A 115,343-nucleotide genomic window follows, 5' to 3' on the forward strand; every position below is an offset into this window, starting at 1 on the left:
TTGCGGGGTATATCTGAGGATCTGCGGGAGGCTGCGCGCGTAGACGGCGCGACCGAATGGCAGGTGCTGCGCAAGGTCATCCTGCCGCAGTTGAAACCGATCACGATGAGCCTAATCATTATTTTGGCACATATTTCGCTAAAGATTTTCGATCTGGTCTATGCAATGACAGGACCGGGAGCCATGTTTGTGACAGATGTACCGGGCGTTTATATGTTCGAAACGACGTTCCGTGGGAACCATTATGCGCAGGGTGCCGGTATTGCAATGATCATGCTGCTTCTCGTTTCCTTTCTCATTGTCCCTTACTTGATCTTAAACATGCGCAAGGAGGAGAGTTAAGATGCCGCTGGAGCGCATAAATCGTACTCTGCTGTATGTGGCCCTGATCGTTTTGGCGATTGCTTATCTGATCCCGGTTTACGTGATGATCATTACGAGCGTCAAAGGCCTAGACGAAATCACATTGGATAGAATGTGGGCGCTGCCCGAAAGTTTTAACCTGAAGGGCTATCAAGAGGCGTTCAAGAAGCTGATCCCCAACTTGACAAACAGCTTTTTGTTGGCCATCCCCGCTACGTTGTTATCAGCTTTGTTTGGATCTTTAAACGGGTACATCTTATCCAAATGGAAGTTTAAAGGCGCAGACGTTCTATTTACGCTCATGCTATTCGGGATGTTCATTCCGTACCAAAGTATTCTCATCCCGCTCATTCAATTCTTGCAATCCATTAAACTGTACAACTCGATTCCCGGGTTAATTCTCGTTCACGTCGTGTACGGACTTCCGATCTGCACCTTGATGTTTCGTAACTTTTACATAGGGGTTCCTACGGAAGTGCTAGAGTCTGCCAAAATCGATGGAAATGGATTTTTTGGTATTTATCGATACATCATCATCCCTCTTTCCTTAACTGGGTTTGTGGTTGTTGGTATCTGGCAGTTCACCAGTGTATGGAATGAATTCCTGTTTGCAGTTACACTTACGACACAGAAGCAGCAGCCGATCATGGTTGCCCTGCAGAACTTGTCCGGCAGTCAAATCGTACAGTGGAACGTGCAGATGGCAGGGGCCATACTAGCAGCTTTACCTACACTTCTCGTCTATATTTTCTTGAGCCGATACTTTATCCGTGGCCTACTCGCAGGTTCAATTAAAGGATAACGCTAACGAAAAAGTTATAGCCCACTTCAGTAAATGAATTTATTGGGAAGGAAGAGCATACATGCTGCGCAAACTTTTGACGATGAACTTGGCCTTAACGATTTGTATACTTCTGCTTCCCATATCTGCATGGGCAGCAAGCCAGGCTTCTTACACGCTGACCATTTCTAATGATAAACCAGAGGTAGGTCATGAGGTTCAGATCATTGTAAAGGGACAGCATCTCGAGGATGTATACGCTTATGAAGTCAATTTGGACTATGATCCTAGTCAGCTGAAGTTCAAGGATGCGAAAAGTGCTATAAAGGGATTTTCTATTCCACCCATCGTAAAAAATAACCGGATTCAATTTGCGAACACTAAAATTGGCAAGGAATCCGGGGAAGGCGGAGATGTAACCTTGTGTACACTGACCTTCACGGTTATTGGAAAAGGGCAAGCCATCGTTAAGCTCACGGATGTGAAGCTCGTTAGCAGCAGTATGGTCTCCACTAAGCAGAACGCCGGTGTGCAGATTGCAGCAGAAATCCACGGTGATTTGGCACCGTTTAGCGATATTTACGGTCATTGGGCTAGAGAAGCGATAGATAAAGCAGCTAAACTCGGATTTGTAAGCGGATACGAGGACGGCACCTTCCATCCGCAAGGACTCGTCACACGCGCCGAGTTTGCAGCGATGCTGGCGAAGGCACTTCATTTGCCGATTAACGGGAACGGACAGCTTGCTTTTGCAGATCTGGAGCAAATCCCAGACTGGGCGAGATCAAGCATCTCAGCAGTTACGACGGCAGACATTGTGACGGGTTATGAAGATCATACCTTCCGTGCGAATCAAATGATCTCACGCGCCGAAATTACGACGATGATTGTTCGCGCCCTCGGCACTAACGTGAATTCAGCAAGCGTATCGACCTTTGCCGATGTCGATCAAATTCCGGATTGGGCGCAGGCTTTCGTTTCGACTGCAGCTGGGTTGGGTATTATCCAAGGCAAAGGGGATAACCTTTTCGTACCTAATGAAAATGCGACCAGGGCAGAAGCAGTCACGATCATCCTGTCTATGCTTGCTCAGAAGCATTGATTAGAAGTTAGTTATATATACTAATTTATTTCGTGAGAGAGGAAGACAGGCAATGAGAATGAGCAGAAGGAAAAGTGAGTTCATTGTACTTTCCATCCTCATGCTTTTGTTTATCAATCTATTTGCGGAACCGCCGATTGCTTTGGCTGAGCGGACCAAGTCCGGTTCATTGCGATCAGTCAAGGCGAAGCGCATACCGTCAAGAGCGACGAAGATTTGCTGACTCTGCATTGGGCTGCCAAGCAGCTTGCCAGTCCATCCGCAGCTATGGTTTCGATCACTAATCTCGTGATATCTAATGCCGAAGGTGTGGAACTAACCGGGGGCGGCGCTTCGCATACGATTCAAATCACTGTGGGTAAGCCCGGTGATCTGAACGGCGATAACCAGTTCACCATAGGTGATTTGGCCATTGCTGCTAGAGCTTACGGTAAAACCTCGGAAGACCCGGATTGGTCGCAGTACCGGAGAGCAGATGTTAATCATGACGGCAAGGTGCTGATTGAAGATCTTGTGATCATAGCAAGAGCGATTTTTGATCGAGATGCGACTGCGCCGAATAAACCGGTTTGGACCTCGGAAAAACGTTTGACGGTAACTAACGTTACGTATTCCGGAATGACATTAACCTGGTCTGGAGCTGTTGATTCGTCCGGTGTAACTGGCTTTAAAGTTTACCAGGAGGGCCGTGAGATCGGTTCGGTTACGGATAGTGTGTATGCCATTAGCGGCCTGGCAGCTAACCGGGTGTACACCTTCAAGGTGGAAGCGGGGAACGCGTCAGGGCTTTGGAGTACAGATGGGCCGAGCGTTACGGTGACTACAACAACCGCTAATCTTCCTTTGGATCTCAATGGCGACAACAAGATCTCTGTAAGCGAGCTGGCGATCATTGCGTCGGCTTACAGCAGAACTTCGAACGATCCAGAATGGGCGAAGTATGTAAGAGCAGATGTCAATCACGACGGTAAGGTGGATATTGAAGATTGTGCTGTCATTGCCGGATTACTTCTTCGTTAAAGGCTCAAATGGGTGAATGTGATACTTTTTCGGAATTGAAAACAAAACAAATAGGAGGTTTTCTGGAATGAGTAACCGGAAAGCTAGGAAGTTTCTGGCAATCGCAACAAGCTTTACGATTCTAACAGGGGCTTTTTACATTCCTTCAAATCAAAGGGCGTCAGCAGCTGGTAAAGCAGCTGATTTTTTCTCGTCATTTGAGGCAAGTGATCCCAGTGTGACCTGGGAGAATACCGTTGAAACAGACGCAGATGGAAACCGTCTGATGTCGGGTATCGACGGAAATACTCCCTTTACCGGGATACCAGGCAGCATTACAAATAAAGTCGTTGAAGTGACGGCAAAAGGAGAAAACGCCGGTGCCGGTGAAGTGCCCATCAATCTGATTGACGCAAACTCGAATTCCAAATGGCTGGATTTTGAGTCGACAAGCTGGTTAAGATTCAAGCTTTCCGAACCAACTGCGGTCGTAAAGTATGCCTTAACCTCTGCCAACGATGCTCCAGGGAGGGACCCTAAAAACTGGACGCTTGAAGGCTCCAGTGACGGCAGCACCTGGACGACGCTGGATACGAGAACGAACCAATCGTTCAGTGAGCGTTTTCAGACCCATGAATATGACTTCGTAAATGAAACCCCTTACTTATACTATCGCTTTAACATTACCGCAAACAGCGGTGATTCCATTATCCAATTGGCAGAGTTCCAACTTTCCAATGGCATTGTGCTCCCGCCGCCACCTCCATCGGAAATGAAGTCGAATGTTTCCAAAGGTCCTTCAGGGCTTTATAACGCGAAGTCAAATGTAGGCTGGACCGGGTTAAAAGGATTCATCTATTCAGGTATCCACAAGGTTGACGGTAGAGCATACTCCTACAATAAGGTTTATGATGTTGATATTCTCGTGACGCCAAATACCGAGTTGTCTTATTATATTGCTCCCGAGTTTACGGACACAGCGAAGATGGATTACGCCAGTACCTATGCAGCGGTTGATCTTGCATTCTCAGACGGCACGTATTTGCATGATCTCGGCGCAGTCGACCAGCACGGCGTTAAGCTGAACCCTCAGGATCAAGGAAATTCCAAAACGCTGTATAACAACCAATGGAATTTCAAAAAAACGAGTATTGGCACAGTTGCAGCAGGTAAAACCATTAAGCGCATCCTCATGTCTTACGATAACCCTACGGCCGCAGCTGAAGCAGGATTTAAAGGAACTATCGACGATTTGAAAATCGAAGGTAATCCCGTTCCTAAAACGTACAGCCGGCTTTCAGAATATGCAAACATCCTGAGGGGCACGCAATCAAACGGTTCTTTTTCCAGAGGGAATACGATCCCTGCCGTTGCCGTACCTCATGGTTTTAATTTTTGGATACCGAAAACAAATGCAGGCTCGGACTGGGCTTATAACTACAACCAAGGTAATAACGCGAATAACCTCCCGACGATACAGGCTTTTGCTTTAAGCCATGAGCCGAGCCCTTGGATGGGCGACCGCCAAACATTCCATATCATGCCTTCCGACATAGCAGGAACTCCAAGTATCAGCCGTACAACACGGGCACTACCGTTCAAGCATGCAAATGAGATCGCGAAACCCCACTATTACGGTGTCACCTTTGAAAATGGTCTCAAAACGGAATTCACGCCAACAGATCATGCCGCCATGTTCCGATTCACGTTTGCAGGAAATTCGTCTAACCTGATTTTTGATAATCAGAGCAATAGCGGTGGGATTACACTCGATGCTGCCAACCAAACCATCTCAGGCTATTCGGATCAAAAAAGCGGGCTTTCCACGGGCGCAACACGCATCTTCATCTATGCGACTTTCGATAAACCGGTCACTGCAAGCGGCAAGCTTACTGGCAGCGGCGGCGGTGGAACGAATGTGCAGGCTTACTACAAATTCGATACTACGACCGATAAAGTAGTGACGATGAAGATCGCTACTTCTCTGATCAGCTTAGATCAAGCGAAGAGAAACCTGGAACTTGAAATCAACCCTGCGGATACGATCGAAACGATCAAAGAGAGGGCACAAACGCAGTGGGATCAGCAAATGGGTGTTATTCAAGTGGAAGGTGCTACAGAAGACCAGCTAGTTACCTTGTACTCGAACATGTACCGCTTATTTCTTTATCCAAACTCAGCGTTTGAAAATGTCGGCACCAAGGAAGCGCCGGTATACAAACATGCCGATCAAACACCTGTTACAACCTGTTCGACGAGTACGGCAACGAATACATGCACTAAAATTGCAGACGGTAAAATTTATGCTAATAATGGTTTCTGGGATACGTATCGAACAGCTTGGCCAGCATACAGTTTATTGTCGCCTACGAAAGCCGGAGAATTTATCGATGGATTCGTTCAGCATTATCGGGATGGAGGTTGGATCTCCAGATGGTCTTCGCCAGGCTATGCCGATTTGATGGTAGGAACTAGCGCGAATGTGGCTTTTGCAGATGCTTACCTGAAGGGTGTCACGAACTTCGACGTTCAAAGCTTCTATCAATCTGCGTTGAAAGACGCAGCCGTCACACCGCCTAATTCGAATGTCGGAAGAAAAGGAATGTCCACTTCCGTGTTCGATGGATATACCAACACAGGTACTGGAGAAGGACTGGCGTGGGCGATGGATGGATATATCAACGATTACGGCATCGCGAATCTGGCTGATGCGTTGGCTAAGAAAAACGACTCAAGAGATCCATACAACACGCACTACAAGGACGATCAACAATATTACATCAACCGGGCGCAAAATTATGTCAATATGTTTAACCCGAATTTGAAATTTTTTAACGGAAGGACTGCAAGCGGAGCTTGGCGTTCAACACCTGAAGATTTCGACCCTAGAGATTGGGGTAATGATTACACGGAAACGAATGCTTGGAATATGGCTTTCCACGCACCGCAAGACGGCCAAGGTTTGGCTAATTTGTATGGCGGAAGAGAGAAGCTGGCCGAAAAGCTGGATCAATTCTTCAGCATACCGGAGCCTGCTTCCACGGATAATGCGGGTTCATATGGCGGTGTGATTCACGAGATGACAGAAGCCAGAGATGTAAGAATGGGACAGTATGGACACAGTAATCAGCCGTCGCATCACATTATTTACATGTATGATTACGCTGGAAAGCCGTGGAAAACACAGGAAAAGGTTCGCGAAGCGCTTGACCGTCTGTATCTGGGCAGCGAGATCGGCCAAGGCTATGCGGGCGATGAAGATAACGGTGAAATGTCCGCGTGGTACATTTTCGGATCCTTAGGCTTCTATCCGCTCAAAATGGGAAGCCCGGAATATGCGATCGGCGCACCATTATTCAAAAAAGCGACGATCAATCTCGAAAACGGCAGTAAACTCGTTATCAACGCACCGAATAATAGCAAATCTAACAAATACGTTCAAAGCTTGAAGGTGAATGGCGATGCGTATTTGAAAACATCTCTGCCGCATGCAGTCCTTGCAGCCGGCGCAACGCTGGATTTTGACATGGGGCCGGCACCATCCGCATGGGGAAGCGGCGAAAACGACGTGCCTGCCTCCATTACTCAAGGCTCGGTCGTTCCAACTCCGCTAAAAGATATGACGGATAAAATGGTTTCTCAAGGATTTGCCAAAGTAGCGGATAGTGCAAACAGCTCCACAATTGGCAATCTGTTCGACAATAATTCTTCTACCCGTGTTACGTTCAACAGTCAAACGCCATGGATTCAATATCAATTCATCGGCTCGAAAAAGCTGGCTAAGATGTATACGCTCACTTCCGGCAATACCGAAGGAGATGCAAAAAGCTGGACGCTGAATGGCTCGAATGACGGACAAAACTGGAGCGTATTGGATGAAAGAACGAACGAAACCTTTGCTTCGCGTTCATTTACTCGTCCATTTACGATACAGCATCCGGATAAATACGCTTATTACCGTTTAGAGGTTAGCGCAAACTCCGGCGCTGCTACCACTTCGTTCGCTGAAATCGAGTTCCTTGGCTACCCGGTACCTGCTGCAAGCGATGAAGTCGCCGTAGCGGAAACCCTGCAAAGCCTGGATTTGGGCGACACGAGCGCAGTCACCAAAAAGTTGAGCCTGCCTAACGAAAACATCGAGTACGGTACGACAATTACTTGGGAAAGCTCCAAACCGTCAGTCGTGAGTAAGGAAGGGAAAATTTTGAAACGCCCGGATTTAGGACAGCCGAACGAGAGCCTAACGTTGACGGCAACGGTGCAAAGAGGAAGCGCACATGCAACGAAAACAATAAACATTACAGTGCTTGCGATCACTGCAGCAGATCTGCATTATGGCGCCGGCATTGATTTCAAGACGGGACTGGAACCAGGTGATGTTATGCCGACTTGGGAAAACCATACAATTGATTCCAAGAACATCAGTGAATTCTGCTGTGGTATCGGAGGCATGGAAACGAAGGCCGGCACACCAGGCCGCAATAGCAGCTCAACGGCGATTCTGTATTCAGGCAATGCGACGAATGCGGCTGAGAACTATGCATACAGTCAGATGTTTGATGCTGAGTTCGACATCAAGCCTTCCACCGTGCTTTCATACTGGATCTATCCGGAAGGCAGTGCCGCAACTGTGCTTCCCGGCAATGTAAGAACAACGAGCCAACATTATGCGGTTGACCTGCTCTTCACTGACGGCACTTATTTGCACAATTTGGGTGCCACCGATCAGAATGGCATCGGCCTCAATCCACTGGCTCAAGGAAATGGCGGTAAGCTGATTGCCGATCAATGGAATTTCGTTTCATCCAACATCGGAGCAGTGGCAGCTGGGAAAAGGGTGGATAAAATCCTCATTTCCTTCAACGGTACAGGGAAAACTGGATATTCACGCGGACTTTTCGATGATATCTCGATCGAACACGCTCAAAGCGAGCCTGGTGCAGTAGTATCAGGAAGCTCGACTGTTGTGGCGGGCCAAACCTTTGATTTGATCTATGGACTGGGTAGTGTGACTCAAAGTGTATATGGCCAGGATATCACCGTTACGTATGATGCCGACAAATTTGACTGGCAATCCGAGGAATCCTTGAAAGATAACGACTTTGTTATTGTGGATAAAAAGGCAACGCCAGGCCAAATCCGAATTCTTGCGGTTCATGTAGGACCGAGCGCTTCGAATCCGAATGGAGCCTTGTTGAAGCTTCATTTTCAAGCTAAAGCAGCTGAGCTTGGAGCAACCGGCACCATAGCCGTTCACCATGTTGTTGTGGCGGACGGAGAAGGTGTGGAGGCGGAATTGCCGGGCGCTTCGAAAACGATACGTTTTTCAAGCGTAGATAAAACGGCGCTCAACAGCTTGATTGCCGAAGCACAAGCTTTCCATGATACGGCAGTTGAAGGCAGCAAATACGGCCAGTATCCGGCAGGTTCGAAAGCAGCGCTGCAAACGGCTATCAATGCTGCTAAAGCCGTAGCTGACAGCACGCAAGCCACGCAGAATGAAGTTGACTCGGCAGGCGTTCAGCTGAATACAGCGCTGCTAACGTTCAAGAACTCCATCATCAACACGGTGGACAAAAAGGCGCTTAACGCTTTGATCGCACAAGCGCAATCGGCGCATGACGCTGCAGTAGAAGGCACTGGCATCGGTCAATATCCAGCTGGCTCCAAAGCGATTCTGCTAGCTGCTATTCAAACGACTAGCCAAATTGCTGGCGATACTGCGGTTACGCAATCGCAAGTCGATCAGACGGTGACTGTATTGAATACGGCCTTGGAAGGCTTCCGTGCCTCCGTGAATACACGTATTCCAGGAGATGTTAACGGCGACGATAAGGTCAGTATCGGTGACTTGGGAATAATGGCCGCCTACTATGGCAAAACATCCGGCGATACGAATTGGAACTTGTACAAGAAAGCGGATCTGAATAACGATGGCGTGATCGATATCGTCGACCTTGCGCTCATAGCAAACAAGATTCTTGGTTAAAGCTTTGCGTCGGGAGGATAGCATCGTTATCGGCGAGAGGCGTTCGTCAGTTACCCGGACCATGTGCTTGTCTTCCGGTTCGAGACTGATTGCCCGGCAGGAATGAGACTGCGTGCCCGTTTCGACCGAAAGAAGGGGAAATATGTTGACTATACGGGCAAGCGAGGGGACACCGGACTCGTGATGCGAAACAGCTGTTACGGAACGGGCGGAACCGACTATGCCGTCATGGTTAGAGCTGTTTCGGAGACAGGGACGATAAGAACCGTCGGTGAGCATATCGTCGTAAAAGGTGCCGGAACCGTTGAATTTAGGGTCTCGATTGCTACAACGTTTCGATATCCCGATGCCGAGCAGGCCTGCCTGGACTTGTTGGACGCCGTATCGCAAGTTCCCTATTCGGAATTGTTAGCCCGTCATACGGCCGATCATCGGAAGTTGCTCCAGCGGGTTATGCTTCAATTGCGGGATGAGCACAGGAAGGAGAAGTCAGCCCTTTCAACGCCTGAGAGATTGGAACTGGTGAAGCGGGGGGATGACGACCCGGGGTTGGTTGAATTGTATTTCCAGTTCGGCCGATATTTGCTGATCGCGAGCAGCAGGTCCGGCAGCTTGCCGGCCAACCTCCAAGGAATCAAATTGTAAGTATCTAGTAATTGATAATTCAGAAAATCTATTAAGTTCGCGCAAATTATGTAAAAATCATTTCTTGCTATCTTAGGTGCATAGTTGTTGAAAATTTAAACACGTGCCAATTTGGTATCGTGTTTTTTTGTGTAGAAAAACATAGTTTTGCGACAATTCATCTTACAATAACTATGCGAAACGACAAAACATAATACAGAAGGCGCCAAAAACAAGTTGCAATATCACTAAAATAAGGGCAAAAAAACGACAAAACAAGTTACAATTCACAGGGGAGGAGTGTTATTGTGAGTAAAAACTTACAAACGATTCTTTTCCTGCTGTCGGAACTTGCCTGGTGGTACCTTCTTCTCTTCCATAAAGGTACGAGAAAAATAATGGACAGAAGAAAAGCCGGTCACTTCGGCAATTTACTTTAATTGAAAGCTCGCTTGTCAGAAGCAAGTGGGCCGCTTGGCGTATGCGTTCGCTTCGAATGAAGTCGGTAAAAGTCTCGTGTATGCCCTCAGAGAACAAGCGTGATAGATGACGTTCTGAGACGTTGAGATAACCAGCAACATGTCCAAGATGAAGCGGCTGGGATAAGTTATCACGGATATAAAGCTTGGCGCGCTGCAGCAGAATATGTGTATTTTTACGGTGAAAGTAAGGTTTAGTCATGTCTTTTCCGAATAACGAAAGAAAGGATACTAGAAGTGTGTAGGCAAGCGAGGGAATCGCAGCAGGCGGCAAGCTCCCCTTCCCTTCTCGAATCAAGAGTGACTTCCACAAGTGGGCAGTAGGGTGATGATCGGCTTCATGAATGCAAACCTCGGCATGCTCAGCTAAATCGCTGAAGGCTTCACGCATGGTGTCGTCGCTTTGTGATTCATCTAATTCGAATGCGACAAAAACGATAAATAAACCCTCTTTCGTACGGATTTGATGATTAATTCCAGGTCTCGAACAAAAGTGTGTACCTGCCTTGAGTGGGTAGAGAACCCCTTTTTCCGTATACTCACCCTCACCATCAATGATAAAGCAAACCTCAAAGAAAGAATGCTTATGGGGCTGATTGTCAAACAGGCAAGGGTTAACTCCCCAATATTGAATTTTGAAGCAAGCAGCGGGTCCATGAATGACGTTCAGGACTTCATTAAGCATAGAATCGGTTTCTTTACATAGATACATAGGCTTCATCCTTTATATTGAAATGTCCTTATTCTGCAAAAAAGTGTCCTTTGGAGAAAAAGACAGAATCCATTCACTTTCCTATAATTATAAGTAAGAAAGCGATTAAATAACAACTGGATAAATGGAGGAATGGCCTGTGATCGAACAAAAAGATGTAGATTTTTATAAAGAAAATGGGTATTTACTGGTTAAGGGAGTTTTCAATCAACAGGAAGTAGAAGAAATGAGACAAGGCGTAGAGGGGATCATTAGCCGTGCTGCACAATCAAAGGCTGATCATAATTCAGCATGGCAGGGGGACTTTCTTCCGGCAGAGGAGCTGAAAAAGCTCGTCTTAAAAGGTTTTCATGATGTTCATTATCACGATGCCGCATTTATGCGAGCAGTGATTCATCCAAATATGGCTGCTGTGCTGACGCAGATTATTGGTCCTAACGTGCAGCTGCATCATTCCAAAATGCTTGTTAAACCGCCAGAGAATGGCGCAGCTTTCCCGATGCATCAAGACTATCCTTATTTTCCGCACGAAAAGCACACCATGCTAGCTGCAAGTGTGCATCTGGATCATGCCGATGAGGAGAACGGTTGCCTGCGTGTCATTCCAGGTTCGCATCGCTCCGGCTCTTTGCCACATGTTGGCTCTTATTATTTGAATCATAAGGAATATCCGATTAAAGAGGGGACGCCTTGCGTGGCTGAAGCGGGTGATGTTCTGTTCTTCAATTACTTGACAATTCACGGCTCAGAGTCGAATAAGAGCTCTAGAACAAGAAGGAATGTATTGTTCCAATACCGCGACGCCAGTGATTTTCCGACCGAAAATACACATTTTGACTGGGGCATGGGTCTTATGGTTAGCGGGAAGAATCCGAATTTCACAAAGGTGAAACCTGATTATAAAATCATCTAATAGAAGGAAGTAGAAGGCGCCCTAGGGTGGCCTCTTTTTTTCTCATTGCTTCTGTTTGGAATCTGTTTTTGGTTCAAAGTTCATACAGGGCTTGCCAGAAGATGAAAGTACACTAAGACTGGGCATTGTCTGTGTTTTGAAGCTGTATGCTTTGCAGCCTCTTGGGAAATTGGCATCCCATGTAATGTAGAAATGTTGGCATTTCATGCAGTTAATACGTTGTGAATCCGTCATATCTGTCCCTCTTATTTTAAGATAAGTCTATTATAACCTATTAAAATGACGAATTTAAATAGGATTGGATCTGTCGACAAGAAGAGGCAAACCTCTCACAGCCATTAGGGTAGTATTATCCATGATGGAAGTCACTGTGAGGAGGGAATGGGAGTTGAAAACGTTTGATGTCATCCTTATTGGGAGTGGCCACAATGCTTTAATTACGGCTGCCTATTTAACACGTGCTGGAAGGAGCGTACTCGTTCTGGAGAAAAATGATCGCCCAGGAGGATTCCTTCGTACGGAGGAGCTTACTTTACCGGGGTTCAAGCATGATGTCTATGCTGCGGCACATCCTCTGCTATTGACAGGTCCGGCTTATGCCGATCTTGGTGAAGCTCTAGAGGCTCGCGGGTTACGCTATTTAAACACGGATCTGCCAACTGGAGTCTCCATGGAGGACGGGCAAACGGCTGTATTCTCGCGATCGTTCGAGGCGTTAATTGCAGAGGCCGAACGGCTTGCTCCTGGCGATGGAGCTGCTTTAGCGGCCATGTTCGAGGCATTTAATCCTTATGCAGCGGATGTTTTTGCTTTATTTAATTTGGATCTATCACGCTCCAAAGCCTCAACGATCATCGAGAAACTATTACATAATAAGGGAAGTAAAGGATACTCCGAATTTGCGGTATCGATCTTCTCGACCGCACGTAATACCGTAAGTTCCTTTCAATCACCTGTACTCCGAGCTATGTTGGCGCCGTGGGTATCTCATCTTGGGCGTACGCCTGATGAAGTCGGCAGCGGGATTTGGGTGCCTCTCACTGCAATGGCATTAATGGGAGGAGGAATGCCAATTCCCGAAGGTGGAAGCGAAAAGCTTGCCCAAGCACTGGCCCAGCTTATTCAGGACCAAGGTGGTATCATCCTCACGGAACAGGAAGCGGAGCGAATTGTAGTGAAAAACGGACGCGCCGTTGGTGTACGGACTTCGAAGGGAGAGGAGTATCGGGCGAAGCAAGCAGTCGTTGCGTCAACAAGTCCAGATCGGCTATATCTCTCACTTTTGGCTGATGCTGAGATTAGTCCTCCGCTGCTCGAACAAGCGAAGCGGTTCCGCTATGGTAGGGGCTGTGTACAGATCCATCTTTCTCTGAGTGAACCGCCGCAATGGCCAGATGCTCGCTTTGCCAAGGTCGGTCAGCCGCATTTAACGGATGGGCTCGATGGATTCACCCAGGCCATTGCACAAGGAATGGCGGATTTGCTTCCAGCAAAGCCAACTTTCACTGTGGATTGTTCCACGAATCTGGATCCGTCTCGCGCGCCTGAAGGAAAGGCTATCATGCGTATTCAGGTGCTCGAAGTACCTTGCCGTCCTCGCGGCGATGCGGCTGGTCTTATCGATGTCGGTGATGGCAGTTGGACGCCGGAGCTTACAGAGCGTTTCACTGATCGAGTACTTACGATTGTAGGAAAGCATATCCCTAATATCCCGAGTGCCATTATTGGCCATGCCGTTGTCACGCCAGACACGATTGCCAGATTCAATCCTAATTCCGGTCCAGGTGATCCATATGGCGGTGCACATGATTTGGCGCAAAGTTACCTGTTTCGGCCACTACCGGGGCAGCCGAGCCATCAAACGGAAATTCCGAACTTGTATATGTTGGGTGCGGCCACCTGGCCAGGGCACGGGATCAATGGAGGATCGGGTTATATAGTCGCCCAAAAGCTGCTGAAATAAAGATAAAAGGCTAAGTCTCCTGTAGGTATTCCGCTATTCTAGTTTCTGCGGTACGATAGGTGGTAAATAAAGTAAGCATAGGGGGAGATAGCTTGTATTGGACGCGTAGAGATTTAAAAATCAGAGCTAAAAATGTTCTGCGGACATCGTATTGGAAAGCTTTTCTGGTTAGTTTGGTATTGGCCGTAGTTAGTGGCGGGGTATCAAGCTGCTCATTTAATTCGGGTGGAAGTACTTCGATGAGTCTTCCTGGGTTTAGTGGCGGAATGGGCGATATCTCCGACGGAGCGGGTCTTGCTATTATCCTTATCTTTGCTTTCTTGGCAGTCGTGATTGGACTCGTGGCGTTAGCTTTTAATATCTTCGTTGTGTCTCCGCTAAAAGTGAGCGTACAGCAATATTTTAAACAGGCTGCACAAGATGATGTAAACATGAACTATCTCGTTTATTCGTTTACGAAAGGCAATTACCTAGCTATTGTTAAAGGTATGTTTTGGAGCGGCCTACTTAATTTTTTATGGTTTTTACTGCTCATTATTCCAGGTATCGTGAAGTCGTATGCATACAGCATGACGCCTTTTATTTTGGCGGACAATCCTGGGATTGGGATGAAGCGAGCTGTTGATCTAAGCAATCAAATGACACGCGGGCAGAAGTGGAAAATGTTTGTGTTGGATCTTTCCTTTATTGGTTGGTTTATTCTAGGAACTTTGGCGCTGGGAATAGGCGTTTTATTCGTACTGCCTTACTATAACTCAACCAAAGCGGAGCTTTACTTGGTCATTCGACAACAGGCGTTGCATGATGGGATAAGCAGCAGCGCGGAGTTGAATTTGCCTTATGTCTAAACAGGGATACTTGTGAGGGAAATAGCAAAATGGAGCCTGTCGATGAAATCGATAGGCTCTTTTATTTTTATTAAGCAGATTCCATTGGATATTGTGCAAACAAACTAAATATCACCCTTCAAAACACCCAGCAATTCAGGTAATGTAGCGATCTCATAACTTGGGCGATTGTGAATCGGCGCCGTGCGGTTATGATGATTGATCCAAACATTCCGCATGCCAACCCCTAACGCCCCTCTAATATCCGTATCTAAATTATCGCCAACCATGATGGTTTCTTCCACAGTGGTACCAAGCAGATTCAAAGCATGCTCAAAAATAGATGGATCAGGTTTCCCTTTGCCGAAGGAGCCGGATATAAGAATATGATCAAAGTAAGCTGCTAAAGCAGGAATGCTGTCTACTTTTTCCTGCTGCAAGTCTGGAGCGCCATTCGTCATTAGCAGTAATTGATAATTGTGATGCAAAGCATTCAAGACCTCGAACGTTGTCTCATAAACCAAGGGACGCTCTCTTCGCTCACGAGCAAATCGCTTGGCAAGCTTCTCACCTAATAAGGGATCATCGATGCCTAAGTTGAGTAAGCCTTGTGTCCATGAGTTCTTTTGATAGATAGGGGCAAACTGTTCCAGCTCCAGAAAGGATGGATGCTCTTTCGAATCGAAGCGTCCCCAGAGTGCTTCTAAGTGAGTAACCTCAATCATTTTGGCAAATTCATAACAGGCCATTGTACGAAATAGGTGCTCAGATGATTCACGTACTGCACTTTCAAGTGCTTTAGGATCAACGTTGGCTGACTCAGAGGCTGCTTGGCAGGTTACCTGAAAGGCTTCATTAATACTTTTTTCATCCCACAGTAACGTATTGTCTAAATCAAAAATAATCGCTTTGATACGTTTCATTGCCAATAAACCTCCCCTATGCCCTATATTTAATTTGCTCCATAAATAAAAGGAAGTCAATCGTAAAGTAAGGGGAAATCATTTAAATAATTGTAAACAAACAACTAAAACAAGCCTTGTTGGATGTCATATCCATTATTCTGTCTATGTCATTAGCTATGACATATAATATATGTATAGAGACAAATTTGAGGAGATGATGGGTTTGTCAGTCCTGGTACCAATGCCGCAATCGAAAACGAATATCGGTAATTTCAAGCATACGATCACGATGTTGATGGGGATGTGGCTTATCATTGGTTTGTTTATTGATGGCTTTGCTCATAACCACGGTGCGGTTGAAACTTTTTTTACGCCTTGGCATGCCATTTTGTATTCGGGGTATCTGGCATGTGCGGTGTGGATTTTCTATTTGACTTATCAGAACAAATCTAGGGCCAATCATGCAACTTGGGTGCAGGCAATCCCGACAGGTTACAAGCTTGGCGTGGCAGGGGTGATTGTCTTTTTCTTAGGCGGTCTTGGTGATATGTATTGGCATACGGTGTTTGGAATTGAGAAGAATATCGATGCTCTTCTGAGCCCCACCCATTTGATCTTATTGACAGGTGCACTTATGATCCTGACAAGTCCGTACCGTGCGATTAGTCACGTTGAAGATGAGGTATCACCTGCTTTTCGCCTATTGCTACCTGCTTTGACCTCGGTTGCATTAACTTTTGCTGTCATGGCCTTCTTTCTCATGTATGCTTGGTCATTCCGTCAAAATCTATGGATGGCGAGGGAAGAAGATGCGGTCGCAAGAGCCGTCGTGGATTTCCTGATTACAACGATGCTGTTAGTCCTACCAGTCATGCTGATTTTAAGGAGATGGAAGATCCCATTCGGTACCGCCACTTATTTCTTTGTTTTCCAGGCGGTGCTTATGGCGATACTTGATGGCTTTACTCATTACGGATCTATTGTGATTCTACTGATTAGCGGGATTGCTGCTGATTTGATGTTTAGGTCTATTAAACAGAGGGAAGCGAGCGATTGGCGATATAAGGTTGTTTTCTTTGTTATTCCTGTTTTAATCTGGGGCTTATATTTTGCAGATTTGAGCATTTATCATACATTGGATTGGGCGCCGGAGCTTTGGGGAGGAACGATGTTCATCTGTGGGCTCTGTTCACTGGGGTTAAGCATTCTCGCGGCTCCAATTGTGCAAAGAAGAAAATGATGAAAAAAACGGTAATTATCCATATAGGTATGATACTCCTTTTAACGGCTTGCGCTACGCAACCCACAAAACATGACATGATGGGGATGCCGATTGCGACTTCTTCTCCTTCAACACATGTCCACCAAAATGACGCGATTGCTCATTTTTCAGTCGCGTCAAAGCAATATTTGCCTAATGAGGATGCAACTGTGACGATTCTCATCCAAAATAAATGGAATAAACCGATTGATAAATTCGACATCATGCATGAAAAGCTGCTGCACCTGATCGTTGTCAGTAAAGATCTTACCTATTTTGACCATCTTCATCCCGAATACGTCGGTGAAGGTCGATTTGAAATCAAGACAAAGTTCCCGGCAGGTGGCCACTATCAGCTGATCGCCGACTTCACGCCGCAAGGCATGGGTGAGACGATTCAAACGCACTGGGTAACGATTAACGGGCAGCAAAAAAAAGAAGAAAAGCTTCTACCTGATACGAATCTTACGAAAAGAGTCGGCGACAAAGAAGTAAATCTTTCCTTCGACCATTTGATGGCTGGTATGGATTTAAAAATGAACTTTATCATTAGAAATGCTGTAACGAAAGAGCCTGTAACTGATTTGCAGCCTTATCTAGGCAGTCTAGGTCATGTGGTGGCTATAAGTTCAGATGCCAAGGAGTTCGTCCATGTGCATCCGAATGATTCGAAAGCTTCTGGACCTGATGCAGCGTTCACTATCCACTTTCCCAAAAGTGGCATCTACAAAATCTGGGGTCAATTTCAGCATCATAATGAAGTGTTCATTGTCCCTTTTATCATAAAAGTATAATTTGTAATCAAAAAGAAATGTGTTATTCATCTGGGCTTAATGAAACAGGCTTATAATAGAACTCGACCCCCTTTAAAATATATATACTTTAAGACCCGCGGCCCGTTGCTGTGGGTCTCTTTTTTTTGTCCTGAACTATTTTTTTTGTATTTGTCGGGAATCCGACATTCTATCACGTTATCATGTGGTAATATATCTATAACACATCGGAATACTCAACATTAAAACATAGCGTCATAGGAACTTGGCAAAGGGGTTTTCACTTATGGACCAATTGAATGAACTTGCCGATCTTCAGGAGAAGGACCCTACCAAGGAAGTCATGATTGAGGCATTTCGTAAACATGGGGCTATCCAGACCTACAGGAAAAACGAGTTTGTTTTTCAGGAGAATGATCAACCCAGCGGTGCTTATTATGTCGACTCGGGATTAATTAAGATTTCCCAATCCTCTGAGGAGGGGCAAGGGATTACCTTATTTCTACGCTATGAGGGCGAAATATTCGGTAATGCGGAAATTTTGACGAACATTCGTCGGAAACGTTATGCCAAGTGTTTGGTAGACAGCCAAATCATTACGCTAGATGGGCGGAAATTTATCGAATTGGCCAAGGAGAATGCCGAGTTTTCTTATTCTGTTGCCGTTCTCGGAGCTCGCAGACTTCTGCAAACACAGAAGATGGTTGAAACGCTCATTTCCCGCCCTGTCGCTTGGAGGCTAGCTTGGTTCCTCATGCAGCTTGGCAATCCGACGGACGTTAAGCTTGAGGTTCAGGTGCCGCTCAGTCATGAAGAAATCTCTTATGTCATTGGCTGCAGCAGACAAACCGTCACAGAAACACTCAATAAATGGCGCGATAAAGGGCTCATCGACTACGCCAAAAAGAAGATCGTAGTTTATCATCCGAACCGTTTTTTCACAGACATATGACGGAGATTGGCCTGGAGGGCATTCAAATGATTACGATAAACAATGTGAATAAATCTTTTTCACAGCGGAAAGGCAATTCCTATACGGCGTTGGATCAAGTTTCTCTCACGATTAAGAAAGGGGAGTTCGTCTCCGTGGTAGGCCCTTCAGGCTGTGGGAAGTCAACGCTTTTGAACCTGATAGCAGGGTTTGAAAAAGTGAGCAGCGGAACGATTACCGTGGGTGGGCAAAAGGTTACGGCCCCGGGGGCTGATCGGATCGTTGTTTTCCAAGAGCACGGCCTGTTTCCTTGGCTTACGGTTCTTGATAATGTGGCATTCGGTTTGAAGCAAAAGGGGCTATCGAAGAAAGAACGCTATGCACTCGCTTTTGAGCAGATTAAAGCCGTTCACTTGAGCAAGTTTTTCGATCGTTATCCACACGAGCTATCCGGGGGAATGAAACAAAGAGTAGCCATTGCCAGGGCGCTCGTTATGGATCCCGACATTCTGTTGATGGATGAACCTTTTGCGGCATTGGATGAACAAACGCGATTTATTTTACTGAAGGATTTAGAAGAAATTTGGCTTAAAACAGGTAAAACGATTTTGTTTATTACACATAACATTCGCGAAGCCGTCATTTTGTCAGATCGGGTTATCGTTATGGCGACGCAGCCAGGTAGGGTCAAGAAGGAATTTGCCGTACAAGCAGCAAGGCCTCATCAAAGTGGCGATCCGCTCATCCACGCATTGGAAAATAAAATAATGGAAGCTCTGACGGATGAGCTCGAGAAGGTAGTCAGAGAGGAGCTCGGCCATGAATACAGCCTTAAGAAGAACAGCATTTCTAATTCTTCTGCTGATCATATGGGAGTTGGGATTTAGGGTTTTTCAGTGGGGGTGGAAGTTTCCTTCACCGCTGCAAACCTTCCAAGCCTTCTATGATGGCTTTACGCAAGGGCATCTCCTTAACGCAATTATAGCTAGTCTTCGTCGTTTACTCATTTCATTCGCGATTTCAATTGGGCTTGGGACGATTTTGGGATATTTATTTGCACGTTATCGGTATTTTGACGAAACTTTCGGCTTTGTGGTTGTTGCACTTCAGACAGTACCGAGTATAGCGTGGCTTCCTTTCGCGATTATTTGGTTTGGACTTAATGACACTTCCGTGATTTTCATAACAACGATAGGTGCGACTTGGACGATGTCCATGGCGAGCAGGACGGGGATTTTAAATATTTCACCGATTCATCTGAGAGCTGCGCAAATGCTTGGAACAGGCAGCGGTTACCGATTGTTCTTTCAAGTGCAGCTGCCGGCGGCATTTCCCCATTGGATAACAGGAATCCGAGTAGCTTGGGCCTTTGCTTGGCGGGCACTTGTAGCAGGGGAGCTTATTGCTAAGGGAGTGGGTCTCGGGCAAATGCTGCAGGATGGACGCGGCCTTGGAGATACGGCATCCATTCTGTGCGTGGTCATTATTATCGCCGTTATAGGTACAATTTCGGATCATTTCTGTTTCAAACAGCTAGAGGATAAAATCGTGCTTCGCTTTCAGCTTAAGAAATAAATAGCGTTTCATAGAACAAATAAGGGGGGATTATTTTGAAAAAATTAGGTTGGGTCATGGGTTTGGTGTTAACCGGATCACTGCTATTGTCAGCTTGCGGACAGAGTAAAGAAGCACCTTCAAGTGCTGCTAGTACGACGGTGAAAATTGGTATTTTGAAAAATGTTACCCACGCTCCGGGATTTGTAGCACTGCAAAATAACTACTTCCAGCAAGGCTTTGGCCAAAATGCCAAGATTGAAGTCACGGCTTTTGACAACGGAGCGGACTTCGCAACGGCGATTGCGACAGATCAGATTGATCTTGGTTATGTAGGTCCGGGACCGGTCATCAATCAATATTTGAAAAGTAAAAATATCAAGGTGATCTCTGGAGCAAATAACGGTGGAGCGGTATTGGTGGCACGTAAGGATGCTGGCATCCAATCTGTTAAGGATCTCGTAGGTAAAACCGTGGCCGTTGCTGCCAAAGGTGGGACGCCTGATCTATCACTTCGCCTGCTGCTGAAACAGGAAGGATTAAAAGTATCCACAGATACTTCCGGTGTACAAATTGTTACACGTGCTCCGGCAGATACCTTGGTTGCGATAAGGCAGAAAGAAGTGGATGCTACATTAATTGCAGAACCTTGGGGGACACAAATCATTCAAGAAGGTTCTGGAACGATTCTAGTAGATTGGAATAAAATTCCGCCAAAAGACGGGAATTATCCATTAACAATTCTCGTAGCGAGCGATAAATTTCTCAAAGAGCACCGTGATTTGGCCAAAAAAGCCGTGAAAGCAAACAAACAAGCCATCGAATTCATTCAGCAAAACCCGAGCAAAGCCTATGGTCTGATTAGCGAAGAATTAAAGCAGTTAACCGGCAAAGGGATGGATCCGGCGCTCATTAAAGCGGCCATCGATCATTTGAAATTAACGGAAGATATCACCTTAGATGATATTAACGAGCAGGCTAAAGCCTCATTTGAGGCTGGATATTTAAAAGTGAAAGCGGAAGAACTAGACTTCACTAAATTCCTGGATTTAACGCTTTTGAATGAAGTGAAAAAAGAAAAATAAGCTAGCTTACTTAGGAGGTCATTCATTTGCACATACAACCGCAGGAAAACCTATTGCCGGATTTTCATGAGCATATCAAAGTAGTGATACTAGGTACAGGTACACCGAGGGCCTTTTATGGTAGAGCCAAAGCAGGCGTCGCCATTCTCGCAGGGGATAAAACCTTTCTGTTCGACTGCGGTGGCGCGACCGTTGATCAACTAATTAAGGCGGGGATCATGCCGCAGCGGATTTCGGATATCTTTTTCACCCATCATCATAGCGATCATAATTCCGGATTTTTCGATGTATTCATTACGAGCTGGCGTACACATGTGATCGCGGATCGGGTATTTGAGGGGCGGAAAGGTCCAATGAATGTGTACGGGCCAACGACGACGAAAGCGATTATTAGTAAAATGAGAGAGTCTTTTGATTTCGACGTGAATCTTCGGGTGAATGTTAATTTCTCAGCTGGGGCAGGGGCGGACATTCAATATTTTGAAAGCAACGAAGGTATTGTTTACGACCAGGGTGGTGTTAAAATCACCGCTTTCGAAGTGGATCATAAGCCTGTTTATCCAGCTATTGCTTATAAATTCGAATACAACGGCAAATCGGTTGTCATTTCGGGGGATACGATCCCTGTTGAAAATATGGTTAAACAAAGTCAAGGTGTCGATTTACTTGTGCATGAATCTTACAATAAAACATGGCTAGACGCGCTTATTGCCAAATTTCCAGAGCAGACTATTGGCTTATCCAATCCTGCAAAGTATCATTCAACTACGCTGGAAGTCGCCGAAATCGCACGAGCAGCAGGGGTTGCCCATCTGGTGCTCACCCACCATATACCTGCGCCTGCAGCTAATGATGAGGCTGAGGCCGATTACACGGAAGGCATGCGAGATATCTACTCGGGTAGAATCACGATGGCTAGAGATTTAATGGCATTTGATCTTTCATAGTTAGATTGAAAAGCCGCCTCGAGTATTGACTCGGGACGGCTTTTTCGCGATTTTTGCAAGGCTAAGTGAGATAGTGGATATGCATAATATGTTATACAACAATTTAGCCAGTTTTTAGGCTGTAGAGCTGCCTTAGGCTTGAATTGTTGTATTTTCAAGACCGTCGAATTATTCGGCCAATGAGGTGTCTTATTCTTATCGGTATACATCGTCATACATGCTCTCTTGAGGTTGCAGGATGAATGAATCTATATTTTCGGTTGAAGTGATGTTGTAGAATGTACAACAATTTCTGCCAATATCCCGCCTCTCCCCCTTCATTGTTGCATATTGTACAACAATTGGGCCCGATAAAGGCGATATTGCAATCAATGGGCTCGAAATGTTGTACGGACTTCAACTTCAACTTGCAAAATAGCCTTTAGGCGTGTGAATTGTTGTAGTAATTACAACATTGGTAACCGTTTTAGCCCATACACGGAGAAGCAGGTTAAGCGCATTTTCCGAGCTTAATCTGCATGGACGCGCGAGACGGTCTGCCGAGAAGTCGATTTCCGGCTTCTCGGATTCTGTGGGCGAGCTTCGGCTCGCATAGCTCTCGCTGTAAGCACGGTTTTCGCGCTTACAGCGAGGAATCTATTCCTTCCGCTTATAAAATAATCTAGAAATACCAACACCAATGGCTCCAAGTCCGATAAACAGGATAGCGCGAACAGCTGTAGATACATCAGGTAAATCGATGAAAATAATTTTGAGTAAGGTAACAAATAAGAAAATGATGCCCACTAGCCTTGCTTTAGGCTTATGGACAATGAGTCCAAAGACAATGAGTAGAATGGCATAAACAACCCACACTGCTGAAAGTATCAAATGCTGGTAATCGTATGTGATCGTTCGCGTCAGGGAATTGGTCAGTTGTGTGAGATAAACAAGTAAGAGAATTAACTCCATCCATAGCAGGATGAGACTAATTTCTGTTCGAGCGCGGCCTTCTTCAATTATGGAACGGTAGAAAGCATACAGACCGCCAATAGTTGCCAAGAGTACAAGCCACGCAAAGGATTCGGCTGATAGTATATCACGTATCGGATGAGTTAGGACGAATAACATCCCTATGAAATAAGTGATAGCCCCGCTGATTTGTTGCAGTTTGCTTTTGAATTTAGCACCTAAACATAGCGCAATTGCACCCTCTACAAGAATGGCGGAGCCGGCTTGATCCGCGTGCAGCACGTAAATGAGCCAAAGGAAAACGCTGAACGTTGCAATGGATAGCTGAACGGAAAAAGCTCTCTTTTGACGATAAAGCCAGAAAGAAGTACCGCTATAGAGAAGCGACCATATCGCTAGCATCCATTCATAGAAGACACGATCTTTGGAACCGCCATATAGGCCGTACGTCCACGCCGCGAGCAGGCCGAAGCTTAGGAATAAGGTGATTCGCTGCCCAATCAGGCTGTCTTTGGAACGGAGAATAGATATCGCAAAGAGGAGCAAATGCTGCAAAATAACGACAGTAAGGATCGCTGGTCGGCTGCCTATGTCATCTACGAACAGAGTTGAAAAGACTAATGGAAGATGTAGAACTCCAAACGCAGTAAAATAGGCGCCGCGAAAGGAATAACGCAACGATAACAAGATCATGACCATTGAAAATAACCCTTCATAGCCTGCAAATACCCAAATATTTGGTTTGGCTGAGTCGACTAGGAAAGGCACTAGATAACCAGCGAGTAGCGTAATGATCATAAGTGCCTGGGACCGGTGACGGACCGCCGTAAATACACTTATAGCAATAGAAACGACGTATAGAACGAACGAAAGTGTGGATGGAATCAATGCGAATAGCATATGTGCTGCGAAAAGAGATAGAATAAGGACCCCGCTGGATCCGCCAAGCAGCACTTGCCCCAGAGCCATGCGTTTCCGGCGAATTTGGATTTCTCCTTGCCAATACATGAAGCCAGCGACGATAACGCCCAGTATGCAGCGAACAGGTTCGGTGATAATCCCCGCATTAACGGCTGCTGTAAAGCCCCATAGGACACCTAACAGGAAGACGACGATGAAAATCCGCGGCAGCCAAACGCGAGCGATCAAATGCTCCCAATCTCTTGGAGGCGCCGGTTGCTGAACCGGTATTGTTACCTCATGTTGAAGAGGCTGCTGCGTCGATTGTAGTTTTTGATCTGATATTGGTTGTGTCGTAAGTACTTTCTGAGCTTGTGATTTGGTTTCTCTTTCAAGCAGGATGCTCAGTTGTTCTTCGAGTTCTTTGACCCTCATTTCCAACGCATCCACACGTAAATCCAAATTCATACAAGCACCCCCTTTTATTTAAAAAATCCTAGGAATGTTTTTCCATCACCTATATGTTAACTATACTTTAAACCTAATCATGATGTGAAACAATTTAGAATCCATATCTTGTTAATGGTTTATGGAAATATGGGAATAGTATCATTAAATGGAATCACTAGGTGAGGGAATTATGTTGAAAGACATTAAAATATCCGTGCGTCAATTTGCTGTACTTGTGATTATATACACAATTGGGACTACAATCTTGGTTATTCCATCGGGGCTTGCTGTTGATGCCAAACAAGATGCCTGGCTCGCAGCTATAATTGGAGTTGGCTTAAATTTGTTAGTCGTATGCTTATACAACAAGGTTGGTGATTATTTTCCAAACTTGACCCTGGTTGAATATAATGAAAAATTATTTGGAAAATGGCCAGGGAAGATGCTCTCACTCGTATTTCTTTTCTTTTCTTTTATCGGAGCAGCCACTGTCTTGTTTTATATGGCAAATTTTATAAACACACACGTCATGCCGGAAACGCCCATTCAAGCCGTCAATAGTATATTTGCCATCGTTGTTGTCATGGGTGTGCGTCTTGGACTAGAAACCTTAGTCCGTGCGGCAGAGATTTTTTTCCCGTGGATCATTATGCTATTTATTATTTTGGTCGCTTGTCTTTTACCGGAGATTCAAGTTGAAAAGTTGCAGCCCATGTTCTCAGTTGGCAGTAAACCTCTGATAAAAGCGGCTTTATCCGTTGCCGGTACTTCTTCACTTCCTTTTATCGTGCTCTTCATGGTGTTCCCTGCTCATGTCAATCATTTTCAAAAGGCAAAAAAAGCTTTCCTGATTGCTACCCTAATAGGCGGAGCTTGTTTCGTAATTATCACCTTTTTATGCATATCGGTATTGGGAACTAAAATGACGGAAAGACATATGTTTCCAAGCTATGTTTTAGCCAAACAGATTAACATTGGTAATTTTTTGGAACGTGTTGAAATTCTTATAGCAGGGATATGGTTTCTAACGGTTTACTTCAAGACAACCTTTTATTTTTATGGTTTCGTTACGGGACTAGCTCAAATTTTGAAGATAGAAGATTATCGCCCGCTCGTTTGGCCCTTAGGGATGATTCTGGTTGTTTTTTCGCTTGTTGTATATCCGAATGTTGCTTATATGGCGGAATTTGATACCAAAGCTTATATCCCCTACGCTTTAACCATTGGACTGCTGTATCCGATCCTCATAATAGGGGTTGCCGCGATCCGAAAGTCAATGATGAAGAACTAAGATCACTTGAAAAGGTGGTAATACCATGAAGTTCATCAAAAAAATTCTTCGGAATAATTATAACAGCGTAACAGACGCACGGCCCAATCAGACTGGCTTATTGATCCCAAAGGAAGTTCTTGAGGAGTCACTAGATCTTAACTTTGACAAAGTCAAAAAAGCCTTTGGAAACAGTAATGATATCATCACTCAGACTATACAACTGAATGAAGCAGATCCAATACAAATTGGAGTCATTTATATCAATGGACTGATTAGTCCAAGTTCTATTCAAACCATGCTAAGCGAAAATTTAAAAGTTGATTCAAGTGAGTTCCCGTTTAATGCATTAAGAAATTCAATGAGCATACTTGGTCAAGTTCGCGAAATTACCGATTTTGAAACCTTATATCAATCTATTTTATCGGGATTAACGGTTATTTTAATGAATGGATATGTACAAGGGTTGGCGGCGAATACACAAGGCGGGGAGTATCGTTCCGTTGAAGAACCAACGACTCAATCAGTTGTAAGGGGCCCCCGTGAAGGGTTTACAGAGCTAATAAGCACAAACACCTCACTCATCAGACGAAAAATAAAAGATCCCAACCTATGGATGGAATCCATGACAATCGGTCGTGTGAGCAAAACGGAAGTCGCCATCATGTATTTGAATGGAATTGTGAATGAGAAGTTGGTGGAGGAAGCAAGAATTCGGCTCGGGCGCATCGATATTGATGCGGTTTTTGAAAGCGGCAATATCGAAGAGTTGATCCAAGACGAAACATTCACCCCGTTCCCAACCTTGTACAATACGGAACGTCCCGATGTTATTGCTGCAGGCATAATGGAAGGGCGTATCGCTATTCTTGTCGATGGCACTCCCTTTGTGCTTATGGCACCTGCTTTATTCACTCAATTTTATCAATCTGCAGAGGATTACTACCAACGAGCGGATTTTGCAACACTACTTCGTTTACTTCGTTACGTATGCTTTTTCATATCTTTGTTGGCTCCGTCCCTATATATTGCCATAACCACCTTTCACCAAGAACTGCTGCCCGCGTCTCTTCTGATCAGTTTAGCTGCTCAAAGAGAAGGGATCCCTTTCCCTGCTTTTATCGAAGCTGTCGTCATGGAAATAACCTTTGAAATCCTTCGAGAAGCCGGTGTGAGGCTGCCGAAGACTGTCGGACAAGCCGTTTCAATTGTAGGGGCACTAGTCATCGGTCAAGCAGCAGTAGAAGCAGGTTTGGTGTCTCCTGCGATGGTTATTATAGTGGCTATCACTGCCATCTCCAATTTTGTCATTCCTTCCTTCAATATGGGGATTACGATTCGGATTTTGAGATTTCTTTTAATGCTTATCGCGGCTTCTTTTGGTTTATTTGGCGTTACAGTTGGGCTTATCGCGATCGTTCTTCATTTGTGCAGTTTAAGGTCCTTCGGAATTCCTTACATGTCTCCAATGGCGCCGTTCATATTAGCGGATCAGAAAGATACGATTTTTCGCTTCCCGCAATGGGCTTTATATGCAAGGCCTCGGCTTATCAGTCAAAAAAATAACATTCGAGAGAACAATGCTTCTTCGAATAAGCCTGAAACCAAGCCCTAGATAAAGGAGTCAATCGTAATGCGAAGATATGGAATGCTGCTCGTCGCCTTGTTCATCATAATTGGATTACTCACGGGATGCTGGAGTCGACGCGAGCTTAATGATCTCGCCATATCGATTGGTATGGGTTTTGATAAAAAAGATGATCAAGTGCAGGTGACGATTCAAATTGTTAACCCCGGTGAAGTGGCTTCAAAAAGAGGAGGGACTGGAATGACTACACCTGTAAGCACATTTCAAGCAACATCCCAAACTATTTTTGAAGCTTTAAGAAAAATTTCCAAACAAAGTCCAAGAAGAGTGTACTCTTCCCATCTTCGGATTCTTGTGATCAGTGAAGAATTGGCCAGAGAAGGGATTACGCCGATTTTGGATGGGATTTCAAGAAATCATGAGATGCGAACTGATTTCTATATCGTTGTTGCCAAAGGAACAACGGCTGAGAATGTATTGAAAATTCTTACGCCTATCGAGAAAATTCCCTCAAATAAATTGTATACCACTTTAGAGTTATCTGAAAAGGTTTGGGCACCTACGGTAAAAGTAAAATTAGATACTTTAGTTTCTGATCTGCAAACAGAGGGAAAAGATCCCGTATTAACAGGCATACAAATTAAAGGTGATCCAAGAAAAGGTAGTGATATGAGTAATTTGGATCGAATAGCCCCTTCTTCCTATTTACAATATTCGGGTGTAGCGATTTTTAAAAAAGACAAACTTATCGGTTGGCTAAATGAAAAGGAAAGTAAAGGCTACAATTATATTATAGATAACGTTAAAAGCACGATCGGACATATACCTTGCCCCACAGGCGGCATTTTAGCAGTAGAAGTGGTGCGAACTAAAACGAGAATGAGAGGAAAAGTGGAGAACGGCAAACCGCAAATCTTTGCTGATGTTTATCTTGAGGAGGATGTGGGTGAAGTGCAATGTAAGATCGATCTCATCGATCCTCAAAGCATAGAGGAACTGGAGAAAGCAGCGGAAAAAGAGGTGCAAAGCATTATGGAAGCCGCTATTCAAAAAGCAAAAAAATACGATGTAGATATTTTCGGCTTTGGTGAAGCGATTTATCGTGCCGACCCCAAGTATTGGAATAAAAACAAAAGTAACTGGAAGGAGCAATTTGTTGATTTACCCGTACATGTGAAAGCAGAAGTCAAGATTCGTCGTTTGGGCACTGTAAGTGATTCTCTGTTACAAAAAACAAAGGAATGATAAAAAATGTGGACAATTGCTGCGATACTTTTGGCCTCTACAGCTATCGCGATACTAGAGATTCCAGCGCTTATAAAGAAAAGGCTGCATAAAGAATTTGTTATTTTCTGCTGTTTATTGTTGCTGGGTACAATACTGAGCATTGCCCAAAGTTTGCAAATGAAACTGCCCAACCCGTTAGATTTCATCACCTTTGTTTTTCAACCTTTCAGCAAGTTCTTACTTGGGCTTTTGAAATAAAATGAGATAGAACGAGAGGAGGGCGTAGCAAGGAGATGGAAAATGGTATTATTGGTATCCGACAATTCACCATTCTCGTTACGCTATTTACGGTAGGAAGCTCGATATTAATAACCCCCGCCGGCCTCGCCGCGGAAGCAAAGCAAGATGCATGGATATCCGCCATTCTGGCAGTATGTCTTGGTTTGCTAACGGTCTATTTATATCATGCATTGGTAAGGCAATTTCCTAACCAAACTTTAGTGGAGATGTGCGAGGGAATATTCGGCATTTGGATAGGTAAAATAGTTTCTTTACTTTATTTCAGCTTCTTCCTCCTCCTCGCTGCGCTTGTATTGCGGAACATCGGTGACTTTATGACAACCCAGGTTCTCCCAGATACGCCGCTTCAGTTTATTATCATAATCTTTCTCGCTGCTGTTATTATGGCAAACTGGCTCGGTCTTGAAACCATTGCACGTGCCGGGGAGATTTTTTTCCCTTGGGTTATGCTATTCTTTTTTGCTATGGTCATTTTCCTGCTGCCGCAAATCCGGCTCATTCAGCTTAAACCTTATCTTGGCGAAGGCATCATGCCTGTTATCAGAGCGAGCTTAACTTTAATCGGAACGCCCTTTATGGAACTTATCGTATTATTGATGGTTATTCCTTTTGTAAATTGCGATAAAAAAGCTATTAAAGCTTTTCTTGTGGGAACGGCGATCGCTGGATTCATATTGATAATCATAACCCTGATATCGATTCTGGTTCTTGGTGCAGCTATGACCGCAAGGCAAATGTATCCAAGCTATAACTTAGCGAAAAAGATCAGCATCGGAGGATTTCTGGAAAGATTGGAAGTCATTATGGCGGGGATCTGGTTTATCACGATCTTCTTTAAGCTTACGATTTGTTTTTATGCTTCAGCCCTTAGTTTCGCTCAAATCATGAAAATGAAAGTAATTCGTCCCCTGCTTCTCCCTTTAGGGATGATTCTGATTGTTTTATCCATTGTTTCATACCCAAATACAAGTTATTTCCTAAATTTCGTTTCCAAAATATGGTTCACCTACGCATTCACATTTGGATTTCTGCTGCCTGTATGCATGATTGGTGTAGCTCTCTTTCGAAAGAGAGTATAATTTAATCACGGACAACACTATGCTACAATAGTCTTAAACAACCATTAGGAGATGACATCACATGACGGAGCAATTAAACGAACAAGAGCTAATACAATTCATAGTAGACAAATCGAAGGCCGATCCTGAGCAAATTCAGCTGGTATTGAAGTATGAGAAGGATTATATTGTCAAAGCGGAAGAAAATGCCAAAGGGGAAGTTGATATTGACAGCGATGAACTGATCGATCATATTCTGGGCAGACCCGATGTGAAATTGACAGAACTGGCGGTAGATACCATTTTGGAAGCTGAGATGGACTATTTAATGAAAAAGGGATTTGCCGGATACATCGATTAAATATGTGGTAAAAAGGAAATGGACACCTCTGAGAAGAGGTGTTTTTGCGTTACTTTTAAGTTAATTAAATAACGCATATTGACATTATGGGAGCTTGATATGATAATAATTAAGAGTTATTTATGTTATTTAGTTAACTTTTAAATTAATTATATGGAGGCAACGATTACTGATGACCAACCAACCACGAGCTGAGTACCCTAGACCTCAATTTGTAAGAGATAGCTGGATCACCCTGAATGGCGAATGGGAATTTGAATTTGATGATGATCGTGTGGGAAGTAAAGAGAAGTGGCATTTGGGGGATAGAAAGTTATCCAAAACCATTCAAGTGCCATTCGCTTTTCAAAGTAAATTGAGCGGCATTGGGAGCAATGAGTTTCACGATGTTGTATGGTACCGCCGAGATCTAACTTTACCCGAAGCTTTTCAGAATAAGCGGATTCTGCTTCATTTTGGAGCGGTGGATTACGAAGCTTCGGTTTGGGTGAATGGGGTGCTAGTTGCTAAGCACGAAGGTGGACATACCCCTTTCCATGCAGATATCACGGATGCGCTTCGGGTTGGGACGAATAAACTGGTTGTCAAAGCGGTCGATTACAGCAAAGATGTTACGCTGCCGAGAGGTAAGCAATATTGGCATACGGATTCCGCAAGTATTTTCTATACGAGAACGACAGGCATTTGGCAAACCGTATGGATGGAAGCGGTATCTGCCGACGGCTACTTGGACAAAGTAAAAATTACCCCGGATATCGATGAGAAACAAGTGGAATTCCAATTCTTTCTCCAGGGTTTTGACTCAAACGCCAAGCAGCAGCTGAAAGTAGAGATTTCATTTAATGGAGAACTCGTTTCGGAAGATACGTATGGGATGCGCAGCAGCTCCGGGGCGAGAAAAATTCGTCTGAATGATTTCAACGATCATGGACTCGGTGCATGGTGGACACCGGAGCATCCGAATTTATATGATGTCACGTTCACGCTGCTGGTTGATAATAAAGCTGTAGATGTGGTAACTAGTTATTTCGGGATGCGTAAGGTATCCATCGAGGACGGTAAATTATGCTTGAACAACCGCCCTTATTTTTTGAAAATGGTTCTGGATCAGGGATATTTCCCAGATGGCAATTTGACGCCGCCAAGTGACGAAGCGATCAAGCAAGATGTCGAGTTAACGAAGGCAATGGGATTTAACGGCGCGCGCAAACATCAAAAGCTGGAGGATCCAAGATTTCTTTACTGGTGCGATAAGCTCGGATTAGTCGTTTGGAGTGAGGCGGCTAACGCTTATGAATATACGGAGAAGTATGTTAGTCGTTTTACGAATGAGTGGATTGCTTCTATTGATCGCGATTACAATCATCCTTCCATTATTGCTTGGGTTCCCTTGAATGAGAGCTGGGGAGTGCCTAATATTCAAATCGATAAATTGCAGCAGCAGCATGCTCTGACCATGTATCATTTGACTAAATCGCTTGATCCGATGCGTCCTGTTGTGTCTAACGATGGTTGGGAGCTTGTGAAAACGGATCTGTTCACCATTCATGACTATGAATGGCGTGAAGATGTGCTGGAAGAGCGCTACAGTTCTAGCGATAAAGCTGTTCATGCGATGCCAGCGAATCGCCGCTTATTTGTTGAAGGCTTCCCTTATGAAGATCAGCCGATTCTAGTTACCGAATTTGGCGGTATTGCTTACAAGAAAAGCGAATGGGAAGGTTGGGGATATTCCGGGGCGGATAATGACGAGGATTATGAGAAAAAGCTGCGCGCCGTCATACGTCCTCTGCTAAACTCCGGCGTTGTACAGGGTTACTGTTACACGCAGTTAACCGACGTCGAGCAGGAAATTAACGGCCTTCTAACATATGACAGAAAGCCGAAAATTCCAGTAGAAATCATTAAAGCTATTAATGATCGTAAGTAATCTGGCTTACACGGATTAAGATGGGGCTGTCCTAAAAGTAGGTAAAATCTACTTGAGGACAGCCCCTTGCTTGTGAGATGTTGTATGGAGGGAATTTTAATCATGTTGACAGAGGAAAATAAAGGAAATAGAATTTAGTTGTATATGTCTAATGGACATATCTAATAGACATAAATGGAGGTGTCCATCATGCAGGACAAAATCATTCTGGGTTTGCTGCTGGACGGGGATAAGTCGTCCTATGATCTTAAGAAAAACATGGAGGCAAGCACCGGATTTTTCTATAATTCCAGTCAAGGTAGCATACAGCCAGCCTTAAAGAAACTCGTTCAGAATGGGCATGTTCATTTAACGGAAGTGCGTCAGGGGGGGAGGAACAAGAAGGTTTACTCGATCACCGAAGATGGAGAAAAGGAATTCTTGAGTTGGGCCAGTGAGCCGATCGCATTAGACAAACCAAGGGATCCGGCACTCGTCAAAATGTTCTTCTTCAACTACGTCGAAGATCTCAGAAAACTTGAACTCATTGAAACGTACTTGAATGAGATCGAAACGGTCCGGTCCACTTTGAAGATGTTTCAGCAAATGAATCGGGAACAGCTCGGGAAAAACCAAGAGCTTCTCAACAACCCGAAGGTGAGAAGCAGGCTGGATACTTTGGAATTCGGAAGTGATTATTATGATTTCTTGAAAGCGTGGTACGAGAAGTATGTTCAGAAAATAAAAGAGGAGCTGGGAGCTTGAAAATGAAGGATAACAAAACGCTACGCAACGTGATTATTTTCTCGCTTGTTGCGTTAAGCTGCGGCTGGATCGGACGACTGGTTGATTTGCAGGCCGGAACGGATGAGAATGGCAGTCTGGGGCAATTGATTTGGATTGTGTCTCCCCTCCTGACGATGGTCATTTTGCGCAGTTGGATGGGAGATGGGTGGAAAGATTTCAGCATCAAACCTCGAGTCAAAGGAAACGCATTTCTCTATTTATTCAGCCTGTTATTCTTTCCCTTAATGACCATGGTGATTGTCGGAATCAGTTCAAGCTTGGGGTGGACGAATATGTCCCCAATGTCTTCTCACTATTTGACGGCAGTCGGTTTAGCTCTTGTGCCAAGCCTCATCAAAAACATATTTGAGGAATTTGCATGGAGAGGCTATTTGGCTCCAAAGCTTTATACGCTTGGTTATCATCGTTTTATCGTTCATATTGCCGTGGGGTTAATTTGGGGCGTGTGGCACTTTCCTTATTTATTTCTGTTCGTGGAGACCACGGAAAGCATGATCACCTATATCCCTCGCATGATGCTTGGCGTGATCGTCATGGCGGTTCTGTACGGTGAGATTCTGCTGATGACTCGAAGCGTTTGGCCAGCCGTCTTCATGCACATGGCTGGAAATGCCTTCATTGATACATTGATTCTGAAAAAGTTCGTTCTCGTGAAAACGGAATTTAGTTATTTGGCTATGCCCAGTCCGGAAGGAATCATCGCCATTGTCTTAACGGCACTTGCCGGTGTATGGATGTATAAAAGAAGAAAAAGAACGACACTCCGGCAAGGACCTCCTGGATTCCCAAAACAGCCGCAGTTCCCCGTGTAAAATTGCGCAGGGTGTGGCTTGTTTTTCCCTGTCTGGAAGGGGCTAGAAGCTCAATCGCATTGGAGGTTTCTCAGATACGACGGCCCCCAGCAAGCTGAGCGAGCCGAAAGTGACCGCTCAGCTGGAAGAGGCCGCCAGAATGTTCGGAGGCTGTACTGAGAGGTCCTCAAACGACCGCTTAGCGGAAAAAGACGTATCGTCGTCACCTCGTTGAAGAGGCGAACGGCGATTTGTTTTACCCTTTGACAGCGCCAATCATGACGCCTTTGACGAAATACTTTTGCACGAATGGATACAAAATAAGAATAGGCACCGAAGCTACCATGATAGTTGCATATTTGATCGTTTCCCCTATTTGAAATTGCTCGGCCGCATTAGCCCCTGATGACATGGAATCGGTATTATTCGCTATTAATATTTCTCGCAAAGTGAGCTGGAGCGGGTAGAGGTCACGATCCTTTAGGAAGATGGACGCATAGAACCAACCATTCCATTTCTCAACGGCATAGTACAAGATCATTACGGCAATAACGGGCATGGAAAGCGGGATAATGATACGAAAAAGAATCACAAAATGATTGGCCCCATCCATTTTAGCAGATTCCTCCAAGCTTTCTGGGACCGCCATGAAAGCTGTGCGCATGATGATCAGATTAAATGTGTTGATGGCAAAGGGCAAAATGGTCGCCCATAGGGAGTCGATTAAACCGACGCCTTTTACAACGAGATAAAGCGGTATAAGGCCACCGTGGAAAAACATCGTTAATACGACAACGAAGATGAATACGCGGTTCCACATGACATTTTTACGGGAGAGCACATAAGCGCCTAAAGCAGTAACAATAAGGTTCGTAATGACACCGAAAAAGAGGATAAACAACGTATTTCGGTAGCCTTTTAGAATAGCAGGGTTATTAAAAACACTTTTGTAAGCTTCTAAACTGAAACCCAGAGGCTTAATCAGGAACCCTTTATGCGTGATCAATTGGCCGGCATCGCTAAACGAGGCAAATGTGACATAGAGAAGTGGATACAGGGTAACGACGACAAGCATGAGTAAAAAGACATGGATTAAAGTGACGAATACTCTGTCCGAATAGCTCGTTTTCATTTCAACACCACCTCCATCACCATAAGCTGTTTTCACTTATCTTTTTACTTATTTTGTTTGCTGCAATGAGTAAGGCTAGATTAATCACAGAATTGAACAAACCAACCGCAGAGCTGTAGCTCCAACCAAATTCTATGAGCCCTTTGCGATAAACGAAAGAAGAGATGACGTCCGCCGTATCGTAGGTGCTGGGGTTATAGAGCAAAATAATTTTCTCAAAGCCAACGTTCAATAAATTCCCCATACGTAAAATGAACATGATCGCAATGGTTGGGAGAATACCAGGTAAGGTAATATGCCAAATTTGCTTGATTCTGTTGGCACCGTCCATTTTCGCCGCTTCGTACTGCTCCTGGTCAATGCCCATGAGTGCGGCTAGATAAATAATGGATTCCCATCCGATTTTTTGCCATATTTCAGATAAAATATAGATTGTTCGGAATAATTCCGGTTTCTGCAGCATAGCCGTATCATTGAAGCCAAAATAAGTCAGAAAGTTATTAATTAAACCGCCGTTATTCGTAAAATCTTTGATCATTCCGACAATAACGATGAGCGAAATAAAATACGGCATGTAGGTGACCGTCTGAACGAAGCGTTGAAACTTTTTATTCGTAAGCTCATTAATAAGAATCGCCAAAATAATCGGAGCTGGGAATTCAAAACATAGCGAGTAAAGGGAAATAATGACGGTATTCTTGAGAATTCGCCAGAAATAATAACTGCTGAAGAAATCATTAAAGTGTTGGAAGCCAACCCACTCACTGCCCAGAATGCCTTTATTGGGGGTGTACTCTTTAAACGCAATCAAGGCTCCATACATCGGCGCATAATGGAAGATAAAGTAATAAGCCAGAACGGGAACCATCATCAGGTATAAATATTTATTCAGCAGAAAATCGCGCTTGAAGCGTATTTGGAAGGTTGCTTCCCCTGCTTTACGCATGATATCTCTCCTTTCGCCGCGGGATTCTAGTAAAGTGGGGAGAGCCGCTGCCCTCCCCCTGGCCTGTCATCTACCTTTTGTTATAACGATCTAAGGATGCCTTTTTAATTTCGAGAGCACGGCTTAGCTTAACGGATTTGAATTTTTCCATGTATTTATCAAAGCTATCCACTGGCTCTGTTCCCAAAATAATTTTGAGCGTCATTTCATCGACTAGTGTATTGAGGTCAGTCATGATTTTGGCAAGCTCTGTGCTTTCTTCCGGTGTAGCTGTAATAGGAGGCAGTTTGTGTTTATCAACATCCGTTTTCTGCCAAGTGGAAACGGCATCGCGTTGTGTTTGCAAAGCCAGATACTGCTCGATATAACGTTTATCCTGAACGAAAGGACCATTATAGTTACCGCGGATGTACAGTGACAGAGCTTGTGCCGGTGCCAATTTATCCGGGTTTTTCATGAGAAGGTCCGTATATTTCGGGTAGCCGTTCTCTAATTTATGAGCAACGCCTTCCGTTCCGAAATTGAAGAACGTATGACCTTCTTCGGAGTAGCCATAGTCAAGAAGCTTCGCTGCGGTTTCAATATTTTTGGAAGACGCAGTGATGGCCACCATACCTCCGGGCGCATTAGCTGGATCCTTCTGGCCGTACATCGCGATGTCGCCTTTCTTGAGAACCGGATATGGAGCCCCGATGAGAACGCCTTTAGGATCTTTAGCTGTAATTAGCGGCTGCCATTTACCGATGCCTCCACCGGCATTCTGTACGGTCACACCTGTCGCGCCGGAAGCCATGTTGGCGTCTAAGGATTTGCCATCTGCTGTTGCGAAGTTTTTATCAATCAGCCCTTCTTCGTACCATTTGTGGAAGGTAGCCAGGAAATCTTTGTAGCCCTTTTCAGCTGGGCCAAACTTAATTGTGCCATTGTCGATGAAGAAATCACGCGTCACACCGAAGGCACCTGCAAAAGCGCCGTTTGCTAACTCGTTGAAAGGTCTGGGAACACTCACGACGGAGAAGGCCGCCGTTGCGCCTTTTTTCTCCTTAAAGGCTTTGAGTGTTGTGTACCACTCATCGATGGTTTGAGGAACAGGTAGACCCAGATCATCCAGCCAATCCTTCCGAATGATAGGACCTTGGAAGACACGCAGGTAATCATCGCCGCGGATGAAAGGGAAGACGTAATAGCTGCCATTGTCGGTTTTTACTTGTTTATCAACTTCTGGATGCTCTTTGAGGAACTTCTTCAAATTCGGTGCAAATTTATCGATCGTATCATTTAATTTTAGAATGTATCCGTCTTTGATCGCTTTTTCAGGACCACCTGGGAATTTCCCCTGCCAATCATACTCGATCATATCAGGTAAATCACCTGTAGCTAATAGGACATTAATAGCTTGATCTGCTTGGTTTGTGGGAGGAGCGCTGAACTTCAGATTAACACCTGTCTTCTTCTGCCAATCTTGGAAAAATGGTACATCTGCGTGGGCTGCTTTTACTCCCGTTAGATTACCTGAAAGCTCACCCCAGTAGGTTAGTGTTTTGTCCACTTTTAGAGGATAAGTGACAGCGGCAGCACTAGGAGCGGTCGTTCCACCGGCAGTTGCTTTGGGACTAGCGCTGTTGACTGTAGTCGGGGTGTTGGATGAACATGCAACGACTAAGCTCCCCATCAATGATGTTGTAACCAGCATGGTGAACATTTTTTTTCTGTTCTTTTTCATAGGTTGACCTCCTAAAAGTTTTTCGCCAGAAAAACTGGCAACGAAAGCGATACTGAGTTTTTCGCCAGAAAACTGGAATTGTAAGCATTGCCGAGTTTAGAAAACGGCTATCGAAGCGATACTGAGTTTCCCTGGAAAACTGTTTAAGATTGTGTGAGGTGAGTAGCGGTATGTCTAACCTAACTATATGACAGCGCTTCCATTTTGACTATCTGCAAAATATCCAATTGGTTCTCGAATTCTGTGCGTAGACTCTACAAAATATCCAATTGCTTCATCAATTTAGCCAATATTCGCTTGCAGCCCAAAAATAAATGAGGTGATTGCCTCACCCCATTTATTTTTCAATCAGCTCTTTGTATTTCCCCGGTGTGATGCCCTCCACCTTTTTGAAAACACGAATAAAAGCATTAATATCATTGAAGCCCACCCCGTAAGCCGCATCGCCGACCGATTGCTCTTGCCGCCCTAGCAGCAGCTTGGATTTCTCAATTCTGACTTTATTAATGCGATCGAGCAGCCCCTCTCCCACATAATCCTTGAATAGCTTCGATAGGTAGGTGGCTTTGCGGTTAAAGTGGCTGCCAATCATCGTGACATTCAGATTAGCGTCTGTGTAATTATGTTCGATATAGGCCGTCACTTCATTTACCAATTGCTGAAGGGCTTTCTGTCGTGTAAGTGAAATCGTATGCTGCCGTTTGGCTGACGTGAAGACACACACTTGCTCGAGCATATCACTGAGCTGGAGCTGCATATCTTGAACGGTTTTACTGCATAGAAGGCGGTCGAGAAGTTTTGGGTTGCGTATAAAGAAGCTTTCCTGGATATCTCCGGTTTCGCTAATGCTTTTCATCATGGTGGTTACCAGATTGAGCATAAGACACTTCGTTAAGGAAACCGAAATGCCAGGATTATCAAAGTTTTTATTCATAATCTCAGTAAGAATCATCTGCGCTTCTTCAAGCTCCCCTAGCTTCACAGCATACATGAATTGCTGCTCAATCTGCGCCGGATAATAATAGCCGGAATTAGACTCGCAGGTGACATTTGCTTGCAAATCGTCATACGATAGAATCTCTGGTCCACCCATAACAAGCTTAAAGGCCATGGAATCTAGAGCTTCTAAGAAAGCTTGAGGTACATCAGCGATACGTTCATGGATACTGCTTATAGAAATTGTTAAGTTGATATCGTAAGTGGATGAGAGGAAAGTTTGCGCTTTGTCTGCGATTCTAAGTAACTCCAGCTTGGAGCTATATCCATCTTCCATGGTTAAATTGACTAAACAGGCGAGGGTATCATCAATCTCAGCAGCATACCCACGGTGCCTTTCAGATAATAGTTCCTCCACGACATTCATAATAATAAATTGAAGAAGCTTCCATTTATCCCCTTCAGGCGTATGGTTAATTCGTTCAAAGAAGGGTTCACTCTTATCGACAACAAATAGCATGACGGCAAAATCCTGACGGTCTAGCTTCATTTCAAAGGTCGTTAAGGCCTCATCGATAGGAATCTGGCTGTCCAGTTTTCCTTTCAGCAGCTTTTCGATAAAGTGGGAGCGGACAATGTGCCGCTGCTGCTCCATTTTATTTTTGAAATCAGCAATTTCGATTAATGTACTGTCCACGGCTTCTTGTAAGAAATGAAATTCATTGTATCGTTTACTAGATTGTAAAGTCTGTTTTTTGGAAAATGCATGTACCAACCGACGAACGGGGTTGTAATTTCTTCTTAGAAACACATAAGTCAGGATACCTCCGCCAAGCAAACTGATCGCCATGCTCAAATAAGTTAGGTTACGAATGTGAGCGGCTTTTTTCCAATATACGGTGCTGGGCATCATAGACACATATTTTAGTTTGGAACGTGGTGACTGAATGTTGAAAACTTCATATTTCTCGCCACTAGAGTCGGTGTAATAGAAATTAGACGAGCTATCTAATTGATCAAAAGGAAAATCGGTTGGAAGCGAATCTGTGGAGTTGGAAGCCAAAATTTGATTTTCATTATTTAGGATGAGTACGTGACCTTTGTTGAAAATTTCCATATTTTGAATGGCGCCAATAATACGAGATTGATCGACCATAATGACGTTAGTAGCTAGCGGTTTATTATGCTCTTCGGGGTATGTGCTGATGTAGGCTACCGTTTTTCGCAGCTTATTATCGTCGCCAATCCGGTACATGGGAATAAATCCTTTGAAATTGCTGCGGGTCACAATGGCTTGCCATGATGAGAACGAGAAAGCATCGCTCATATGTAAAGTTTCATAGGCAAAGCTATTTGTTCTAACGGTGGTAGGAAGAATAGCAGATTGATCTTTATTCAAATAAATATAGAAAGAATCGATCAGCGGGTAGGAGGTTTTGTACATAGATAGTATACGTGCGATTTGATAAGCATCATATCTATATTCTTTGGGAAATGCGTCATATTTATTCGAATAGAGCAACTCCTGAACGCTTACATTCCAAGTAATCTCGAAATTCAGCTGTTCCATGGTTTTAAACTGATTGTCCATAATTTCCCGAACTTGTTTTAAAAGAGAATCATTGGCTTGCTGAATTTCTTCTTTCAGTGTTTTACTGGATTCCATATACAACAATAAGCCGATTGCCACGGGTAAAAGTAGAATGACGATATAGGAGATCATCCACGTTAAGACGATACTTTGTCCATTAATGAAGATTTTATTCCGCATAAGCAAATCCCCTCACAATCGATCATCGATAATGAGCACCAGGATCTTGAAATGAATGCGCTCTCATTTATTGTATTTCCTTTCCATCGTTCAAGTCAACGATAGAAAGAACCCATTTTTTACCACATAAGAATTTATAAGTTTCCGATTTAATCGGAGAACGAAATTCTTATTGGCGAATAAACCTAATATAGGGATCTTTGGTCGTAGACCAAAGTCTCTCCTCTCTAAGCGCGGTCGCTCATCTTCGAAAGACCTCGATAAAGGTTTATCTCATGCGGATTCATCAACGGGTTTAAACCGATTTTTCCCGAAAAAGAAGTAGAATAAATAGGAGATTACTGTATAGACTACAGCTGTGATGCAGAAAGCATACGCGTAGCCGTAGTAAGAACCATAACGGAAAACAAGGCTCGTACTTATTGGAGAAGCAAGGAACCAGCCTAGATGAAAAACGGCTTCCCCTGAACTGGACGCTAATCCCCGGAGTGATCGGCTCACGTAGCTCATTTTGATCGAATTATAAAAAGGATTAGCGGCGTTCATTAAGGCTTGCCGGAACAAGTATCCACCCGAAGATAAGTAAAAATTAGCAGAAAAAGCGGTTAGGAGGAGAAATGGAATTGAACATAACTGCAGGTATACGACAGATTTAACTTCTCCGAATCTCTTTGCAATCATGGGTCCAATGAGAAAAGCAATCGCTGTTGCGGCTTGACCTAAAGCTACAACGATACCAATTGCGGATTTCGAAGCGTCAAAACGATCTTCAAAATACACATTTAAATAGGGGACAATCATGCCCCCACCCATGGATGACAACAAGCCTAATAAACAAAAAATACCAATAACCTGTAAGGAAGGTTTATGTACGCTCCACACTTGCTTCCACTTTAGTGATTCGCTACGCGGCTGTATTTCTTGCTCACTTTTCTTGAAAAAAGCCATAGGTATAAAACCAAGTGCTGCAATACCGACTCCAATTAATAAGGTAAATCTCAAGCTTCGAATTTCGTCTAAACCGATAATGAATTGAAAAAGATCACAAAGAACGCCCCCCAGTGCAATACCAACGACATTCGCAAGCATGACAAGAGCCATGTTAAAGCTGAACAGGTGAACTCGCTGCTGTAGGGTGGAGTTGTTGGCCATAAACGGTAGAATGGTTGCTGAAACAACAGCAAGAGCCATACCGCCCAAGAATGACGAGATCAGCATACCCTCTTTGGCTTCAATAAGGGAGCGAGCAGTCAAAGTTACGATGGTAAGAATAAGACCAAATGTAATGACACGCTTAGGTCCGAAACGATCATTCATTAAACCCGCGGGAATGAGAATAATGGCCGCTGCCAGTGACGCCATACCAACCATGCTGCCAACAGCCGTTTGGTCATAGCCGAGACTTCTGACATAAAGGTTATAGACGAGACCAAACATACCTAAACCTAAGTTCCATACAAAATTAAACCAAAAAAACAGCAAAATATTTCGGCTGTAGCCATGGAATTGTGACTTCCATTCACGTAGTAAGTTTGTCATTAATTATTCCTGCCTTTGTATTCTGTGTCTAAATTGCAACCACCTTTTCTATTCTACCACCGGTAAATAATTTTGAATACGAGAAAGACTTGATATTCGATCTGATCTGTATAATAATAAGTAGTCTAATCTACGAAGCAGGGAGCACATAATTGAATGTCTACACCAACGAGTACCGTTACGGAAGAACAAAAGCCGGAAGTCGAACAGATTGAAATTTGGAAATGTAAAGAGACAGATTGTAAAGCATGGGTTCGCAAAGAATTCGTTACGGAAGCTTTACCGACTTGTCCATTATGTAAAAATCAGATGGTGCGCAGCTATAAGCATGTGCCTGTGACAGTTAAAAAAGGAAATAAAAAGTTTTTAGTTGGGAAAAAACGATTCTAGTAAAATTCAAAAGACCAATAGCATCTTCGCCCTAGCGTGAAGAGAGATGCTCTTGGTCTTTTTTTTTGGAAAGAATAGCAGTGTCCAAGCATACGATAATAGAGAGGGGGAGTGCCTAATGCAATGGCCTGAACTTAATCTAAGTGACGATGCGATCAAGATACTTTACAAACTTCGGGATAGAAAGCAGGAATGGGATAAGCTCAAAGATACGCAACCTTTATTCGCCATTCTAACAGGTGGATTGATTCTCTATTTCATTATCTCTTTCTATCGAAAGGTAATGATAGTTTCAGGCGGCAATGCGTTAGCCATTCTAGATTTGCTTATTTCTAATAAGCTTCTATCGGGCTCGCTTCTGGCTTGTATATCATTGTTCTTATTTACAAGAAATCGCGTGACTAGGATTGAAAAAGCGAAGACGAAATATGAGAATTTAAGAATGGAAGTCATTGAGAAGTTGGATGCTTCCTGGTTAAAGGACGTGAAGTCGGAATCTCGGGATCAAATTTCTAGCTTTCTACATAACGAATATGATATTAATATTGTATATAAGAGTTAATAGGGAGCGAGGATGACGGACCGAATGAGATATGAATGTCGATATGTAGATGCAGAGAACGGAATATTGAAGTGGGAAGATATTGAGGTTGAGGACCCTTATTTAAGGGATGTTGTAACTGGAGAGAAGCCGCGGCTCAAGACTCGTTTTCGCGCGTGTTGGACAGCTGATGCACTGCATATACGATTCGAATGTGAGGATGATCATGTCGTGGCAACGATGGAACGTAGAGATGATCCTATTTATTTGGAAGATGTGGTTGAGGTATTTATTGATAAAACCGGTACTGGAGCGGTGTATTACGAGTTCGAAATGAGTCCGCGCAATGTCGTATTTGATGCTTTGATCCACTATAACGGTGGGGATAAAGAAGTTGATGTTGCATGGGATGCGAAGGGAATATATACCCAAGTTTCGGAAGGGGCCGATGGGTGGAAGACTTACGATCTGCTGATTCCTTTTGCTGATTTGGATTGGGAGCGGGGGCAAAACTTTATACCCCATCATGGTGCTGAGTGGCGCTGGAATTTATATAGAATCGATGATGATGTAGAAGGGAATCGACATTATTGGGCATGGTCACCTACAGGTAAAGTCGATTTCCATATGCCGCACCGATTTGGGACACTTGTTTTTGTGAAAGAATAGATAGAGTAGAATAGTTGGGGTGCTGTAACGATGTTTTTCATCGCTGGAGTGGCAGAAGTGCGCGAAAGTGGCTCAATAACGATGGAAAACATTCTTAAAGTAGAAGGAAAAGCCGATGCCCCCAGAAATATGGGCTGAAACGATGTTTTTCATCGTTAAAGTGGCATAGGCGCGCAAAAGTGGCTCAATAACGATGAAAAGCATTCTTAAAACAAAGCCCTCCAGCTTCAACTGGTCAAGACCCCGTTTAGTGGACATTGGAAAAAGCCCTATGCAACAAGCTGGCGCCGGTATTCAACCGGTGTCAGCTTGTTTAGTTTTCGTTGAGCACGATCTTCATTGTAAAATTGGATAAATTCCTCGATTCGCCTTTGTGCCTCATCAATAGATCGTATATCATAGGGATAGAGTGCTTCGACTTTAAGATGAGAGAAGAAGCTTTCTATCGAGGCGTTGTCATAACAATTTCCTCGGCGTGACATGCTGATTTGGGCTCCAACCTGTGGCAGCATGTCGTGATAAGCATGAGACGTGTACTGGCTTCCTTGATCACTGTGAATGATCAATCCAGTCACGTCTTTATGTTTTTTGAATGCCTTCTTAAAGGTCTCTAGAACAAGTGGATTGTCGTTGTTCCTACTTATATGGTAGGCAATGATTTCGTTATTCCAGAGATCCTTAACGGCTGACAGATAGATTCTTTCATCCAATACCCGATACTGGGTTACGTCGGTTACCCATTTTAGATTGGGGGCGTCTGCATTGAAATTCCGTTGTAACAGATTCTCTGCGATTCGGCCATCCTCTACGGCTGCTTGCTGACTTGTACGGTGAACATATTTGCGGCGGATAACAGCCTGAATGCCCAGCTCCTGCATTAAACGCAATACCTTCTTGTGATTAACCACAAGGCCATGCTGGCGGTACAACTCATCCTGTACGCGTCGGTAGCCGACAGTCTTGTTACGCCGTTCGAATATGGCTGTAAGTTGCAGTTTCAGATCTTCGTCAGGATCATGGTTGCTTCTTTTCAGATAGCTATAGTATCCACTACGACTGATGCCAAGGTATTGGCATAATCCTTTTATGCTTTGTCTGTTCTTCATTTGGTCGACAACGATGTGCTTACAGTATGCACCTCCTGATTCAAGATTTGTAACCACTTTTTTAGCACGTCTACCTCCAATTGTAGCCTACGGAGTTCGCGCTCTTGTTCGGTCTCCGTTCGTTTTGGATCTCCCCGACCATCCTTAAATGCGGTGTCTCCAACTTCCCGATACTTCCTCACCCATACCTTAATTCGATCTTTATCCTGAACTCCCAAATGAATAGCAATGGACCTCTGACTCCAGCCCTCCACCGTGTGAAGACGAATTGCCTCCATCTTAAGTGATTCAGGATAATGCTTAAACTTTTGCCCTTTCAAAGCCATAAAAAAACACCCCCTAGAATTTCATCGGTTTAACCCTAGGGTTTTTCCAATGTCTATTCTAAAGGGTGCACTTCAAACAAAAGCTAAAGGGCTTTTTATACTTGATTGCTAAGCTTCTTTCAGCACATCATTTACCTGCTGCCAAGCCCAATCGAGCTCTTCCTTCGTAATCGTAAGAGGCGGAGCCAAGCGAATAATGTGCTCGTGTGTTTCTTTGCACAGTAGACCCTTCGCTTTCAGCTCTTCACAGAACGGACGCGCTGAAACCTTAAGGTCAATGCCAATGAACAGCCCCCGGCCGCGAATCTCCGTAATCTGCGGAGATTGAATTTCTTGAAGCCGCTTCAGGAAATAAGCGCCAAGCTCATCCGAGCGCTCTGCGAGCCGCTCGTTAAGGGTGACCTCCAGCGCCGCGATGGCGACGGCGCAGCCGAGCGGATTACCCCCGAACGTCGAGCCGTGGGAGCCCGGCTCGAAAACATCAAGAACCTCTCGATCACCGGCGACCGCCGAGATCGGGAACACGCCGCCGCCAAGGGCTTTGCCCATGATGTACAGGTTCGGCGTTACGCCTTCCCAGTCGCAGGCGAAGCGGCGACCCGTACGGCCGAATCCCGTCTGGATTTCGTCCGCGACGAACAATACGTTATTCGCCTGACATAGCTCATAACATTCCCGCAGGTAACCGGCCTGCGGAATCACAATACCAGCCTCGCCTTGAATAGGCTCGAACAGGAAACCCGCCGTGTTCGGCCCGATGGCCTCACGCAGCGCCGCCGCATCCCCGTAGGGAATAATGCGGAAACCCGGCGTAAAAGGCCCAAAGTCGCGTTGATATTCCGGCGACGAGGAGAAGGAAGTGATCGTCACTGTCCGTCCGTGGAAATTCCCTTCACAGACGATAATTTCTGCTTGATCGGCGGGGATTCCTTTCACTTCGTAGCCCCACCGACGAACGGCTTTTACAGCGGTTTCGACCGCTTCGGCCCCAGTATTCATCGGTAAAATCATCGGCTTACCGGTGTAACTCGCTAATTTTTCATAAAACGAACCTAATGTCTCGCTATGGAAAGCTCTAGATGTCAGTGTAACCTTCTCGGCTTGCTCATGAAGCGCTCTCAGAATGTGAGGATGACGATGTCCTTGATTTAAGGCGGAGTAAGCGCTAAGCATATCCATGTAACGGTTGCCTTCCGGATCCTCGACCCATACGCCTTCCGCTCTCGATATCACGATAGGCAGCGGATGGTAATTGCGTGCCCCGTATTTTTCCGTTTTTTCAATAATCATCGAACTCGTCGTATCCATAAGTATTCCTCCCTGACGTGCAGCTTGTAAGCCAAACTCGCCGGCATTCTCTGTATCTTTCTAATTGTCTCACATAGCGAGCTTGTTTTAATCCATTGTATTCGTCAACTCATGAACGTTGCAATATAAATCCTATGAGGTAAATCCCCTATGCGTTTGTGCTTCTCTTAGCATATATAAATACATAGCTTTAGACAGTGATACAAGTCTTCACGAAATTGGCCAAGTTCAATTATTATGTGCAAATCCTTATGAATTGTTGCGATTATGAGAAGACTTGAAATGTCAAAATAGGAAATATTATTAGAAGCGGGCTAAATTGATCAGTGGTCAAAAATTTATTACAGAACATGTCAGATATGTGCAGGATTCTGGAAAGCGGTCGCGAATTCTTCAGTTGAGCGCTTATGAATGCCATACATTGCGTTCAGTTGGTCTAGCGGCAGAGAGTTAGAAGGATTCTCGGAACACCTACTTCGCAACGTCGAGCAATATACTTTGTAGAAAAAAGGAATGGTGTCTACGATGACTCATCGCATTGAAAAAGACTTTATAGGTGAAAAACAAGTTCCATCCCAAGCTTATTACGGCATTCAAACGATGCGTGCATTAGAAAATTTCCCAATTACGGGAGTTAAAATTCATGCAGAGCTCATTACAGCTTTGGCAGAAGTAAAAAGGGCAGCTGCAATAGCGAATATGGAAACACATATGCTGCCCAAAAAAATCGGCGAACAATTAGTCAAAGCAGTCGAAGAAGTGAGACAAGGTCAGTTACTTGAGGAGTTTATTGTTGATTCTATTCAAGGTGGAGCCGGAACCTCCATCAATATGAACATGAACGAAGTGCTTGCTAACAGGACGTTGGAGCTGCTTGGGGAGGAAAAGGGAAATTATTTCCATTGCAATCCGAACAATCATGTCAACATGTCGCAATCCACAAACGACGTTATCCCTACCGCCATCAAGATTGCCGCTTACCGTTTATCTGAGCAATTGATAGAGACTATGACTTCACTTCAGAGTGCTTTTGCCCGTAAGGAAACGGAATTTGATGATGTTATTAAAATGGGGCGAACGCATCTCCAAGATGCAGTTCCTATTCGTATGGGCCAAGAATTCGGCGCTTATGCACGTGTCCTCCAGCGTGATATCAACCGTATTCGCCATGCTTCTAAGGGACTTTTGACCGTTAATATGGGGGCTACTGCTGTAGGAACGGGGCTTAATGCGAAGCCTGAGTATGTGGAACGCGTTATGTTTCATCTAAAAGGGCAGGTGGGAATACCCATTGAACTAGCCGAGCATTTGGTCGACGGTACCCAAAACATGGATGCCTACACGGAACTCTCCGCTTCCTTGAAAGTATGCGCCGTGAACCTTTCAAAAATATGCAATGATATTCGATTAATGGCTTCAGGTCCACGCGTCGGCTTAGGGGAGCTGAAACTGCCGCCGAGACAACCCGGATCTTCCATTATGCCAGGTAAAGTCAACCCTGTTATGCCAGAGGTTGTGAACCAAGTGGCGTTCCAAGTCATTGGCAACGATCATACCATCTGCTTGGCCTGCGAAGCAGGTCAATTCGAACTTAACGTAATGGGGCCCGTACTTGCGTTTAACCTTCTACAATCGCTGAAAATACTGCGGAACGCGGCTGACGTGTTCGAGCGCTTTGCGATTGAGGGCTTGGAAGCCGACCGCGAGCGCTGCGCGACTTACGTCGAGCAAAGCTTTGGCATCGTCACAGCCTTAAACCCGCATCTCGGCTACGAAGTCGCCGCGCAATTAGTGAAAGAAGCTGTGCGCACTGGCATGACCCTCAAAGAGCTCATCCTAGAGCGCGGGCTGCTCACACCTGAGGAGATTGAAGAGATCCTCAATCCAATTCAGATGACCACGCCGGGCATCGCAGGCGAGAGATTGCTGCAGCCTGCCGACTAGGGCTGGGTGAAGCAAGTCTCGGTTTGTATAGAAAAACGCCCCGACTTTTTGAGTCGAGGGCGTTTTTTGGGATTTCAAAAAGAATCGTCTAGGGAACGTCTGCGCGGCCATATGAATCAAGAGGAACGACGATGCCTTATTTATTTAAATATGTACCTTTTTTAAGCTTATTCCCAAACGGATCCGTGATGCAGACTTCTCTGGTATACCATGGGCTCTTTTCAATACCGGGGCGAGAATACTTATATTTCTTTTTCAATAAACCAGTATGAAAAGCTACTATGTCCACGATTTCTATCCGAACCGCTGCAACCGGGCTGCAATCCCCATAATGCTCAGACAAGTGTAATTTACATTCGCCTAAACTGACCTCCATGTAAAGCGGCATCTCACTCTCAAAAGCGATGCTCCCACGCTAACGAAAACCCAAGTAATCGATGTAGAATTCCTTTGCCTTATTCTCATCGAACATTCTAAAAATGGGCGTGACTCCTTTAATAGTTGTTATAACAATCATATCCTTATTTTTTCGTTTGTGTAAGGACCTGAATGTCTTGAGCCGCCTATGGCATTTACGAGTACATAAAAGGTTACGTAAACCGTCATGATAACAAATCCGACTAAAAAGCAGAAAACGAAGGCTTCTAGATGCAGAGTATTTCGTAGGATATCCAGTATTCCGCTTTTGAGTAAAGCGTCCCAACTGTTTAAGCGATATTCTCTTCCCAAAAGTATGCCATACCCGGATAGAAGCGCGGTCAATGCGATGATGAGCCATGAAACAAAGTGATTGAATCGCTCTTTCCATATTTTTTGAATCATGTACATGGAGCTGCATCCTAGCAATAGGCCATTCCATGCAAATAAGAAGATGATAAAAAAATCATACCAATATTTAAAGGAGAGCGTTCCTTTTTGTACATAAGAGTCCTTCAAAATCGTTAAATGAATGAAATCCGTAATGACATACGGAGAGTTAGGCAGGAATAACAACCAGGCTAAACCGATCATGATCAAAATGAACTTTTTCAAGATCGTAGGTTTTCGAGTATGTATAAAATAGGCTGCCGCTGAAAGAATGTACGGAATCCAAGCAAGGAATAAATTCCAAATTAGAAATTCAAAGTAGGTTTGGTTTTTGAACAAAAAGTAGACCCCGATTGTGGAAAGCGAGAGCAAGATCAGAAAGAGATGCAAGTACCAGTGATTCAAGGTTTTCATTGTAGGCTCCACACTTGGTCTATGTATTTGGCAATGAGTGATGCCACCCCACCCAAGATTATGTCTATATCTTACATTTATTTACTACCTGTAACAAGCAAATAACCCGTTATCCTCGCAATTAGCGGAGAGTAACGGGTTTATTTCATTCGACGTGTGGTGAGCCTCGCGAAATCATCTGTCAATTGTTTCAACTTATAGAATCTGCTTGCCCAACAAGGAGCTGATTAAGCCGACGGCTAAGTGGGATGTTTTGTTATTATCGTCGAGAAGAGGATTCACCTCAACGAATTCGGCTGAGGTCACAATGCCTGCTTCATGCAGCATCTCTACGGCCAGATGAGCTTCGCGGTAATGAAGTCCACCTTTTACAATCGTGCCTGTTCCAGGTGCTTCAATCGGATCCAGAGAATCGACGTCAAAACTAACATGCACGCCGTCTGTTTTCCTGCTTATATAGTCAATGGCATCTTGCATAATGTAAGCCATTCCTTTGCGATCAATGTCATACATGGTATAGCATTTGATCCCCAAAGAGCGAATGAGTTTCTTCTCGCCCTCATCGAGGGAACGTGCTGCAATAAGGACGATATTCTCTGCTTTCACTTTGTCATGATTGCCCATAATGCTGGTTAATAAGGGATGCCCCATCCCTAGACTGACGGCCAATGACATCCCATGAATATTACCGGATGGACTTGTATCGGCTGAATTTAGGTCGGAATGAGCATCGATCCAGATGACGCCCAAGTTTTGATAATGGCTGGATAATCCAGCTAATGTCCCGATAGCTATGCTATGATCGCCGCCAATGACGAGAGGAAAGCGTCCTTGCTCCACAACCTGAAAGACTTGCTCAGCAAGAAGAGTGTTTACCTCGACTACCTCCGCCAAATACTTGAGGTTGGTTTGATCAACTTCAGCTGCCAAAGGAGTCGCTTTATCGTCCGGCAGACGGATATCAGCAATATGATCGATTGTGATATCCATTTGCTGTAGACCTCGTATTAAACCTGCTTGTAAAATGGCTTTCGGTCCTTTGCTGGCTCCGCGTCGACCTGCTCCAAGATCAAATGGCACAGTAATCGCAGCAATTGTCGGCTTGATACTCATGCGATCAGCTCCTCTTGTTCGGGCTTCAGATAAAGCTTCGTTTGTAATTAGATTATCATAACCCAGCTCATAATTGGAGATTTTAATTTGGTTCCTGTGGCAATTGCTGCCGTAAGCAACAGCTTAACTCTTTTATAAAAAGATATGTTAGAAAATATAACATCATATGAGCAAAAATATAATAAATGCAAGTGTAAATAGCCATTTTTTATCATCAAAAACAAAGTTAACGTGATATATTGTTTGTTATTCTAAAAGATGAGGCTTTTAGTGTTATGTATATTGACATTAAATCTTATTTTCATTACGATCATGGTGAATTAAACAATTCATCAGGGGATTGGAGAACAGGTCCTTATGTTACAAGCAAATGAACTAGACATGTATACCGCAATTAAGGATGCCATTATCGAACAAAAGCTTCGTCCCAATATGCAGTTAGTCGAAGAAGTGCTGGCAGAATCTTTTGGAGTGAGCCGCACACCTGTACGCAATGTACTCCGCCGACTGGCGAGTGAGAAGTTAGTAACCGTCATTCCTTACAAAGGTACTTTTGTTGCTTGCCCATCCACACATGAGGCTAAAGAAGTGTTCGAAATGCGCAGAGTGATTGAAGCGGCGGCGATCCGCAAAGTGTGCGGTACGTTAACAGACGATCAGTTTCAACAATTAAAAATAATGCTGGATGATGAGCATGAAGCGCATAAGCAGGGTGATCTACTGGGAGCTCTACGAATTACGGGTGATTTCCACCTCCGCATTGCTGAATTAGCGAGCAATTATTACTACTATCATTATTTGGAAGAATTGATTGCACTCACTTATGTGATTATCGCCTTTTATGGGATGAAGAAAAATAGGTATTGCCATGATCATGAGCAAATTTTAGCGGCCATTAAGCTAGGGGATGCGGATTTAGCTGAACGATTGATGGTTGAACATTTAAGCGAGATTGAAGCATCTTTGGATTTCGAAGAACATGGTGCGAAGCCGCATTCACTTACAGATATTTTTAAGTCCAGAAGTTATGCAGCCGTCAAAAGATAAATGAGTTGTAACCTTTTTTTTTAAGGAAGATTGTATACAATTTTGTGTGTGATTTTGAGCGTTAATTGCATACAACATGCGAATGCTTCGAACAAAGTTGAGAGCTATGGAAGGGGCGATGGAATGAAATTAACGGCGAAGCAAGTGGGGAAGAGCTTTGGAGATCGCGTCGTGCTTAAACAAGTTGATTTAACGGTGAATTCTCATGAATTTATTTGTATCTTAGGGCATAGCGGTTGCGGTAAATCAACACTTCTCAATATGGTGGCCGGATATTTGCTCCCTGATGAAGGTGAAATAAAGGTCGATGGTGAGATGATAAAAGGCCCATCGAAATCAAGGGGAATGGTCTTTCAGGATCATGCTTTGTTCCCTTGGTACAATGTTCTCGAAAATATTTCATTTGGGCCTGAAGTACAAGGCGCGTCCAAGGCAAAAGCCAAAGAAATCGGCAAGGAATTCCTGAGTCTGGTTGGACTTGAAGCCTATGCGAATCATTATCCAGCCGAATTATCTGGCGGTATGAAGCAGCGAGTAGGAATTGCTAGAGCACTTGCGAGCTCACCAGAAATTTTGTTGATGGATGAACCATTCGGTGCTCTCGATATTTTGACCAGGGACATGATGCGTAGAGAGCTTAGGCGCATATGTGCAAAGCTTAGACCGACTATCCTATTCGTTACACACAGTATTAGCGAAGCAGTCTATCTAGCTGATCGGGTGGTTGTGATGAAGGATGGCGAAATTGCAGAGACGTTTTCCATCGAAATTGAGCATCCACGCACGTTTGAATCTCCTGGATTTAGTAAAGCGATGCGCAGCATCGAGCGGATTTTGATGGAAGATGAAACAGAGGAGGCAATCTGATGAGTGAAACATCGGTAACGGTCGTTGCTGACAGTGATTTGCTTCCAACTGGGACTAAGCATGTAGAGCAGCTGAAGAAGCGCAAAGGGGTCAAAGAAAGTTTTATGCAGAGATGGAACATCATGCCGTTCGTTACCTTTTTCGTTCTTTGGGAAGTGTTTTCTCAGTTAAATGGTAGATTTGCTTGGTTTAATCCGATATTCCTACCTCCACCAACCCTGATTGTATCGGATGCCTGGGTACTGGCGAAGACGGGGATCGTGTTAGAAAGTTTAGTTTCCAGTTCTATTCGTATTGCTTTGGGATTCGTCATTGGCTGCTTATTCGCTGTATTGTTCGGAGTGTTAATGAGCAAATTCCGAACGTTTGAACGCTGGATGTCGCCAATTCTCAATCTCGTAAGTCCGATTCCAGCCTTGGCTTTGCTGCCGCTATTCATCATCTGGTTCGGTATCGGAGAGTTTCCCAAAGTTCTGCTAATAGCTTGGACAACATTCGTTCCTGTACTTGTTTATACGGTTGACGGTTTTAAGTCAGTGCCATCTACACTCATTCGATCTGCCCTTAGTTTAGGCGCTTCAGAGCGGCAAATCTTTACCCGGGTTATGATTCCATCGGCGATTCCGAATTTTATTGTAGGTGCGCGGGTCAGTCTGGGTCTGTCTTTCTCGGCTTTAATTGTCTCTGAAATGATGGGCGCGAAATCAGGGCTTGGTTATATCATCGTGGATGCCAGAAATTATTTCAAAATTTCCAACATGTTTGTCGCCATTATTTTAATTGGCTTGTCATACAGTTTGTTTTCAGGCTTAGTGAAAATTTTGGAAAGGAGGGTCTTGGCGTGGCGTAAGGGTGGCATGAGAGATGCTGTTGAGAAATAGAAGCAAATGATGACCCAAAAAAAGAGAAGAAAAGTGGAGGGAAACACATGAAAAACAAAAGAATATGGGCTCAATCTTTCTTGGTATTCGTTACGGCAGCTATGGTAGTGACAGCATGTAGTTCCAAACCAACGACGACAAGTACAACGGCTCCCGCAGCAACAACAGCTGTTGCAGCGACAACAACAACACCTGCAGCTACGGCTGCCGCGGCGGCAGTTCCGGAAATGAAAGATATTACGTTAGTCGGCGTACGTGATGCACAGATTTCCTCTCAACAAATTATTGCAGATAAGCTTGGCTATTTCAAAGAAACTGGATTAAATGTGACCAGTCAACTGATTGAAAGCGGACCGGATATCGGACCGATGGTTGCCGGCGGCAGCGCGCCACTCTCGATTCAAACGAATTTTATGGACATTATTCTAAAATCATCGAACGTTCCTGTGAAAATTGTTACACCCCTAGCGCAAATTGCGGGTACGCAAGCTGTCGTCGGTTCCAAGAAATTAGAACTGAAGACATCCAAAGACTTAGAAGGCAAGACGATTGGGATCCCCAACGGAGCAGACGTGAAGATCGCAATTGATAATATGGGTAAAGAGCTTGGTGTAGATGTAAGCAAAATAAAATACGTCAATATAGCGCCAAGTGATGCGGTAATTGCTTTGCAAAAAGGTGATATTGATGCCCTGGCTTGTTGGGAACCGTTCATTACCAAAGCGATTCAAGGTGGAGGCAAGTTCTTGTTCAGCGGAACGAAGAGTGAGCTGCCTGACAAAAAAGGCGACGTGAAATGGATGAGCGTTCATACAACGATGCAGGTTTCTGACGATTTTATTAAGAAAAATCCGAATACGATTAAAGCTGTGCTTGCTGGTCTCAAAAAGGCGACGGATTATATTAACAAGAACCGCGATGAAGCGATCAAGATTCTTGCTCCTGAGCTTCACTTAAGTGTTGAAGAGCTGACGCAAATTATGAGCCGAAATGTATACTCGATGGAAGTAGATGACACTTACGTAAATGGCAGTAACGGTGCGGCCGTAGGTGAATATCTAAAAACTGTAGGTAATATTAAAACCATTCCGAAACCAGATACTTACCATGATTTGAGCTTGTTGAAAGCTGTAGATTCATCACTTGTTAAAGTTGAATTCAAATAAGTAAGTTCATGTTCAGGGCCGAGACAGCATGCTTGTTTCGGTCCTGAAGATTATGAATGTAAGTACAGTCGAGGTGAACAGGGTGAGCGAATTATTAGATGTGATCATTCGAAACGGCTCCGTTGTTTTGCGAGATGAAGTCCGTTTTTTGGATATAGGTATTAAGAATGGCAAGATTTCGCAATTAGATGAGCGGATTACGCTGGAAGCAGAGCAAGTTGTTGATGCTTCCGGCATGGTCATCATGGCTGGTATGATTGATGTCCATGTCCACTTGAATGAACCCGGAATGGGGGACTGGGAAGGATTCGCCACGGGTTCTGCCGCATTAGCCGCAGGCGGATGTACCACATACATCGACATGCCGCTTAACGGCGTTCCGCCAACAGTTACCGTCTCCGCGATGGAGATGAAGCTGGAAGCTGCTCGCGAACAATCATCGGTCGATTACGCCATATGGGGTGGACTGGTGCCGGGGCATCTGGGTGATTTGGAGGCCATGAGTGAAGCTGGTGTCATTGGCTTCAAAGCTTTCATGTCTTCGCCGGGTGACCCGGACGAGGATGCATTTCGTGAGGTAGATGACCTCACCTTGTGGGAAGGGATGAAGCGCATTGCGCGAATGAACCAAGTGCTGGCGCTTCATGCTGAAAGCGAGTCACTTGTTTCACGCTTAGGGCGGGAGAAGCAAGAAGAAGGCAAAGTCACGGCCAAAGACTATACGTCCACACGCCCGATTCTTGCTGAGCTCGAAGCAGTGAATCGAGCACTCTTTTATGCAGAGCAGACAGGGTGTCCCCTGCATTTCGTTCATATCAGCAGCGAGGCTGCTGTGAAGATCATTATGGAGGCGAAGAGGCGTGGGGTTAACGTGACGCTGGAGACTTGTCCGCACTATTTAATCCTAACGGAGGATGACTTAGAACGAATAGGGCCTACGGCCAAATGCGCGCCTCCACTGCGTAGTGAAGAGGAAAAGGAACGGTTGTGGGAAGCTTTGCGCCGGGGTTATATTGATATGATTTCATCGGATCATTCCCCTTGTCCAAGTACATTGAAGGAATCTAGCAATTACTTTGAAGCATGGGGTGGCATATCGGGAGCGCAAAGCTCACTAGAACTTATGATTGATGAAGGACACTTGAAGCGGGGGATCGGGCTTAGTCAGTTAAGTCATATGCTGTCCTACGCGCCGGCTGAGCGATTCGGTCTTCTTCCTAACAAAGGAGAGATCCGTCTAGGCGCCGATGCAGATCTTGTGATGATTTCACTGAATACCCCATATGTGCTGCAAACGGAACACTTATTGTATCGCCATAAGCATAGTCCTTATGTAGGGAAGGAATTGGGGTGCAAAGTGCGGGCTACCTGGAGCAGAGGGAATCTTGTCTATGAAGAAGCGAAGGGGATCAGTGCTGTGAAGGCTGGCAAATGGTGTCCAAGGAAGATATAGTAGGTACGTCAAATAAAGCAGGCGCCGCGGCGACCTGCTTTATTCATTTAGGTATTATATCATTGGCTTAATCCGAGAATGCAATTGCATTGAAACTTTCGATTCCAATACGAGTGGCTTCTATTGTACAGAATAGAAACAAGGTATATATGAGTTCATTTGTTGGAGGGTAAGGAACATTGTAATCGGAAGCATTGATTGTGACGACTTGAATAGGAGAAACAGTGTTTCCAGTACCATAAATAGCATTAGCGACTGGCACGCCAGTCAAATCTGTTCCGCGAACAATAATAATAACCATTACCGTATCTATTGTTAATGGCTCTGGGAGTTTAAGTTCAGCAATTCCTGTGAATTGTACTCGGATGACTCCACTTGCCCCGCTGACATTTAAGCCAACTACCCCGATAGGCGTCGGTGTATTAGCTGGTAATATTGTCGTTGATTCGAGGTCGCTGTAACTTTTATTTTGAGATGTTCTAGCATCCAATAATTGTGTCATTAATAGATACCTCCTTTTTAGTAGAATACAACATTGTATGAGTACAAGCAGGATACAGCTTGTGTATATGCTGATTTCGTTGTAAAACAATGAAATTATTGACGATATTACACGAAAATGGGTTGTTGAACGAAGATTACGGCATCACGAAAAAAACATGTTTAAGTAAACTTGACATTCAATGAAGTTGATGTAAAAATGTATTAATTGATGTTCTTAATTAATGTAAATTCATTGACGAGTACGAGTACGCTAATCCCCTTGATTTCCAGAGAGTTGGTCTAGAGCTGAAAGCCAACATTCAAGACTTAGCCGAAAATCCCCTCCGAGAAGGTAAGCTGAAGGAAGATTAGTAAGCTGACCCGGGATCCCGCCGTTACAAGGGCCGCGTATGATAGTACGTAGAACGAGAGCTATAATGATCATATCCTTATGATCATTACGGAACTAGGGTGGTATCGCGAGATGTAATCTCGTCCCTTACGGGACGGGATTTTTTTGTTTTTTACAACGTTTCACGATTAGCCGCAATCATTTTATTAGAGGAGTGTGTGTTACACATGAGAAAAATTGATGTGAAAGAAAAAGCGAGAACCCGCGAACTGCGCGTTCTTGAACAATGGAGAATGAATAGTACATTCCGCAAGTCGATCGAAAATCGCAAAGGCAAAGCGAACTTCGTTTTTTACGAAGGACCGCCGACGGCAAACGGATCACCCCATATCGGACACGTGCTTGGGCGTGTTGTGAAAGATTTCATCTGCCGCTATAAAACAATGTCTGGGTACCAAGTCATCCGCAAAGCTGGTTGGGACACGCATGGCTTGCCCGTCGAGCTTGGCGTGCAGAAGCAGCTTGGTATCTCGGGAAAACAAGAGATTGAAAAATATGGAGTAGCCGAATTTGTTGAGAAATGCAAAAGCAGCGTATTTGAATATGAAAAGCAATGGCGTGAACTGACCGAAGCAATCGCATACTGGACGGATATGGATAACCCCTATGTTACGTTGGATAACGACTATATCGAGAGTGTTTGGCATATTTTATCCGAAATCCATAACAAAGGACTGTTATACAAGGGGCACCGTGTAAGCCCTTATTGTCCAGACTGCCAAACAACGCTCAGTTCTCACGAGGTTGCGCAAGGCTATGAAGACGTGAAAGATTTAAGTGCCACTGTGAAATTCAGGAGTAAAAACGGACAGGAAATCTTTCTGGCTTGGACGACGACTCCATGGACACTACCTGCAAACGTAGCGTTGGCCGTAAATAAAGACATGGATTATGTCAAAGTGAAACAAAATGGTGAAGTGTACATCGTCGCGAGAAATCTTGCAGAAAAAGTATTCAAACAAGACTACGAAATATTATCAGTGCATAAAGGATTGGAATTCGTCGGCACCGCCTACGAGCCTCCTTTTGGCTATATTAGCCCAACCAAAGGACATATTGTTGTAGACGCTGACTATGTTATGGATACGAGTGGTACGGGTATCGTCCATATAGCTCCTGCGCATGGTGAAGATGATTACCGAACTGCCCGCCGACACGAACTAGATTTTGTGAATGTAGTGAACTTGGCAGGACGTTACAATGATCAGATCACTGACTTCGCTGGACGCTTCGTCAAGGATTGTGACGTCGATATCGTGAAAAACTTGTCTGAACGCAGCTTGCTATTTTCCAAGGAGCGCTATGAGCATAGTTACCCTTTCTGCTGGCGCTGTAAATCCCCGCTGCTCTATTATGCGATGGAGAGCTGGTTTATCAAAACGACCGCAATTAAAGAGCAATTGATCGAAAACAACAGTAAAATCGACTGGTATCCTTCCCACATCCGCGAAGGGCGCTTCGGCAAGTTCCTTGAAGAGCTGGTTGATTGGAACATCAGCCGTAATCGTTATTGGGGTACTCCGCTTAACGTTTGGTTATGTGGGGATTGCGGAGCGGAATATGCACCGGGAAGCCACAAAGATTTGCGGGAAAAATCAGTAAAGCCAATTGACGAAAGCTTGGAGCTGCATAAGCCCTACATCGATGAAGTGAAACTGCGCTGCTCATGTGGAGGCGTTATGGAAAGAACTCCTGAAGTGATCGACGTTTGGTTCGATAGCGGATCTATGCCTTTTGCGCAGTACCATCATCCATTCGGAGATGAGACGTTGTTCAATGAGCAATACCCTGCGGATATGATCTGCGAAGGGATTGACCAAACAAGGGGCTGGTTCTTCAGTCTACTTGCTGTTTCAACGTTGTATAATGGCAAATCGCCTTACAAAGCCGTTCTTTCTACCGGACATGTACTGGACGAGAACGGACAAAAAATGTCTAAAAGCAAAGGTAACGGCATCGATCCATGGGAAATCATAGATGAGTTTGGTACGGATGCATTTCGATGGGCCCTGCTGTCAGACAGCGCACCTTGGAACAGCAAACGTTTCTCTAAGCAAATTGTTGCCGAAGCGAAATCTAAAGTGGTCGATACGATTAATAACACACATGCTTTTTATGTGTTATATGCAACGATTGACCAATATAAACGCGAAGATCATCCAGCTCAAAAGCACGCGAATGAATTGGATCGTTGGATATTATCAAGACTAAACAGCACATTGCAAAATGTATGTAAGGGCCTGGAGATTAACGACTTCTTAAATCCGGCGAAGCAAATCGAAATGTTTGTGGACGAGCTGAGCAATTGGTACATCCGCCGCTCTCGCGACCGTTTCTGGGGCAGTGAAATGACAGTTGATAAAGTGTCAGCGTATCAAACACTGCGTGAAGTGCTGCTAACACTTTCGCGGATGATAGCGCCATATGCACCACTCATTGCCGAGGACATATTCGGTAACCTCGGCGGCGAAGGCAGCGTGCATTTGGCGGACTATCCGAGAGAGATCCATTCAGCAATCGATACAAAGCTCGAAGGTGAAATGGAAACCGCACGGCAGATCGTTGAGTTGGCTCGAAATATTCGGAATGATACAGGTATCAAGACCCGGCAGCCTCTCTCGGAGTTGATCGTTTCGCTTGATAGCAATTTCGATCTAAGTCGTTTCGAGGAAATCATTAAAGATGAAATAAACATCAAAGAGATCCGCGTAGAACAAAGTGACAGCGGCATTATTGACTTCAACGTGAAGCTGAATCTTAAGGTGGCCGGGAAAAAGTATGGCAAATTCGTTGGCCCTCTGCAGAACCACTTGAAGCAATTGTCTGCCTCGGAAACCAAACAAGCGGTCGATAACGGTTTTCTTAAAGTAATGATCGACGGAGAGGAATTCCATATCACAATTGATGAGATGCTTGTGGAAAAACAAGCCAAGGAAGGGTTTGCTTCTGCTTCCAGTAACCAGATCACGGTAGCCTTAAACACATCCATAACTGCAGAATTGGAACAGGAAGGTCTTGTACGGGAAATCATACGTGCCATTCAGGATTACCGTAAAAAGCTGGAGCTGCCTATTGATAAGCGAGTCGATCTTGTTCTCGATGTCAATCTGGCGTTGAAAGAAGCGTTGGAGCGTTTTAATCATGTTCTGCTAGAGAATGTACTGCTTGCCAGTGTACGATATGCGAAAGAAGAAAAAATGGAATCCATCTTGATTGGGGACAACAATTTCCGCCTGCTTATAGAGTAACTGAAAAAGGGGTAGTACCTGGAGACATGGTTAACATGACTCCCGGTACTACCCTTTTTTAATTTCTAGAATGCCCAATTCCCCTTACGGAAAATGGGTTCAATCGTGCCATCTGCATGTTCGCCGTCAATATCCATTTCGGCAGAGCCGATCATGAAGTCAACGTGAATCAGACTGTTGTTAAGGCCAGCTTTCTCTTGCTCTTCCTTGGATAGCGAAGTTCCGCCTTCGATGCATGTAGGGAAGGCTCTGCCAAGGGCCAAGTGATTAGAGGCATTCTCATCATACAGAGTATTAAAGAAGATCAAGTTGGAGTTCGAAATAGGTGAAATATGCGGCACGAGTGCGATTTCACCCAGATAATGTGCTCCTTCATCCATTTCAATCATCGCTTGAAGCGACTCGAAGCCTTGTTCTGCCGTGTAGTCAACAACACGTCCGTTATCGAAGGTGACTGTGAAATTGTTGATCAAATTACCTTGATAGCTCAATGGTTTCGTGCTGCGCACAGTACCCTGAGTACCCATTCGATGAGGGGAAATAAAGACTTCCTCCGTTGGGATATTCGGGTTGAAATCGAAGCCTCCCGTCCCATTCGTGGCGGAACCGCCTCGCCATATATGATTAGCAGGCAGCTCGACCGTTAGCTCTGTGCCTGGGGCCTGGTAATGGATCTTACGAAACTGTTTCTCGTTAAGCTGTTCTCTTTTGCTCCGAAGGATCGCATTGTGCTCGATCCAAGTTTGCACCGGATTTTCTTGATCTACGCGAGTGGCTTGGAAAATCGCGTCCCATAGAGCACTGATCGCGGCTTCCTCTTCCAAATGAGGAAACACTTTCTTCGCCCAAGCAGAAGAAGGCGCGGCGATGATCGACCATGTCATCTGATAGGAGGACATGCTTTCTCTCCATTTAACTAATTTCGCGCCTGCGGCTTTGGAATTTGCAGAAATGCGACCTGGATCGATATCCTTCAGCAATTCAGGATCATCAGCATCGATCCATAAATAGGCGCCGTTATGATCGACTAGCTCTTCCAGCGCTTGCGCTCTCCATGATGGATACTCATGAAATGCTTCATCAGGCGCGTAGGTATATTTGATTTGTGTGCAGATTTCATCCTGCCATTCAATATGTACATGTTTGGCTCCAGCTTGATAAGCTTTACGGGCAATGAGTCGAACGAATTCGGGATGATGAATGGGGGCATTAATCCAAAGCGCTTGGCCGGATTGAATGTTCAAGGCGACGCGGACGGTTAGCTCCGCATATTTATCAAGATTACTTTCAAAAGACATAGGAATCCTCCTCTTTTTTCTAATCTTGCTTGCAGTTTATCCTGCCAAGAGTCAACTGTCAAATAAATTTTACCGTCGTTCTTTCATGAATGTACTTGGGTTCATGCCATGCCATTTGCGGAATTGATTGGTGAAGTGATTATAGTTTTGAAACCCCACATCATAACAAACCTCCGAAGCGCTCCGTCCGGTATGTTCTAGCATTAGCACGGCTTGTTGTATCCGCATCCGATTGAGCGTATCAATAATGGAATACCCTGTGCTGGTTTTGAAAAGATGGGACAGTCTCGAAGGGGAGAGCCCGACAGTCTGAGCCAAATCTTCAATCCGAATAGGTTGACGCATCTGTTGGGACAGCAGGTGGAGAACCTCCTCGATTCGTGCATCAATTTTTTTATTTGTTTTCTGAGCCATGATAAGGAGAATTTCCCGTAAAGAGCTGCAGCATAGTTCGAACCAATATTCACCGCGCTCTCGGGAATCCTCCAGTATGCGTGTGAAAGCTTGGTGGATGCGTTCGCGAATCGACTCACTTTCGATGGTAAGGATAAGCGGCTCTTCATCCGGCAGCAGATTGGTTTCTGTGAAGATCGAAGGGAAGTGTACCCAGGCAAAATGCCAGGTATGATCTTTTTTCGTTCCGTAGTGCTGCGGTATTCCTGGTTTCAGCAATGTGAGGTCTCCCGGCCTGCAGTTTCGTTCATTGCCTGAATGGTTAATGTAACCTTCACCTTCAAGTGTGAAAGTAAGGAGCCAATCGCTTCGTCCCTGGGGCCGCTTTGTTACATACGTATCTTGCTCTAGGTATTGTCCGGCTAAGAAGGAATTATCATCGAATTTCATATCGCATGGTCCCTTTCGTCATTTGCATAAATTTACTACAAGTATATCAGGAAATAGCAGGATTGTATGAGTAGTTAGCATCATCCTTACTTCAATGTCTGCGGAGCTTTCGATATGATTATGTCATAAGGGAACACAATCCTAACTTACTCATGGAGGGGACCAACATGTCACGGACAATGCTTAAGCTTTCAATTGAACAAAAACAGCAATTCGAATCGGAAGGTTATTTAATCGTAAAAGGATTGTTTTCGGAGCAAAATTTGGCCGAAATTGATGATACTTTTGAGGGGATTAGCCGCCATACGGTACCGGGTTTATTTGAACCGGATTTACAAGCGGATGGATCCGATCCGTTAAAAAGATATCCGCGAGTCATGCATCCACACCGCTTTAATGAGACGGCAAAGAAATATATGCTGCACCAGCCAGTTATGGATGTATTAGCAGATTTGTATGATGAAGAATCGCTAGCCGCGCAAAGCATGTTTTATTACAAGCCACCGGGCTCTCGCGGCCAAGCGCTTCACCAGGATAATTTCTATCTGCAGGTCGAACCGGGTAATTGCATAGCAGCGTGGACGGCCATTGATGCTGCAGATGAGGAGAATGGCGGCTTACTCGTTGTACCCAAAACGAATGCATTCGAAATCGCTTGCCCGGATATCGCGGATGCCAAAGAATCATTTACGACTCACTACGTGAAGCCGCCGAAAGATGAAAAAGCGATGCCTGTCATCATGCAGCGAGGCGACGTTCTCTTTTTTAACGGGAATCTTATCCATGGCTCTTATCGAAACAAAACGAAGGACCGATTCCGTCGAGCGTTCATTTGTCATTATGCGAACCAATCGGCAACCCATATTAGCGATCATTATCGTCCTTTGTATCGGCAGAATGGAGAGACTGTTGATTTAGAGGTCAACCCTAATGGGGGGCCATGCGGCGAAGAATTCCAAGCGGTATATCCTCACTAATCTTTCATCTAGCCATAAGGGATCGATCTGACATCCACGGATGTTGGTCGGTCCTTTTTTTACATAGTATGGAATCATTTCAATTGTTTACACTAGAGGAGGGGGTGATGGCGTTCATGAGTTATAGTTGGATACTGGGTTTGTTGCTTCTTGCGCAGCAGAATGAAGTGCCATTTCGAATAACGAATGACAATATGGGTCATAGCTTAGCGAATGTACAGAGGGAATCGTATACAATCAATCTTCTGGATATGCCAATCATTGATAATGGACGATTAGATCAGCTTACGAATGAACTCGATAAGAACATGTATCGTAAACCGATCAATGCAACCATTAATGCTGAGGGGGCAATCGTGAAGGAGATTGCAGGTTCAAGGTTGAATCGTCAAGCTTTTGTTGAGCAATTTTATGAGCATTATTATCGTGAGGGTCCGATGCAATTTGAAGTGCCCCAGTTATCTGTATATCCCAAAGTAGACAGTGAGCTGCTAGCGAATATTCGTGTGCGTCCTATTGGTTATTATGTAACCTATTTTAATTCGAATAATAAATTTAGATATACGAACATCAAGCTTGCCGCTCAAGCGATTAATAATTATGTTGTTCAACCGAATGAAACGTTCTCTTTCAACCGTGTTGTTGGCGTTCGGACGCGAGGAAAGGGGTATATGCCGGCAAAGATCATTGTAAGGGGGGAATTCTCTGAAGGGATTGGCGGAGGCATTTGCCAAATTTCCTCTACGCTGTATAACGCGGTGGATCGCGCGGGTCTCAAAATCGTAGAAAGATATTCGCACAGCAGATCTGTCCCCTATGTTCCGCCGGGCAGGGATGCTACTGTAAATTGGGGAGGTCCTGACTTCACCTTTAAGAACAACTACAATCAACCTATCTTGATAAGGGCTCAGGCATTACCTGGCCGGGTCTTCGTTACTATTTCGTCCTCTGATGTCATTAACTATAAGCCGCGGCATGTTCCAAGTGCATCTGATAATCTGCCTGAGGAAATACAAGCGGGGACAAACGTAGGTCAGCCTGTTCCGTAAATGATAAGCTCCGTTCCAACGTGATTGTTGGTGTATGGGGCTTTTTGTTTGTTTGAGACTGAGTTATGGCTGAGATGAGGTCAATATATGCATATTTTACAAAATGAAAGCAAAAAATCACAAGATTTTCGGGTCACCTTTCGCTAGAATAGAGGGCAGATCATTCAGCTTGAGAAGGGTGGAATTTAGCTTTATGAAAACATTTTTAGATGAGAATTTTATGCTTACCAACGATACCGCGGTTCATCTATTCCACGAATTTGCCAAAGATCTGCCGATTATTGATTATCACTGCCATCTGAGTCCTAAGGAAATTTATGAAAATAAACAATTCAATAACATAACGGAAGCTTGGCTGTACGGCGACCATTATAAGTGGAGAATGATGCGTGCCAACGGTGTGGAGGAAGCGAAAGTCACTGGTGAAGCTAGCGATTACGATCGTTTCTTGGCATGGGCTGGAACGGTTCCTATGGCTATAGGCAACCCGCTGTACCACTGGTCTCATATGGAGCTTCGAACATATTTCGGTGTTCATGACATTATTAACGAACAGAACGCGCCTGCCATCTGGGAAAAAGCGAATGTTAAGCTGGCAGAGGGCGGTTCACGCGCCAGAGATCTCATTACGAATTCCAAAGTAACCGTCATTTGCACGACGGACGATCCGGTGGATTCATTAGAGTATCATATTAAAATTAAAGAGATTAAAGATTTTAACACACAAGTCTTACCTTCTTACCGTCCTGACAAAGCACTTGAAATTAATCGCGCGACTTTCCTACCATGGATCGGTCAATTGGAGCAATCCTCTGGCATCACGATCAGCTCCTACGATAACCTGCTGGCAGGATTGGAGAGCAGAGCGCAGTTTTTTGATTCAGTTGGTTGTAAAGTTTCTGACCACGCCTTGGATTATGTGCCGTATGCGGCTGCAACCAAAGAAGAAGTGGATCAGATTTTTAAAACGGCTCTGGCTGGTAACGCGGTTAGTTTAGAAGACGAGAAGAAGTATAAAGCGTACACATTGCTGTTTTTAGGGGGCGTGTACAAGAAGCTGGATTGGGCAATGCAGTATCACATCAATGCTTCCCGCAACAATAACGGACGAGCTTTCGCGAAGCTGGGCCCGGACACCGGATTCGATTCTGTTAATGATAGCCCGGTAGCGAGCGCCTTAACAGGTTTGTTATCTTCTCTTGCTGTTGCTGATTCGCTGCCTAGAACGATTCTGTACTCCTTGAATGCACGCGACAATGAAATTCTCGCTTCCCTTATGGGCAGCTTCCAAGGCGATGGTATTCCCGGCAAAATTCAATTAGGATCCGCTTGGTGGTTCAACGATACCAAAGATGGTATGGTTTCACAGATGAAATCGCTAGCGAATTTTGGACTGCTTGGCCGATTCGTAGGTATGTTGACTGATTCCAGAAGCTTCTTGTCCTACACAAGACATGATTACTTCCGCAGAATCCTCTGTAATATGTTAGGCGAATGGGTCGAAGCGGGAGAATTCCCGAACGACGAACAGCTGCTGAAACAGCTGGTTCAAGGGATATCCTATAATAATGCTAAGCAATATTTCGGCTTTTAAAATAGAAACCTTCGTGCGGGTTATTACCTGCGCGAAGGTTTTTTTTGTTGTGTAAGAATTTATATGTTTGGGTTTGGGGTATGCAAAGCTTACCCTTATTTGTTCGGGCGCTCCAGATTAAGATCGTTTTTCGCGCTTAATAGTTCGGGCGCTCCTGGATAAGCGCGGTTTCCGCGTTTATTCAGAGCGGACGCGCAGGATGGTCTGCTGAGAAGTGGATTTTCAGCTTCTCAGACTCTGTCGGCTCGGCGAGCTCTCACTGAAAGCGCGTTTTTCGCGCTTAATAGTTCGGGCGCTCCTGGATAAGCGCGTTTTTCGCGCTTATTCAGAGCGGACGCGCAGGATGGTCTGCTGAGAAGTGGATTTTCAGCTTCTCAGACTCTGTCGGCTCGGCGAGCTCCCACTGAAAGCGCGTTTTTCGCGCTTAATAGCTCGGGCGCTCCTGGATAAGCGCGTTTTCTGTGCTTATTCAGAGCGGACGCGCAGGATGGTCTGCTGAGAAGTCGATTTTCAACTTCTCAGACTCTGTCGGCTCGGCGAGCTCTCACTGAAAGATCGTTTTTCGCGCTTAATAGTTCGGGCGCTCCTGGATAAGCGCGGTTTCCGCGTTTATTCAGAGCGGACGCGCAGGATGGTCTGCTGAGAAGTGGATTTTCAGCTTCTCAGAATCTGTCGGCTCGGCGAGCTCTCACTGAAAGCGCGTTTTTCGCGCTTAATAGTTCGGGCGCTCCTGAATAAGCGCGTTTTTCGCGCTTATTTGTTGTGGGGGAAACCATGTTGGCTGCAGAGAGGTATATAGCTGGGCGTGAGATAGGCTCGAAAATCGAGCCTAAAGTAGGCGACAACCACGGGGGAGTTGGAATCTTCAGGCTGAGAAGACGATTTCCGAGCTTACGATAGTGGTGAGTAGTGGGCGTAGGTGTGTAAGCTCGGAAACCGAGCTTACGGCAGCGGCGAGTAGTGGGTGTAGGCATCTCAGCCCTTTTACACGCTATGGCGCATCAATTTGCGGCATTCCAGCGGCGTCTGTGAGGTCACTTGTTTGAATACGCGGCCGAAGTGAGCGACACTATCGAAGCCGGATTGCTCGGTAATATGGATGACTTTCAACTTCGTTTCCCGCAGCAGCCGCTGAGCCTCGCGAATTCGAACGTTGTTCAAGTATTCGATGAACGAAAAGCCGGTCGTTTCTTTGAAAGAACGGCAAAAGTAGCTTGGACTGATATAAAAGGTTTCGGAGATCGAAGCTAACGTCAAACGGTTTCTATACTGTTCGTTGATATAAGCGACGATCTCGAATATTTTGGGATTGTGTGCTTGCGGGTGTTCCTGAGCGGAGCTTAACTTATCTGTGAGACGTGAGCAGAGAATAAGTAATTGCGTGAGCAGGGCTTTGCTGTTTAGCTGCCAGCCGTCTAGAGTCTGCTGCTGCTCGCGCAATAAACTGAATAGAAGGTTCTCAACTAGAGTGCGATTCGTACCTGTTAGGGAAAAAGATATGCTGTTTTTGTTGAAAAGGAACGAGTAAATGTGTCGATGCGTCCTCATCAATAGAGCGTATCCAACTATCATCAAAGCTGAGTAGAATCCGCTCATGATGGTGGACATCCGCATTTCGTGTTTTATGAAGCTCATTTTTATCGATAAAAACGAGGTCGCCCTCTTGAATCAGGTAAGAGCGGTCCTGTATGAAATAGTAGCGTTTCCCGCTGAGTAAATAATAAATTTCATAGTGATCATGGAAATGATTCACTGTCATGGAGTAGGGGTGATCTCTGCGCAGTCTTTCAATTTCGTAGAGTACCAAAGTGGACACCTCTTCGTTCGGTCTTTTATGTCTTATTATATAGCAAAATATGCAAGGAATAAAAGCTATTAGGCAATATTTGATTAGAAACACAACAAATATTGTATTAATCTTGAGATAGGACATTCGAACATGAAGACATATCCAAACTCGAGAGGGGTTCACTTTTTATGAAAAAGCGTTATGCACTAGTCGGTACCGGAGGAAGAGCGGAATTTTTCTATGGCGCCATTGTGAAGGATTTTCAAGAAACGTCAGAGCTAGTTGCGATTTGCGATATAAATCAAACGAGAATGAATTTTACAAATGGCTTACTCGTCAATAAATATGAATATAACGCTGTTCCCACGTATAAAGCGGATCAGTTCGAGGAAATGATTCGCAAAGAAAAGCCTGATTATGTCATTGTTACCTCCGTTGATCGCACGCATCATACCTATATAATTAAAGCGATGGAGCTTGGCTGCGATGTCATTTCGGAAAAGCCGATGACTGTGGATGAAGAGAAATGTCAAGAAATTCTCGATACCATTAAACGCACAGGGCGGCAGCTTCGTGTGACATTCAATTACCGTTACGCTCCGCACAATACGAAAATTCGTGAGTTAATCATGGATGGCACGATAGGTGATGTTCATTCTGTTCATTTCGAGTGGCTGCTGAATACTGAGCATGGGGCAGACTAATTTCCGCAGATGGCATCGCGATAAACGTAATGGCGGAGGCTTACTTGTACACAAATCAACACATCATTTTGATCTCGTGAACTTCTGGTTAGGGACGCGTCCGGAGACGGTATTTGCGATGGGCGGCTTGATGTTCTATGGTAGAGAAAATGCCGAAAAGCGCGGCGTGACCAACTTTTATCAGCGTGCGACTGGGAATGAAAACGCGAAGGGTGATCCTTTTGCTCTTCATTTAGATAAAAATAAAAACCTCAAAGGTCTATATTTAGATGCGGAACACGAAGATGGCTACCAACGCGATCAGAGTGTTTTCGGCGATGGAATTAGTATTGAAGATACAATGGGAGTTATGGTCCGATATAAAAACAAAGCCATTCTCACCTACTCGCTTAATGCTTATATGCCTTGGGAAGGCTTTAGTGTACAAATCAATGGCAGCAAGGGTCGAATTGAAATGAAAGTTGTTGAGAAATCATACGTAAATTCCGGTGGTCTTAAAGAGGATGAAGGTGCATTGAAGGAAAAGACGATCAGGGTATTTCCGATGTTCGCGGCTCCTTACAAAGTAGAAATTGAAGAAGGTGTCGGCGGTCATGGCGGCGGCGATCCTGTTCTCTTGAAAGACATTTTTGATAAGCCATCCGATGATCGCTTCGAGCGAGCTGCTTCTCATGTTGATGGGGCGATGTCGATTTTGACCGGTATTGCCGGGAATATTTCCCTGCGTACGGGGCAACCGGTTGCGGTGGATAAGCTTGTTACTTTTTAAAAGGTAGACGGAGGTGGGGATGCTTGTGGAATCCAGATTCAATCATGGAAAATCTCTATCAATCCTACGAAAATAAACGTCTGCAGCAAAAGCGAGACGAGAATGTCGAACAGACGAAGATTAGGTTGAAGCGGCACCTGGTCAAGTCTCTAGATATAGCTTTGGAAGAACAAGATGAGCTTCGTCCTGTTCTCCTGGAGCGCACTGAGCTCGAAGATCATTTTCGGGAGCGTATCGAATTCGGTACGGTCTGGGGATTTCGAGTTCCAGCCTTTGTGCTTTTGCCTAAAGGCTTGACTGAACGAAGAGCAGCGGTGCTGGCTCTGCACGGACATGGTTACGGTAGCCGGCAGATTGTTGGACTCCATCCCGATGGGACTGAAAACACAGGTAAGCCGGATCTTCATGGCAATTATGCCTTGGAATTAGTAAAGCGCGGCTTCATAGTGGTCGTACCTGAGATCATCGGATTCGGTGATCGAAGACTGGCTGCGGATCAGAAGGATGGCCAAGTCGGAAATTCTTCCTGTCAAACACTTGCTTCACATCTGCTTTTATATGGCATCTCATTGGCAGGATTGCGCGTGCAAGAGGCGCGGCGGGCACTCGATTATGTGTTGTCACGCGAGGATGTGGATCCAGCAAGAGTGGGATGCTTCGGTTTCTCGGGTGGCGGACTTGTCGCCGCATATACCGCAGCGATAGATGAACGAATCAAAGCCACGGTACTGTGTGCCTTTGTGAATACATTCAAAGGAAGCATTATGCAGATCCGTCATTGCATCGACAATTACTTGCCAAGTGTTTTGGAATATTCGGAGCTCCCCGAATTACTCGGGTTACTTGTTCCTCGTCCACTGTTCATTGAATCAGGCCAGCAGGATCCTATTTTTCCGATAAAAACAGTGGAAACGGCGATTCGGTATTTGCGGCAGGTGTACGCTGAAGCAGGGGCGGGTGAAATGCTGGGGGTTCATCTCTTTGAAGGTGTTCATGAAGTGAATGGGAGTCAGGCGTACCCTTGGCTGGTTGAGGCTTTAGAATCTTAATGGTATAGAAAAAGAAGAGCTGCGGCTCTTCTTTTTGCTGATCTTGTCTAACATCCGCGATCATTTATTCCGTCCCGTTCATTCTCAATGTATCATATTTACGGATCTCTTCACGCCAAGCGAGAAATCCGCTCTCCATGGCCTTAATCAACATTTCAGCAGTCGCTACGTTTGTAGCGAGTGGAATTTTCTGAACATCACATAGGCGAAGCAATGCCGTAATATCGGGTTCATGCCCTAACGCTGTTATCGGATCGCGAAAGAATATTAGCATATCAATGTCGTCCATGGCAATCATAGCACCGATTTGTTGGTCCCCGCCGAACGGGCCTGAGCGCAATCGGATCACCTCGAGTTTAGCTTCCTCACTTATCCTTCTTCCTGTTGTCCCTGTTGCAAAAAGCCGATGCTTCTGAAAAATATGCCTATAAGCAATAACAAAGTCTACAATTAAGTTTTTATGGACATCATGAGCGACCAATGCGATATTCATTAACTCTCCACCCTCCATCTTATGTTATATTATCTAACGTATGTTTCTCTGTTGAATACAGTGTAGTTCATTATTCCTACAAATTCAATCATTATTTTGGGGTTTTTGATCAAAGTCCACATTTTAATGTTACATATACGGACATATAAGTGACATTAAATGATTCAAATTTGCATTTTATAACCGCTTTCTTTATATCGAGGCATATCTATGTTAACCTGATAGATAGAGTTAACAAGGTGGTGTACCTCTTTTGAAACGAGTCTTAATAACGGGTTATAAAGCATCAGAGCTGGGCATTTTTTCATTAAAGCACCCAGGCATTCCGATTATCAAAAAAGCGATCAAAAAGAGACTTATCGCACTTATGGATGAAGGTTTAGAATGGGTCGTTGTGAGTGGACAATGGGGGGTCGAATTGTGGGCGGCTGAGGCTGTGCTTGACCTTAGAGGAGGCGCCTACCCAGAGCTGAAATTAGCTGTCGTTACCCCTTTTCTTGAGCAAGAAGAAAAATGGAGCGATGATAAGAAAAATAGCTATAATAGCGTCATGGAACGTGCAAATTACGTGAACAGCGTGACAAAAACCAAATATGAAGGACCTTGGCAGTTCAAGGAACGAGACAAGTTTCTGCTCCGTAATTCGGACGGCATCATTCTTGTTTATGATGAAGATACAGAGGGATCACCCAAGTTTATGAAACAGCAGGCAGCGCAGATTGCTGCGAATCATGCCTACCCGATTATCACGATTAATGCCTATGATTTGCAAAATATCGCCGAAGATGAACAGGGTGACCAGTCGGGAGATCTGGCTGGAGACTTCGATTTCGCCGACGCTAGTAACCATACGGATTTTGAAGAAATATAAACAATAAATAGCCGTCTCAAAAGGTTATAGACCTTGGGAGACGGCTATTTATTGATAATGGTGTATAGCTTACTTTTTAAAAGAAGTCTTTGACTCACGGCATCTCATGATGTAATTTCTAATCTTCAAGCAATATGATAAAATATACATATCATAGCACGGTTGTCGGGAGAACTTTGTATTTGGTCGTTCAGTCATCAAGCATCAGGGGGTAAACACATGGCATTTTCCTGGAAACGTAATCTCATCACTTTATGGATCGGTGTATTTTTCTGCGGCATGGCGTATACGATTTCTATTCCTTTCTTACCTATCTTTCTGCACACGGAGCTCGGCATTGATAAAGGACTGGAAGCATGGTCAGGTATTACGTTTGGCATCACCTTTTTGGCTAGCGCTTTAATCGCGCCTTTTTGGGGCTCTTTGGCGGACAAGTATGGCCGCAAACCGATGCTTATTCGCTCAGGCTTCAGCCTAAGCGTTCTTTATTTTGCGACCTTTTTCGTCCATGATCCTTACTTATTTCTTGTTGTTCGGATTCTTCAGGGGCTGCTTGCCGGTTTTGTTCCTGCTTCCATTGCCTTAGTGGCCACGAACACGCCTGAAAAAGAAGTGGGTTATGCGTTGGGGGTTATGTCAACGGCAGGAGCCGCCGGAAGTGTCATCGGTCCTCTGGTAGGCGGATTCGTCAGCCACTGGGTGGGAAATCGAGAATCGTTCCTAGTCTCGGGGTGTGTCGTCTTAGTCGCAGCCTTTATCGGGCTGTTTGGGGCTAAGGAAACGAACTTTAATCGCTCGGCTGCGAGGTCGGGTGTTCTGGATGATTTGAAGTCGGCTGCTCATAATCGGCCTTTCATGATGATTCTAGGTGTCACCATGTTGGTAGCAACTTCGGTCATGATTGTAGAGCCGCTGCTTACCATCTATGTGCTGCAAATGGGCGGCAGCCAAAGCTCAGCTTCGCTGAGTTCAGGCATTATTTTCTCTGCGGTGGGCATCGCAACCGTCATTGCAGCACCGAGATGGGGGAAACTCGGCCAGAAAATCACCTACTCGAAAACACTGTTCATCGGCCTAATTGGCGGAGGAATAGGGAATCTGCTTCAATTGGGTACTCACCACCTGCTGGCCTTTGGCATTTTGAGGTTCAGCTATGGGCTGTTTTTTGCTGCCGTCTACCCGGCGTTAAACGCGCTCATCGTGAAATTTACGGATTCCAGCTTTAGAGGCCGAGCGTTTAGCTTAAATCAATCCGCTACGCAGCTTGGAACCATGAGTGGTCCGATTATCGGTGGCTTTTTGGGCGGCTGGATCGGTATTCCGCTCGTTTTTGTCATCAACGGCTTGGCGCTTATTTGTGTGGCCTTCTTCTTCAAATATCGCGGTCCCAAAGTGGCGGCTGTTTCATCATCACCGGAGTAAGGGCAGACCTAAATATACTCAGTCATTCCTTTTTCCTTCAACAGGTCGACAATATCTTTAACAGATTGTGCTTTGTCTTTTGGACATATCAAAAGTGCATCCCCAGTATCCGCAATAATGAAGCCGTCTACGCCAATTGTTGTGATTAGTCTGCCATTTCCGTAGATGATCGAATTTCGTGTATCTATGCCCATATGATTTGCTTTAATAATGTTTCCCGATGGATCCGGAGGGAAGATCGCGCCGAGCGCATCCCAGCTGCCGATATCATTCCAGCCAAATTGACCAGACAGAACAACGACTTCATCGGAGCGCTCAAGGATCCCGTAATCAATCGAAATGTTTTGAAGCGTCGGATAGATGTTATTAATGATTTCCTCTGCCTGATCCGTGCCCAGATAATCGCTGATTGGAAGCATTGTCTTATACAGCCGAGGCAGGTAACGCTTGAAATTATCAATAATGACGGATGTTTTCCAAATGAATATGCCGCTATTCCATAAATAATTACCTGATGACAGATAGCCTTGCGCTTTCTGAAAGTTAGGTTTTTCTACAAATTCAGCTACTTCGTATACGGCAACAGGATTTGAAGAAATGGGTTCCTTGTCAAAGGCGATATAACCGTACCCGGTCGATGGAAATGTCGGTTTAATACCGATGGTAACGATTTTGTCCGTCTTCATCGCGACCGTACAGGCTTCGTCTAACGTAAGCCGAAATTGTTCTTCATCGGTTATATAATGATCGGAAGGCAATACAACCATTAAGGAATCACCGTGTGATTTTTCTATAGATAACGCCGCGAAAAGGATGCTTGCAGCCGTGTTTCTGGCAACGGGCTCGATCAAAATGTTGCTTTTCGATACACTGCTGTGCATGATGCTCTCCAGCAGAACCGCTTGAGAACGATTCGTAACAATAACGGTATTTTCTTGTGGGATAATGCCTTTGAATCGTTCGATCGTATCGTTTAGCATAATATCATTTCCGCTAATATTTAGAAGCTGCTTTGGAATCTCTTGTCTAGACAATGGCCAGAAGCGGGTTCCGCCCCCGCCTGCAAGAATGGTAGCAAATTTATTCATGATGCATCACCAAATGGGCAATGGAGAAGGAAATGATACTCTCAGAGCCTTGATTAAGGTTCAGCCCTGTGGCATGGATGCCATCATAACAAGCACCTGTTTGAGGATCAATGAGAGAGATTTGTAATGAATTATGGCCTAAATACCATTCATAGCATAAGGCTGCTATCTTCAGATAAGCTGGGTCTTGGAGAACGATCGCGGCTTCTTTGCATGCAAGAAGCATTTCACAGGCTTCAATCGGCTGTTCGTCGTAAAGAGCGGCCTTTTCGTCTCGCAACTGCCAGCCATGGCTGCCAATCGGCTTATAATATCCTTCTTTAGCAAAGGTTTTGGATACTAGAAAATCCAAGCTTTCCTTAGCGGTTTCCTTCAAACCAATGTTATCTGAAATATTTGTTGCTTTTAAAAGTGCCCATGGCAGCATGGAGTTTCCGTAAGTAAGGCTGTCTTCAAACCAATTCCAACCGTTTCCCTTATTGCGAGCATATTGATTGTGCAGTCGGACCGCTATTTTTTCGATCAGATTGATGATGAATGCTCTTGGTAGAAAAGCCTTTTCTTCTGTGGTGCTTGGCGTATGGAGATAGGGGAAGGAGTAAGTTAAAGCATTAGGGGTTTCTATTAAATAACTTAGACCGATTATCGCATAGGCTGCAGCACGAGGAGAACCTAGTTTATCGATATGCGGTAATGCCTGATTGATTAAATAACGACAGGTATTAAGTACATTATCGGGCAGCAAGGAGGAATGAGCGAGAGCGAATCCTAATGCCCATAGTGTGCGTCCTTGACAATCCTCAGAGCCGCTATCCTCTATGAATGAACGGTTATAATCCATAAAGTTTCTAAAATTACCATCTTCATTCTGTGCGTGGTGAATGAAGGAAACATAAGTGTGAATGAGATCTAACGTGCTGGAATCTTTTTGGCTGCTGTACAATAAAACGGCTGCGATTAATGCCCGTGCGTTATCATCCGTCGTATAACCTTTCGAACGGTCGGGTACTCCAAACTTGGTATGTTGAAAAATGCCTGTATCGTCTGTTATCCTGCGCATATAATCGGACTTAAACTGCAGTATCGTTTGTACTTGCATTAAATCACTCCTAAGTGTTTTACTTTAGCAAAACTGGCATCGTAAGCCTTTACTTTTGTTGACTCTGAATCTAGTATTTTTTCTTGGAAGACGGCGGCATAGGTTTTGGCAATTTCGTTCCACAGCATGGTTCTTCCGAGTTCGAGTGTACGATGTTCCATCTCTGTTATTTTAGTAGGGTCGTTTAGTAATTGAAGGATGCAAGCTTCCAAGGAGGCTGAATCGCGGAAGTTCGCCAGTAAGCCTCGGCCCTCTGCTAGCATTTCCTCGGCATAGCGGTAAGGTGTGGAAACAATAACCCTTCCATAACCGACTCCATATGCCAAAGTTCCGCTAACAGCCTGATCCTTGCCTAAATAAGGAGTCATATAAATGTCTGACATGACCAGAGATTGAATGACTTCATCCTGCGTCAAAAGCTTGTCGACGAAGCGAACGTTATGCGTTAAATCAAATTCTTCCACAAGACCCATCAGCTTTTGTCTGTATACCTCGCCTGTTTCTTGTTTAACGACCGGATGTGTTTTCCCCCAAATGATATAGAGAGAATCCGGGTGCTGTTTGACCACACCGCGCATAGCCTCAATGCTGTATTCAATTCCTTTGCCAGGACTTAAAAAGCCAAAAGTGGATAAAATTTTTCGATCTGCAAAGCCATATTGCTCTTTAAGCTCTGATCTTGATCCAGTTTGGACATGGGGTACGCCATGGTGAATGAAAGCGATTTTGGCGGCATCAACGCCGTAAATGGAGATCAAATCAGTTACAGTAGACTGCGCCATCGTGACAACTTTAACACTTAGCTCTGCAACTCGATTCATGATATGACGCTGCTTGGCAGAAGGTTTCGTTAACACGGTATGAAAAATGACGACATACGGAATCGTCAGTCTCTCGACGAATGGAATCAAGTATTCACCGCTTACTCCGCCGTAAATTCCGAATTCATGCTGGATAACGAGAAGATCAACGTCTGACGAGCTAAGATAATCGGCCGTTTCTGTATAATCTGATAGCTTATGTTGGTCAATTTCCCTCATCACTTGCTCTTGATAGTCGTAAGTTTCGTTGTTATTGATTGCAATGATACGAGGCTTGTTAAAGCCTTTGATGTGCTGGAGTTCATCTAATAAATCTTGTGTAAATGTAGCTATGCCGCATTCTCTCGGCAGGCTAGTGCCTAGAAAAACGATATTCCGATTGCTGCTTGTATACTTCATATAATAAGCCTCCATGTTGGTTCGCGATTTTTGGAACACAAAAAAAAGAATCTAAAGATAGGTCTTTAATTCTTTTGGGGGAAGGGGTATTTTATTTTCAGAAAATTCCAAATTATTTCCTGTTTTCACTATAACATGACCATTTTTTCTTGTCAATTCATTGACTCTCCACCGTATACCCTATATATTTATGAAGGAGGTGTATGTGTGTCAGTCATACGCAGTAAACTAAAAGAAGTCATGGAAAATCACGACCCCAAATTATCGATACGTAAGCTCGCTAAAGAGATTAACTACCACTTTGACTCCGTTCGGCGTATGTATAAGGATGAGATGGTACAGTATCCTAGGGATTTATTGCTGAAGCTTTGTCTGTATTTTAATGTCCAGCCTGGACAGCTCATTGGCATCGAAATGGATGAAGAAAGTGATTGGACGATAGATGCATCGATGGATTATCAGGAGGACGTAAATGACAAGGAAATCGATAACAACAGAAAGCTGTAAACAGCTTCTGGAAACCTTTTATGCAAACCCCAGAATTACAAAAGTGCAGAAACTAACTTTCTCTGGGGTTGGAAATCGTGATGTGTATAATATAACGGCCCCGTTTCAATACGACGGGGAGGAAGTCATCTTAGGAAGAGTTGAGGAACGGGATAGCGAGTTCTCTCAAGTCTTCTTTTTTACATGCAAGAATCAGGTTTGGAGTCCCCGTGTACATACACACACTTATAATTTACAGGATCCATGTATAACTATCATCAAGGGCGAATTAATTGTTGGCGGAGTTGAAGTCATCACTGCTGCCAATAATCCGAGCAAAATTGTGTCATGGGTCACTCAATTTTATCGCGGGTTTAAAATCGATTCATTATGTCACTTCTCATCTGGACCCGGTACGATGAAAGATATTCGTTTAATTGAGCTTAACGATGGTAGAGTAGGGGTTTTTACTAGACCGCAAGGAGCAAGAGGTGGAAGAGGGCAAATCGGATTTACAATCATTAACTCGCTGGAGGAGCTCAATGTGCAAACCTTCATCAATGCGGAAATTCTTAGAGAGCAATTTGTCTCCGAAGAATGGGGCGGTGCGAATGAAGCACATTTACTCAAGAATGGTCATGTAGGCGTTCTAGGACATATAGCCTGCTTTGATTCCGTAGGAAACAAGCATTATTATTCCATGGTCTTTTCGATAAACCCTGAGACCTGTGAGAAAACACCCATGAAAATTATTGCGGCAAGAAGTGATTTTCCAAGAGGCCCTGGCAAACGTCCTGATCTTGAAGATGTTATTTTTAGCGGTGGGCTTATACGGTCAGGCAATGGTCGAGCTATCCTTTCTGTTGGCGTTAGTGATGCAGAGGCTTATCAGATTGAGATTCCTGATCCATTTATGGAGTATGAATAGAACGAGTGGGTTATCATCAAAGTTTGACTAGATTTTATGGTCATGTTATAATCGGTTTGACAAGAATTTATGGTCAAAGAGAGCAGGAACAAACAAATGAGTAAATTTATTCAATTGAACAAGCGCACTGGTGAAACAAAGTCCCACATGAATCAAGCAAGAAAACAGGGACGCATCCCGGCTGTGTTGTATGGGATTGGTAAAGATACTTTATCATTAGAAGTAAATGAAAAAGAAATGCTGGATATTTTGAAAAAAAATCCACGAGCTATCCTGCAAGGCAATACATCCGATGAAAAAGTAATTCCGGTTATTGTTCAGAGTGTCCAAAGGGATGCTATGTCCGGCAATCTGCTGCATATCGACTTTCATCATGTGAACATGACTGAAATCATGGACAGCAAAGTTACCATCCAGTTTTCTGGAGAGGCAATCGGTGTGAAATCCGGTGGGGTTCTGCAGATCGAAATTTATCAAGTAGAAGTCCGTTGTATGCCTGGTGATTTGCCGACTTCCATGGAAGTGGATATCAGCGGTCTTGATACTGGCGACAAGCTTCTTGTTTCTGACCTGATTTTCAAGGATGGCATTGAAGTGTTGACGGATCCGAATACGGTTATGATTCAAATCAAAACCGTGCATGAGGAAGTCGAAGCAACAGCGTAAAAGACTCGATATATCATATATGTAAATCCCCTGCTAGCAGAATGTGTGAAGATTCATGATTCCATGAATTTAATCACGCTGCTAGTAGGGGATTTTTTTATTTTCTAGGGCGATAAGCGTACCGCGATAATTACGCGAGAACATCTTTAGCTGTAAAATGTGCACCTAATTTCGCACCAATGGCGCTTTTCAGCAAATTAGCTGCATTTCCTACATTTAAATGTGCCAGAAAGGTAGGATTTGAGCTTTTTGGCTGGATTTAACTGCACTTTTTGCAGCAAAATCCCCCAAAAGCCACTGAGGATGCATATGAACTGCACAAAATGCAGTTCATGTATCACGGGTGTCTTCCAGCACAATTGCGAGCAGCCAAAAACGCGGAGAGCAGCATTTTCTTCTGTTCTCATTATGTTTGTTTTATACCCGTTTCATTTTTGTTTCCACTTTCTTTTCTAATTATAACTGTGTTACATCACATTTGTGTATTAAATTCTTTGAAACAAAAATAAAAATAAGTATTCAAAAATAAACAAAGATATGTTACGATGGATCCATCAAGAACAAACACATACTCATGGGATGTAAAACGGAGACTTTGAGCTACACTCAAAGATCCCAAAGCGGAGAGACTTTGAGCTACACTCAAAGATCCCAAAGCGGAGAGACTTTGAGCTACACTCAAAGATCCCTATATTAGGAGGATACGTATGGTTGCGAATTTGTGGGAAGCGGAAAAAGCGAATGCAGTATCAAAAGGCGTAGAGGAACTGGTGTACCGTTCCAATTTATTAGGGACAGACCGTGCAGTTGCCAACTGGGGCGGCGGTAACACTTCGTACAAAACAATCGAGAAGGATTTCCGCGGTCGTGATGTAGAAGTGATGTGGGTAAAGGGCAGCGGTTCTGACCTTGCTACAATGAAAGCAAAGAATTTCACAGGTCTTCGCATGGAAGATATTCGTCCTTTGTTCGAGAGAGATGAAATGTCTGACGAAGAAATGGTTGCTTACCTTGTGAATTGTATGATCGACAGCAAACATCCGCGTGCGTCCATTGAGACGCTTTTACATGCATTTTTACCTTTCAAAAACGTTGACCACACGCATCCTGATGCGATTATCGGTCTCTGCTGTGCACACAACGGACGTGAGTTGGCCAAAGAAATTTACGGGGACCGTTTCGTGTGGGTACCTTATGTACGGCCTGGTTTTACACTTTCCAAAATGATCGCGGAAGGCGTTAGAAACAATCCAAAGGCTGAGCTTGTATTGATGGAGAAGCATGGTCTAGTTACTTGGGGCGAAACGTCAGAAGAGAGCTACCTCAAAACGTTGGCTATCATTCAAGAAGCAGAAAGCTTCATTGAAGCTCGTGTGAACGAGAGCAGCCTTTATGGCGGAGCAAAGTACGAGTCCCTCTCTGAGTCAGAGCAAAAAGATATTTTGGCACAAGTCCTGCCTATCGTTCGCGGAGCAGTGAGCAATGAGAAGAAAATGATCCTGACCACTGACAGCGCGGATGATGTTCTGAAGTTCGTTAACAGTAAAGATGCTGCTGTGCTATCCCAAGTAGGTGCTGCTTGCCCGGATCACTTGGTTCATACGAAAATGAAGCCTCTTTATATCGATTGGAATCCCAACTCCCGTGACGTGGCTTCCTTAATTGAAGCTTTAAACGCTGGAATCGCGGCTTACAAAGAAGAGTACAAGGCTTATTTTGACCGTAACAAAAATGAAGGCGACGTCATGAACGAAGCGGCACCTCGCGTTATCCTAATCCCTGGTATCGGGATGATCAACACTGGCAAAAGCTGGTCCAATGCACAAGTAAGCGGAGCGCTCTATCACCGTGCGATTGCCGTAATGAGAGGGGCAACGGCTCTCGGAACGTTCGTTTCCTTAAGCGAAAATGAATCCTTTAATGTCGAGTACTGGCCTCTTGAACTTTATAAATTAACTCTGGCTCCGGCTGAAGCGGAGTTTTCCCGCAAAATTGCTTTCATCACAGGCGGCGCAGGTGGAATCGGAAGCGTAACGGCTCGTCAATTTTTAAAAGAAGGTGCGCACGTCGTTCTAGCTGATCTGAACCTTGAAGGCGCACAAAAATTAGCAGACGAACTGAACGGGCAGTATGGCGAAAACAGAGCCATTGCCGTTAAAATGGATGTAACGAAAGAAGAGGAAGTGGAAGCCGCGTACCGAGATTCGATTCTTAGCTATGGCGGTATCGATATTATCGTGAATAACGCAGGTCTTGCGACTTCCAGTCCTTTTGACGAAACATCACTCAAAGAGTGGAACCTGAACATGAACGTGCTCAGCACAGGTTATTTCCTTGTAGCTAGAGAAGCTTTTAAAATTATGAAAAAGCAAAGCATCGGCGGCAGCATGGTATTCGTCGGCTCCAAGAACTCGGTATTCGCAGGTAAAAATGCCTCCGCCTACTCGACAGCCAAAGCGGCTGAAATTCACTTAGCACGCTGTATCGCTGCTGAGGGCGGGGAGTTCGGCATTCGTGTGAACTCGGTATTGCCAGATGCGATTCTTCAAGGCTCCGCGATTTGGAATTCCGGCTGGCGCAATGAACGGGCTGCAGCTTACGGTATTGAACCGGATCAACTGGAAGAGCACTACCGTAAAAGAACGACGCTGCTCGTAAACATTTTCCCGAAAGACGTCGCGGAAGCTATCGTATATTTCGCTTCTTCCAAAGCAGACAAAACGACAGGTTGTATGATCACAGTTGACGGCGGCGTTCCGGCTGCCTTCACTCGCTAATTACTTCCACATTCAAAAGGAGATATAATCCGATGAGCGATAAAGCATACGCCTTGTTCGAAGAGCTGCAAGCGAATAGAGGTATTGATCTAGCAGCTGTTAAAGCTAAGCTAAAAGCCCTTAAAGTAGAAACCCCTTCATGGGGCTACGGGGATTCAGGAACTCGCTTCAAAGTCTATAAGCAAAACGGTGTTCCGCGGAATCCCTTCGAGAAATTCGAAGATGCTGCACAAGTTCATAAACTGACGGGTGTTTGCCCGTCGGTTGCTATCCATATTCCTTGGGACAAAGTGGACGATTACGCAAAGCTGAAACAGCACGCAAGTGATCTCGGTGTTTCTATCGGAGCTGTTAACCCTAACCTTTTTCAAGAAGATGATTACATCTTTGGTAGTGTGACGAATTCAAACGAAGCTATTCGCCGCAAAGCGACGGATCATTTGCTAGAGTGTGTGGATATTGCTAAGACTGTAGGTTCTGATGTGTTGAGCCTATGGTTCGCAGACGGTTCCAACTACCCTGGTCAAGTCGATATTCGAGCTCGTAAAACATGGATGTATGAAGCGCTTAAAGAAATGTACGGAGCAATGACACCAAACATGCGTATGCTGATTGAATACAAGTTCTATGAGCCTGCGTTTTATCACACGGATCTAGCGGACTGGGGAATGGCATTTAATTTGGCGAACAAATTGGGGCCTCAAGCTGAAGTGCTAGTGGATACGGGTCATCACCCGCAAGGAACGAACATTGAACATATCGTGACTTACTTGTTAGATGAAAATAAATTAGGCGGCTTCCACTTCAACTCCCGCAAATATGGAGATGATGATCTGATCGTTGGCTCGGTTAATCCGTATGAGTTGTTCCTGATTTTCTACCAAATCATTGATGCAGCGAACGATAAAAATCCACAAATCCGTCAGGCTGCTGACAATATTGCCTATATGATCGATCAAAGTCACAATATCGAGCGTAAAATTCCAGCGATGCTGCGTTCCGTGCTAAACGTTCAAACACAGTATGCAAAAGCATTGCTGATCAACCTCGATGAAGTTAGAGACGCACAAGAACGTCAGGACGTTCTAGGTGCAGAAGACGCTGTGCGTAAGGCATTCGAATTCGACGTTACTCCGCTTCTGCAAGCTGTTCGTGAAGAGATCGGTGTACCCGTAGATCCGATGAAAGCTTACCTAGAAAGCGGCTACGACGAAAGCATTAATGCTCGTGGCAAAGGCGGTGCCAGCTGGTGAGTAAGCCCTCCTGCGTACTGGCCTTTGATTTGGGAGCAAGCAGCGGCAGAGCGATCGTCGGACGACTTGACTCCGAAGCGGGCCAAGTGACGATCGAGGAAATTCACCGCTTCTCGAATGATCCGGTGAAGGTGGGTAACCACCTTCATTGGGATATTTTGAGATTGTTCCATGAATTGAAACAAGGTATTTTACAGATGAAGCATCTGGGTTATACGGATATCGAAAGCCTGGCCATAGATTCATGGGCGGTGGATTTCGGGCTGCTCGCGGCAAATGGTGAGCTTCTCGGTAATCCCTACCACTATCGGGACCATCAAACGGACCATGTCATGGATAAGGTCATTGATCTTGTTGGCCGTGAAAAGCTGTATGCCAAAACAGGTCTTCAGTTCCTTCAATTTAATTCGATTTTTCAACTATATGCGTTAAAAGAAAGAAATCCAGAGCTTCTGCAGCGTGCAGAAACGTTCTTGATGATTCCTGACTTGCTCAGATACTTTTTAACCGGAGAAAAACACAGCGAGTACACCAATTCCACAACGACGCAGCTTTTTAATGCAACAACGCTGACGTGGGACACGGAGCTCATAGATCAGCTTGGCCTTCCTGGTGAACTATTACTGAAACCGGTTGCGTCAGGGACTAGAGTTGGCGCCTTAATCAAAGAGATTTGTGATGAACTTAATGTTCCTTCGATTCCTGTCATTGCCGTAGGCGAGCATGATACAGCATCTGCTGTTGTCGCGGTTCCCGCTTTAGAAGAAGATTTCGCTTTTTTAAGCTGCGGTACTTGGTCACTGCTCGGGACTGAGACGTTGGCGCCGGTGCTAAGTGAAGAGGCATTAGCTTGGAATTTCACCAATGAAGGCGGCGTTTATGGTACGAACCGATTGCTTAAAAACATCATGGGCTTATGGTTAATTCAGGAATGTAAGCGTACATGGGACAAAGAAGGCAAGAACATCAGCTTTGCTGAGTTAGTCAAGCTTGCCGAGCAAGTGAAGCCTTTCCAATGCTTCATCGATCCGGATGATGACATGTTCTTGAATCCTGAGCATATGCCGAAGCAAATTCAGCAATACTGCCGGGATACGGAACAGGTTGTACCGCAAACAGAAGGTGAAATTGTTCGTTGTATGTTGGAAAGCCTGGCTTTGAAGTATCGGTTTATTTTAGAAAGAACGGAACAGCTAACGGGGAAGAAATATCAAGGTCTTCACATTGTTGGTGGCGGCATCCAGAACGAGCTGCTTTGTCAATTCACGTCAAATGCTATACAGCGCGAGGTTTGGGCCGGTCCTGTTGAGGGTAGTGCCTTAGGTAACCTTGTAGTACAATGGATATCACTAGGGTATATCGCGAATTTGCGCGAAGCCAGAAAGCTGATTCGGAATTCGTTCCCGGTCAAAACTTATCTCCCTCAAGATGGAGCGGGTTGGCAGGAAGCGTATGCAACATTTTGTCAGGTGGCGTCCCGATCGACGGTGAAATGAGGGAAGTACGATGCTGGTAGCGGAAAGATGGCAGAGAATCGTTCAGTTGGTGAATGAAAGAGGAAGTATTCGCGTAACGGAACTCAGCGAGCTGTGTCAAGTAACAGAAGAAACGATACGACGTGATTTGGACCGGTTAGAAAGCGAAGGCAAGCTGATGCGCAGCCATGGCGGCGCTGTCAGTGTGAAGGAAGCGCAGTCCGAAGTCCCTTTCATGGAAAGGGAAACGGCGCAGTCGGATTTCAAGAACAGCATAGCGAAAGAAGCGGTATCGCATATTCGGGAGCATGATCGGATCATTTTAGATGCAAGTACAACGGCTTGGTATATGGCCAAAATTATTCCCGATATGCCGCTGACGATCATCACGAACTCGATGAAGGTTGCGCTTGAGGTGAGCGGTAAGGAGAAAATTCAGGTCATATCCACAGGTGGACTCCTTTCGCCAAAATCGTTGTCCTATGTAGGACCACTCGCGGAAAGATCCTTGGACATGTATCACGTTCATAAGCTATTCTTGTCATGCAAAGGGGTTCATATCCAGCGTGGAATTAGCGAATCCAATGAGCTGCAAGCGCTCATTAAACGCAAAATGATCAGTATCGCTGATGAAACGTACCTGCTTGCTGACCATAGTAAATTCGGCATGCAGTCTTTGACGCAAGTAGCCGGCTGGCCTGAGATCAAGCACTTGATTACAGACGGGCAAACAAACAAGGAGGATGTGGACCAGATTCGCGATAAAGGTGTGCACGTCCTCCAATTAGATAAAGGTTAAAATCATTGTTCCTCCCATCACCAGTATGTTCTCTCTCGTACTGTGGATGGTTTTTTGGTCTCTGAGGAGGGAACGATTAAGGAAGGGAGTTAGCTGCAATCATGAAAGTATCCTTATTCATTACGTGCTTGAGCGACCTTGTTTATCCCAAGGTGGGTGAGTCTATGGTTCATTTACTTGCAAAATATGGCGTCAAGCTAGACTTCCCTGCGACTCAGACATGCTGCGGTCAACCTGCCTTCAATAGTGGCTATTGGGATGAGGCGCGAGGCTCTGCGTTGACACTGCTTCAAGCGTTTGAAGACAGTGATTTTGTGATATCACCTTCGGGTTCATGCACAAGTATGATTCATCATTATTATCCGAAGCTGTTTGAAAATGATCCTATCAATCTAGCTAGAGCTAACCGTTTAGTAGAAAAAACATATGAGTTCACACAATTCCTTGTCCAAGTATTGGGCGTTACGGATTTGGGAGCTGTGTTCCCGCATAAAGTGACCTATCATCCATCCTGCCACGGCAGCCGACTGCTAGGTGTCAAAGAGGAACCGATGCAGCTGATGAAAAATATCCGTGATTTGGAGCTTGTACCCCTTCCTCATGCGGAGGACTGCTGTGGGTTTGGCGGGACTTTTGCGGTGAAAATGTGCGATATATCTGGAGCCATGGTATCCGAGAAATCGGATCACGTGCTGGAAACAGAAGCAGAAGTGCTAGTTGGACTAGATATGGGATGTTTAATGAATATTGCAGGCAATTTATCCTACCGTGGAAAACCCGTGAAGGTCATGCATCTAGCGGAATTACTGGCCGAGGGAGTGAAGCTGGCGCATGAGCGATCATAAACCTAGTGGGACCGTCAAGGAAAGATCCAAAGTCGCGCTGAACAATGACTTTCTTCGCAATGCGGTTAAGTTCACGACCGAACGGCTCAAAAACGGTAAACTGGGCGCCTCCGAAGAGCTTGGGAACTGGGAAGAGTGGCGTGAGCGAGGCAGGCAAATTCGTCTGCATACGATTGCGCACTTGGACTACTATCTTGGCAAATTCGTTGAAAATGCGAGAGCGCAGGGCGTGCACGTTCACTTCGCAGCCGATGCAGCAGACGCTGTTCGTTTGACGATGCAAATCGCCGAGCACAAGAAGGCGAAAAGTGTAGTAAAGTCCAAGTCGATGGTTTCCGAAGAATTGCATATCAACCATGCGCTTGAGCAAATCGGTGTCGAGGCGATTGAAACGGACCTTGGCGAATATATTATTCAGCTGGCAGGCGAGACGCCTTCGCATATTATTATTCCGGCGATTCACAAAAATCGCTATCAGATCGCCGACCTGCTTTCTGAGGATGCAGGCGAGAAGCTTGAGCCGGATACGGGGATATTAGCTGGCTATGTTAGAAGAAAACTACGTGAGAAGTTCCTTGAAGCCGACATTGGGATGACGGGCTGTAATTTTGCTATTGCGGAGACGGGGTCTATCGTTCTTTTCGAAAATGAAGGCAATGCGCGGATGGTTAGTACCATCCCTAAGACTCAAATTACATTCATGGGCATGGAGCGAATCATTCCTACATTGGACGATCTCGAAGTGATGGCGACCCTGCTGCCGCGTTCGGCTACTGGACAGAAACTCACGGTGTATATGTCTGTGATTTCAGGGCCGCAGCGTCAACAGGACGGCGATGGACCGGAAGAAATGCACGTCATTATTTTGGATAATGGACGTTCGTTGCAGCTTGGAGATCCGCAATTCCAGGAATTGCTGAACTGTATTCGCTGTGGGGCATGCTTAAACGCTTGCCCGGTTTACCGTCACATCGGCGGCCACGCTTATGGCGGTGTATATAGTGGTCCGATCGGTGCTGTTCTTACGCCGGCACTTAACAAAAACGTCGACCAATGGGACGATATTGCTAGTGCTTCTAGCCTGTGCGGCGCCTGTTATGAGGCATGTCCGGTGAAGATTCCACTGCATGATATGCTGATTTATCTCCGTCAACGCAAAGTGGAACGCGGGGCGACGGATTTTGTTGAGAAAGTCGGCATGAAGGGCTTTAATTTCTTGATGTCCGATGCAAAGCGGGTTAAAGCGTTAATCAAACTCGGCCGTATTGGGCAGAAATTATTAGTTCGCGATGGTCATATCAAAGCGAAGATAGGTCCGTTAAAAGGTTGGAATTCGTATCGTTATGCGCCAAGCATGGCGAAGAAGACATTCCGTGAATCGTGGAAAGACATTGAGCAGGGACTAGAAGGCACCTTCCCTGAACTAGATTCCGTGATGAAAGCCCGCATGGAGAAGCTTGTGGCTGATCGCAAAGACGGCGGAGGAGGACATCATCATGGCTAAATCAGATGCAGCATTTCTCCAGAAGCTTCACCAAGAAGCCCTGAAGGATCAGGAGGCCTTTTTTGCTAATATTTCGAATCGACTAGGCAGAGCTAAGCCATTACAAACAGCTCCTTCGCATAACACGAAGGGGGCTCCTGAATTTTGGGAGCAGGTGGATCTCCCGCTCGAACAGCGCATTCAGTTGTTCATGTCGAACTGGCAGAAGGCTGGAGGCCATACGAGGCGTCTTGCGAGTATGGCTGAAGCAGAGGAATTCATTGCGAACTTCATCGCAGAGACACAGGCAAAACACTTGATCATTCAGGATCAACCTGAGCTGGAGTCTCTTCGTGATTCGCTTGCAGGCACGGAAATAGACATCACGGTGTGGAACGCAGAAGGTGCTGACCCTGCTGCAAAAGACGAGCTTGTCGCGAAAGCGGCTGGAGCGGACATCGGGATCGTGGCCGTTGAACACGCTGTCGCGTACACTGGTTCACTAGTGGTCACTTCCGATGCGACGAGAGGCAGAAGTGTCAGCTTGCTGCCAACCACGTTCATTGCCATTATCCCGGTGGATCGTATAAAAACAAAGCTGGGTGAAGTATTGCGCCCATTCGATGAACTTGCGGCCAAAGATAGACCGGCTGGCATTCATTTCATCTCAGGTCCGAGCCGCTCGGCCGACATCGAGAATGATTTGACCATTGGTGTCCATGGACCCGGCATCGTTTATGCACTTATTATTGAGTAACCAAAGAGCTGTGAGAGAATGAATTCTCTTGCGGCTCTTTTTTATTTTGAATTTTGAAGGAGGATGTCTTCCCAAAAGTCTAATGATGCCTAGTTTTTACGGTATGTCTTCTGGATATAAGGTGCATATATTATGTGCGATTGGCAGGGACGACGGAGAAATCTTGGAACGGACCAGTTTTCCAACGACAACCCCAAGTGAAACAATAGGGCGTGTGATAAATTTTTTTAGCGGAAAGCATATAGCGGCGCTTGGCGTTGGTTCGTTTGGACCCGTAGATTTGGACCTGACAAGCAAAAGCGTCTATGTAACCGCTATAATGATAGGACTAGATACAGATGCAAAGGGGAAGCTGATATTGAAGCATACGGGTATTTCTATGAATTCAAGACATCATCAAATTCTGATGCTGCTGCTTGACGCTAAGGCCCCAGTTACGTTGAGGGAGATTTCCAATGAGCTGAAAATTAGTATTCGAACCATCCAAAGGGAACTGGATGGACTGGGTCTGTTGGTAAAGACTTACGAGCTGATGCTAGTTCAAAAGCCTGGAGTCGGACTTAGCTTAAAAGGAACGGAAAATGCAAAAAAGCAGCTTTTTCACCAACTATCCGTTATGCATGGGACAAAGATTTTTTCTCCTGAAGAAAGACAGTATATTTTGATGCAGATGCTGCTATCCCTTCGCGAACCGACGAAGTTGTACTATTTCAGCAGCAAACTGGACGTGACAGAAGCGACGATAAGCAACGATTTGGATAAGTTGGAGCCTTGGTTTGCCAAGCATCATATCCAATTAGTTCGCAAGCAAGGATTAGGCGTGTTTATTGAAGGTAATGAAAAGAACATCCGGGAAGCTATTGTTGACCTGTTGTACAAGCATTTTACGCAGGAACAGTTGATGGATATCTTATCATCCTATTCGTATAGCTTTTCGGATAAAGTTAAATTGGAACTATCGATAAGCAACCACCTTCTTCATTTCATAGAGCCGAAAACGATCGATCAAATTGAGAACGTTGTAAAATTAACAAAAAAATTGCACGGATATGAAATGACAGACAGTGCTTATGTTGGATTTGTTATACACATTGCTCTGGCCGTTCAACGTTTGAAAAATGGGGAGAATATTTCAATTGATGCGGAGTCGCTGCAAAAATTAAAAAAAACAGATGAATTTGAGTGGGCGCTGCAAATGGCAAGGAAATTGGATGCTTTACTTGAAATTGAGATTCCTGAGAGCGAAGTAGGCTATATCACCATGCATTTACTGGGAGCCAAGGGAAAACGAGTTTTTTCTTTGCCGATCAGGCAAGAAGATCTCCGTGTAGAACATTTCGTTCAGCAAATGATTCGAATTGTGGAAAATGAACTAAAGCATGAATTAGGTAATGACGTCTCTCTCTTTGAATCCTTAAGCACTCATTTGGAATCAGCCATTCACCGACTTCTTCTGAAAATGGATATACGTAATCCGCTTCTTGATCGTATTCGTACGGAATACCCCGATGTATTCATCGCGAAATCCAAGGCAGCGCTTTACTTAGAAAGACAACTGAATTGCCCTGTTCCAGATGAAGAAATTGGCTACTTGGCTATGCACTTTGGCGCTTCTATCGTCAGAAAAACAGGGAAATCGCTTCGCGGCTACCGTATTCTGCTTGCTTGTGCCAGCGGTATGGGAACATCGCGGCTGCTTGCGGCGCAAATCGAAAAGAATTTACCGCATATCCGAATCGTTGATATTGTATCGCTGCTTAATTTGGAGAAATGGCTGCGTAAAAAACTTCCAGTCGATTTAATCATTTCCACGGTTCCGTTTGAAAATGAAAACTATAAGGTTATCGTGGTGAATTCATTTTTGCATGTAACGGATATTGAATTGATTGAGCAATATTTGAAAAATTTGCCGATTTCTGAAAAACCACAGACAGAAGTAGACGAGGAAATCGAGGATACCGTGATGAAAATTAATCGGTATGGCGAAGCTATCCTATTGTTGATGAATCACACGTTCATCGTTTCGGAATTAACCGCATTCTCAAAGGATGATGTGATTCTTCAAGCTTCCGCATTTGTGGGCACTCAGCTTCAAAGTGTGGATGTTCGATTATTAGAAGACGAATTGCGGAAAAGGGAAAAGCTTGGAGGATTGGTTTTTGAAAAAGAACAGTTCTCGATGCTTCATTGCCGCAGCGAGGCCATCCCTTCCGTATGTATTTGCCTCTTTCGGTTGGTCGACGAAGTACAATGGAATAACTTGGAATGTCATACACCGGTTAGAACCGTACTTTTGCTGCTTGCGCCGCGCAGCGCTCCCAAGGAGCATATCGAAATGATCAGTGAAATTAGCGCGGCATTAATAGAAGAGGAATTCATAAAAACTTTGATAATGGGTGATGATTCGACCGTTAAATATAAGATCAAAGCCGTTTTGGGTAAAGGTTATAGGGATAAAACTACTTCAGTGTTTCGGGGGTCATGATGAAAACGCTTGATCGTGTTGGCCGTTTTTTAAGTACGATGGTATTTCAAAATATAGCAGGATTGATAGCTCTTGGGATGCTAAGGGTTTTATTTGGATCAAACGGATGGTGGCCTCTTCGAGCGTTGAATGGTTTAATCACACCGATGACCCAATATTTAATACCGATTCTTTTTGGCTATACAGGTGGTAAAATGATCGGCAATCACAGAGGGGGAGTTATTGCTGCTTTTGTTATCATCGGCTTAGTGGCCGGAAATCCATCTGAATATACGATGACTTTGCCTGCAATGATCATTGGTCCGACAATGGGGTTTATCATTAAAAAAACAGATAAATGGCTTGTGAGTCGCATCCCTTTAGGACTTGAATTGTTGTATTACAGCACAATCGCCGGCTTAATTGGCGTATTTTTTGTTTTGATGGCTTATTATTATATTTCTCCAGCTTTTGTGCAGGGATTACATGTTATCGTAACGGGTTCGGGTAAGCTGGTATCATCGGGATATCTATGGCTCATCGCGCTTGTCATCGAACCGGCGAAAATACTGTTTTTTAACAATGTGATCAATCATGGGATTCTGGAGCCTTTGGGTATCAATCAAACAAAGGAATTCGGGAAGTCTATCTTTTTTCTGCTTGAGACCAACCCGGGTCCTGGTTTTGGTTTGTTAATGGCTTATTTTATTCGGTCCATAGGGAAAGAAAAAGGAAATGCTAGGTCAGCGGTTGCTATTCAACTTATTGGCGGCATACATGAGGTCTACTTTCCTTATGCATTAAGAAAGCCGTTGTTGATCCTTCCATTGATTTTGGGTGGTATGGCAGGGGACTTTGTATTCAGTGTTTTACATGCTGGACTTGTGGCTACCCCCTCTCCAGGGAGTATTTTGACTCAGCTGCTGTTGGCGCCTAAAGGCATGCATATCTCTGTATTATTAGGCTTTAGCGCTTCAGCTTGTGTTAGTTTTTTTTGGAGTATCTATGTGCTGTCTAGGGCCGTAACGGAATCAAACGATTCAAAGGATAATAATAAGATGCCTGTCAAACAACAGATCCAGTCAATAACAGAAAAGAAGCCCGTTAAACTTGAGCAAAAAGTTATCTTTGCCTGTGATGCCGGGATGGGTTCAAGTGCAATGGGTGCCGCTTTGCTGCGAAAGAAACTAAAGCAGGCTGATTTACATTTTGTTGTTGATAACTGTTCGGTGGATGATCTCTCGGATGATGCGGATATTGTTATTTCACACATCCATTTAACGGAACGGGCCAAGGCTTCAGCTCCGCATGCGCGACACTTTTCGATAAATTCATTTTTGGATCAAGCTTTTTATGAGGAACTGGTTGTTTGTCTAAAACAAGAGCTAGGCAGTTCCTTTCATGAAGAAACGACCGTTTTGGTGGACATGACCGTCTTTACGCCAGAGCATATTATGATTCAATTGGATGCGATAGATAAATGGGAAGCGATCAGTCAAGTTGGAGAGATTCTAATTCGTACGGGTCATGTCGAGGAAGAGTTTATTCAAGAGATGCATCTAAGAGAGCAAATGCTATCCACATATATCGGAAATGGTATCGCTATTCCGCACGGAATGGATGGAGATAGCAAACATATCCTGAAATCTGGCATTGCGATTGCCCAGTATCCTGAGGGAATCGATTTTGGGGACGGGGATATAGCGTATCTGCTCATTGCTGTCGTAGGGCATCATTCTGAAAAGCTTGAGCTTGTTTCTCATATAGCTTTAATGATTGATAATGTTGAATTTGTAAATCAGCTGATTCAAGCAAAGAACAGGAAAGAAATTTATAGCCTCGTTTGCAACAGCTTCGCGGAAATGGATCGGATCAGATAACCAGCCAAACTTATAAAGCCAGCAAGTTAGTGCCGATACTCAGGGGCACTTAACTGCTGGCTTTTTGATTAGTTACGAACGTACCATTCACCAGATACCCAATCGGTTGTTTTCCAACGCAGTACATCGGGGGTGGCAAGATGGGCAATTTCTTTGAGGAACTCGAGCTGCTCCAGCTCAGTCATCGGCTTGAAGCTCTTAGCAATGGCCAGATTTTGTTCCAGCTGCGCCATGGACTCCATCCCGACAATCGCTGTAGATATCGGCAGCGAGAACGTATATTGGAGTGCTTTCTCGTACCAGGGTGCCAGCTTACCGAGCGCCATAACTTTCATGCCGATGATAGCGACACCTTTCTCAACCGCTTTAGGCAAAAACTCATGAGCGAAGCTGTAGATGAGATGATCCGCTGCGGATAAGGCAACAAGCGCGCTGTCGAATGAGTCACAACGTTCAATCGCTTTCAACTGAACTCTAGGATTCGTGTGGCCGCTGATCGAGATATGCTTGATAATCCCTTGTTCCTTGGCCTCAAGAAGCGCTTCTAGCGCTCCGCCTTTGGCGAAGCACTGATCGAGCTCTTCCATTGTCATAATATTATGTAATCGCCATTCTTCGACGTGATCCGTTTGCAGACGCTTCAGACTTGCTTCCAGCAGCTTCAGAGAACCGTCTCTTGTCCGATCATGCGTTTTGGTAGCAATCCATACGTCATTCCTTCGTCCATCGCGTGCTAATGCTTTACCAAGTCGTTCCTCGGATTGCCCATCCGAGTAGCTAGGTGCTGTATCGAAATAGGTGATCCCTTCGTCAATCGCACGATTCACAATTTGAATCGCTTCTTCTTCCGTACATTGGTGTTCGTCGACAATGCGCTGAGCACCAAAGCTCAGAATAGGAAATTGCTGTCCGGTCGAACCAAACGAACGTTTCTCCACATGATTCACTCCTCGTATGTTTTCTTCACACTGATATCGGTTCAAGCAGGAATTGGCTCTTCTCAAGTATAAAATAAGTAAGTGAAGGACGCTAGCATTCGTCAAATTATTTGCATATTCACAAAAAATACATGACTTTAGTCCTACTTTTCGACAAAAAATGATTGTATTAAATAATAAATAAACTTATTATATGTACATATACAACTTTTTTGTTGAATTATCGGAGGGTCAATGACTATTGAACAAGGTAAGCCTTATGACAGCCAAGGATTTCATCTTTGGCAGGTTACGAATCTATGGCAAAAAAATCTTCGTCATGCCCTGCATGATTTGGATCTCACGCATGTTCAATTTATTTTGCTGGCAACCACAGAGTGGTTAAATTCTCAATCCCCTCTTGGGGATGTGACACAGGTTCAAATTGCCATGCATGCGCATATTGATCCCATGATGGCATCACAAGTACTTCGTAACTTGGAAAAGAAAGGGTTCCTCATTCGCAAGGAACATCCGACGGATACGCGAGCCAAATCAATCTCTTTAACTCCAGCTGGAGAGAGGTTGATAAACAAGGCAATAGACATTGTCGAGCAAACCGATCGCCGTTTTTTTTCTAAACTGGGGGAAGATCAGGAAACGTTGGCAAGCTTGTTGAGATCATTAGGAAGCATGACAACTCATGAAAATTAGATCATAGGGAGAGGTGCCTTGAATATGGAGAAGTCATCACTAATCGGAATCGTTTTAGCTTTTATATCCATTGGTGTGGGTATGGTATTGAAAGGGGCAAGCCTGGTAGCACTGCTGAATCCTGCAGCTGCCTTAATTATTTTTGGTGGTACAGCATCGGCCTTATTTATCGCTTTTTCAATGGCAGAAATGAAGAAGATTCCGACCTTAATGAAAATTATTTTTACCGAACAGAAATTAATGCCTAAAAAAGAACTGATCGAGACGTTCATCGACTGGGTATCCATTACACGCCGTGAAGGCTTACTTTCCTTGGAGAAGCAAGCAGAAGAGCTGTCAGACCCATTTATGAAAAGCGGCATGCGCCTCATTATTGATGGAAACGATGCAGATTTTGTACGCGATGTATTGCTCGAAGATATTGCTGAAATGGAATCAAGACATAAGAAATATGCAAGCATTTTTACGCAAGCTGGTACATATGCACCGACACTCGGCGTACTTGGTGCCGTCGTTGGACTCATCGCTGCTCTTGGTAATTTGAGTGAAGTAGATAAACTAGGTCATCTGATTTCAGCGGCATTCGTTGCAACGATGTTCGGGATTTTCCTTGGTTACGTTATTTTTCACCCATTTGCAAATAAGCTGAAGCAGAAGTCTAAGAAAGAAGTTGAAATTAAGCTTATGATTGTAGAAGGGTTGCTCTCCATTCAATCCGGTGTATCTGCCAATTCCGTGAAGCAAAAAATGATGATCTTCGTTGCCAACAATGAACGTGCGGCGTATGACGAAGACTCGAGGGAGGCTGCTCCACAGTGAGTAAAAAAAAGAAGCATGAGGATCATGAAGAACATATTGATGAAACCTGGCTCATTCCCTATGCGGATTTGCTTACCTTGCTTCTAGCTCTCTTTATCATTTTGTTTGCATCTAGTCAGGTGGATTCCAAGAAATACGACTCGATTATGCGGTCCTTGAACAATGCCTTCACGGGGGGAGAAGCACCCTTCGCGATGTCGAATATGGTTCCAATAAATGATGCGGGGAATTCTACGAAAAACAATAATAAGAGCCAAAATCCTCCGCCGAAGGATGAGAGTAAAACCGATAGTCAGCTGGCTGCCAAGCTGCAGAAGGAAGAGAAGGATCTCAAAGAGTTAAAGCAAAGCATGGATGCTTACATTAAAGAAAACAACATGAGTGAGCAGCTGACCACGAAGCTGGATAATGAGAAGCTGACCATTACGATTAGTGACCGTGCGCTGTTTGATTCAGGGTCGGCTACAATTAAACAAGAATCACAAAAGCTGGCGGTTTCGATGTCTAATTTGCTGGGCAGCTATCCAGGATATGAGGTTGAAGTAGCAGGTCATACGGATAATATCCCGATTCGTCGAGCAGACTTTGAAACGAACTGGGATTTAAGCGCAAAGCGTGCGGTCAATTTTATGAAAATACTTCTGAATAACAGTAAAATTGATCCTGCTTCCTACTCTTCGGTCGGATTCGGTGAATACCGGCCGATTGCAGAAAATGACACAACAGAAGGTAGAGCGAAGAACCGCCGTGTTGAAGTGAGCATCTTGCGTAACATTAAAGCGACGGATGAGATTGCGAAATAAGTGCAATTACGCATAAGACTTATTATGAAAGATAGGCTAAGAGTCGCTAGACTCTGGCCTTTTTTTAGTTTAACAACACATTTCGTATCGAGAAATACGGAGTAATTTAACAGCAAAATGGGGATAGTAATGTGGAATTTGCAATGATGAGGAGAAGTTTACATGGAGCATACAGAGCATACATATGAGCATACGTATATCCCGCTAACGACATTATCCAGCGGTGAAGGCAAGGAAATAGCCATTGATATATATGGTTACTGCATTCAGATCGTGAATATTTGTTTCATTGGCAACCCAACAAGCAAAGATAAAGAATGGTATTTAATTGACGCAGGTATGCCGCAATCGGCAGATGAGATCATTCGTGTTGCAGAGGAGCGTTTTGGAGCACATAAGAAGCCTAGGGCGATCATTTTGACGCATGGACATTTCGACCATGTCGGGGCCATAGAGAGTCTTTTGGAATACTGGGATGTTCCGGTATATGCACATGAGTTGGAAGTCCCTTATTTGACGGGAAAATCCAATTATCCTAAAGGAGATTCTACGGTAAATGGCGGGCTTGTAAGCGAGTTATCACCCCTTTTTCCAAACCACGGCATTGACATAGGTAATCATGTACATCCTTTGCCTGCTAATGGTATCGTTCCTGGACTGACGGGATGGCAATGGATTCATACGCCGGGACACACACCAGGACACATTTCTCTTTTTCGCGCCAAAGATGGTTCATTAATAGCCGGAGATGCCTTCGTTACCGTCAAGCAAGAATCTCTTTACAAGGTGTTCACGCAAGAACAAGAAATAAGCGGACCACCCAAGTATTTCACGACAGATTGGCAAGCAGCCGGTGATTCGGTTAGAAAGCTTCGAGATTTACATCCATCTTTAGCGATAACGGGACATGGAAAACCGATGAACGGCGAAGAACTAAGTCGCGAACTAGGCCGTCTGGCGGAGGATTTTGAAGAATTAGCGATTCCTAAGGAAGGTCGGTTTGTGCATTAGCAGTAATGATTGGATGGTCCTCCAGAAGAGGGCTATCCTTGCCATTTATATAATTAATCAAAATAAATTGATTAATGGATTGCTATTTAGCGGGTAATGCTATATATTGTTATTAAATCAAAAATATTTGATTAATGAAGCGGGTGAGATCAGTGAAAACAATAATTCCATTACAAACGATACATACAAAATCCACACCAGACGATTCTTTTTTTGAAACGTATGAAGCAAAATTTAAAGCACTAGCTGATCACAAAAGACTACAGATCATGTATGAGTTAACACAGCGGGGAAAAACTTGCGTATGTGACCTTTGTGATATCTTTGATATGGCCCAGTCGAAACTGTCTTATCACTTGAAAATCCTATTGGAGGCGAAATTAATCATCAAAGAGATGATTGGTACTTGGAGCTACTACGAGATAAACAATTCTGAAGTAAACGGATTGCTTTCAGCAGATCTTTGCTGCATATTTAGACCTACTCGTTCTTAATTTTTTTAATCTTAATATCAATTTTTTTTGATCTATTAATCAAAATTATTTGATTAAGTGATTTTGCGCCGTATTTCTATTAAACGTTTTACATTGAGAGGGAGGTATATAAGATGAATGATATTAAGTTACCGGTGGCTATTATTGGTGCTGGGCCTGTTGGTCTTGCCGCGGCAGCACAGTTAGTTATGAGAGGGGAGCCTTTTGTTTTGTTTGAGGCGGGTGAGGAAGTGGGATCAAATGTACGCAATTGGGCCCATGTTCGAATGTTTTCCTCTTGGGAATACAATATCGACAAAGCTGCTAAGCAATTGCTTATTTCTCATGGTTGGCAAGCCCCCAATCCTTTAGAAATCCCTTCAGGACAAGAGATGGTTGACAAATACTTCAAACCTTTTGTTGAATTGCCTGAAATCAAACCTTATTTAAACCTAAATACGAAAGTTATAGCTGTTAGCCGTAAAGGTCTGAGCAAAGTTAAAACACAAGGCCGTGAAGTTCTTCCGTTTGTCCTGCATGTGGAGATAAATGGGGAACGAATCCTTATTGAGGCTAAGGCTGTTATTGATGCATCCGGTACCTGGTTGAATCCGAATCCCATTAAATCAGAAGGGGTTTGGACGACAGAAGAGCAGTCTTTAAACAAGCAAATTTATTATGGGATACCTGATATTTCGGGTAAGCATAAGGAACGATATAGCGGCAAAAAAGTTCTTGTTGTCGGGAGTGGTCACTCTGCAATAAATACCTTGCTAGAATTAGGAAATCTGAAGGATCAAGTTCAGAGCACAGAAATTATTTGGATTTTAAGAAAATCTAGGCTAGCTGATGTTTATGGTGGTCAGGAGCAGGATCAACTTCCTGCAAGAGGAGAACTTGGTACACGTATTCAAAAGCTAGTTGATTCAAGAAAAGTTACGGTTCTGACGCCATTCCACATTCAAGAATTGAAACAAAAAGAAGATAAAATGGTTGTGATTGGCTCTTTAAACGGATCATTGGTTCATCTAGATGCTGTCGATGAAATCGTGTCGAATACGGGTTCTCGCCCGGATCTATCCTTTTTACGAGAAGTTAGAGTAATTGCCGACCCAACATTGGAGAGCGTTTTGGCGTTAGTGCCACTGATCGATCCGAATATTCATAGCTGCGGTACGGTTAGACCGCATGGCGAGAAGGAGCTGCGCCAACCAGAAAAGAATTTCTATATTGTTGGTTCCAAAAGTTATGGAAGAGCACCAACATTCTTAATGGCAACAGGTTATGAACAAGTGAGATCCGTCGTAGCAGCGCTTGTAGGAGATCAGGCAGCAGCTGAACGAGTTGAGCTGGAGCTGCCGGAAACGGGAGTTTGCGGTATCGGGAGCAAAGAATGCTGCGGTCCTGAAGATAGTCAAAAGCTAGTAAGCAAAACAGAAGAAATTAGTGCTTGTTGTTCACCGGTAACGAAACCGGAGGCAGTGGTAAAATCATCTTGCTGCAGCTAGTTAAACAGTTAGGTAGGTTCGGGGTTCGTTCGCATTAGTTAGTCGAATTACTCGGAATTAAAAATCCCTCTACGCTTCCAATTAGGAGTAGAGGGATTTTTGTGCTAGCTATTATTTTCCTACGAGAACAAGCATTTTGTTCTCTTTCCTAGATTCACCTTTGTTCAGGTCATCCTGTGGTGTTTCCGCTGTTGAGTTATCTTGTTCCTTTTGAAACAAATCCATTTGATTATCATCAAAAACCTCGAAGTGCACCTCATTCATGACATGAATTGTCTCAGATTGAAGATCAATAATCTCCTGATGATTCTTCGCAGCAGTCTCACTAATCTGGAATTTGCTGATCTCTGCAAATAACTGTTGAGCAAGTTCAAGGATATCATCCGACTCTTCGGCAATTCGGCGGATGGATGCATCTTGCTGAATCGAGGTTGAGCTTACTTCCTCGACCCCGGCAGCTGTTTCTTGCGCAATGGCCGCTACGAACTGAACGGAATTTACTAATCTGTCATTCTTGGATTGTACGTATTCAATTTTCACATGGATTTGTTCAATTTGCCCGATTATTCTTTTCATCGATTGTTCGATGCCCTCGAAAGAACCGAGCGTGTCTGCTACCCGATGGTTTTGTGCAACCGCAGAATCGCGAGCTTCGATCAGTGAGCTCTGTAATTCTTTGATTTGCTTCTGAAGCGATTGAATGATGCCGCCGATTGTCTTGGAGGAATCATTCGTCTGCTGAGAAAGCTGACGAACTTCATCCGCAATCACAGAGAAGCCGCGGCCGTGTTCGCCGGCTCTGGCCGCTTCAATCGCAGCGTTCAAGGCAAGCACGTTTGTCTGCGTAGAAATTTCCGTGATCGAGTGAATAATAGCGCCAATTTGTTTGGAGCTGTCAGACAAGGTCATCATGGCAGCATCGACCTTCTGTAGGACAGCCTGGGATTCGTCTGACGATGATTTCAGCGCCCTTACAGATGCTGTCCCTTGTAGTGTACCAGAAGCAGCCTCTTCACTTGTACGCTTCATTTCATACGTATAAGCAGTAATGTCACGAATCTCCGCTTCCAGCTCTGCAATGATCATCGAGCTTTGCTCCGTTTTCATGGCTTGCTCGTCAGCACCAGTCGATATCTCTGTAATTGCCTTCAAGATATCTGTATTTGCCGATGCTGTTAGTAGAGAAAAGCGATGAAACTCATGGGAGTGCTCGGATAAGGAAGAAGCAATCTGCAGCGTAGCATGAAGCATTTGACGAACTTGAATGATCATATGGTCGAAGCTGTTGCTTAGCTTACCTAACTCATCATTGGATTTTGAATTGATTGTATGGGACAAATCCCCTGCGGCAATATGAGATACAGCATTTTGTAAAATTTTAATTGGATGTGTGAAGGAGCTGATGATTAGAAAGGCAATAATAATGGTTACAATAACGACGATAGCAAAGGCAATCAACATCACCCTGCTGCTTTCATTAAGTGCCTTCGTTGAGTTGGAAATTGCATGTTCGGCAGCCTCTGCATAAGTAACATAGAATTTATCAACAAGTGCAAAAATCTTATCCTTCAATTCCTGAGATTCATTATATAGGTAAAGGAGGTTAATTTGCAGATCCGTCGGTTTCAAGTTAGGATCTTGGACCATTTTGGCCGCAGAGTCGAAGTTATTTATGTAATCAACGGAGTATTGAATTAATTGGCTTCGCCACTTCTTTTGATCAGCTGTTGAAGCTGTATCACCAATTTTCTGAATGAAATCGTTATAAGGCTTTCGTTTTGCATTGTATTTTTCGATGTATTCCGATTTCTTCGAAATCTCCAAGCCTGAAGCAATGATATTCATTTCCTGAACCATATTTTTAAGCTCGAGCGCTAGCACCTTTAGTTCGACTTTATCGTTCTGATCCGTCATATGCTTCTTGATTTGATTCACTTGGTTCAGATTAAACAAAGCAACGGCAAGGAAAATGAGAAGTACTCCGCTGAAACTGGCAATTAATTTTAATCGCATGGTCATATTGATTTTTATCCTCTTCATAAGTCATTCCTCCTATATATTACTTGACAATATTCGACTGTTTTCGTGTTGATACTTATTAATATAGGGTACTTCTATTAACTAAAGCATCTAAGTTTGTTAATGATATGTAAATTTAACCAATCTTTTAACGAATGAAAGAAGAAATAAAAGTTTTACATTACGTTTACGTTTCGAGGGTTTGGATTTTACATTCAATTGTTACGATGTTTAAGTAAGTTAGTTCGACGGACATTCAAAAGGGATCGATACTAACCGAATTAGTAACATAAACTCAAAGGAGGACATGCTAACTATGTTTAAGTTCATGTCGAAAAAAGGAATTACATTCACACTTTCCGCGGTATTAATGATGGGGTCATTGGTTGGTTGCGGCGCTAAAACAGATACTAAAAACGCTGCTTCTGCAACACCTGCTGCTAGTGCAGCGGCATCTGCTGCTCCAAAAGCAGAGCTAAGCGGTACGGTTACAGCTTCCGGTTCAAGCGCACTTCTTCCATTAGTTAAACAAGCAGCTACTGAGTTTATGGAAAAAAATCCGAAAGTAACAATCAACGTTACAGCAGGCGGTTCAGGTACAGGAATTAAAAACGTAGCAGACGGTACTTCAGACATCGGTAACTCCGACGTCGAGCCAGCTGCTGAATATAAAGATAAAGGTCTTGTTGACCACCAAGTTGCGATTGCTCCATTCGCATTGATCGTAAACAAAGATGTAAAAGTAGATAATGTTACAAAACAACAAGCGGCAGACATTTACATGGGTAAAGTTACGAACTGGAAAGAAGTTGGCGGCAATGACGCGAAAATCGTTCTTGTTCACCGTCCAGATAGCTCAGGTTCCCGTACGTTAGTTAAACAAATCATTCTTGATGGCAAAGAATTCACGAAAGACGGTATTACACAAGAAAACAGCGGTGCAATGAAAACAGCTGTTGCTGGTCAGTCCAGCTCCATTGGATATGTAGACACACCTTACGTTGATGACTCAGTAAAAGCATTGAAAATTGATAATGTAGCGTTCTCTGAGGAAAACATTAAGAACGGTACTTACAAATTGTTTGGTGTTGAGCATATGTACACAAAAGGTGAAGCGAAAGATCCTACTAAAGCATTCATCGCTTACATCACAAGCAAAGAATTCCAAGGTAAACAAGTTCGTGACTTGAAATTCTTGCCTGCAGATTTGCTTAAAAAATAATAAATAGAACAAACTAAGAGCGCTGGCATTATATGCCGCGCTCTTTTTTTACTTTGAAACATGAAACTTTTACATTCCCTTAACAATTTATTGACGATCCAATTACAATCATGCTCTATCATAAAAGTAATGTGATTTAAGAGAAAGGGGAATTACCCATTGAATTCCGTAGCAGATAAACTAACGAACCGCGAAATCAGACGAAAGTCGTCCAATCGTCACGAAATGGACCCAAGGACAACATAGACAAGATAACATCATGAGGTGGGTGTTTGTTGGAAGTGCTGCCTTAGTGTCTGCCATCATTTTTTCTATCATTGTTTTCGTGGGGATGCAAGGGATTAAGACTTTTCAGGGAGTCAGTCCTTTTGAATTTTTCTTCTCTACAGATTGGACGCCAGGTCAAAAAAAATTCGGAGCCCTTCCTTTTCTATACAGCACGCTGCTCATGACTTTGGTTTCAGTTGTGTTTTCAGTGCCGCTTGCTTTGTCAGGGGCATTATTCATGGCTAAAATTGCTCCGAGATGGATGCGTGAAATCATGCGTCCTGCGACGGATCTGTTCGTAGGTATTCCTTCGGTTGTTTATGGCCTAATCGGCTTAACGGTCATCGTCCCTGCACTCGGTAAAATAACAGGCGGGGTTGGATACGGTATTTTACCAGCTTCCATCATTCTCGCTATCATGATTTTACCAACCATTCTCTCGATCTCAGAAGATGCTATCCGTGCATTGCCGAGTCGTCTGGAAGAAGCATCACTCGCATTAGGTGCAACACGTTGGCAAACCATGTGGCGTGTCCTTTTGCCTGCAGCTAGACCCGGTATTCTAACAGCAATTATCCTTGGCATGGGGCGTGCAATTGGTGAAACCATGGCTGTATTCATGGTTATTGGTAACTCGCCGCAAATGCCGAAATCACTCCTTGACTCAACCACGGTATTAACGACCGCGATTGTGAAGGATATGGGGAATACGAATTACGGAAGCACTTGGAATAATGCGCTCTATTTGATGGCGCTTCTTTTACTGGTGATCTCGTTATCCTTAATTCTTATTATCCGTATCGTAGCCAAAAGGAGTGAACTTAAATGAAGAGCAAAACAACGGATCGTTTGGCCACGTTGTATTTCTGGGCATCGGGCATTGTTATTATATTGATTCTGGCTTGGTTTCTATTTCGAATATTAGGTGATGGTGTTCCACATTTATCTTGGAATTTCATCTTCGGGAAGTCTGAGGAGATCAAAGCTGGCGGCGGTGTAGGTCCGCAATTGTTCAACTCCTTCTATGTCCTATTCTTATCCTTGCTGATATCCATTCCAATCGGTTTATTCTCGGGGATATACTTGGCGATATACGCACAAAAAAATTGGTTTACGGATCTCGTTCGTATCTCGGTTGAAGCTCTTGCTTCTGTTCCTTCTATCGTATTTGGATTGTTCGGTTTCTTACTTTTTGCTAATTTGCTAGGTCTGAAGTTTTCAATTATTGGTGGGGCCGCGACGGTTGCTCTGCTTAACTTACCTGTTATGGTAAGGGTCACAGAGGTAGCTATACGTACGGTTCCTGAATCTTATTGGGAGGCAAGCCTTGCACTTGGCTCAACAAGATGGCAAGCCATTCGCAAAGTGCTCATACCTGCATCGCTACCAAGCTTAATTACGGGGATTACGTTGATTGCAGGACGTGCGTTAGGCGAATCTGCCATTCTAATTTACACGGCCGGCTTATCGGTTTCTCGCTTCTTTCCGGATTTCAATCCACTGAAGATGGGGGAGACGCTATCCGTTCATCTCTGGTATATTGGCGCTGAAGCGTTAGTTCCGGATGCCAAGGAAATCGCTAAAGGAAGTGCCGCGCTGCTCCTGATCGTCGTACTCATCTTTAACCTACTTGTCAGTATACCAAGCCGAATTTTACAAAAAAGACTTTCCGGGGGGAAATAAATCGTGTCGACCAAGCATAAGATTAAAGCGGACAAATTAAATTTATTTTACGGAGATAATCATGCTCTCCACGATATTGAATTGGCCATACAAACGGGAACAATCGCCGCTTTGATCGGTCCTTCTGGCTGTGGAAAATCCACCTTTCTGCGCACTTTGAACCGTATGAATGATCTCATTGATAGTGTGCGAATTACTGGAAATGTAGCCGTGGATGGTCACAATATCTATGATTCCGATTCCGATGTTGTTTCACTGCGTAAGCGCGTAGGGATGGTATTTCAACGTCCAAATCCATTTCCGATGAGTATTTATGACAACATTGCCTATGGCCCTCGCATCCATGGTACGAAGAAGAAAGCGGTCCTAGACGAAATCGTAGAACGCAGTCTTGTACAAGCCGCCTTGTGGGATGAAGTAAAGGATCGTTTGCATAAATCTGCTCTAGGCCTGTCCGGCGGACAACAACAGCGTTTATGCATCGCACGGTTACTAGCTGTAGAGCCCGACGTACTTCTTATGGATGAGCCTACATCGGCGCTAGATCCAATCTCAACGCTCAAAGTTGAAGAGTTGACACAAACATTGAAAGAGAAATACACCATCATTATCGTTACGCACAACATGCAGCAGGCGGCAAGGATTTCGGATATGACCTCCTTCTTCCTAAATGGATACTTAGTGGAAACGGACAAGACGGATAAAATTTTCACCAATCCGAATGATCAACGTACGGAAGATTACATTACGGGAAGATTCGGTTAACTACAACTGAGGGGAGAGACGTAATATGGACGCAAGACCTGGGTTTCATCAATCATTGTCAGTTTTGCAAAGTGAATTGCAGGATATGGGGGAAAGCGTTAAGGATTTGATTCTTAAGTCCGTGGAGTCGTTGGCCAAGTTTGATGAGAATGCTGCACGGCAAGTCATTAAGAATGATGATCTCATTGATGATTATTTAACGACAATCGATGAGCTTTGCCTTCGATTAATTGCTTTACAACAACCAATGGCAAGTGATCTGCGAATCATTGGAACGGCAATGAAAATCGCTACAGACTTGGAACGAATTGCTGATCATGCCGTAGATATTGCAAAGATTACGATCCGTCTCGCTGGAGAAGAGCTTGTTAAGCCGCTCGAAGTCATTCCTGAAATGGCCGATATTGCCATTGAGATGCTGCATGAGAGCCTCCTTTCTTATACAGAACGCGATGTTCACAGGGCTGCATCGCTTGCCGAGAAAGATGACCGCGTGGATAAGCTATATAGCTCAGTAATGCAGGAATTGATGGGGATGATGGGTTCGGATTACAATCGTAACCGCCAGTTGACCCATTTATTGTTTGTTGCCCATTTCTTAGAGCGTGTAGCTGATCACACAACGAATATCGGTGAAGGTGTTATTTATATGGTTACAGGGAAACGCAAAGATTTGAATGTGTAAGTTAATCCAATACAGAAGGGACGCTCCTAAGTCATCATGACTTGTGAGCGTCCCTTTTTCATGTGCGTGAGGCTGTAATCGGAAAGCGAATGAGGAATGTTGTTCCTTTCTCACTTGACTGAACTTCAATCGAAGCATGATGCCTGGCAGCTATGCTGTAACAAATAGCTAAACCGAGCCCTGTACCTTCATCTTTGGTCGTGAAAAAAGGTCTTCCTAGCTTCTCCAAATGTTCCTCATTAATTCCTATACCTTCATCAGCAATAAGTAGAACGACGTGTTCTGTCTCGGTGTATGTTTCAATTCTCAGTTTACCGCCGAGGCTCATGGCTTCCAGACCATTCATACACATATTCAGTATAAGTTGACGCATTTCTTTATCGTCGAGTTGAATGACAGGACAATCCTTGAATTGGAAATGAACATGCTTTCCGGACATGACGGCTTCTGCTTGGATGAGGGGAAGGAGCATTTCGATAATACGGTTGATATGTTCGGGCTTTTGGTGGGACTGCTTATTTTTGGCTAGGGATAAGTATTCAGTAATAATTTCGTTCGCTCGGTCCAACTCTTCCAGCATGATGGGGATGTATTCTTTTTGCATATGACGATCGTTCTCGCGAAATAATTGGAGGAAGCCACGAATGGTCGTCATCGGGTTGCGAATCTCATGGGCAATACCGGCGGCCATTTCCCCAACTAGATTGAGTTGAGCTAGACGAGCCATTTCCGATTCAAATCGCAAGCTTTCCGTGATATCGACGGCAACTTCGAGTAAGCAGCTTTCATTTTCAATATCGATGATTTCCGTTGAAAGCAGGGCTGTTCGAATTTCCTTGGACTTGGTTTCGTACTTGACCTTGCAATTATGGATGACATCATTAAACTTGCCTGAATCACCCACTTCAGCTCGTAAGAGATCTAGTGTAGTTCCAATGATTTCATCGCCATAGCCTGTATATTGTTTCCAACTTTCATTAATTTCGAGATAGGTGAGGTCAGATAGACGGCGGATGGCCATCAAAGAAGGAGAGAGCATGAACATTTTCTTGAAATGTTCTTGTGATTTTATCAGCTTTTCATGGGCATCCACTAATTCGGAGGTTCGCTCTTCCACCCATTGTTCCAAAAGAAAATTTTGCTGCTTTAATTTCTCTTCCGCTTCAGCTAACTTGCGATTCGTCTCTTCGAGATCTAACGTTCGCTTATGCAGCAGTTCACTTTGATATTTGATTTTTTGATGATTGAGGTGCATGTTAACGAAGCCGTCGACTTTCATACGCAGCATTTTAGGATGAATAGGTTTGAATAAATAATCAATAGAGCCCACATGATAGCCCTTCAAAACATGCTCGATAGAGGTGCTGAGAGCCGTTAGGAAGATGATGGGAATATCCTGACAAGCTTTCCGCTGCTTGATCAGTTCCGCCGTCTCGAAGCCACTAAGTCCAGGCATTTGCACATCCATCAAGATTACAGCGATGTGATCAGCGGGTTCTTTCAATAAATATCTCAGAACTTCCTCCCCAGATTGCAAAGAAATAACGTCATAGTTGGAAGAGGCCAGAATGCTATTCAGAGCCAGCAAGTTCTCGTAGCGGTCATCTACCGCCAAGATTTTTACTTGTTGTTCCATTTCAAATCCTTTCCGTGCTTGTACAAGCTTGTACGCACCTAACAATCCATCTCTCTCTTTTTCGGGAAAAAGATTGAATTCCCTCTTTTTTTTTTGAAGTCTTTACATACATTTTACATATGGATAATAAAGCCAGTCATTTGGTTTGATAGACTAGTGTAATAAGTATATTCAGGTAAGGGATGATGGACATGAATACTCAGTCAGAAATGTTGGAACAATTCTTTAAAATGATAGATAAAGAGTACATATATTCCGTATATCAACCTATTATCTCGCTGCAGGATGGTCATGTAATGGGGTATGAAGCGTTAACGCGAGGCCCCAAAGATAGTCCCTTTCATTCACCTTTGGCTATGTTTCAATTCGCAGAACAGCAAGGTGAGCTCTATATGCTTGAGCAGCTTGCTCGTGAAAAAGCGATTAAAGGATCCATTTTAGAGCATCCGCAGCAGTTGCTTTTTATCAATATTTCATCCCAAGTGCTTTACGATCCTGGGTTTGTTCCTGGTAAAACGCTTGAGATTTTGCAGAAATACGGACTCCGCCCAAGCAATGTCGTTTTTGAAATTACGGAAAGAAGTTCGATTGAGGATTTCTCCTTAGCTCAAAAAATTCTGGAGCATTACCGTAAACAAGGCTATCGAATTGCCATAGATGATGCTGGTGCGGGGTATTCCTCCCTACAAGCGATTGCGGAACTTCAACCTGATTTTATTAAAATTGATCGTTCACTCATAGAAAATATACATAAAAACAAAGTAAAAGAATATATCCTTGAAACGTTTGTTACTTTTGCTCATAAAATGAATATTTCCCTTATTGCTGAAGGCATTGAACATGCGGATGAACTAACCAAATTAACACGGCTCGGCGTTCATTATGCCCAAGGCTATTTGCTTGGAAAGCCAAATGAATCTCCCGCGAAAGTGCAGGACATCCATAAAATGTTGATTTGGCAGCATCGTAAAGTACAAGAAGGCAGTATGACTTGGAGCATTGGCGACCTGAAAACTCCTGTGAAAGTGTTTGACAAGAAAAAACTGATTTCGGAAGTGGCTGATTACTTCAAAAAAAATCAAGAGGCAGTGGGTGCTGTCATCGTGGATGAAGAAGTGCCGGTTGGCCTCATGATGAGAGATCGGTTATTTCAACAGTTAACCGGTCAATACGCCTTCTCCTTATTCTGGAATCGAACTATTGACAGCATTATGGATGAATCGCCGCTAATCGTGGACGAGTTTATACCTGTTGAAGAAGTATCACAGATGGCTACCTCACGCGCAATAAACCATTTATACGACCTAGTCATCGTTACAAGCAATGGGAAGATGGGAGGAGTAGCATCCATCAGAACGATTCTTGAGAGTATAACGAATGTACGAATGGAATCTGCGCGTGTGGCCAATCCACTAACAGGGCTGCCAGGGAATTTGCAAATCAATCGCGAATTGAACAAGAGGATTAGTGAGAACAAACCGTTTATTGTGGTTTATACGGTTCTGGATTACTTCAAATGGTTCAATGATCGGTTTGGATTTCAAAAAGGGGACCAACTGATTCAATATACAGCGGATGTTATGCAGCAATCCATAGCGGTTTGTGGGACACCGCATGATTTTGTCGGGCATGTGGGAGGCGATGATTTTATCGCGATTTCTGCCACGTTATCTCCCAAACAACTGTGTCAGGAAATCATTCGCCGCTTCGAACAAGGTGTGCAGATGTTTTATGAGGATGAGGATTGGGAGTATGTATGGGATCGGAGCGGCAACAAGATAAAGAGCGAGGGAGTTACGCTTTCGCTCTCTTTAGTCGTCTGTGTCTGCGAATCTCCCATTTCACTCGAACACATTTCCCAAACTGCCGCCTTACTCAAAAAGAAAGCAAAAGCGCATCAAGGAAGTATTTATTATTTCGAAAAAATTGGCTTAAATGGACTTGAATTAGAAAGTGTATAACAATTGTTTAAAAGAACGGATAATAATGACTTTCTGTCTGCCGATTCGGCGCTCGGATATTTTCTTGATATTCCCCGGATGTATCCAAATCGCATCCATGCCGCTTGACGCGGCCCCCACCACATCATTACGCCACGAATTTCCGACCATAACACTTTGGTTTGAAGCCGTGCTCATCGTCTTTAGGGCTCTCTCAAAGATAGCGGGGTGCGGCTTTCGCGGTCCATCCTTCTCTGAACTAAATAAACGATCTTGATCGATCCACCTGGTGAGTTTCATTTTCTCCAAATTGCTCTGCAACCTTTTCCGATTACCGTTACTAATGATAGCCAGTTTATAGTTTTGTGACAACACCTCAAGTGTGTCTTCAACACCGGGAAAGAGAGCAACAAAGTTATCTTCCTGTTCTTCCACTTGTTCGAAAAAAGACCGTGTAAAAGCAGGACTGACGTTCACTGGCATTGGCTGAAGAGCTTTACGCAAACAAATGTGGCGCAGCTCATCAGGGGATATGGGACTCCGTATCGGTGCCTTTCGGTGACGGCTCCACTCCATCTTATAGCTTTGTAGGGCTTCTTGGGCTGTAAAAAGCATTTCGCCCGGATCCCACCTCGCTGTAAAGTCGTTCATGACTTCAAGGAATGCCGAATCAAAGCATTGTCTGCGATCCAGGATCGTATTATTCATATCGAAAAAAATAACCTTTTTGCGTATTGGTGAGAAAAAAGGGCTCATATGGAGAACCTCCTTCTGAAGACCGGCCCATTGAATAATGGATTCCATACATGTTTATGTGCGGAACCGTTTTTTTATTTTAATTTCGTATGCTATGATGAAGGAAGTATGTCAAAAATCGGGGTGCGAACTTATGGATAAGCTTATTATTATTGATGGTAACTCTATCGCGAATCGAGCTTTTTATGCTTTACCTTTGCTCAGTAATTCTAGTGGTTTACACACGAATGCGGTTTATGGATTTACAACGATGCTGCTGAAATTAATAGAAGAAGAAAAGCCTACGCATTTTCTCGTTGCATTCGATGCTGGGAAAATAACGTTTAGACACAAAGAATATACGGAATATAAAGGTGGACGTGCCAAAACGCCGTCTGAGCTGTCCGAGCAGTTTCCGCTGATCAAAGACCTGCTTAAAGCTTTCAAGATTCCACAGTTTGAGCTGACAGGCTATGAGGCTGACGATATTATTGGAACCTTGACTAAGGCAGCTGATGAAAGAGGCGAGAAGGTGCTTCTCGTTTCGGGAGATAAGGATATGCTGCAGCTGGCTTCCGAGCATGTGACCGTTGCGATCACACGTAAAGGAATTAGCGAAGTTGATCTTTATAATCCTGCTGAAATAAAAGAGAGATACGGCCTCTCGCCTGCGCAAATTATCGACCTCAAAGGGTTGATGGGCGATACGTCAGATAATATTCCTGGCATTCCGGGTGTTGGAGAAAAAACGGCTCTCAAGATGTTACATGAGTTTGGCTCCGTGGAAGAAGTACTGGCCAATTCGGCCAGCCTCAAAGGCAAGATGAAAGAAAAAGTGGAGGAGCATGCGAAGGACGCCATCATGAGTAAGGAACTTGCGACAATTTTCCGCGAAGTGCCGATGGAAACCGAGTGGGATGTTTTCCGCTACGATGGCTTTGATGGACAAGCTTTATCCAGTATGTTCCGCAAGCTGGAATTCAAATCCCTACTTGAAAAGATGGATTTCGGTCCAAGCAGCGAGGCAGAGGATCAGGTTGTTGAGAGTTTGGAAGCGGTTGTTGTGACGGAAGTCAACATGGGCGAGCTGATCGGCAAAATAGGCGATAGCGCCGCGATCCATGTTGAGGCTGTAGGGGGAAATCCGCATCAAGCTGCGGGTGTAGGCGTTGTCTGGTTTACGTATGATGGGGAAATGAATACATCTTACTTCGTGCCCTTAGCGCTGCTGAAGAGTGAAGCTGGCGAGCTGCTGCGTACTTGGCTTAGCGATGATTCCAAGAAGAAGCAGCTTTTCGACCAGCACCGTGCCCAGCTGGTGCTGGCTTGGCAAGGCATCCACCTCAAAGGTGTGGATTTCGATGCTCTGTTGGCCGCTTACTTACTCGATCCGACAGAGTCGAATCTTAGCTTGAGCGGCTTGACGGGCAAATACAGCCTGCCGGGCGTTAAGACCGACGAGGAAGTGTTCGGCAAGGGGGCGAAGTTTCGCTTGCCTGAGCTTGCTGCGCTAAGCGACCACTTGGGTCGCAAAGCGATGGCTATTGCGCGCATCGTGCCGGTGCTGCGCGAAGAGCTGGAGAAGAGCGAGATGCATAGCCTCTTCTACGAGCTTGAGCTGCCTCTCGCTGGCGTACTCGCGGAGATGGAGCTGCGCGGCATTGCTTTGGATGCCGAGGGGCTCAAAGCGTTCGGCGTGGAGCTTGCAGGCAAGCTGGATGCGATCATGACCCGCATCTATACACTCGCCGGCGTAGAGTTCAACATCAACTCGCCGAAGCAGCTTGGCGAGATCTTGTTTGAGAAGCTGGGGCTGCCAGCTTGGAAGAAGACCAAAACCGGCTACTCGACGGATGCCGAGGTGCTTGAGCGCCTTGCGCCCTACCACGAAGTCGTAGGGGAGATTTTGAACTACCGTTCGCTCGCGAAGCTGCAATCGACGTATGTCGAGGGGCTGCTTAAAGAGGTGCGGCCTGAGACCGGTAAGGTGCACACCTATTACCGGCAGACCATTGCCGCTACGGGCCGGCTCAGCAGCCAGTTCCCGAACCTCCAGAATATTCCTATTCGTCTGGAGGAAGGTCGTAAGATCCGCAAGGTATTCGTTCCATCCGAGCCTGGATGGTACATTCTTGCTGCGGATTACTCGCAGATCGAGCTGCGCGTGCTTGCGCACATCTCGCAGGATGACAATCTGAAGGAAGCGTTCCTTCAGAATATGGACATCCACACGAAGACGGCCATGGACGTCTTCGGGGTGGAAGAGAGCGCCGTCGACGCGAACATGCGCCGCCAGGCCAAAGCCGTCAACTTCGGGATCGTTTACGGAATCAGCGACTACGGCTTGTCCCAGAACTTAGACATTACCCGCAGGGATGCAGCTCAGTTCATTGAACAGTACTTTGCTGTATTCCAGGGGGTTCGCAAATATATGGATGAGATCGTGAAGGATGCTCGCAGGGACGGTTATGTCACGACCTTGCTGCAGCGCCGCCGCTATCTTCCCGAAATCACGGCATCGAACTTTAATCTGCGTTCTTTTGCTGAACGAACAGCCATGAATACGCCAATACAGGGTACGGCTGCAGATATCATTAAACTAGCCATGGTCCAGATGGCTGACCGTTTGAAACAAGATGGACTTAAAAGCCGCATGCTGCTTCAAGTACACGATGAGCTCGTCTTTGAAGTCCCAGAAGAGGAACTTGAGACCATGCGCCGCGTCGTACCGGAAGTCATGGCTGCAGCCCTTCAGCTGGATGTCCCGCTGAGCGCAGATGTTGACTTCGGCCTTACTTGGTACGATGCTAAGTAATTAATGCACTTGTACTTAAAACTGTGGCCCCCGATTAAGTTTAAACATGTTTTTCAGCGCTAATTCCTATATTTTTGCTAGATTAGGTATGATAACGTTGAATAACAGCGTTAACGGAAACTCTCAGCACCGAGAATCGGTGAACCCGTTGGATTTTACCGCTAAGCGGGCCAAATCGGCGCTCTCAGCGGTACCGGCAAGGCTGCGGGTTGCTGAGAGGAACATTTCGGTCCTCTCAGCACCTAAAATCGGTCAACCCGGTGGATGTAGCCGCTGAGCGAGCCAATCTGGCACTATCGGCCTCTCCATCTCCCGCTCGGACAATCAACAACACACAAAAGAGGTGAACATCAGTGCCTGAACTACCTGAAGTCGAAACGGTCAGACGTACGCTGAACAATTTAATCACCGGTAAAACGATTGAGCATGTTCAGGTCAGACTGCCTCGCATCATCCAAAAGCCGGACGATATTCATATGTTTGAGGTTCTGCTGCAAGGTCAAACGGTTGAGACGATAGAACGCAGAGGGAAATTTCTGCGCTTCATATTTACCGATTACGTCATGGTTTCGCATCTGCGGATGGAAGGACGGTACGGTCTGTATGACGGTGAAGATCCGTTGGAGCTGCACACCCATGTGTTGTTCCGCTTCACCGACGGCAGCGAGCTCCGCTATAAGGACGTTAGACAATTTGGAACGATGCATCTGTTCCCTAAGGGCGAAGAGCTTACGCAGCCTCCGCTGCATAAGCTCGGACTTGAACCGCTAGATGAAGCCTTCACCTTCGAGGCTTTTCAAGACCGGATCGCTCATCGTTCGACGAAGATAAAACCACTGCTGTTGAATCAAGAATATATCGTGGGTATTGGGAATATTTATGTAGACGAGTCCCTTTTCTTGGCTGGCATCCATCCAGAGCGTGAAGCCTCCTCGCTAAGCAAGAAGGAGCTCGTACTCCTTCACTCAGCCATCATTCGTACACTTAGTGAATCGGTTGAAGTTGGAGGATCCTCCATCAAATCGTATGTGAATGGACAAGGCGAAATTGGCTTGTTCCAGCATCAACTGAACATTTATGGCAGACAGTCCGAGCCCTGTAAAACATGCGGGAGCGAGATCTACAAAACCGTCGTTGGCGGCAGAGGAACGCATATTTGCCCAACCTGTCAACCGTTAAAGCAGACTAGAATCCGAAAGAAGTCAGAGAAATAGGCACGTGAAGCCACCCCTTCCCATATGATATGGAGTACTTAGCCTAGATAAACGGCTTATAAGCTAGTTTCTAGGTAAAACTCTTAGGAGGGGTATTATGCTTCCTGTAGTTTCACTGCTTATTCTTGCTTTCGCAGTTTCTTTGGATGGCTTCGGCGTCGGTGTGATGTATGGATTACGTAAAATACGAATTCCGCTCCTATCCATTGGGATTATATCGCTTTGGTCTGGTATCATTATCTACAGCTCGATGCAGATCGGTGTACTGATGTCTTCCTTCATGTCTCCCTTGGTAGCTAAGCGTATCGGTGCTCTCATCTTGATTGGGATTGGCATCTGGGCACTGGCACAAACGAGACAACAGAAGTCTCAGGATCATCAGGAGCCAGGCGTCTCCTCATTAGATCAAGCATCGGTGAGCAGTGTCCTTCCCTCCCCAGAGGGCGGGCATCCGGGTTCTGGAGAGATTCTCACGTTTGATACTTTGCAGCGAACGAAGGAAATACTGAATATCGAGCTGAAACGCTTCGGACTGGTTATTCAAATTTTGCGAACACCATCCATTGCTGACGTTGACAAATCGGGTAATATTTCAGCTTCAGAGGCTACATTGCTTGGTTTGGCGCTATCTTTAGATGCGTTCGGTGCAGGCATTGGCGCAGCATTAATTGGTTTCGTTCCACTGTTAACGGCTTCCGTCATTTCGATTTCAAGTGGTTCATTTATTGCATTAGGTTTGCGGTTTGGTTTACGGTATGCGGAGATGAATTGGATGAAGAAACTGTCTGTACTTCCGGGATGTGTACTCATTATCATGGGTCTTTTGAAAATGTTATAGCACGCCCTTGTACTAGGAAGACATTCATTTCGTAATCCTTGGGATATGAGAAAGTTTTCCAAGTGGAAAACGATTAGGAGAGATATGCCCATGAATATCGGGTTAACAGGAGGAATCGCCTGCGGCAAAAGCACGGTTAGCGCCATGCTGGTTAGCCGCGGCGCCCTATTAGTAGATGCGGACACCATAGCACGCGATGTCGTCGAGCCCGGCAGCCCTGTTCTTGAACAGGTTGCTGCACAATTTGGACAAGCTGTTCTTCAGGCAGACGGCTCGCTTCATCGCAAGAAGCTTGGCGAGATCATTTTTGGTAATACCGAGGCACGCAAGCAGCTGGAAAGTATTCTGCATCCGCCAATTCGTGCACAAATGCGTGAACAGATGGAAGCCTTTGAACGGCAATTTCCGGGCAAGCTTGTTGTGGTCGATGTCCCTTTATTAATCGAATCTAATTTATCCTTCATGTTTCAAGAAGTTATGGTTGTATATGTGCCACGTGCGGTACAGTTGAAGCGGCTTATGCAACGAGATGGACTGACGGAAAGTGCGGCGAATAATCGCATAGATGCTCAGATGTCCATTGAGGAGAAACGTAATTTCGCAGATGTTGTCATTGACAACAGCGGTACATGGGAAGAAACTAACGCTGAAGTGGAGCAGTTTTGGCTAGGGAAGGGGCTTTCATGACCTTTTTACGTAAAAAACGAGTTTTTGCCCTGCTTCTTGTTTGTTTTGTTCTAGTTCTCTTTATGAATAGCGATTTTATCGGAAGAAAGCTGTACCCAATCTACTTTGAGCAGGAAATTAGGCAGAGCGCGGCGAAACACAATATAGATCCATTTTTAATTGCTGCGATTATTAGGGTGGAGACGAATTACAAATATCATTTGGAGTCAAGCAAAGGCGCATTAGGTCTTATGCAGCTTATGCCTGACACGGCAGAGTGGATTGTAGAATCCACGAATTTAGGGCCTCATGTGCAGGACGAATTATTAAAAGTGGACGTAAATATTAATCTTGGTTCTTGGTATTTGAGCTGGCTAAAGAAGCATTATAATGGTAATTTAATTTATGCGATTGCAGCTTATAATGCAGGTCAAGGGAATGTGAATAAATGGAAGCAAAATGACGTTTGGGATGGTTCGCAAGAGCATATTAA

The 115,343-nt window shown here is 44.6% G+C and carries 98 protein-coding genes, 3 pseudogenes and 1 other annotated feature (2 of these 102 running past the window's edge); of the genes and pseudogenes, 73 read left to right on the forward strand and 28 right to left on the reverse strand.

Annotation, left to right across the window (positions count from 1 at the left end):
* The 8 genes and pseudogenes from QFZ77_RS13060 to QFZ77_RS37785 form a co-directional block, all read left to right on the forward strand.
* Window positions 1–342: the 3' end of a carbohydrate ABC transporter permease gene (locus QFZ77_RS13060; protein WP_307440084.1), read on the forward strand. The gene continues 648 nt to the left of window position 1, outside the view; 342 of the gene's 990 nt are visible here — the last part of the coding sequence; its start codon lies beyond the left edge, outside the window; it ends in the stop codon at window positions 340–342.
* A 1-nt stretch (window position 343) separates the two neighbouring features.
* A complete protein-coding gene (locus QFZ77_RS13065; protein WP_307440086.1) occupies window positions 344–1,165 on the forward strand; it encodes a carbohydrate ABC transporter permease in 822 nt (273 codons plus the stop codon).
* Window positions 1,166–1,226: 61 nt separating this feature from the next.
* Window positions 1,227–2,246 carry an S-layer homology domain-containing protein gene (locus tag QFZ77_RS13070; protein ID WP_307440088.1) on the forward strand — a complete coding sequence of 340 codons (1,020 nt, stop codon included), beginning with the start codon at window positions 1,227–1,229 and terminating at the stop codon, window positions 2,244–2,246.
* A gap of 52 nt (window positions 2,247–2,298) precedes the next feature.
* Window positions 2,299–2,469 (forward strand): hypothetical protein, encoded by a 171-nt coding sequence (locus QFZ77_RS13075; RefSeq protein WP_307440090.1) that lies wholly within the window; start codon window positions 2,299–2,301, stop codon window positions 2,467–2,469.
* A complete protein-coding gene (locus tag QFZ77_RS13080) occupies window positions 2,463–3,266 on the forward strand; it encodes a dockerin type I domain-containing protein (protein WP_307440092.1) in 804 nt (267 codons plus the stop codon). Before QFZ77_RS13075 ends, QFZ77_RS13080 begins: the two co-directional genes overlap by 7 nt.
* Before the next feature lie 67 nt (window positions 3,267–3,333).
* Window positions 3,334–9,234 carry a GH92 family glycosyl hydrolase gene (locus QFZ77_RS13085; protein WP_307440094.1) on the forward strand — a complete coding sequence of 1,967 codons (5,901 nt, stop codon included), beginning with the start codon at window positions 3,334–3,336 and terminating at the stop codon, window positions 9,232–9,234.
* 36 nt (window positions 9,235–9,270) lie between these two features.
* Window positions 9,271–9,561: pseudogene (locus tag QFZ77_RS37780) on the forward strand (glycoside hydrolase N-terminal domain-containing protein); the annotation flags it as partial.
* 78 nt (window positions 9,562–9,639) lie between these two features.
* Window positions 9,640–9,879: a glycosyl hydrolase family 95 catalytic domain-containing protein gene (locus QFZ77_RS37785; protein ID WP_373462738.1), complete on the forward strand. Its 240-nt coding sequence runs from the start codon at window positions 9,640–9,642 to the stop codon at window positions 9,877–9,879.
* Between the two features lie 282 nt (window positions 9,880–10,161).
* On the opposite strand, the gene QFZ77_RS13095 is transcribed toward QFZ77_RS37785, so the two are convergent.
* The gene (locus QFZ77_RS13095) at window positions 10,162–11,049 is read right to left on the reverse strand and encodes an AraC family transcriptional regulator (RefSeq protein ID WP_307440096.1); all 888 of its coding nucleotides are present in this window, start codon (window positions 11,047–11,049) and stop codon (window positions 10,162–10,164) included.
* 139 nt (window positions 11,050–11,188) lie between these two features.
* Here QFZ77_RS13095 and QFZ77_RS13100 point away from each other — a divergent pair, with 139 nt between their 5' ends.
* The 3 genes from QFZ77_RS13100 to QFZ77_RS13110 all read left to right on the forward strand — a co-directional run bounded on the left by QFZ77_RS13100 (window position 11,189) and on the right by QFZ77_RS13110 (window position 14,773).
* Entirely contained in the window at window positions 11,189–11,962 is a 774-nt protein-coding gene (locus QFZ77_RS13100; RefSeq protein ID WP_307440099.1) for a phytanoyl-CoA dioxygenase family protein, read from the forward strand.
* Window positions 11,963–12,350: 388 nt separating this feature from the next.
* Entirely contained in the window at window positions 12,351–13,925 is a 1,575-nt protein-coding gene (locus tag QFZ77_RS13105) for a phytoene desaturase family protein (protein WP_307440102.1), read from the forward strand.
* 92 nt (window positions 13,926–14,017) lie between these two features.
* Complete coding sequence (locus QFZ77_RS13110; protein WP_307440104.1) at window positions 14,018–14,773, forward strand: DUF975 family protein; 756 nt, start codon at window positions 14,018–14,020, stop codon at window positions 14,771–14,773.
* A 104-nt stretch (window positions 14,774–14,877) separates the two neighbouring features.
* Here the strand turns inward: QFZ77_RS13110 and QFZ77_RS13115 are convergent, their stop codons facing one another.
* The gene (locus QFZ77_RS13115) at window positions 14,878–15,675 is read right to left on the reverse strand and encodes an HAD family hydrolase (RefSeq protein WP_307440106.1); all 798 of its coding nucleotides are present in this window, start codon (window positions 15,673–15,675) and stop codon (window positions 14,878–14,880) included.
* Between the two features lie 205 nt (window positions 15,676–15,880).
* Here QFZ77_RS13115 and QFZ77_RS13120 point away from each other — a divergent pair, with 205 nt between their 5' ends.
* The 7 genes from QFZ77_RS13120 (at window position 15,881) to QFZ77_RS13150 (ending at window position 22,208) form a co-directional block, all read left to right on the forward strand.
* Window positions 15,881–16,897, forward strand: coding sequence for a hypothetical protein (locus QFZ77_RS13120; RefSeq protein ID WP_307440107.1), 1,017 nt, complete (start codon window positions 15,881–15,883; stop codon window positions 16,895–16,897).
* Window positions 16,897–17,712: a hypothetical protein gene (locus QFZ77_RS13125; RefSeq protein WP_307440110.1), complete on the forward strand. Its 816-nt coding sequence runs from the start codon at window positions 16,897–16,899 to the stop codon at window positions 17,710–17,712. The genes QFZ77_RS13120 and QFZ77_RS13125 overlap by 1 nt, the downstream gene beginning before the upstream one ends.
* A 265-nt stretch (window positions 17,713–17,977) precedes the next feature.
* Window positions 17,978–18,643 carry a Crp/Fnr family transcriptional regulator gene (locus QFZ77_RS13130; RefSeq protein WP_307440112.1) on the forward strand — a complete coding sequence of 222 codons (666 nt, stop codon included), beginning with the start codon at window positions 17,978–17,980 and terminating at the stop codon, window positions 18,641–18,643.
* Window positions 18,644–18,669: 26 nt separating this feature from the next.
* The gene (locus tag QFZ77_RS13135; protein ID WP_307440114.1) at window positions 18,670–19,509 is read left to right on the forward strand and encodes an ABC transporter ATP-binding protein; all 840 of its coding nucleotides are present in this window, start codon (window positions 18,670–18,672) and stop codon (window positions 19,507–19,509) included.
* The gene (locus QFZ77_RS13140) at window positions 19,442–20,197 is read left to right on the forward strand and encodes an ABC transporter permease (RefSeq protein WP_307440116.1); all 756 of its coding nucleotides are present in this window, start codon (window positions 19,442–19,444) and stop codon (window positions 20,195–20,197) included. Before QFZ77_RS13135 ends, QFZ77_RS13140 begins: the two co-directional genes overlap by 68 nt.
* Window positions 20,198–20,232: 35 nt before the next feature.
* Complete coding sequence (locus tag QFZ77_RS13145; protein ID WP_307440118.1) at window positions 20,233–21,261, forward strand: ABC transporter substrate-binding protein; 1,029 nt, start codon at window positions 20,233–20,235, stop codon at window positions 21,259–21,261.
* A 26-nt stretch (window positions 21,262–21,287) separates the two neighbouring features.
* Window positions 21,288–22,208 carry an MBL fold metallo-hydrolase gene (locus QFZ77_RS13150; protein WP_307440120.1) on the forward strand — a complete coding sequence of 307 codons (921 nt, stop codon included), beginning with the start codon at window positions 21,288–21,290 and terminating at the stop codon, window positions 22,206–22,208.
* A gap of 636 nt (window positions 22,209–22,844) precedes the next feature.
* Here QFZ77_RS13150 and QFZ77_RS13155 read toward each other — a convergent pair.
* Window positions 22,845–24,527 carry a DUF2339 domain-containing protein gene (locus tag QFZ77_RS13155; protein ID WP_307440122.1) on the reverse strand — a complete coding sequence of 561 codons (1,683 nt, stop codon included), beginning with the start codon at window positions 24,525–24,527 and terminating at the stop codon, window positions 22,845–22,847.
* A gap of 172 nt (window positions 24,528–24,699) precedes the next feature.
* Between QFZ77_RS13155 and QFZ77_RS13160 the strand changes: the two genes are divergently transcribed.
* From QFZ77_RS13160 to QFZ77_RS13200, 9 genes are all read left to right on the forward strand, one after another.
* Window positions 24,700–25,800, forward strand: a complete 1,101-nt coding sequence (locus QFZ77_RS13160; RefSeq protein WP_307440127.1) for a GerAB/ArcD/ProY family transporter — start codon at window positions 24,700–24,702, stop codon at window positions 25,798–25,800.
* Window positions 25,801–25,825: 25 nt separating this feature from the next.
* Entirely contained in the window at window positions 25,826–27,394 is a 1,569-nt protein-coding gene (locus QFZ77_RS13165) for a spore germination protein (protein WP_307440129.1), read from the forward strand.
* 33 nt (window positions 27,395–27,427) lie between these two features.
* Entirely contained in the window at window positions 27,428–28,612 is a 1,185-nt protein-coding gene (locus tag QFZ77_RS13170; RefSeq protein ID WP_307440131.1) for a Ger(x)C family spore germination protein, read from the forward strand.
* 6 nt (window positions 28,613–28,618) lie between these two features.
* Window positions 28,619–28,852, forward strand: coding sequence for a hypothetical protein (locus QFZ77_RS13175; protein WP_307440133.1), 234 nt, complete (start codon window positions 28,619–28,621; stop codon window positions 28,850–28,852).
* Between the two features lie 35 nt (window positions 28,853–28,887).
* The gene (locus tag QFZ77_RS13180) at window positions 28,888–29,973 is read left to right on the forward strand and encodes a GerAB/ArcD/ProY family transporter (RefSeq protein ID WP_307440135.1); all 1,086 of its coding nucleotides are present in this window, start codon (window positions 28,888–28,890) and stop codon (window positions 29,971–29,973) included.
* A gap of 61 nt (window positions 29,974–30,034) precedes the next feature.
* Window positions 30,035–30,313 carry a hypothetical protein gene (locus tag QFZ77_RS13185; RefSeq protein WP_307440137.1) on the forward strand — a complete coding sequence of 93 codons (279 nt, stop codon included), beginning with the start codon at window positions 30,035–30,037 and terminating at the stop codon, window positions 30,311–30,313.
* Window positions 30,314–30,485: 172 nt separating this feature from the next.
* Complete coding sequence (locus QFZ77_RS13190; RefSeq protein ID WP_307440139.1) at window positions 30,486–32,243, forward strand: glycoside hydrolase family 2 protein; 1,758 nt, start codon at window positions 30,486–30,488, stop codon at window positions 32,241–32,243.
* Between the two features lie 189 nt (window positions 32,244–32,432).
* A complete protein-coding gene (locus tag QFZ77_RS13195; protein ID WP_307440141.1) occupies window positions 32,433–32,987 on the forward strand; it encodes a PadR family transcriptional regulator in 555 nt (184 codons plus the stop codon).
* A gap of 2 nt (window positions 32,988–32,989) precedes the next feature.
* The gene (locus QFZ77_RS13200) at window positions 32,990–33,841 is read left to right on the forward strand and encodes a type II CAAX endopeptidase family protein (protein WP_307449476.1); all 852 of its coding nucleotides are present in this window, start codon (window positions 32,990–32,992) and stop codon (window positions 33,839–33,841) included.
* A 235-nt stretch (window positions 33,842–34,076) separates the two neighbouring features.
* Here QFZ77_RS13200 and QFZ77_RS13205 read toward each other — a convergent pair whose 3' ends face one another.
* The 5 genes from QFZ77_RS13205 to QFZ77_RS13225 form a co-directional block, all read right to left on the reverse strand.
* Window positions 34,077–34,952 (reverse strand): carbohydrate ABC transporter permease, encoded by an 876-nt coding sequence (locus QFZ77_RS13205; protein ID WP_307440143.1) that lies wholly within the window; start codon window positions 34,950–34,952, stop codon window positions 34,077–34,079.
* Window positions 34,953–34,968: 16 nt separating this feature from the next.
* Entirely contained in the window at window positions 34,969–35,898 is a 930-nt protein-coding gene (locus tag QFZ77_RS13210) for an ABC transporter permease (RefSeq protein WP_307440145.1), read from the reverse strand.
* Between the two features lie 70 nt (window positions 35,899–35,968).
* Window positions 35,969–37,621, reverse strand: coding sequence for a type 2 periplasmic-binding domain-containing protein (locus tag QFZ77_RS13215; protein ID WP_307440147.1), 1,653 nt, complete (start codon window positions 37,619–37,621; stop codon window positions 35,969–35,971).
* Window positions 37,622–37,958: 337 nt separating this feature from the next.
* Window positions 37,959–40,328 (reverse strand): helix-turn-helix domain-containing protein, encoded by a 2,370-nt coding sequence (locus tag QFZ77_RS13220; RefSeq protein WP_307440150.1) that lies wholly within the window; start codon window positions 40,326–40,328, stop codon window positions 37,959–37,961.
* 273 nt (window positions 40,329–40,601) lie between these two features.
* Window positions 40,602–41,867: an MFS transporter gene (locus QFZ77_RS13225; RefSeq protein ID WP_307440153.1), complete on the reverse strand. Its 1,266-nt coding sequence runs from the start codon at window positions 41,865–41,867 to the stop codon at window positions 40,602–40,604.
* A gap of 156 nt (window positions 41,868–42,023) precedes the next feature.
* Between QFZ77_RS13225 and QFZ77_RS13230 the strand changes: the two genes are divergently transcribed.
* From QFZ77_RS13230 to QFZ77_RS13240, 3 genes are all read left to right on the forward strand, one after another.
* Window positions 42,024–42,257 carry a cold-inducible protein YdjO-related protein gene (locus QFZ77_RS13230; RefSeq protein ID WP_307440156.1) on the forward strand — a complete coding sequence of 78 codons (234 nt, stop codon included), beginning with the start codon at window positions 42,024–42,026 and terminating at the stop codon, window positions 42,255–42,257.
* Window positions 42,258–42,375: 118 nt separating this feature from the next.
* Window positions 42,376–42,819 (forward strand): DUF2663 family protein, encoded by a 444-nt coding sequence (locus QFZ77_RS13235; RefSeq protein ID WP_307440158.1) that lies wholly within the window; start codon window positions 42,376–42,378, stop codon window positions 42,817–42,819.
* A 24-nt stretch (window positions 42,820–42,843) separates the two neighbouring features.
* Window positions 42,844–43,467: a carbohydrate-binding family 9-like protein gene (locus QFZ77_RS13240; protein WP_307440160.1), complete on the forward strand. Its 624-nt coding sequence runs from the start codon at window positions 42,844–42,846 to the stop codon at window positions 43,465–43,467.
* Between the two features lie 72 nt (window positions 43,468–43,539).
* On the opposite strand, the gene QFZ77_RS13245 is transcribed toward QFZ77_RS13240, so the two are convergent.
* The 4 genes from QFZ77_RS13245 to QFZ77_RS13260 all read right to left on the reverse strand — a co-directional run bounded on the left by QFZ77_RS13245 (window position 43,540) and on the right by QFZ77_RS13260 (window position 46,207).
* Window positions 43,540–43,725: a hypothetical protein gene (locus QFZ77_RS13245; RefSeq protein ID WP_307440162.1), complete on the reverse strand. Its 186-nt coding sequence runs from the start codon at window positions 43,723–43,725 to the stop codon at window positions 43,540–43,542.
* Between the two features lie 11 nt (window positions 43,726–43,736).
* On the reverse strand, window positions 43,737–44,573 hold the full coding sequence (locus QFZ77_RS13250) for an IS3 family transposase (protein ID WP_307440164.1): 837 nt from the start codon (window positions 44,571–44,573) through the stop codon (window positions 43,737–43,739).
* Window positions 44,570–44,899, reverse strand: a complete 330-nt coding sequence (locus QFZ77_RS13255; RefSeq protein WP_307434631.1) for a helix-turn-helix domain-containing protein — start codon at window positions 44,897–44,899, stop codon at window positions 44,570–44,572. Before QFZ77_RS13255 ends, QFZ77_RS13250 begins: the two co-directional genes overlap by 4 nt.
* A 108-nt stretch (window positions 44,900–45,007) precedes the next feature.
* Complete coding sequence (locus QFZ77_RS13260) at window positions 45,008–46,207, reverse strand: ornithine--oxo-acid transaminase (RefSeq protein WP_307440165.1); 1,200 nt, start codon at window positions 46,205–46,207, stop codon at window positions 45,008–45,010.
* A gap of 525 nt (window positions 46,208–46,732) precedes the next feature.
* Between QFZ77_RS13260 and QFZ77_RS13265 the strand changes: the two genes are divergently transcribed.
* Window positions 46,733–48,151, forward strand: a complete 1,419-nt coding sequence (locus tag QFZ77_RS13265; RefSeq protein ID WP_373462595.1) for an aspartate ammonia-lyase — start codon at window positions 46,733–46,735, stop codon at window positions 48,149–48,151.
* Window positions 48,152–48,287: 136 nt separating this feature from the next.
* On the opposite strand, the pseudogene QFZ77_RS13270 reads toward QFZ77_RS13265, so the two are convergent.
* From QFZ77_RS13270 to rocF, 3 genes and pseudogenes are all read right to left on the reverse strand, one after another.
* Window positions 48,288–48,668: pseudogene (locus tag QFZ77_RS13270) on the reverse strand (glyoxalase superfamily protein).
* Window positions 48,665–49,372, reverse strand: a complete 708-nt coding sequence (locus tag QFZ77_RS13275) for a DUF1361 domain-containing protein (protein WP_307440167.1) — start codon at window positions 49,370–49,372, stop codon at window positions 48,665–48,667. The pseudogene QFZ77_RS13270 and the gene QFZ77_RS13275 overlap by 4 nt, the downstream one beginning before the upstream one ends.
* A 195-nt stretch (window positions 49,373–49,567) precedes the next feature.
* Window positions 49,568–50,485 carry an arginase gene (rocF, locus tag QFZ77_RS13280; RefSeq protein ID WP_307440170.1) on the reverse strand — a complete coding sequence of 306 codons (918 nt, stop codon included), beginning with the start codon at window positions 50,483–50,485 and terminating at the stop codon, window positions 49,568–49,570.
* 357 nt (window positions 50,486–50,842) lie between these two features.
* Here rocF and QFZ77_RS13285 point away from each other — a divergent pair, with 357 nt between their 5' ends.
* From QFZ77_RS13285 to QFZ77_RS13305, 5 genes are all read left to right on the forward strand, one after another.
* Window positions 50,843–51,532, forward strand: coding sequence for a GntR family transcriptional regulator (locus tag QFZ77_RS13285; RefSeq protein WP_307440172.1), 690 nt, complete (start codon window positions 50,843–50,845; stop codon window positions 51,530–51,532).
* A 123-nt stretch (window positions 51,533–51,655) separates the two neighbouring features.
* On the forward strand, window positions 51,656–52,399 hold the full coding sequence (locus QFZ77_RS13290; RefSeq protein WP_307440174.1) for an ABC transporter ATP-binding protein: 744 nt from the start codon (window positions 51,656–51,658) through the stop codon (window positions 52,397–52,399).
* The gene (locus QFZ77_RS13295; RefSeq protein WP_307440176.1) at window positions 52,399–53,280 is read left to right on the forward strand and encodes an ABC transporter permease; all 882 of its coding nucleotides are present in this window, start codon (window positions 52,399–52,401) and stop codon (window positions 53,278–53,280) included. The genes QFZ77_RS13290 and QFZ77_RS13295 overlap by 1 nt, the downstream gene beginning before the upstream one ends.
* Window positions 53,281–53,381: 101 nt before the next feature.
* Window positions 53,382–54,446: an ABC transporter substrate-binding protein gene (locus QFZ77_RS13300; protein WP_373462739.1), complete on the forward strand. Its 1,065-nt coding sequence runs from the start codon at window positions 53,382–53,384 to the stop codon at window positions 54,444–54,446.
* 82 nt (window positions 54,447–54,528) lie between these two features.
* Window positions 54,529–55,899, forward strand: coding sequence for an allantoinase (locus tag QFZ77_RS13305; RefSeq protein WP_307440180.1), 1,371 nt, complete (start codon window positions 54,529–54,531; stop codon window positions 55,897–55,899).
* A gap of 67 nt (window positions 55,900–55,966) precedes the next feature.
* On the opposite strand, the gene QFZ77_RS13310 is transcribed toward QFZ77_RS13305, so the two are convergent.
* The gene (locus tag QFZ77_RS13310) at window positions 55,967–56,401 is read right to left on the reverse strand and encodes a hypothetical protein (RefSeq protein ID WP_307440182.1); all 435 of its coding nucleotides are present in this window, start codon (window positions 56,399–56,401) and stop codon (window positions 55,967–55,969) included.
* A 225-nt stretch (window positions 56,402–56,626) separates the two neighbouring features.
* Window positions 56,627–56,885 (forward strand) — a binding site (T-box leader).
* Window positions 56,886–56,961: 76 nt separating this feature from the next.
* Between QFZ77_RS13310 and ileS the strand changes: the two genes are divergently transcribed.
* Window positions 56,962–60,042 (forward strand): isoleucine--tRNA ligase, encoded by a 3,081-nt coding sequence (gene ileS / locus QFZ77_RS13315; protein ID WP_307440184.1) that lies wholly within the window; start codon window positions 56,962–56,964, stop codon window positions 60,040–60,042.
* A 65-nt stretch (window positions 60,043–60,107) separates the two neighbouring features.
* Here ileS and QFZ77_RS13320 read toward each other — a convergent pair whose 3' ends face one another.
* Together QFZ77_RS13320 and QFZ77_RS13325 are read right to left on the reverse strand one after the other, a co-directional pair.
* Window positions 60,108–61,340, reverse strand: coding sequence for an aminopeptidase (locus QFZ77_RS13320; RefSeq protein ID WP_307440185.1), 1,233 nt, complete (start codon window positions 61,338–61,340; stop codon window positions 60,108–60,110).
* Between the two features lie 69 nt (window positions 61,341–61,409).
* Complete coding sequence (locus QFZ77_RS13325) at window positions 61,410–62,183, reverse strand: helix-turn-helix domain-containing protein (RefSeq protein ID WP_307440186.1); 774 nt, start codon at window positions 62,181–62,183, stop codon at window positions 61,410–61,412.
* Between the two features lie 167 nt (window positions 62,184–62,350).
* Here QFZ77_RS13325 and QFZ77_RS13330 point away from each other — a divergent pair, with 167 nt between their 5' ends.
* From QFZ77_RS13330 to uxaC, 3 genes are all read left to right on the forward strand, one after another.
* Entirely contained in the window at window positions 62,351–63,160 is an 810-nt protein-coding gene (locus QFZ77_RS13330; protein WP_307440188.1) for a phytanoyl-CoA dioxygenase family protein, read from the forward strand.
* A gap of 116 nt (window positions 63,161–63,276) precedes the next feature.
* The gene (locus tag QFZ77_RS13335) at window positions 63,277–64,209 is read left to right on the forward strand and encodes a VanW family protein (protein ID WP_307440190.1); all 933 of its coding nucleotides are present in this window, start codon (window positions 63,277–63,279) and stop codon (window positions 64,207–64,209) included.
* A 193-nt stretch (window positions 64,210–64,402) separates the two neighbouring features.
* Window positions 64,403–65,803: a glucuronate isomerase gene (gene uxaC, locus QFZ77_RS13340; RefSeq protein ID WP_307440192.1), complete on the forward strand. Its 1,401-nt coding sequence runs from the start codon at window positions 64,403–64,405 to the stop codon at window positions 65,801–65,803.
* A gap of 984 nt (window positions 65,804–66,787) precedes the next feature.
* Here the strand turns inward: uxaC and QFZ77_RS13345 are convergent.
* Both QFZ77_RS13345 and QFZ77_RS37790 read right to left on the reverse strand, forming a co-directional pair.
* Complete coding sequence (locus tag QFZ77_RS13345; RefSeq protein ID WP_373462740.1) at window positions 66,788–67,375, reverse strand: helix-turn-helix transcriptional regulator; 588 nt, start codon at window positions 67,373–67,375, stop codon at window positions 66,788–66,790.
* Window positions 67,263–67,736 (reverse strand): AraC family ligand binding domain-containing protein, encoded by a 474-nt coding sequence (locus QFZ77_RS37790; protein ID WP_373462596.1) that lies wholly within the window; start codon window positions 67,734–67,736, stop codon window positions 67,263–67,265. Before QFZ77_RS37790 ends, QFZ77_RS13345 begins: the two co-directional genes overlap by 113 nt.
* Window positions 67,737–67,780: 44 nt before the next feature.
* On the opposite strand from QFZ77_RS37790, the pseudogene QFZ77_RS13350 reads away from it, so the two are divergent.
* Window positions 67,781–69,065 (forward strand): annotated as a pseudogene (locus tag QFZ77_RS13350) (Gfo/Idh/MocA family protein).
* A gap of 23 nt (window positions 69,066–69,088) precedes the next feature.
* Window positions 69,089–70,114 carry a dienelactone hydrolase family protein gene (locus QFZ77_RS13355; RefSeq protein ID WP_307440195.1) on the forward strand — a complete coding sequence of 342 codons (1,026 nt, stop codon included), beginning with the start codon at window positions 69,089–69,091 and terminating at the stop codon, window positions 70,112–70,114.
* A gap of 64 nt (window positions 70,115–70,178) precedes the next feature.
* Here the strand turns inward: QFZ77_RS13355 and QFZ77_RS13360 are convergent, their stop codons facing one another.
* Window positions 70,179–70,607, reverse strand: coding sequence for a methylglyoxal synthase (locus tag QFZ77_RS13360; protein WP_307440197.1), 429 nt, complete (start codon window positions 70,605–70,607; stop codon window positions 70,179–70,181).
* Between the two features lie 253 nt (window positions 70,608–70,860).
* Here QFZ77_RS13360 and QFZ77_RS13365 point away from each other — a divergent pair, with 253 nt between their 5' ends.
* Window positions 70,861–71,478, forward strand: a complete 618-nt coding sequence (locus QFZ77_RS13365) for an SLOG family protein (protein ID WP_307440199.1) — start codon at window positions 70,861–70,863, stop codon at window positions 71,476–71,478.
* A gap of 219 nt (window positions 71,479–71,697) precedes the next feature.
* The gene (locus QFZ77_RS13370) at window positions 71,698–72,900 is read left to right on the forward strand and encodes an MFS transporter (protein ID WP_307440201.1); all 1,203 of its coding nucleotides are present in this window, start codon (window positions 71,698–71,700) and stop codon (window positions 72,898–72,900) included.
* Between the two features lie 8 nt (window positions 72,901–72,908).
* Here the strand turns inward: QFZ77_RS13370 and QFZ77_RS13375 are convergent, their stop codons facing one another.
* From QFZ77_RS13375 to QFZ77_RS13385, 3 genes are read right to left on the reverse strand one after another with little or no spacing between them, the layout of a single operon-like run.
* A complete protein-coding gene (locus tag QFZ77_RS13375; RefSeq protein WP_029196696.1) occupies window positions 72,909–73,988 on the reverse strand; it encodes a mannose-1-phosphate guanylyltransferase in 1,080 nt (359 codons plus the stop codon).
* The gene (locus QFZ77_RS13380; RefSeq protein ID WP_307440206.1) at window positions 73,981–75,087 is read right to left on the reverse strand and encodes a glycosyltransferase; all 1,107 of its coding nucleotides are present in this window, start codon (window positions 75,085–75,087) and stop codon (window positions 73,981–73,983) included. The genes QFZ77_RS13375 and QFZ77_RS13380 overlap by 8 nt, the downstream gene beginning before the upstream one ends.
* The gene (locus QFZ77_RS13385; protein ID WP_307440209.1) at window positions 75,087–76,307 is read right to left on the reverse strand and encodes a glycosyltransferase family 4 protein; all 1,221 of its coding nucleotides are present in this window, start codon (window positions 76,305–76,307) and stop codon (window positions 75,087–75,089) included. The genes QFZ77_RS13380 and QFZ77_RS13385 overlap by 1 nt, the downstream gene beginning before the upstream one ends.
* 207 nt (window positions 76,308–76,514) lie before the next feature.
* Between QFZ77_RS13385 and QFZ77_RS13390 the strand changes: the two genes are divergently transcribed.
* The 12 genes from QFZ77_RS13390 (at window position 76,515) to QFZ77_RS13445 (ending at window position 92,120) form a co-directional block, all read left to right on the forward strand.
* Window positions 76,515–76,814: a helix-turn-helix domain-containing protein gene (locus QFZ77_RS13390; RefSeq protein WP_307440211.1), complete on the forward strand. Its 300-nt coding sequence runs from the start codon at window positions 76,515–76,517 to the stop codon at window positions 76,812–76,814.
* Window positions 76,780–77,721: a DUF1861 family protein gene (locus QFZ77_RS13395; protein WP_307440213.1), complete on the forward strand. Its 942-nt coding sequence runs from the start codon at window positions 76,780–76,782 to the stop codon at window positions 77,719–77,721. The genes QFZ77_RS13390 and QFZ77_RS13395 overlap by 35 nt, the downstream gene beginning before the upstream one ends.
* A gap of 96 nt (window positions 77,722–77,817) precedes the next feature.
* Window positions 77,818–78,387, forward strand: a complete 570-nt coding sequence (locus QFZ77_RS13400; RefSeq protein WP_307440215.1) for a 50S ribosomal protein L25 — start codon at window positions 77,818–77,820, stop codon at window positions 78,385–78,387.
* Between the two features lie 707 nt (window positions 78,388–79,094).
* Window positions 79,095–81,164: a bifunctional aldolase/short-chain dehydrogenase gene (locus QFZ77_RS13405; protein WP_307440218.1), complete on the forward strand. Its 2,070-nt coding sequence runs from the start codon at window positions 79,095–79,097 to the stop codon at window positions 81,162–81,164.
* A gap of 32 nt (window positions 81,165–81,196) precedes the next feature.
* Complete coding sequence (gene rhaI / locus QFZ77_RS13410; protein WP_307440219.1) at window positions 81,197–82,417, forward strand: L-rhamnose isomerase; 1,221 nt, start codon at window positions 81,197–81,199, stop codon at window positions 82,415–82,417.
* Window positions 82,411–83,913: a rhamnulokinase gene (gene rhaB / locus QFZ77_RS13415; RefSeq protein ID WP_307449481.1), complete on the forward strand. Its 1,503-nt coding sequence runs from the start codon at window positions 82,411–82,413 to the stop codon at window positions 83,911–83,913. The genes rhaI and rhaB overlap by 7 nt, the downstream gene beginning before the upstream one ends.
* Before the next feature lie 10 nt (window positions 83,914–83,923).
* Window positions 83,924–84,691: a DeoR/GlpR family DNA-binding transcription regulator gene (locus tag QFZ77_RS13420; protein ID WP_307440221.1), complete on the forward strand. Its 768-nt coding sequence runs from the start codon at window positions 83,924–83,926 to the stop codon at window positions 84,689–84,691.
* A gap of 101 nt (window positions 84,692–84,792) precedes the next feature.
* Window positions 84,793–85,536, forward strand: a complete 744-nt coding sequence (locus QFZ77_RS13425) for a (Fe-S)-binding protein (RefSeq protein WP_307440223.1) — start codon at window positions 84,793–84,795, stop codon at window positions 85,534–85,536.
* Window positions 85,523–87,040, forward strand: coding sequence for a LutB/LldF family L-lactate oxidation iron-sulfur protein (locus QFZ77_RS13430; protein WP_307440225.1), 1,518 nt, complete (start codon window positions 85,523–85,525; stop codon window positions 87,038–87,040). The genes QFZ77_RS13425 and QFZ77_RS13430 overlap by 14 nt, the downstream gene beginning before the upstream one ends.
* Entirely contained in the window at window positions 87,033–87,776 is a 744-nt protein-coding gene (locus QFZ77_RS13435; protein ID WP_307440227.1) for a LutC/YkgG family protein, read from the forward strand. The genes QFZ77_RS13430 and QFZ77_RS13435 overlap by 8 nt, the downstream gene beginning before the upstream one ends.
* Before the next feature lie 163 nt (window positions 87,777–87,939).
* Entirely contained in the window at window positions 87,940–90,261 is a 2,322-nt protein-coding gene (locus tag QFZ77_RS13440; RefSeq protein WP_307440229.1) for a PRD domain-containing protein, read from the forward strand.
* Complete coding sequence (locus tag QFZ77_RS13445) at window positions 90,258–92,120, forward strand: PTS sugar transporter subunit IIA (RefSeq protein ID WP_307440231.1); 1,863 nt, start codon at window positions 90,258–90,260, stop codon at window positions 92,118–92,120. Before QFZ77_RS13440 ends, QFZ77_RS13445 begins: the two co-directional genes overlap by 4 nt.
* A gap of 68 nt (window positions 92,121–92,188) precedes the next feature.
* On the opposite strand, the gene QFZ77_RS13450 is transcribed toward QFZ77_RS13445, so the two are convergent.
* The gene (locus tag QFZ77_RS13450) at window positions 92,189–93,058 is read right to left on the reverse strand and encodes an aldo/keto reductase (protein WP_307440232.1); all 870 of its coding nucleotides are present in this window, start codon (window positions 93,056–93,058) and stop codon (window positions 92,189–92,191) included.
* Window positions 93,059–93,292: 234 nt separating this feature from the next.
* Here QFZ77_RS13450 and QFZ77_RS13455 point away from each other — a divergent pair, with 234 nt between their 5' ends.
* The 6 genes from QFZ77_RS13455 (at window position 93,293) to QFZ77_RS13480 (ending at window position 98,365) form a co-directional block, all read left to right on the forward strand.
* Window positions 93,293–93,751: a MarR family winged helix-turn-helix transcriptional regulator gene (locus QFZ77_RS13455; protein WP_307440235.1), complete on the forward strand. Its 459-nt coding sequence runs from the start codon at window positions 93,293–93,295 to the stop codon at window positions 93,749–93,751.
* A gap of 24 nt (window positions 93,752–93,775) precedes the next feature.
* A complete protein-coding gene (motA, locus tag QFZ77_RS13460; RefSeq protein WP_307440237.1) occupies window positions 93,776–94,570 on the forward strand; it encodes a flagellar motor stator protein MotA in 795 nt (264 codons plus the stop codon).
* Window positions 94,567–95,373, forward strand: coding sequence for a flagellar motor protein MotB (gene motB / locus QFZ77_RS13465; protein WP_307440240.1), 807 nt, complete (start codon window positions 94,567–94,569; stop codon window positions 95,371–95,373). Before motA ends, motB begins: the two co-directional genes overlap by 4 nt.
* A gap of 162 nt (window positions 95,374–95,535) precedes the next feature.
* Window positions 95,536–96,384: an MBL fold metallo-hydrolase gene (locus QFZ77_RS13470; protein ID WP_307440243.1), complete on the forward strand. Its 849-nt coding sequence runs from the start codon at window positions 95,536–95,538 to the stop codon at window positions 96,382–96,384.
* A 152-nt stretch (window positions 96,385–96,536) separates the two neighbouring features.
* Entirely contained in the window at window positions 96,537–96,878 is a 342-nt protein-coding gene (locus tag QFZ77_RS13475; RefSeq protein WP_373462597.1) for an ArsR/SmtB family transcription factor, read from the forward strand.
* Window positions 96,879–96,991: 113 nt separating this feature from the next.
* Window positions 96,992–98,365: an NAD(P)-binding domain-containing protein gene (locus QFZ77_RS13480; protein WP_307440246.1), complete on the forward strand. Its 1,374-nt coding sequence runs from the start codon at window positions 96,992–96,994 to the stop codon at window positions 98,363–98,365.
* A 111-nt stretch (window positions 98,366–98,476) separates the two neighbouring features.
* Here QFZ77_RS13480 and QFZ77_RS13485 read toward each other — a convergent pair whose 3' ends face one another.
* Window positions 98,477–100,405, reverse strand: a complete 1,929-nt coding sequence (locus QFZ77_RS13485; protein ID WP_307440248.1) for a methyl-accepting chemotaxis protein — start codon at window positions 100,403–100,405, stop codon at window positions 98,477–98,479.
* 295 nt (window positions 100,406–100,700) lie between these two features.
* Here QFZ77_RS13485 and QFZ77_RS13490 point away from each other — a divergent pair, with 295 nt between their 5' ends.
* The 5 genes from QFZ77_RS13490 (at window position 100,701) to phoU (ending at window position 105,006) form a co-directional block, all read left to right on the forward strand.
* On the forward strand, window positions 100,701–101,606 hold the full coding sequence (locus QFZ77_RS13490; RefSeq protein WP_307440250.1) for a phosphate ABC transporter substrate-binding protein: 906 nt from the start codon (window positions 100,701–100,703) through the stop codon (window positions 101,604–101,606).
* A gap of 292 nt (window positions 101,607–101,898) precedes the next feature.
* Entirely contained in the window at window positions 101,899–102,702 is an 804-nt protein-coding gene (gene pstC, locus QFZ77_RS13495; RefSeq protein WP_307440252.1) for a phosphate ABC transporter permease subunit PstC, read from the forward strand.
* Window positions 102,699–103,556, forward strand: a complete 858-nt coding sequence (gene pstA, locus QFZ77_RS13500; RefSeq protein WP_307440254.1) for a phosphate ABC transporter permease PstA — start codon at window positions 102,699–102,701, stop codon at window positions 103,554–103,556. The genes pstC and pstA overlap by 4 nt, the downstream gene beginning before the upstream one ends.
* A gap of 3 nt (window positions 103,557–103,559) precedes the next feature.
* The gene (gene pstB / locus QFZ77_RS13505) at window positions 103,560–104,321 is read left to right on the forward strand and encodes a phosphate ABC transporter ATP-binding protein PstB (RefSeq protein WP_307440257.1); all 762 of its coding nucleotides are present in this window, start codon (window positions 103,560–103,562) and stop codon (window positions 104,319–104,321) included.
* Window positions 104,322–104,346: 25 nt separating this feature from the next.
* Window positions 104,347–105,006 (forward strand): phosphate signaling complex protein PhoU, encoded by a 660-nt coding sequence (gene phoU, locus QFZ77_RS13510; RefSeq protein ID WP_307440259.1) that lies wholly within the window; start codon window positions 104,347–104,349, stop codon window positions 105,004–105,006.
* A 58-nt stretch (window positions 105,007–105,064) separates the two neighbouring features.
* Here phoU and QFZ77_RS13515 read toward each other — a convergent pair whose 3' ends face one another.
* Window positions 105,065–106,642 (reverse strand): ATP-binding protein, encoded by a 1,578-nt coding sequence (locus QFZ77_RS13515; protein ID WP_307440260.1) that lies wholly within the window; start codon window positions 106,640–106,642, stop codon window positions 105,065–105,067.
* Between the two features lie 191 nt (window positions 106,643–106,833).
* On the opposite strand from QFZ77_RS13515, the gene QFZ77_RS13520 reads away from it, so the two are divergent.
* Window positions 106,834–108,603: a GGDEF domain-containing protein gene (locus tag QFZ77_RS13520; RefSeq protein ID WP_307440262.1), complete on the forward strand. Its 1,770-nt coding sequence runs from the start codon at window positions 106,834–106,836 to the stop codon at window positions 108,601–108,603.
* Here the strand turns inward: QFZ77_RS13520 and QFZ77_RS13525 are convergent.
* Window positions 108,589–109,338: an HAD family hydrolase gene (locus QFZ77_RS13525; RefSeq protein ID WP_307440264.1), complete on the reverse strand. Its 750-nt coding sequence runs from the start codon at window positions 109,336–109,338 to the stop codon at window positions 108,589–108,591. The two genes, QFZ77_RS13520 and QFZ77_RS13525, sit on opposite strands and share 15 nt — an antisense overlap.
* Window positions 109,339–109,471: 133 nt before the next feature.
* On the opposite strand from QFZ77_RS13525, the gene polA reads away from it, so the two are divergent.
* From polA to QFZ77_RS13550, 5 genes are all read left to right on the forward strand, one after another.
* Window positions 109,472–112,132, forward strand: coding sequence for a DNA polymerase I (gene polA, locus QFZ77_RS13530; RefSeq protein ID WP_307440266.1), 2,661 nt, complete (start codon window positions 109,472–109,474; stop codon window positions 112,130–112,132).
* A 353-nt stretch (window positions 112,133–112,485) separates the two neighbouring features.
* The gene (gene mutM, locus QFZ77_RS13535) at window positions 112,486–113,346 is read left to right on the forward strand and encodes a DNA-formamidopyrimidine glycosylase (protein WP_307440269.1); all 861 of its coding nucleotides are present in this window, start codon (window positions 112,486–112,488) and stop codon (window positions 113,344–113,346) included.
* A gap of 97 nt (window positions 113,347–113,443) precedes the next feature.
* On the forward strand, window positions 113,444–114,184 hold the full coding sequence (locus tag QFZ77_RS13540) for an MntP/YtaF family protein (RefSeq protein WP_307440271.1): 741 nt from the start codon (window positions 113,444–113,446) through the stop codon (window positions 114,182–114,184).
* Between the two features lie 90 nt (window positions 114,185–114,274).
* Window positions 114,275–114,871: a dephospho-CoA kinase gene (coaE, locus tag QFZ77_RS13545; protein WP_307440273.1), complete on the forward strand. Its 597-nt coding sequence runs from the start codon at window positions 114,275–114,277 to the stop codon at window positions 114,869–114,871.
* Window positions 114,868–115,343: the 5' portion of a lytic transglycosylase domain-containing protein gene (locus QFZ77_RS13550; protein WP_307440275.1), read on the forward strand. Its footprint extends 103 nt past the window's final position; the window shows 476 of its 579 coding nt (coding positions 1–476); the start codon lies at window positions 114,868–114,870; its stop codon lies off the right edge, out of view. Before coaE ends, QFZ77_RS13550 begins: the two co-directional genes overlap by 4 nt.

It is taken from the genome of Paenibacillus sp. V4I3, assembly GCF_030817215.1.
Taxonomy (GTDB): domain Bacteria; phylum Bacillota; class Bacilli; order Paenibacillales; family NBRC-103111; genus Paenibacillus_E.

What these genes read in the sequence shown, in the direction of transcription:
- QFZ77_RS13065 (WP_307440086.1), top strand. Translation starts at nt 344, where the DNA reads ATGCCGCTGGAGCGCATAAATCGTACTCTGCTGTATGTGGCCCTGATC.
- QFZ77_RS13070 (WP_307440088.1), top strand. Translation starts at nt 1,227, where the DNA reads ATGCTGCGCAAACTTTTGACGATGAACTTGGCCTTAACGATTTGTATA.
- QFZ77_RS13075 (WP_307440090.1), top strand. Translation starts at nt 2,299, where the DNA reads ATGAGAATGAGCAGAAGGAAAAGTGAGTTCATTGTACTTTCCATCCTC.
- QFZ77_RS13085 (WP_307440094.1), top strand. Translation starts at nt 3,334, where the DNA reads ATGAGTAACCGGAAAGCTAGGAAGTTTCTGGCAATCGCAACAAGCTTT.
- QFZ77_RS13095 (WP_307440096.1), bottom strand. Translation starts at nt 11,049, where the DNA reads ATGTATCTATGTAAAGAAACCGATTCTATGCTTAATGAAGTCCTGAAC.
- QFZ77_RS13115 (WP_307440106.1), bottom strand. Translation starts at nt 15,675, where the DNA reads ATGAAACGTATCAAAGCGATTATTTTTGATTTAGACAATACGTTACTG.
- QFZ77_RS13125 (WP_307440110.1), top strand. Translation starts at nt 16,897, where the DNA reads ATGAAAAAAACGGTAATTATCCATATAGGTATGATACTCCTTTTAACG.
- QFZ77_RS13130 (WP_307440112.1), top strand. Translation starts at nt 17,978, where the DNA reads ATGGACCAATTGAATGAACTTGCCGATCTTCAGGAGAAGGACCCTACC.
- QFZ77_RS13135 (WP_307440114.1), top strand. Translation starts at nt 18,670, where the DNA reads ATGATTACGATAAACAATGTGAATAAATCTTTTTCACAGCGGAAAGGC.
- QFZ77_RS13140 (WP_307440116.1), top strand. Translation starts at nt 19,442, where the DNA reads ATGAATACAGCCTTAAGAAGAACAGCATTTCTAATTCTTCTGCTGATC.
- QFZ77_RS13155 (WP_307440122.1), bottom strand. Translation starts at nt 24,527, where the DNA reads ATGAATTTGGATTTACGTGTGGATGCGTTGGAAATGAGGGTCAAAGAA.
- QFZ77_RS13160 (WP_307440127.1), top strand. Translation starts at nt 24,700, where the DNA reads ATGTTGAAAGACATTAAAATATCCGTGCGTCAATTTGCTGTACTTGTG.
- QFZ77_RS13165 (WP_307440129.1), top strand. Translation starts at nt 25,826, where the DNA reads ATGAAGTTCATCAAAAAAATTCTTCGGAATAATTATAACAGCGTAACA.
- QFZ77_RS13170 (WP_307440131.1), top strand. Translation starts at nt 27,428, where the DNA reads ATGCTGCTCGTCGCCTTGTTCATCATAATTGGATTACTCACGGGATGC.
- QFZ77_RS13175 (WP_307440133.1), top strand. Translation starts at nt 28,619, where the DNA reads ATGTGGACAATTGCTGCGATACTTTTGGCCTCTACAGCTATCGCGATA.
- QFZ77_RS13180 (WP_307440135.1), top strand. Translation starts at nt 28,888, where the DNA reads ATGGAAAATGGTATTATTGGTATCCGACAATTCACCATTCTCGTTACG.
- QFZ77_RS13185 (WP_307440137.1), top strand. Translation starts at nt 30,035, where the DNA reads ATGACGGAGCAATTAAACGAACAAGAGCTAATACAATTCATAGTAGAC.
- QFZ77_RS13190 (WP_307440139.1), top strand. Translation starts at nt 30,486, where the DNA reads ATGACCAACCAACCACGAGCTGAGTACCCTAGACCTCAATTTGTAAGA.
- QFZ77_RS13195 (WP_307440141.1), top strand. Translation starts at nt 32,433, where the DNA reads ATGCAGGACAAAATCATTCTGGGTTTGCTGCTGGACGGGGATAAGTCG.
- QFZ77_RS13200 (WP_307449476.1), top strand. Translation starts at nt 32,990, where the DNA reads ATGAAGGATAACAAAACGCTACGCAACGTGATTATTTTCTCGCTTGTT.
- QFZ77_RS13205 (WP_307440143.1), bottom strand. Translation starts at nt 34,952, where the DNA reads ATGAAAACGAGCTATTCGGACAGAGTATTCGTCACTTTAATCCATGTC.
- QFZ77_RS13210 (WP_307440145.1), bottom strand. Translation starts at nt 35,898, where the DNA reads ATGCGTAAAGCAGGGGAAGCAACCTTCCAAATACGCTTCAAGCGCGAT.
- QFZ77_RS13215 (WP_307440147.1), bottom strand. Translation starts at nt 37,621, where the DNA reads ATGAAAAAGAACAGAAAAAAAATGTTCACCATGCTGGTTACAACATCA.
- QFZ77_RS13220 (WP_307440150.1), bottom strand. Translation starts at nt 40,328, where the DNA reads ATGCGGAATAAAATCTTCATTAATGGACAAAGTATCGTCTTAACGTGG.
- QFZ77_RS13225 (WP_307440153.1), bottom strand. Translation starts at nt 41,867, where the DNA reads ATGACAAACTTACTACGTGAATGGAAGTCACAATTCCATGGCTACAGC.
- QFZ77_RS13230 (WP_307440156.1), top strand. Translation starts at nt 42,024, where the DNA reads ATGTCTACACCAACGAGTACCGTTACGGAAGAACAAAAGCCGGAAGTC.
- QFZ77_RS13235 (WP_307440158.1), top strand. Translation starts at nt 42,376, where the DNA reads ATGCAATGGCCTGAACTTAATCTAAGTGACGATGCGATCAAGATACTT.
- QFZ77_RS13240 (WP_307440160.1), top strand. Translation starts at nt 42,844, where the DNA reads ATGAGATATGAATGTCGATATGTAGATGCAGAGAACGGAATATTGAAG.
- QFZ77_RS13245 (WP_307440162.1), bottom strand. Translation starts at nt 43,725, where the DNA reads ATGTCCACTAAACGGGGTCTTGACCAGTTGAAGCTGGAGGGCTTTGTT.
- QFZ77_RS13250 (WP_307440164.1), bottom strand. Translation starts at nt 44,573, where the DNA reads ATGAAGAACAGACAAAGCATAAAAGGATTATGCCAATACCTTGGCATC.
- QFZ77_RS13255 (WP_307434631.1), bottom strand. Translation starts at nt 44,899, where the DNA reads ATGGCTTTGAAAGGGCAAAAGTTTAAGCATTATCCTGAATCACTTAAG.
- QFZ77_RS13260 (WP_307440165.1), bottom strand. Translation starts at nt 46,207, where the DNA reads ATGGATACGACGAGTTCGATGATTATTGAAAAAACGGAAAAATACGGG.
- QFZ77_RS13265 (WP_373462595.1), top strand. Translation starts at nt 46,733, where the DNA reads ATGACTCATCGCATTGAAAAAGACTTTATAGGTGAAAAACAAGTTCCA.
- QFZ77_RS13275 (WP_307440167.1), bottom strand. Translation starts at nt 49,372, where the DNA reads ATGAAAACCTTGAATCACTGGTACTTGCATCTCTTTCTGATCTTGCTC.
- rocF (WP_307440170.1), bottom strand. Translation starts at nt 50,485, where the DNA reads ATGAGTATCAAGCCGACAATTGCTGCGATTACTGTGCCATTTGATCTT.
- QFZ77_RS13285 (WP_307440172.1), top strand. Translation starts at nt 50,843, where the DNA reads ATGTTACAAGCAAATGAACTAGACATGTATACCGCAATTAAGGATGCC.
- QFZ77_RS13290 (WP_307440174.1), top strand. Translation starts at nt 51,656, where the DNA reads ATGAAATTAACGGCGAAGCAAGTGGGGAAGAGCTTTGGAGATCGCGTC.
- QFZ77_RS13295 (WP_307440176.1), top strand. Translation starts at nt 52,399, where the DNA reads ATGAGTGAAACATCGGTAACGGTCGTTGCTGACAGTGATTTGCTTCCA.
- QFZ77_RS13300 (WP_373462739.1), top strand. Translation starts at nt 53,382, where the DNA reads ATGGTAGTGACAGCATGTAGTTCCAAACCAACGACGACAAGTACAACG.
- QFZ77_RS13310 (WP_307440182.1), bottom strand. Translation starts at nt 56,401, where the DNA reads ATGACACAATTATTGGATGCTAGAACATCTCAAAATAAAAGTTACAGC.
- ileS (WP_307440184.1), top strand. Translation starts at nt 56,962, where the DNA reads ATGAGAAAAATTGATGTGAAAGAAAAAGCGAGAACCCGCGAACTGCGC.
- QFZ77_RS13320 (WP_307440185.1), bottom strand. Translation starts at nt 61,340, where the DNA reads ATGTCTTTTGAAAGTAATCTTGATAAATATGCGGAGCTAACCGTCCGC.
- QFZ77_RS13325 (WP_307440186.1), bottom strand. Translation starts at nt 62,183, where the DNA reads ATGAAATTCGATGATAATTCCTTCTTAGCCGGACAATACCTAGAGCAA.
- QFZ77_RS13330 (WP_307440188.1), top strand. Translation starts at nt 62,351, where the DNA reads ATGTCACGGACAATGCTTAAGCTTTCAATTGAACAAAAACAGCAATTC.
- QFZ77_RS13335 (WP_307440190.1), top strand. Translation starts at nt 63,277, where the DNA reads ATGAGTTATAGTTGGATACTGGGTTTGTTGCTTCTTGCGCAGCAGAAT.
- uxaC (WP_307440192.1), top strand. Translation starts at nt 64,403, where the DNA reads ATGAAAACATTTTTAGATGAGAATTTTATGCTTACCAACGATACCGCG.
- QFZ77_RS13345 (WP_373462740.1), bottom strand. Translation starts at nt 67,375, where the DNA reads ATGATAGTTGGATACGCTCTATTGATGAGGACGCATCGACACATTTAC.
- QFZ77_RS37790 (WP_373462596.1), bottom strand. Translation starts at nt 67,736, where the DNA reads ATGTCCTATCTCAAGATTAATACAATATTTGTTGTGTTTCTAATCAAA.
- QFZ77_RS13360 (WP_307440197.1), bottom strand. Translation starts at nt 70,607, where the DNA reads ATGAATATCGCATTGGTCGCTCATGATGTCCATAAAAACTTAATTGTA.
- QFZ77_RS13370 (WP_307440201.1), top strand. Translation starts at nt 71,698, where the DNA reads ATGGCATTTTCCTGGAAACGTAATCTCATCACTTTATGGATCGGTGTA.
- QFZ77_RS13375 (WP_029196696.1), bottom strand. Translation starts at nt 73,988, where the DNA reads ATGAATAAATTTGCTACCATTCTTGCAGGCGGGGGCGGAACCCGCTTC.
- QFZ77_RS13380 (WP_307440206.1), bottom strand. Translation starts at nt 75,087, where the DNA reads ATGCAAGTACAAACGATACTGCAGTTTAAGTCCGATTATATGCGCAGG.
- QFZ77_RS13385 (WP_307440209.1), bottom strand. Translation starts at nt 76,307, where the DNA reads ATGAAGTATACAAGCAGCAATCGGAATATCGTTTTTCTAGGCACTAGC.
- QFZ77_RS13395 (WP_307440213.1), top strand. Translation starts at nt 76,780, where the DNA reads ATGACAAGGAAATCGATAACAACAGAAAGCTGTAAACAGCTTCTGGAA.
- QFZ77_RS13400 (WP_307440215.1), top strand. Translation starts at nt 77,818, where the DNA reads ATGAGTAAATTTATTCAATTGAACAAGCGCACTGGTGAAACAAAGTCC.
- QFZ77_RS13405 (WP_307440218.1), top strand. Translation starts at nt 79,095, where the DNA reads ATGGTTGCGAATTTGTGGGAAGCGGAAAAAGCGAATGCAGTATCAAAA.
- rhaI (WP_307440219.1), top strand. Translation starts at nt 81,197, where the DNA reads ATGAGCGATAAAGCATACGCCTTGTTCGAAGAGCTGCAAGCGAATAGA.
- QFZ77_RS13420 (WP_307440221.1), top strand. Translation starts at nt 83,924, where the DNA reads ATGCTGGTAGCGGAAAGATGGCAGAGAATCGTTCAGTTGGTGAATGAA.
- QFZ77_RS13425 (WP_307440223.1), top strand. Translation starts at nt 84,793, where the DNA reads ATGAAAGTATCCTTATTCATTACGTGCTTGAGCGACCTTGTTTATCCC.
- QFZ77_RS13430 (WP_307440225.1), top strand. Translation starts at nt 85,523, where the DNA reads ATGAGCGATCATAAACCTAGTGGGACCGTCAAGGAAAGATCCAAAGTC.
- QFZ77_RS13435 (WP_307440227.1), top strand. Translation starts at nt 87,033, where the DNA reads ATGGCTAAATCAGATGCAGCATTTCTCCAGAAGCTTCACCAAGAAGCC.
- QFZ77_RS13445 (WP_307440231.1), top strand. Translation starts at nt 90,258, where the DNA reads ATGATGAAAACGCTTGATCGTGTTGGCCGTTTTTTAAGTACGATGGTA.
- QFZ77_RS13455 (WP_307440235.1), top strand. Translation starts at nt 93,293, where the DNA reads ATGACTATTGAACAAGGTAAGCCTTATGACAGCCAAGGATTTCATCTT.
- motA (WP_307440237.1), top strand. Translation starts at nt 93,776, where the DNA reads ATGGAGAAGTCATCACTAATCGGAATCGTTTTAGCTTTTATATCCATT.
- QFZ77_RS13470 (WP_307440243.1), top strand. Translation starts at nt 95,536, where the DNA reads ATGGAGCATACAGAGCATACATATGAGCATACGTATATCCCGCTAACG.
- QFZ77_RS13480 (WP_307440246.1), top strand. Translation starts at nt 96,992, where the DNA reads ATGAATGATATTAAGTTACCGGTGGCTATTATTGGTGCTGGGCCTGTT.
- QFZ77_RS13485 (WP_307440248.1), bottom strand. Translation starts at nt 100,405, where the DNA reads ATGAAGAGGATAAAAATCAATATGACCATGCGATTAAAATTAATTGCC.
- QFZ77_RS13490 (WP_307440250.1), top strand. Translation starts at nt 100,701, where the DNA reads ATGTTTAAGTTCATGTCGAAAAAAGGAATTACATTCACACTTTCCGCG.
- pstA (WP_307440254.1), top strand. Translation starts at nt 102,699, where the DNA reads ATGAAGAGCAAAACAACGGATCGTTTGGCCACGTTGTATTTCTGGGCA.
- phoU (WP_307440259.1), top strand. Translation starts at nt 104,347, where the DNA reads ATGGACGCAAGACCTGGGTTTCATCAATCATTGTCAGTTTTGCAAAGT.
- QFZ77_RS13515 (WP_307440260.1), bottom strand. Translation starts at nt 106,642, where the DNA reads ATGGAACAACAAGTAAAAATCTTGGCGGTAGATGACCGCTACGAGAAC.
- QFZ77_RS13520 (WP_307440262.1), top strand. Translation starts at nt 106,834, where the DNA reads ATGAATACTCAGTCAGAAATGTTGGAACAATTCTTTAAAATGATAGAT.
- QFZ77_RS13525 (WP_307440264.1), bottom strand. Translation starts at nt 109,338, where the DNA reads ATGAGCCCTTTTTTCTCACCAATACGCAAAAAGGTTATTTTTTTCGAT.
- polA (WP_307440266.1), top strand. Translation starts at nt 109,472, where the DNA reads ATGGATAAGCTTATTATTATTGATGGTAACTCTATCGCGAATCGAGCT.
- QFZ77_RS13540 (WP_307440271.1), top strand. Translation starts at nt 113,444, where the DNA reads ATGCTTCCTGTAGTTTCACTGCTTATTCTTGCTTTCGCAGTTTCTTTG.
- coaE (WP_307440273.1), top strand. Translation starts at nt 114,275, where the DNA reads ATGAATATCGGGTTAACAGGAGGAATCGCCTGCGGCAAAAGCACGGTT.